The organism is Streptomyces sp. Z423-1 (genome assembly GCF_013009255.1).
In the GTDB taxonomy this organism is placed as follows: Bacteria; Actinomycetota; Actinomycetes; order Streptomycetales; family Streptomycetaceae; genus Streptomyces; species Streptomyces gossypiisoli.
In genome coordinates this window covers 6,065,057-6,180,399 of record NZ_CP053109.1, presented here as the reverse complement: position 1 = coordinate 6,180,399, position 115,343 = coordinate 6,065,057, and the positions used below count along the sequence as shown (strand labels likewise).

General features: G+C 70.7%; 93 protein-coding genes, 1 tRNA gene and 8 pseudogenes (2 of these 102 running past the window's edge). 50 read left to right on the top strand and 52 right to left on the bottom strand.

Annotation, left to right across the window (positions count from 1 at the left end; translation table 11 throughout):
* Positions 1 to 1,813, bottom strand: partial view of a S8 family serine peptidase gene (locus HJD23_RS27770; protein WP_171116384.1) — the 5' portion only. It extends 1,490 nt beyond the left edge of the window; only the first 1,813 of its 3,303 coding nucleotides appear in the window; the start codon lies at positions 1,811 to 1,813; its stop codon lies off the left edge, out of view.
* A gap of 227 nt (positions 1,814 to 2,040) precedes the next feature.
* Here HJD23_RS27770 and HJD23_RS27765 point away from each other — a divergent pair, with 227 nt between their 5' ends.
* Positions 2,041 to 2,496 (top strand): NUDIX hydrolase, encoded by a 456-nt coding sequence (locus HJD23_RS27765; protein ID WP_171116386.1) that lies wholly within the window; start codon positions 2,041 to 2,043, stop codon positions 2,494 to 2,496.
* Between the two features lie 146 nt (positions 2,497 to 2,642).
* On the top strand, positions 2,643 to 3,785 hold the full coding sequence (locus HJD23_RS27760) for a serine hydrolase domain-containing protein (protein ID WP_171116388.1): 1,143 nt from the start codon (positions 2,643 to 2,645) through the stop codon (positions 3,783 to 3,785).
* 3 nt (positions 3,786 to 3,788) lie between these two features.
* Here the strand turns inward: HJD23_RS27760 and HJD23_RS27755 are convergent, their stop codons facing one another.
* From HJD23_RS27755 to HJD23_RS27745, 4 genes are all read right to left on the bottom strand, one after another.
* Positions 3,789 to 4,049 carry a DUF397 domain-containing protein gene (locus tag HJD23_RS27755; protein ID WP_171116390.1) on the bottom strand — a complete coding sequence of 87 codons (261 nt, stop codon included), beginning with the start codon at positions 4,047 to 4,049 and terminating at the stop codon, positions 3,789 to 3,791.
* Between the two features lie 3 nt (positions 4,050 to 4,052).
* Entirely contained in the window at positions 4,053 to 4,178 is a 126-nt protein-coding gene (locus HJD23_RS44150; RefSeq protein ID WP_346770345.1) for a Scr1 family TA system antitoxin-like transcriptional regulator, read from the bottom strand.
* Between the two features lie 175 nt (positions 4,179 to 4,353).
* The gene (locus tag HJD23_RS27750; protein WP_240980829.1) at positions 4,354 to 5,115 is read right to left on the bottom strand and encodes a hypothetical protein; all 762 of its coding nucleotides are present in this window, start codon (positions 5,113 to 5,115) and stop codon (positions 4,354 to 4,356) included.
* Between the two features lies 1 nt (position 5,116).
* The gene (locus HJD23_RS27745) at positions 5,117 to 5,659 is read right to left on the bottom strand and encodes a sigma-70 family RNA polymerase sigma factor (RefSeq protein WP_171116392.1); all 543 of its coding nucleotides are present in this window, start codon (positions 5,657 to 5,659) and stop codon (positions 5,117 to 5,119) included.
* Between the two features lie 227 nt (positions 5,660 to 5,886).
* Between HJD23_RS27745 and HJD23_RS27740 the strand changes: the two genes are divergently transcribed.
* From HJD23_RS27740 to HJD23_RS27725, 4 genes are all read left to right on the top strand, one after another.
* On the top strand, positions 5,887 to 6,903 hold the full coding sequence (locus HJD23_RS27740; RefSeq protein WP_171116394.1) for an aspartate-semialdehyde dehydrogenase: 1,017 nt from the start codon (positions 5,887 to 5,889) through the stop codon (positions 6,901 to 6,903).
* A 218-nt stretch (positions 6,904 to 7,121) separates the two neighbouring features.
* Positions 7,122 to 10,841, top strand: a complete 3,720-nt coding sequence (locus HJD23_RS27735) for an ALF repeat-containing protein (RefSeq protein ID WP_232107662.1) — start codon at positions 7,122 to 7,124, stop codon at positions 10,839 to 10,841.
* 16 nt (positions 10,842 to 10,857) lie between these two features.
* Positions 10,858 to 11,133, top strand: a complete 276-nt coding sequence (locus HJD23_RS27730; protein WP_240980828.1) for a hypothetical protein — start codon at positions 10,858 to 10,860, stop codon at positions 11,131 to 11,133.
* A 180-nt stretch (positions 11,134 to 11,313) separates the two neighbouring features.
* Positions 11,314 to 11,820 (top strand): hypothetical protein, encoded by a 507-nt coding sequence (locus HJD23_RS27725; RefSeq protein WP_232107663.1) that lies wholly within the window; start codon positions 11,314 to 11,316, stop codon positions 11,818 to 11,820.
* On the opposite strand, the gene HJD23_RS27720 is transcribed toward HJD23_RS27725, so the two are convergent.
* Positions 11,810 to 12,298 (bottom strand): DUF1203 domain-containing protein, encoded by a 489-nt coding sequence (locus HJD23_RS27720; RefSeq protein WP_171116396.1) that lies wholly within the window; start codon positions 12,296 to 12,298, stop codon positions 11,810 to 11,812. The two genes, HJD23_RS27725 and HJD23_RS27720, sit on opposite strands and share 11 nt — an antisense overlap.
* A 112-nt stretch (positions 12,299 to 12,410) precedes the next feature.
* Here HJD23_RS27720 and pepN point away from each other — a divergent pair, with 112 nt between their 5' ends.
* Both pepN and HJD23_RS27710 read left to right on the top strand, forming a co-directional pair.
* Complete coding sequence (pepN, locus tag HJD23_RS27715) at positions 12,411 to 14,993, top strand: aminopeptidase N (protein ID WP_171116398.1); 2,583 nt, start codon at positions 12,411 to 12,413, stop codon at positions 14,991 to 14,993.
* A 99-nt stretch (positions 14,994 to 15,092) separates the two neighbouring features.
* Positions 15,093 to 15,626: a GNAT family N-acetyltransferase gene (locus HJD23_RS27710; RefSeq protein ID WP_171134083.1), complete on the top strand. Its 534-nt coding sequence runs from the start codon at positions 15,093 to 15,095 to the stop codon at positions 15,624 to 15,626.
* 38 nt (positions 15,627 to 15,664) lie between these two features.
* Here HJD23_RS27710 and HJD23_RS27705 read toward each other — a convergent pair whose 3' ends face one another.
* From HJD23_RS27705 to HJD23_RS27695, 3 genes are all read right to left on the bottom strand, one after another.
* Positions 15,665 to 16,564 carry a LysR family transcriptional regulator gene (locus tag HJD23_RS27705; RefSeq protein WP_171116402.1) on the bottom strand — a complete coding sequence of 300 codons (900 nt, stop codon included), beginning with the start codon at positions 16,562 to 16,564 and terminating at the stop codon, positions 15,665 to 15,667.
* Positions 16,565 to 16,582: 18 nt separating this feature from the next.
* Positions 16,583 to 17,458 (bottom strand): DMT family transporter, encoded by an 876-nt coding sequence (locus HJD23_RS27700; RefSeq protein ID WP_240980997.1) that lies wholly within the window; start codon positions 17,456 to 17,458, stop codon positions 16,583 to 16,585.
* A 205-nt stretch (positions 17,459 to 17,663) separates the two neighbouring features.
* Positions 17,664 to 19,127 carry an FAD-dependent monooxygenase gene (locus HJD23_RS27695; RefSeq protein ID WP_171116407.1) on the bottom strand — a complete coding sequence of 488 codons (1,464 nt, stop codon included), beginning with the start codon at positions 19,125 to 19,127 and terminating at the stop codon, positions 17,664 to 17,666.
* Positions 19,128 to 19,290: 163 nt separating this feature from the next.
* Here HJD23_RS27695 and HJD23_RS27690 point away from each other — a divergent pair, with 163 nt between their 5' ends.
* Complete coding sequence (locus HJD23_RS27690) at positions 19,291 to 19,902, top strand: TetR family transcriptional regulator (protein ID WP_171116409.1); 612 nt, start codon at positions 19,291 to 19,293, stop codon at positions 19,900 to 19,902.
* Positions 19,903 to 20,004: 102 nt separating this feature from the next.
* On the opposite strand, the gene HJD23_RS27685 is transcribed toward HJD23_RS27690, so the two are convergent.
* The 3 genes from HJD23_RS27685 to HJD23_RS44140 all read right to left on the bottom strand — a co-directional run bounded on the left by HJD23_RS27685 (position 20,005) and on the right by HJD23_RS44140 (position 22,952).
* Positions 20,005 to 20,280 (bottom strand): hypothetical protein, encoded by a 276-nt coding sequence (locus HJD23_RS27685; RefSeq protein ID WP_171116411.1) that lies wholly within the window; start codon positions 20,278 to 20,280, stop codon positions 20,005 to 20,007.
* A gap of 92 nt (positions 20,281 to 20,372) precedes the next feature.
* Positions 20,373 to 22,505 (bottom strand): 4-alpha-glucanotransferase, encoded by a 2,133-nt coding sequence (gene malQ, locus HJD23_RS27680; RefSeq protein ID WP_171116413.1) that lies wholly within the window; start codon positions 22,503 to 22,505, stop codon positions 20,373 to 20,375.
* Between the two features lie 114 nt (positions 22,506 to 22,619).
* On the bottom strand, positions 22,620 to 22,952 hold the full coding sequence (locus tag HJD23_RS44140) for a hypothetical protein (protein WP_240981029.1): 333 nt from the start codon (positions 22,950 to 22,952) through the stop codon (positions 22,620 to 22,622).
* Between the two features lie 238 nt (positions 22,953 to 23,190).
* On the opposite strand from HJD23_RS44140, the gene HJD23_RS27670 reads away from it, so the two are divergent.
* The 4 genes from HJD23_RS27670 to HJD23_RS27655 all read left to right on the top strand — a co-directional run bounded on the left by HJD23_RS27670 (position 23,191) and on the right by HJD23_RS27655 (position 28,919).
* Positions 23,191 to 26,226 carry a beta-N-acetylglucosaminidase domain-containing protein gene (locus tag HJD23_RS27670; RefSeq protein WP_206352704.1) on the top strand — a complete coding sequence of 1,012 codons (3,036 nt, stop codon included), beginning with the start codon at positions 23,191 to 23,193 and terminating at the stop codon, positions 26,224 to 26,226.
* A gap of 118 nt (positions 26,227 to 26,344) precedes the next feature.
* On the top strand, positions 26,345 to 26,878 hold the full coding sequence (locus HJD23_RS27665) for a PadR family transcriptional regulator (RefSeq protein WP_171116417.1): 534 nt from the start codon (positions 26,345 to 26,347) through the stop codon (positions 26,876 to 26,878).
* Positions 26,875 to 27,561: an ABC transporter ATP-binding protein gene (locus tag HJD23_RS27660; RefSeq protein ID WP_171116419.1), complete on the top strand. Its 687-nt coding sequence runs from the start codon at positions 26,875 to 26,877 to the stop codon at positions 27,559 to 27,561. The genes HJD23_RS27665 and HJD23_RS27660 overlap by 4 nt, the downstream gene beginning before the upstream one ends.
* Complete coding sequence (locus tag HJD23_RS27655) at positions 27,558 to 28,919, top strand: ABC transporter permease (RefSeq protein ID WP_240980827.1); 1,362 nt, start codon at positions 27,558 to 27,560, stop codon at positions 28,917 to 28,919. The genes HJD23_RS27660 and HJD23_RS27655 overlap by 4 nt, the downstream gene beginning before the upstream one ends.
* A gap of 88 nt (positions 28,920 to 29,007) precedes the next feature.
* Here HJD23_RS27655 and HJD23_RS27650 read toward each other — a convergent pair whose 3' ends face one another.
* On the bottom strand, positions 29,008 to 29,544 hold the full coding sequence (locus HJD23_RS27650; protein ID WP_141311855.1) for an HNH endonuclease: 537 nt from the start codon (positions 29,542 to 29,544) through the stop codon (positions 29,008 to 29,010).
* A 342-nt stretch (positions 29,545 to 29,886) separates the two neighbouring features.
* Between HJD23_RS27650 and HJD23_RS27645 the strand changes: the two genes are divergently transcribed.
* The 14 genes from HJD23_RS27645 (at position 29,887) to HJD23_RS27575 (ending at position 49,519) form a co-directional block, all read left to right on the top strand.
* A complete protein-coding gene (locus tag HJD23_RS27645; protein ID WP_171116421.1) occupies positions 29,887 to 31,002 on the top strand; it encodes a mechanosensitive ion channel family protein in 1,116 nt (371 codons plus the stop codon).
* 234 nt (positions 31,003 to 31,236) lie between these two features.
* Positions 31,237 to 32,697, top strand: a complete 1,461-nt coding sequence (locus HJD23_RS44135) for an ROK family transcriptional regulator (protein ID WP_240980826.1) — start codon at positions 31,237 to 31,239, stop codon at positions 32,695 to 32,697.
* A gap of 41 nt (positions 32,698 to 32,738) precedes the next feature.
* Positions 32,739 to 34,070, top strand: a complete 1,332-nt coding sequence (locus HJD23_RS27630) for an ABC transporter substrate-binding protein (RefSeq protein WP_171116423.1) — start codon at positions 32,739 to 32,741, stop codon at positions 34,068 to 34,070.
* 10 nt (positions 34,071 to 34,080) lie between these two features.
* On the top strand, positions 34,081 to 35,016 hold the full coding sequence (locus tag HJD23_RS27625) for a sugar ABC transporter permease (protein WP_171116425.1): 936 nt from the start codon (positions 34,081 to 34,083) through the stop codon (positions 35,014 to 35,016).
* Complete coding sequence (locus HJD23_RS27620; protein WP_171116427.1) at positions 35,016 to 35,849, top strand: carbohydrate ABC transporter permease; 834 nt, start codon at positions 35,016 to 35,018, stop codon at positions 35,847 to 35,849. The genes HJD23_RS27625 and HJD23_RS27620 overlap by 1 nt, the downstream gene beginning before the upstream one ends.
* 8 nt (positions 35,850 to 35,857) lie before the next feature.
* Complete coding sequence (locus HJD23_RS27615) at positions 35,858 to 37,126, top strand: 6-phospho-beta-glucosidase (RefSeq protein ID WP_171116429.1); 1,269 nt, start codon at positions 35,858 to 35,860, stop codon at positions 37,124 to 37,126.
* Entirely contained in the window at positions 37,117 to 38,088 is a 972-nt protein-coding gene (locus tag HJD23_RS27610) for a BadF/BadG/BcrA/BcrD ATPase family protein (RefSeq protein WP_171116431.1), read from the top strand. The genes HJD23_RS27615 and HJD23_RS27610 overlap by 10 nt, the downstream gene beginning before the upstream one ends.
* A 204-nt stretch (positions 38,089 to 38,292) precedes the next feature.
* Positions 38,293 to 39,690, top strand: coding sequence for a hypothetical protein (locus HJD23_RS27605; protein WP_171119004.1), 1,398 nt, complete (start codon positions 38,293 to 38,295; stop codon positions 39,688 to 39,690).
* 14 nt (positions 39,691 to 39,704) lie between these two features.
* On the top strand, positions 39,705 to 40,721 hold the full coding sequence (locus tag HJD23_RS27600) for a glutamate ABC transporter substrate-binding protein (protein WP_171116433.1): 1,017 nt from the start codon (positions 39,705 to 39,707) through the stop codon (positions 40,719 to 40,721).
* Positions 40,722 to 40,775: 54 nt separating this feature from the next.
* A complete protein-coding gene (locus HJD23_RS27595; RefSeq protein WP_171116435.1) occupies positions 40,776 to 42,119 on the top strand; it encodes a hypothetical protein in 1,344 nt (447 codons plus the stop codon).
* Positions 42,116 to 44,863: a serine/threonine-protein kinase gene (locus HJD23_RS27590; RefSeq protein WP_171116437.1), complete on the top strand. Its 2,748-nt coding sequence runs from the start codon at positions 42,116 to 42,118 to the stop codon at positions 44,861 to 44,863. The genes HJD23_RS27595 and HJD23_RS27590 overlap by 4 nt, the downstream gene beginning before the upstream one ends.
* On the top strand, positions 44,864 to 46,180 hold the full coding sequence (locus HJD23_RS27585; RefSeq protein ID WP_232107665.1) for a PP2C family serine/threonine-protein phosphatase: 1,317 nt from the start codon (positions 44,864 to 44,866) through the stop codon (positions 46,178 to 46,180).
* Between the two features lie 113 nt (positions 46,181 to 46,293).
* Positions 46,294 to 47,640, top strand: a complete 1,347-nt coding sequence (locus HJD23_RS27580) for a VWA domain-containing protein (RefSeq protein WP_171116441.1) — start codon at positions 46,294 to 46,296, stop codon at positions 47,638 to 47,640.
* A gap of 82 nt (positions 47,641 to 47,722) precedes the next feature.
* Entirely contained in the window at positions 47,723 to 49,519 is a 1,797-nt protein-coding gene (locus tag HJD23_RS27575) for an FHA domain-containing protein (protein WP_171116443.1), read from the top strand.
* Positions 49,520 to 49,545: 26 nt separating this feature from the next.
* Here HJD23_RS27575 and HJD23_RS27570 read toward each other — a convergent pair whose 3' ends face one another.
* Positions 49,546 to 50,532, bottom strand: a complete 987-nt coding sequence (locus HJD23_RS27570) for a methyltransferase domain-containing protein (RefSeq protein WP_171116445.1) — start codon at positions 50,530 to 50,532, stop codon at positions 49,546 to 49,548.
* 106 nt (positions 50,533 to 50,638) lie between these two features.
* On the opposite strand from HJD23_RS27570, the gene HJD23_RS27565 reads away from it, so the two are divergent.
* Entirely contained in the window at positions 50,639 to 51,043 is a 405-nt protein-coding gene (locus tag HJD23_RS27565; RefSeq protein ID WP_171116447.1) for a globin, read from the top strand.
* Positions 51,044 to 51,066: 23 nt separating this feature from the next.
* Here HJD23_RS27565 and HJD23_RS27560 read toward each other — a convergent pair whose 3' ends face one another.
* From HJD23_RS27560 to HJD23_RS27530, 7 genes are all read right to left on the bottom strand, one after another.
* A complete protein-coding gene (locus HJD23_RS27560; protein WP_171116449.1) occupies positions 51,067 to 51,753 on the bottom strand; it encodes a hypothetical protein in 687 nt (228 codons plus the stop codon).
* Positions 51,750 to 52,163, bottom strand: a complete 414-nt coding sequence (locus HJD23_RS27555; protein ID WP_171116451.1) for a thioesterase family protein — start codon at positions 52,161 to 52,163, stop codon at positions 51,750 to 51,752. Before HJD23_RS27555 ends, HJD23_RS27560 begins: the two co-directional genes overlap by 4 nt.
* A 4-nt stretch (positions 52,164 to 52,167) precedes the next feature.
* Complete coding sequence (gene ettA, locus HJD23_RS27550; protein WP_171116452.1) at positions 52,168 to 53,832, bottom strand: energy-dependent translational throttle protein EttA; 1,665 nt, start codon at positions 53,830 to 53,832, stop codon at positions 52,168 to 52,170.
* A gap of 154 nt (positions 53,833 to 53,986) precedes the next feature.
* Positions 53,987 to 55,396 (bottom strand): Cys-Gln thioester bond-forming surface protein, encoded by a 1,410-nt coding sequence (locus HJD23_RS27545; RefSeq protein ID WP_171116454.1) that lies wholly within the window; start codon positions 55,394 to 55,396, stop codon positions 53,987 to 53,989.
* A gap of 295 nt (positions 55,397 to 55,691) precedes the next feature.
* Complete coding sequence (locus HJD23_RS27540) at positions 55,692 to 56,162, bottom strand: single-stranded DNA-binding protein (protein WP_171116456.1); 471 nt, start codon at positions 56,160 to 56,162, stop codon at positions 55,692 to 55,694.
* A gap of 324 nt (positions 56,163 to 56,486) precedes the next feature.
* Positions 56,487 to 58,523, bottom strand: coding sequence for a YfjP family GTPase (locus HJD23_RS27535; protein ID WP_206326307.1), 2,037 nt, complete (start codon positions 58,521 to 58,523; stop codon positions 56,487 to 56,489).
* A gap of 441 nt (positions 58,524 to 58,964) precedes the next feature.
* Entirely contained in the window at positions 58,965 to 60,572 is a 1,608-nt protein-coding gene (locus tag HJD23_RS27530; RefSeq protein ID WP_171116461.1) for a dynamin family protein, read from the bottom strand.
* Between the two features lie 321 nt (positions 60,573 to 60,893).
* Here HJD23_RS27530 and HJD23_RS27525 point away from each other — a divergent pair.
* Together HJD23_RS27525 and HJD23_RS27520 are read left to right on the top strand one after the other, a co-directional pair.
* Positions 60,894 to 60,966: transfer RNA gene (locus tag HJD23_RS27525), tRNA-Arg, on the top strand.
* A gap of 115 nt (positions 60,967 to 61,081) precedes the next feature.
* Positions 61,082 to 61,674: pseudogene (locus HJD23_RS27520) on the top strand (NAD(P)-dependent oxidoreductase); the annotation flags it as partial.
* Positions 61,675 to 61,845: 171 nt separating this feature from the next.
* Here the strand turns inward: HJD23_RS27520 and HJD23_RS27515 are convergent.
* Together HJD23_RS27515 and HJD23_RS27510 are read right to left on the bottom strand one after the other, a co-directional pair.
* Entirely contained in the window at positions 61,846 to 62,712 is an 867-nt protein-coding gene (locus HJD23_RS27515) for a tyrosinase family protein (protein WP_171116463.1), read from the bottom strand.
* Entirely contained in the window at positions 62,696 to 63,256 is a 561-nt protein-coding gene (locus tag HJD23_RS27510) for a tyrosinase family oxidase copper chaperone (protein WP_171116464.1), read from the bottom strand. The genes HJD23_RS27515 and HJD23_RS27510 overlap by 17 nt, the downstream gene beginning before the upstream one ends.
* Before the next feature lie 715 nt (positions 63,257 to 63,971).
* Here HJD23_RS27510 and HJD23_RS27505 point away from each other — a divergent pair.
* From HJD23_RS27505 to HJD23_RS27470, 8 genes are all read left to right on the top strand, one after another.
* Entirely contained in the window at positions 63,972 to 65,186 is a 1,215-nt protein-coding gene (locus HJD23_RS27505; RefSeq protein WP_171116466.1) for a glycosyltransferase, read from the top strand.
* Complete coding sequence (locus HJD23_RS27500) at positions 65,183 to 66,664, top strand: exopolysaccharide biosynthesis polyprenyl glycosylphosphotransferase (protein WP_171116469.1); 1,482 nt, start codon at positions 65,183 to 65,185, stop codon at positions 66,662 to 66,664. Before HJD23_RS27505 ends, HJD23_RS27500 begins: the two co-directional genes overlap by 4 nt.
* 24 nt (positions 66,665 to 66,688) lie before the next feature.
* Positions 66,689 to 67,990 carry an O-antigen ligase family protein gene (locus HJD23_RS27495; protein WP_197972502.1) on the top strand — a complete coding sequence of 434 codons (1,302 nt, stop codon included), beginning with the start codon at positions 66,689 to 66,691 and terminating at the stop codon, positions 67,988 to 67,990.
* On the top strand, positions 67,987 to 69,627 hold the full coding sequence (locus HJD23_RS27490; RefSeq protein WP_171116474.1) for a lipid II flippase MurJ: 1,641 nt from the start codon (positions 67,987 to 67,989) through the stop codon (positions 69,625 to 69,627). The genes HJD23_RS27495 and HJD23_RS27490 overlap by 4 nt, the downstream gene beginning before the upstream one ends.
* Before the next feature lie 70 nt (positions 69,628 to 69,697).
* Positions 69,698 to 70,378, top strand: a complete 681-nt coding sequence (locus HJD23_RS27485; RefSeq protein WP_171116476.1) for a polysaccharide deacetylase family protein — start codon at positions 69,698 to 69,700, stop codon at positions 70,376 to 70,378.
* Between the two features lie 27 nt (positions 70,379 to 70,405).
* Complete coding sequence (locus tag HJD23_RS27480; RefSeq protein ID WP_171116478.1) at positions 70,406 to 71,572, top strand: glycosyltransferase; 1,167 nt, start codon at positions 70,406 to 70,408, stop codon at positions 71,570 to 71,572.
* Positions 71,569 to 72,252, top strand: a complete 684-nt coding sequence (locus HJD23_RS27475) for a lipopolysaccharide biosynthesis protein (RefSeq protein WP_232107666.1) — start codon at positions 71,569 to 71,571, stop codon at positions 72,250 to 72,252. The genes HJD23_RS27480 and HJD23_RS27475 overlap by 4 nt, the downstream gene beginning before the upstream one ends.
* Positions 72,249 to 73,514 (top strand): GNAT family N-acetyltransferase, encoded by a 1,266-nt coding sequence (locus HJD23_RS27470; protein ID WP_171116480.1) that lies wholly within the window; start codon positions 72,249 to 72,251, stop codon positions 73,512 to 73,514. Before HJD23_RS27475 ends, HJD23_RS27470 begins: the two co-directional genes overlap by 4 nt.
* On the opposite strand, the gene HJD23_RS27465 is transcribed toward HJD23_RS27470, so the two are convergent.
* From HJD23_RS27465 to HJD23_RS27440, 6 genes and pseudogenes are all read right to left on the bottom strand, one after another.
* Entirely contained in the window at positions 73,413 to 74,468 is a 1,056-nt protein-coding gene (locus HJD23_RS27465; RefSeq protein ID WP_232107672.1) for a glycosyl hydrolase, read from the bottom strand. The genes HJD23_RS27470 and HJD23_RS27465 overlap by 102 nt on opposite strands.
* Positions 74,469 to 74,931: 463 nt before the next feature.
* Positions 74,932 to 76,140, bottom strand: a complete 1,209-nt coding sequence (gene ltrA / locus HJD23_RS27460) for a group II intron reverse transcriptase/maturase (RefSeq protein WP_206326308.1) — start codon at positions 76,138 to 76,140, stop codon at positions 74,932 to 74,934.
* A 664-nt stretch (positions 76,141 to 76,804) separates the two neighbouring features.
* Positions 76,805 to 77,470, bottom strand: a complete 666-nt coding sequence (locus HJD23_RS27455) for a hypothetical protein (protein ID WP_171116485.1) — start codon at positions 77,468 to 77,470, stop codon at positions 76,805 to 76,807.
* Positions 77,471 to 78,238: 768 nt separating this feature from the next.
* Positions 78,239 to 78,454: a hypothetical protein gene (locus HJD23_RS27450; protein WP_171116488.1), complete on the bottom strand. Its 216-nt coding sequence runs from the start codon at positions 78,452 to 78,454 to the stop codon at positions 78,239 to 78,241.
* Between the two features lie 703 nt (positions 78,455 to 79,157).
* Positions 79,158 to 79,469: a hypothetical protein gene (locus HJD23_RS27445; protein ID WP_171116490.1), complete on the bottom strand. Its 312-nt coding sequence runs from the start codon at positions 79,467 to 79,469 to the stop codon at positions 79,158 to 79,160.
* A 544-nt stretch (positions 79,470 to 80,013) separates the two neighbouring features.
* Positions 80,014 to 80,313, bottom strand: a pseudogene (locus tag HJD23_RS27440) (integrase core domain-containing protein); the annotation flags it as partial.
* A gap of 69 nt (positions 80,314 to 80,382) precedes the next feature.
* Between HJD23_RS27440 and HJD23_RS27435 the strand changes: the two are divergent.
* Positions 80,383 to 81,612 (top strand): annotated as a pseudogene (locus HJD23_RS27435) (IS30 family transposase); the annotation flags it as partial.
* Between the two features lie 24 nt (positions 81,613 to 81,636).
* Here HJD23_RS27435 and HJD23_RS27430 read toward each other — a convergent pair.
* From HJD23_RS27430 to HJD23_RS27415, 6 genes are all read right to left on the bottom strand, one after another.
* Positions 81,637 to 81,843, bottom strand: coding sequence for an IS3 family transposase (locus tag HJD23_RS27430; protein WP_171134082.1), 207 nt, complete (start codon positions 81,841 to 81,843; stop codon positions 81,637 to 81,639).
* A 23-nt stretch (positions 81,844 to 81,866) separates the two neighbouring features.
* A complete protein-coding gene (locus HJD23_RS44130) occupies positions 81,867 to 82,268 on the bottom strand; it encodes a transposase (RefSeq protein WP_232108071.1) in 402 nt (133 codons plus the stop codon).
* A 28-nt stretch (positions 82,269 to 82,296) separates the two neighbouring features.
* The gene (locus HJD23_RS44125) at positions 82,297 to 82,677 is read right to left on the bottom strand and encodes a hypothetical protein (RefSeq protein WP_240980825.1); all 381 of its coding nucleotides are present in this window, start codon (positions 82,675 to 82,677) and stop codon (positions 82,297 to 82,299) included.
* Positions 82,674 to 82,934: a transposase gene (locus HJD23_RS44120; protein ID WP_240980824.1), complete on the bottom strand. Its 261-nt coding sequence runs from the start codon at positions 82,932 to 82,934 to the stop codon at positions 82,674 to 82,676. The genes HJD23_RS44125 and HJD23_RS44120 overlap by 4 nt, the downstream gene beginning before the upstream one ends.
* 200 nt (positions 82,935 to 83,134) lie before the next feature.
* Positions 83,135 to 83,644, bottom strand: coding sequence for an IS3 family transposase (locus HJD23_RS27420; RefSeq protein ID WP_171116496.1), 510 nt, complete (start codon positions 83,642 to 83,644; stop codon positions 83,135 to 83,137).
* Between the two features lie 12 nt (positions 83,645 to 83,656).
* A complete protein-coding gene (locus HJD23_RS27415; protein ID WP_171116499.1) occupies positions 83,657 to 83,878 on the bottom strand; it encodes a hypothetical protein in 222 nt (73 codons plus the stop codon).
* Positions 83,879 to 84,167: 289 nt separating this feature from the next.
* Here HJD23_RS27415 and HJD23_RS27410 point away from each other — a divergent pair.
* Positions 84,168 to 84,934, top strand: a pseudogene (locus tag HJD23_RS27410) (IS256 family transposase); the annotation flags it as partial.
* Between the two features lie 15 nt (positions 84,935 to 84,949).
* Here the strand turns inward: HJD23_RS27410 and HJD23_RS27405 are convergent.
* Positions 84,950 to 87,034, bottom strand: a complete 2,085-nt coding sequence (locus HJD23_RS27405; protein WP_171116290.1) for an ISAzo13 family transposase — start codon at positions 87,032 to 87,034, stop codon at positions 84,950 to 84,952.
* A 47-nt stretch (positions 87,035 to 87,081) separates the two neighbouring features.
* Between HJD23_RS27405 and HJD23_RS27400 the strand changes: the two are divergent.
* Positions 87,082 to 87,564, top strand: a pseudogene (locus HJD23_RS27400) (transposase); the annotation flags it as partial.
* A gap of 379 nt (positions 87,565 to 87,943) precedes the next feature.
* Here the strand turns inward: HJD23_RS27400 and HJD23_RS27395 are convergent.
* Entirely contained in the window at positions 87,944 to 88,288 is a 345-nt protein-coding gene (locus tag HJD23_RS27395; protein ID WP_171116501.1) for a hypothetical protein, read from the bottom strand.
* A 753-nt stretch (positions 88,289 to 89,041) separates the two neighbouring features.
* Here HJD23_RS27395 and HJD23_RS27390 point away from each other — a divergent pair.
* Positions 89,042 to 90,250: a S8 family peptidase gene (locus HJD23_RS27390; RefSeq protein WP_171116503.1), complete on the top strand. Its 1,209-nt coding sequence runs from the start codon at positions 89,042 to 89,044 to the stop codon at positions 90,248 to 90,250.
* Positions 90,251 to 90,501: 251 nt separating this feature from the next.
* Here the strand turns inward: HJD23_RS27390 and HJD23_RS27385 are convergent.
* Positions 90,502 to 91,974, bottom strand: a pseudogene (locus HJD23_RS27385) (von Willebrand factor type A domain-containing protein).
* Positions 91,975 to 92,149: 175 nt separating this feature from the next.
* Between HJD23_RS27385 and HJD23_RS27380 the strand changes: the two are divergent.
* The 3 genes and pseudogenes from HJD23_RS27380 to HJD23_RS27370 all read left to right on the top strand — a co-directional run bounded on the left by HJD23_RS27380 (position 92,150) and on the right by HJD23_RS27370 (position 94,622).
* On the top strand, positions 92,150 to 92,365 hold the full coding sequence (locus HJD23_RS27380; RefSeq protein WP_171116504.1) for a hypothetical protein: 216 nt from the start codon (positions 92,150 to 92,152) through the stop codon (positions 92,363 to 92,365).
* Between the two features lie 642 nt (positions 92,366 to 93,007).
* On the top strand, positions 93,008 to 93,499 hold the full coding sequence (locus HJD23_RS27375; protein ID WP_171116506.1) for a hypothetical protein: 492 nt from the start codon (positions 93,008 to 93,010) through the stop codon (positions 93,497 to 93,499).
* Between the two features lie 120 nt (positions 93,500 to 93,619).
* Positions 93,620 to 94,622, top strand: a pseudogene (locus HJD23_RS27370) (IS481 family transposase).
* Positions 94,623 to 94,732: 110 nt separating this feature from the next.
* On the opposite strand, the pseudogene HJD23_RS27365 reads toward HJD23_RS27370, so the two are convergent.
* The 6 genes and pseudogenes from HJD23_RS27365 to iolC all read right to left on the bottom strand — a co-directional run bounded on the left by HJD23_RS27365 (position 94,733) and on the right by iolC (position 102,878).
* Positions 94,733 to 96,105: pseudogene (locus tag HJD23_RS27365) on the bottom strand (IS1380 family transposase).
* Between the two features lie 655 nt (positions 96,106 to 96,760).
* Entirely contained in the window at positions 96,761 to 98,263 is a 1,503-nt protein-coding gene (gene mmsA / locus HJD23_RS27360) for a CoA-acylating methylmalonate-semialdehyde dehydrogenase (RefSeq protein WP_171116508.1), read from the bottom strand.
* Between the two features lie 14 nt (positions 98,264 to 98,277).
* Complete coding sequence (iolD, locus tag HJD23_RS27355; protein ID WP_171116510.1) at positions 98,278 to 100,155, bottom strand: 3D-(3,5/4)-trihydroxycyclohexane-1,2-dione acylhydrolase (decyclizing); 1,878 nt, start codon at positions 100,153 to 100,155, stop codon at positions 98,278 to 98,280.
* Positions 100,152 to 100,973, bottom strand: a complete 822-nt coding sequence (iolB, locus tag HJD23_RS27350) for a 5-deoxy-glucuronate isomerase (protein ID WP_171116512.1) — start codon at positions 100,971 to 100,973, stop codon at positions 100,152 to 100,154. The genes iolD and iolB overlap by 4 nt, the downstream gene beginning before the upstream one ends.
* Before the next feature lie 7 nt (positions 100,974 to 100,980).
* Positions 100,981 to 101,862 carry a deoxyribose-phosphate aldolase gene (locus HJD23_RS27345; protein WP_171116514.1) on the bottom strand — a complete coding sequence of 294 codons (882 nt, stop codon included), beginning with the start codon at positions 101,860 to 101,862 and terminating at the stop codon, positions 100,981 to 100,983.
* The gene (gene iolC / locus HJD23_RS27340; protein ID WP_240980823.1) at positions 101,859 to 102,878 is read right to left on the bottom strand and encodes a 5-dehydro-2-deoxygluconokinase; all 1,020 of its coding nucleotides are present in this window, start codon (positions 102,876 to 102,878) and stop codon (positions 101,859 to 101,861) included. Before iolC ends, HJD23_RS27345 begins: the two co-directional genes overlap by 4 nt.
* Positions 102,879 to 103,226: 348 nt before the next feature.
* On the opposite strand from iolC, the gene HJD23_RS27335 reads away from it, so the two are divergent.
* Together HJD23_RS27335 and HJD23_RS27330 are read left to right on the top strand one after the other, a co-directional pair.
* Complete coding sequence (locus HJD23_RS27335; RefSeq protein WP_171116516.1) at positions 103,227 to 103,427, top strand: MerR family transcriptional regulator; 201 nt, start codon at positions 103,227 to 103,229, stop codon at positions 103,425 to 103,427.
* Between the two features lie 57 nt (positions 103,428 to 103,484).
* Positions 103,485 to 104,120: a GNAT family protein gene (locus HJD23_RS27330; RefSeq protein ID WP_171116517.1), complete on the top strand. Its 636-nt coding sequence runs from the start codon at positions 103,485 to 103,487 to the stop codon at positions 104,118 to 104,120.
* Positions 104,121 to 104,314: 194 nt separating this feature from the next.
* On the opposite strand, the gene HJD23_RS27325 is transcribed toward HJD23_RS27330, so the two are convergent.
* Both HJD23_RS27325 and HJD23_RS27320 read right to left on the bottom strand, forming a co-directional pair.
* Positions 104,315 to 105,358, bottom strand: coding sequence for a zinc-dependent alcohol dehydrogenase family protein (locus HJD23_RS27325; protein ID WP_171116518.1), 1,044 nt, complete (start codon positions 105,356 to 105,358; stop codon positions 104,315 to 104,317).
* Between the two features lie 180 nt (positions 105,359 to 105,538).
* Positions 105,539 to 105,700 carry a hypothetical protein gene (locus tag HJD23_RS27320; protein ID WP_171116519.1) on the bottom strand — a complete coding sequence of 54 codons (162 nt, stop codon included), beginning with the start codon at positions 105,698 to 105,700 and terminating at the stop codon, positions 105,539 to 105,541.
* 56 nt (positions 105,701 to 105,756) lie between these two features.
* On the opposite strand from HJD23_RS27320, the gene HJD23_RS27315 reads away from it, so the two are divergent.
* Together HJD23_RS27315 and HJD23_RS27310 are read left to right on the top strand one after the other, a co-directional pair.
* The gene (locus HJD23_RS27315; RefSeq protein WP_171116520.1) at positions 105,757 to 105,996 is read left to right on the top strand and encodes a heavy-metal-associated domain-containing protein; all 240 of its coding nucleotides are present in this window, start codon (positions 105,757 to 105,759) and stop codon (positions 105,994 to 105,996) included.
* Positions 105,997 to 106,088: 92 nt separating this feature from the next.
* Positions 106,089 to 108,353 carry a heavy metal translocating P-type ATPase gene (locus tag HJD23_RS27310; RefSeq protein ID WP_171116521.1) on the top strand — a complete coding sequence of 755 codons (2,265 nt, stop codon included), beginning with the start codon at positions 106,089 to 106,091 and terminating at the stop codon, positions 108,351 to 108,353.
* A 634-nt stretch (positions 108,354 to 108,987) separates the two neighbouring features.
* Here the strand turns inward: HJD23_RS27310 and HJD23_RS27305 are convergent.
* Complete coding sequence (locus tag HJD23_RS27305; RefSeq protein ID WP_171116522.1) at positions 108,988 to 110,277, bottom strand: citrate synthase; 1,290 nt, start codon at positions 110,275 to 110,277, stop codon at positions 108,988 to 108,990.
* A gap of 228 nt (positions 110,278 to 110,505) precedes the next feature.
* Positions 110,506 to 112,767 (bottom strand): ATP-dependent RecD-like DNA helicase, encoded by a 2,262-nt coding sequence (locus tag HJD23_RS27300; protein WP_171116525.1) that lies wholly within the window; start codon positions 112,765 to 112,767, stop codon positions 110,506 to 110,508.
* A 129-nt stretch (positions 112,768 to 112,896) separates the two neighbouring features.
* Between HJD23_RS27300 and HJD23_RS27295 the strand changes: the two genes are divergently transcribed.
* Positions 112,897 to 113,298, top strand: a complete 402-nt coding sequence (locus HJD23_RS27295) for a hypothetical protein (protein ID WP_171116528.1) — start codon at positions 112,897 to 112,899, stop codon at positions 113,296 to 113,298.
* 88 nt (positions 113,299 to 113,386) lie between these two features.
* Here the strand turns inward: HJD23_RS27295 and HJD23_RS27290 are convergent, their stop codons facing one another.
* The 4 genes in view from HJD23_RS27290 to HJD23_RS27275 are tightly spaced (at most 19 nt apart) and all read right to left on the bottom strand, a layout consistent with a single transcriptional unit that may run on beyond the window.
* Positions 113,387 to 114,004, bottom strand: coding sequence for a hypothetical protein (locus tag HJD23_RS27290; protein WP_171116530.1), 618 nt, complete (start codon positions 114,002 to 114,004; stop codon positions 113,387 to 113,389).
* A complete protein-coding gene (locus HJD23_RS43085; protein WP_206326309.1) occupies positions 113,980 to 114,471 on the bottom strand; it encodes a hypothetical protein in 492 nt (163 codons plus the stop codon). Before HJD23_RS43085 ends, HJD23_RS27290 begins: the two co-directional genes overlap by 25 nt.
* Before the next feature lie 2 nt (positions 114,472 to 114,473).
* Positions 114,474 to 115,283 carry a hypothetical protein gene (locus tag HJD23_RS27280; protein WP_240980822.1) on the bottom strand — a complete coding sequence of 270 codons (810 nt, stop codon included), beginning with the start codon at positions 115,281 to 115,283 and terminating at the stop codon, positions 114,474 to 114,476.
* Between the two features lie 19 nt (positions 115,284 to 115,302).
* A protein-coding gene (locus tag HJD23_RS27275) for a hypothetical protein (RefSeq protein ID WP_171116532.1) crosses the window boundary here: on the bottom strand, positions 115,303 to 115,343 show its end. It continues 226 nt past the right edge of the window; the window shows 41 of its 267 coding nt (coding positions 227-267); its start codon lies beyond the right edge, outside the window; it ends in the stop codon at positions 115,303 to 115,305.

Below are 115,343 nucleotides of genomic sequence, written 5' to 3'. Positions count from 1 at the left end.
CCTTCTGCTTGGCGGCGGACAGCAGCAGCGCTGCGGCGCCGGTCGCCTGCGGGGAGGCCATCGAGGTGCCCTGGAGCATGGAGTAGCCGGGCGGCAGGCTGTAGCCGGCCTCGGCGACCGGGCCGCCGGGCGACCAGGTCTGCGTGGTGTTGATCGCGGCGCCGGGCGCGGACAGCGTCGGCGTGAAGCCGCCGTCCTCACGCGGACCGCGCGAGGAGAACGGCAGCATCGCGTACCGCTTCTCCACCTTCGAGCCGTAGTTGGCGGCCCAGGTCTGCTTGGAGATGGTCGCGCCGACCGAGATGACCTTGTCGGCGAGGGACGGGTCACCGATGGTGTTGGCGCCGGGGCCGGAGTTGCCCGCGGAGATCACCAGCTGGACGCCGTACTCGTCGATCAGGCGCGTGTACAGCTCGGCGCGCGCGTTGTTGCCGTCGTTCAGCGCCGGGAGGCCGCCGATCGACATGTTGACGATGTCGACGCCCCGGTTGACGACCAGGTCGATCATGCCCTCGGTGAGGGCCACGTTGGTGCAGCCGCCGGACCAGGTGCAGGCCCGGGAGGAGACCAGCTTGGCGCCGGGCGCGGCACCGTTCATCTTGCCGCCGAACAGGCTGTTGGCGGCGGTGATACCGGCCACGTGCGTGCCGTGGGAGCCCTCGATGACGCCGATGTTGACGTAGTCGGCCTTGGCGCCGGCCGCGTTGTAGACGACGTCCTTGCGGATCTCGACCACGAACGGTATTCGCTCGACGATCTCGGTCGCCGGGTTGTCGGTGCCGAAGTAGCCGATCTGGAAGCCGTCCTTGTACGGCTTCATCGCGGTGTCGTCGGTGAAGTCGAGGTCGTCGTCCAGGTCGACGCGCGCGGTGCCCGACGCGGCGTCGTAGAGCACGCCCCAGACGTCCGTGGTGTCGCCGTCGCGGTTCAGGTCACCGGCCATGTCGCCACCGGTGGTGGCGGACTCGGCGAAGTAGCTGAACTTGTACGAGCCCTCGGGCGCCTTGAACGTCTCGGTGCCCAGGGTGGGCGTGGTGATGGAGAAGGTCGGGCCGCTGACCGAGGTGGTCATCCGGCGCCAGGTGCCGTCACCGTCGACGACCGGGTCCGTCGCGGTCACCCAGTCGACGATCTTCCGCTCGCCGGTCGTCGTCTTCTGCAGCGCGGGGTGGCCGAGGTCCACACCCGAGTCGAGGATGCCGATGGTGATACCGCGGCCGTCCGCCTTCGGGTGGTCCTCGACGAAGTCGACGGCACCGGTCTCGTAGGACGGGTTGTACGGGTTCTTGGCCGGGGTGTTCTTGCCGGGCGCGGGGTAACTGGCGGTGGCCCCGGTGCCCTTCGTGCTGCCCGCGTTCGGCCGCGGGTCCTCCAGCGGTATCTCCTGCTTCAGGTCGATGCCGTGCACGGAGGACAGCTTGGTGGCGGCGGCGATGGCCGCGTCCGCCTTGCCGGTGGGCACGGTGGCCCGGACGTAGCCGAGCTTGTCGTACGTACGGCCGACCAGGCCGCCGTCGACCGAGTCGAGCTGCTCGGCGACCTGCTCCGTCTTGCCCGGCGCGGTGGCGACCATCATGGTCACGCTCTTGTCGCCGTCGGCCTTGGCCTCGGCGAGCAGCTCGGCGTCGTCGGAACCGAGCTTGTCGTGCGCGGACTTCACGCTCGGGTCGGCCGCCGAGGGGGCCTGGTCCGCGGCGAGGGCCACGGGTATCGGTCCGGCCGCGGCCAGCGCGGCGACGAGACCAGCGGCCACGGCGATCCGGGCCACACGTCTCGTGCCCGGTATCGCATCGCTCTGGGGGGTGAGTGTCATCGGCATCCCTGGTTGGTAAGGAACGAGACAGTCCGGAATCCGGTCCCGGACGATCGCTCAGCCTTACGCAACAGGGGGATGTTTGGCGAGGGTTGACGGAATCGAAATGGAGGGATGGGGAAAACCCGCGATCGACATAGGAGGACACAGAGGATGAGCGGAACAATTCGGGTGCCGGGCGGCATTCCCGGACGGCATTCCGGGTCCACGCGGGGTAACGTCCCCTGGTGCGAAAGACGTTGAGGGTGGCGGCCTACGCCATATGCGTCCGCGACGGCCAGGTGCTGCTCGCCCGCTCCCCCGCACCCGACGGCACACCCGAGTGGGTCCTGCCCGGCGGCGGCATGGAACACGGTGAGGATCCCTACGACACCGTTCGCCGGGAGGTGCGGGAGGAGACCGGCTACCGCATCGAAGTCACCGGCATCCTCGGCGTCCACTCCCTCCACCGCACCTTCCCGGGCCGCCGCTTCCGCCCGGCGACCGACCACCACGGCGTACGCCTGGTGTACGAGGGGACGGTGGTCGGCGGTGAACTGCGCCATGAGATCGGCGGTTCCACCGACATGGCCGCCTGGCACGACCTCGACGCCGTATCCGGCCTCCGACGCATCGGGCTGGTCGACCTGGGACTGCGGCTGTGGCGGGAACGCCCGGCGGCGGGGCGCGTCGACCTGACGTAGGAAACGGGCACCGAGCCGGTCCTGAAAAAGGCTGAAACCCGCTCAACTGGTACGGGCGCCAGCAACCTTCACGCAGCCCTCATGGTTTCTCCCTCCGACCGTGTCGTGATCCGAAAAGGATCCGAGAGGATCAGATGGGGGAAGACATGAGAAGCGTACGAGTGACCGTGGTGGCGGCGACGGCCGTGGCGCTGTCGGTCGCCCTGGCCGGTCCGGCCCTGGCGGCACCCACCGGGGGCGGCCACGACGCGACCCGCGAGGCGCTCCGCGCCGCCGTCAAGGACGGGGTGCCGGGCGTGACGGCCACCGCCAAGGACGCGCACGGCGCCTGGCGGGCGACCGAGGGCGTGGGGAACCTGCGCACCGGCGAGCCGCGTTCGACGGCCGACCGGTACCGGGTGGGCAGCATCACCAAGACGTTCGTGGCGACGGTGCTGCTCCAGCTGGAGGCGGAGGGCACGCTGTCGCTGGACGACACGGTGGACGAGTGGCTGCCGGGCGCCGTGCGGGGCAACGGCCACGACGGCCGGAAGATCACGCTGCGCCAGCTGCTCAACCACACCAGCGGCATCTACGACTACACCTCGGACGAGGAATTCGGCCGCACGTACTTCCTCAAGGACGGCTTCTTCGAGCACCGCTACGACACGAAGAAACCGGCCGAGTTGGTGGCGATCGCGATGGCCCACAAGCCGGACTTCGCGCCGGGCACGTCCTGGAGCTACTCCAACACCAACTACGTCCTGGCCGGGATGGTGATCGAGAAGGCGACGGGCCGACCGTACGGCGCCGAGATCCGCGACCGCATCCTCAGGCCGCTGCACCTGAACGCCACCTCGGTGCCCGGCACGCGGGTCACCGTGCCGCGGCCCAGCAGCCGCGCGTACAGCAAACTGGCCGAGACGGCGACCGGCCCGACGTACGACGTCACCAGGCTCAACCCGTCCCTGGCGTACGCGGCCGGCGAGATGATCTCCGACTCCGCCGACCTCAACCGCTTCTACCGGGCCCTGCTGGGCGGCAAGCTGCTGCCGCCGGAGCAGCTGAAGGCGATGAAGACCACGGTCGCCATAGACGGTGCCCCCAACGTCGGCTACGGACTGGGCCTGCTGGACCGCGAGCTGTCCTGCGGCGTGCACGTCTGGGGCCACGGCGGCGGCATCCACGGCTCCTTGTCGGAGGCGGTCACCACCCCGGACGCCCGCCATTCCCTCGCCTTCAACTTCAACGGCGACTGGGCGGGTGACAGCGAGGCGGTGATCGAGGCGGAGTTCTGCGGCGACCGGTAGCCGTCACAGGTGCGCGATGAAGGCCGACCAGGCTGTTGCGGGGAGGAGGAGGACGGGGCCGGTGGGGGCCTTCGAGTCGCGGATTGCGATGGCCTGGTCGGTGGGGCGGTGGGCTATTTCTACGCAGTTCTGGCCTCCGGAGTCGCTGTAGGAGGACTTGATCCAGGCGGCTTCGAGGCAGTTGGTTCCCGTCCCGTCGCTGTAGGAGGACTTGAACCAAGCCTGCTGCTGGGCGAGTTGGCGGGCAAGCGGGTGCGCGGGCATGGTCTACAACTCTCGTTCTAGTCGGTGGAGGAAGTCTGGCGTGTCCTCTGGAGGCAGCGCCGATGCTGCCATGGCGTCGAACCGGCGGTGGAACCGGTCGACTTCGCGAGGTTTGTCCGACGTGGACACGGAGCCCCAGGCGCTGTCGGTCTGAACGCGCGAGGGGAACTCGTCCCCGAAGCGACGATCGACAAGGAACCCGGCGATGAGGACGGCAGGGGACTTCTGGTCGTGTCCCGTATCGCCGCCGAACTGGACTGGTTCCTGCGTCCGGACGTCGGCAAGACGGTCCGCGCCCGCCTGACTATTCGCAGGGTGTCGCACCCGCCTGTGGCAACGTCCGGATGAGCAGCGGGCGCTGCCCGGCGATCGCGGCCTCGCCGACGAGCCAGAAGTCGGGGGACGCGCTGTCGCGGCGGATGACGACGAGGACCTGCTCGCCCTCGTCGAGGCCGGCGCTCGTAGGGATCACGAACCTGACCTCGGTGTCGGTCCGGGCCGGTTTGTAAGAGTGGGTCACCTCCAGGGTGACGCGTTCCTCACCGGTGCCGGGGACGGGCCGCGCGGACGTCACCTCGCCCTCGGCGACCAGGCGGGCGCAGGCGAGGTACTCGGCGGAGCCGAGGGGGCCGGCGGCACTGGAGGAGTCGGACTCGGCGCTGTCGGCGGCGGCCCCGGAGGTCTCCGTCACGCCGCCACCCGCCTGGCCGAGCAGCCAGCCCAGGCCCACCACCATCGCCCCGGCGGCCGCGACCCCGACCGCGCCGAGGGCGAGGGCGAAGGGACGGCGGCGGTGCGGGCGTACCCGGACCGGCGGCGACGGGGACTTCGCCGGTTCCTCCGAAACCTCCGGTACCTCGGGTACCTCCGTCAGCGCCTCGCCGAGGATCCCCAGCTGCTCCCGCAGCAGCGCCACGTCCGCCGCCGCCGACCGGTGCTCGGCCATGAAGGCGGCGTCGGCGCGGGCCGCGTCGGGCAGCGGCTGGTCCGTGAGGACGGCCATCAGCGGGTCCACGCCGGTGCCCTCGCCGTCGTAGCCGCCGTAGCCGTCGTGTTCGACGGTCACGTCACACCACCTCGTCCTCGTGCAGGCGGGCGCGCAGGGCCCGTACCGCCGTGTGCAGCCTGCTCTTGACCGTGCCCTCCGGGATGCCGAGCTCCTCGGCGATGGAACGCACCGGCAGATCGGCGTAGAACCGCAGGACGAGGACCTGACGCTGGGCGTCGGGCAGCTCGTCCAGGCCCTGGGCGACCGCGAGGGACAGCAGGCTGGTGTCCTCGCCGGAGGGAGCGTGCTCCGGCTGGCGCAGCGACGCCAGGCGTTCCCCGAGGCGCTCCTGCCTGCGTTTGGCGCGGTGCCAGTCCATGGCGAGGTTGGAGGCGACGACCGCCGCCCACGCGGAGACGTCACGCGGCGCCTCGCGGCCGTCGGCGGCCCGCTCCAGCAGCCGCAGGCGTACCTGCTGCACCCCGTCCGGCAGGTCCGCCTGCGGCACCCCGCCGAGCGCGAGCACCGCCCGCACCCGGCGCTCCTGGGCCGCGTCCAAGGGATCCCCGACATCACCGTGCACGTCGCCCCCCTGGCCGCGGCGCGCCTTTCCGCGCAGCACCGCACCCCCTCTCCTCGCACGAGGTCCGCGTTTCCCCTATGACGCCGGGACGGGCGGAAACGTTCGGCTCGCCCTCGGGTAGGCATCAGTGGCGTATGTCACGGAGGCCTCGTCCCACTACGCGGGCACAAGCCCAAAGGATTGGACACAGGGGCCCAGGTGCCCCGCATGATGGAAAGGCCCCGGTCAGGGAAGGGGCGCCCCGTAAGCCACGCAAAGGAGTCGTCGTGAGGGTCGGAATCGTCGGAGCCACCGGTCAGGTCGGCACGGTCATGCGCAGGATCCTCACGGAGCGCGACTTCCCGGTGACGGAGCTGCGTCTGTTCGCCTCGGCCCGTTCGGCGGGGACGGTCCTGGACGGCGTGACCGTCGAGGACGCGGCCACGGCCGACTACACCGGCCTGGACATCGTCCTGTTCTCCGCGGGCGGCGCGACCTCCAAGGCGCTGGCCGAGAAGGTCGCCGGGCAGGGCGCGGTCGTGATCGACAACTCCTCCGCCTGGCGCCGGGACCCGGAGGTGCCCCTGGTGGTGTCCGAGGTGAACCCGCACGCGATCGCGAGCCGCCCCAAGGGCATCATCGCCAACCCGAACTGCACGACGATGGCCGCGATGCCGGTGCTGCAGCCGCTGCACGCGGAGGCGGGGCTGGAAGCCCTGGTCGTCGCCACCTACCAGGCCGTGTCCGGCTCCGGCCTGGCGGGCGTCGACGAGCTGTTCGAGCAGGTCAAGAAGGTCGGTGAGGACGCGCCGAAGCTCACCCACGACGGCTCGGCGGCCGAGTTCCCGGCGCCGAACAAGTACGTCGCGCCGATCGCGTACAACGTGCTGCCGCTGGCCGGCTCGATCGTCGACGACGGTCTGAACGAGACCGACGAGGAGCAGAAGCTCCGCAACGAGTCCCGCAAGATCCTGGAGATCCCCGAGCTGAAGGTCTCCGGCACCTGCGTGCGCGTCCCGGTCTTCAGCGGCCACTCGCTCCAGGTCAATGCCCGTTTCGCCCGCCCGATCAGCGTCGAGCGCGCCAAGGAGCTGCTGGCCGGCGCCCCCGGCGTGGCCCTGACCGACGTCCCGACCCCGCTCCAGGCGGCCGGTCAGGACCCGTCGTACGTCGGCCGCATCCGCCGCGACGAGACGGTGGAGAACGGGCTCGCGCTGTTCATCTCCAACGACAACCTGCGCAAGGGCGCGGCGCTGAACGCGGTGCAGATCGCGGAGCTGGTGGCGGCGGAGCTGAGCGCGTAATACCTCCGGCGGTGCGGGCCCGGCCGCCCGCACCGGCTCCACCCACGTGCGGTGCGCCGCGCGGGAGCTGAACGGGCCGGTGCCCTGGCGAAAGCGATCGACAAACCCGATCAGGTTTCACAGGGCTGATCAACGCTGACATGATCACAACGTCTGCTATTCGTTGAGCGGCAACTCCCTTTGCCGCCAGCCGAGATGGGACGTTTGTGAATCACATCATGCATAGACGGCGAGCGGCGGGGAGAGCCCGGCGGGCAGCGCGTGCGCTGGCCGGGGGCCTGCTGCCGCTCGCCCTTGTCGTGGGCCTGCTGGGCGGTACGGCCGCCGCGGTCGAGGACCCCTTGTCCGACGAGGGGATGTTCAGCGGGCAGAGCGGCAGCCCCACGCCCCTCACCTCCCGCGCCATGGTCGTGGACCTGTACAAGAGCGGAGGTCCCGGGGTCAAGGCGGCCGCCGAGGCCGCTCTCACCGGGAGCGACGCGGACGTCGAGAACCTGCTCTCCACCGCCCGGGAGCTGGGAATCCAGGACAACCGCGTCGCCGCCGCACAACTCGCCGGCATCGGTGGCAGCGAGCTTCTCGACGCCGCGCGTACGGCGCTGTCGGGGACGCCGGAAGACCTCGAGACCTTCCTGTCCTCCGGCTGGGAGACGCCACTCCATCAGGACCAGCGCGTCCTGGTCGCGCAGATCATCAGCGTCGGCGGACCCAACGTCCAGGAGGCCGGCCAGGCCGCGCTGAGCGGTACACCCGAGGATGTCCAGGCATTCCTCGCGACCACCCAGTACGAGGCGCGGGAGCAGGACAACCGCGTCCTGGTCGCGCAGATCATCAGCACCGGCGGGACCAACGTCCAGGCAGCGGGCCGACTCGCGCTGAGAGGCACGCCGGAGGACATCCAGGAGTTCCTGGACGTCGGTCAGTACATCGCGCGCTCCCGCGACCAGGAACGGGCCACCGTCGCGCAGTTGGCGGCCCAGGCCAAGGAGGCCGGGCGCCAGGCCGCCAAGGAGACCAGCGCCGCGAAGGAGGCGTCGGCCAAGGCGGTCAAGGCCTCCGCGCTTGCCAAGGAAGCGGCGGAGAAGGCCGCCGAGGAAGCCTCGCTGGCCCAGCAGGACTCGGTCGACGCCGCAGCCGCCGCCGGGCGCGCCGCCAAGGCCGCCAAGGAAGCGGCGACCGCGGCCCAGCAGGCCATCGCCGCCGCCAACGCGGCCAACAACTCCGCCCGGATCGCGGCCAATGCCGCCGCTCAGGCAGCCGCCGCCGCGGCGGGGGCGGCGCAGGCTTCCTCCAGGGCACGCAGCGCCGCGGCCGACGCGGCCCGTGACGCGGCCAACGCCGACGCGGCGCGCCAGGCCGCTCAGCAGGCACGGAACGCCGCCAAGGGCGCCGACGCCGCGGCCGACGCAGCCGACGAGGCGTCGAAGGCCGCAGCCGCGGCCGGCTCCGCGGCGCTCTCCGCCATCAGCGCCGGCGCCAACGCCGATCTGGCCGCCGCCGCGGCCGTCGAGGCCAGCAATTTCGCCGACCAGAGCAGCGCCCAGGCCGCCGAGGCCCGCCGCGCCGCCGCTGCCGCCAAGCGCCACGCCGCCGAGGCCAACCGGGCCGCGACCGCCGCCGAGGCGCTCGCCCGCAGAGCGGCCACCGCCGCCGCCGAAGCCCGCGACGAGGCCCGGTCCGCCGCCGCACACGCCAACGCGTCCGCCGCGGCCGCCGAGGAGGCCGCCGATCACGCGGGCGACGCCGCGACGGCCGCCGACAAGGCCACCGCGCACGCCAACGCGGCCACCACGGCGGCCAACACGGCCTCGAAGGCCGTCACCAAGGCTCAGGCGGTCTTCCAGCTCGCCCGCGAGGTGGAGGCAGAGGAGCTCAAGGGCCGTACCAACGCGGGCATCGAGCAGGCCCGCGATGTCAAGGAGGCGTACGACCTCCAGCAGGCGGAGCGCGCCTCGGCGGTCCAGGACGCCAAGGACCGAGACGCCGAGGCCCAGCGCCTGGCGGCCGCCGCCGCGCAGCCGGACGCCGATCCCGCCCAGATCGCGACCGACGGCCGCAAACTCGCTCTCCTCGCCATGCAGTACGGCGACGCCTGGAGCCGGGCCGCGGCCGAGGTGGCGCTCGCCAGTCCCGATGAGTACGTCGTCGACTACATCCGCAACGGCTGGCAGGAGGCCCGGGCGCAGGACGAGCGCTTCCGGGTCGAGCGCCTGGCCGAGGACAGCATCGTCAAGGCCGTACGGGACGCCGCCGAGGTGGCCCTGGCGGGCGACGACGCCACGGTCCACGCCTTCCTGACGCAGGGCCAGTACGAAGTCGGCGCGCAGGACTTCCGCGTCGAGATCGCCCGCATCGCCGACGCCGGTGGCCCCGTCCAGACCGACGAGGCCCGCGCGGCCCTGGCGGCCGGCACGCCCGCCGCGTACCGGGAGTTCCTGGCCACCACGCAGTACACCGCACGCACCCAGGACGAACGGGTCATGGCGGCCCAGCTGGTCTCCGCGGGCGGGCCGGAGGTCCAGGCCGCCGCGCGGATCGCCCTGGAGGGATCGCCCACCGCGCTGCACGCCTTCATCGTCCGGGGCCGGTACATGGCCGAGCGCAAGGACTTGCTGGCGACCACCCACATCGCGCAGGTCCAGCAGCTGATCGCGGAGGCGGCGGGAGTAGCGGCCAAGGCGCATCAGGACGCCGCCGAGGCCCAGGAGTCCGCGGCCCTGGCCCGCAAGGCGGCCGCCGAAGCAGCCGAGTACGCCCGGCAGGCGGACGCCGCGGCGGCCGACGCCCAGGTCTACGCGGACGAGGCGGACCGGCACGCCAGGGACGCGGAGGCGTCCGCCGCGCAGGCCGCCGAGTCCGCGAAGACCGCCCGTGCCGCGGCGAACAGCGCGAACGTCGCCGCCAACGACGCGGCTCTGTCCGCCGCCACCGCCACGGTCTCCTCGGAGATGGCGCAGACGTCCGCGTCCATCGCCTGGTCGGCCGCGAACGAGGCCCGCGCCATGGCCCAGGCGGCGAAGCAGGACTCCGCGGCCGCCCTCGCGGCGGCCAAGGACGCCTACTCGATCGCGGTCGAGAAGGTGAGGGCGGAGCAGGAGGCCCTCCGCAAGGCCGCCGTCGCCGCCAAGGAGAAGGCGGCGAACGATGCGGGTGCGCGGGCGCGCGAGATCTACCGCTGCAACTTCGTCGGCTGCGACGAGTACTACAACAACCACCCGCGCTGGTGCCAGCACAACGAAGTGCTGTGCGAGCTCGAGGTCTTCGGGCGTGAGTTCGCCTCGGCGATGGAGCAGCTCCACAACGTCACCAAGGAGCTCACCGGCCTGGGCGAGCTGGAGAGCTGCGCCGACAACCTCGACGTGCAGTCGTGCTGGATGCTGCTGGCGGACGTCACCGTCAAGTCCAAGATCAAGTGGGTGGAGCTGGGGTACGACACGCTCCGCAAGCTCTTCAAGGTCAACCGGGTCTGCAAGGGCGCCACGGTCGTGGACGCGACCACCTCCAGCGCGCAGGGCATGTCCACGCAGCTGGTGACGGCGGCGAGCAGCAGCCGCAGGTGGGCCTGCGGCGAGTTCATCAAGAAGTACGACGGCAACGGCATGATCATGGCCGACGCCCAGGACGGCGTCCTGGAAATCGCTGTGGAGCGCAACGACAGCACCACCAGGGGCTACCAGATGTTCGACGACGTCATGTCCCACTTCGGCGCCGAGAACATCCAGAAGATCGAGGGCAAGTGGGTCCCGGCCATGCCGACCAACCTGAACAAGTTCAACCAGCTGATCCGGGAGGGCATGACCGTGGAAGAGGCCGCGGCCCAGACCTTCACCGGCCGGAACGCGGCACGGTACGGGTTCACCAAGATCAGTAAGGTTACGCTCGAAGGCGAGCCCGGCAACTACAAGAACGTCCGAATCGACTTCGAGCGGCCGAGCTAGCAGAACGGACTCCTCAGTGGACACGGACAAGACAGTCGAGAACCTGCGCGCCATGGCCGCGGAGGGCGCGGGTCTCCTCGCGATGATCGAGGCGCTCCGCAGCGATGAGACCTTCACACTGACCCCGTTGCATCTGCTGAGGGTCCTCAACGAGGCGTTCGGCATCCCCCTGCGGGAGTCCCGGACCCTGCTGGAGTTCTTCGACCCCGACCTGCGGCCCCTCGTACCGGACGCCGAGGCCGACCGGAGAGCCGCAGCGGTGCTGGCGCCCTACGTGTCGCGCGGACGGTAGCCGCCACAGCGGACGCCGCCTTGCGCCACACAGCCGCCCTGTCACCGGTGCAGCCCGCACCGGTGACAGGGCGGCGATATTGACCGTCTTCCGACAACTGGCTAGTTTCAGCCCGGTACTTGATCAAACAACGGCGGGGGGCTCGGATGCGCAGGCGTTCCGCCTGGAGGGGACCAGAGCATGACATTCCGCGTCCGTAATCTACTCATTCCCGGCGCGGTCGGCGCCGTTCTCGTGCTGGCGGCAGTGCCGTTCGCCTCGGCCGAGGACACGGCCACGCAGGCCGTGACACCGCCGTACGCCGTGGAGGACTTCAACTACCCCGGCGCCCAGAAAGTCCTGGAGACGAAGGGCATCCTGCTCAAGAGAGGCGACGGCCACATCGTCCTGGCCGACTGCGACTACAACCGCGACCAGATCCGCGTCATGACGGTCAAGGACGCGTCGGTGAACCGCGATGAGCTGTACTGCTTCGAGGCCAGCGGCACCAGCGGCTGGCTGACCTTGGAGTTGGAGAGAGTGTTCGCCCTGGAGACGGAGTCGCACCCGATCAGCGCGGACCTCGTCGGGACCACCAGCGGCACGACTGTGAAGGTCGACGTGGCGAAGAACGGGTTCAAGTCGGTCGGCGAGGGCACCGTTGACGGCGAGCGGTCCGTGCTGGTCGAGCTTCGCGTCACCGGCTGATCCGACCGAAGACCCTGCGCACCTCGTAGAGGAAACAGCCGTACTCGACGGCCCGGACGTGGACGAGCGCCACTTCCGGGTCGTCGAACGCGTTTGCTAGGGCTGCCTCGAAGCCGTTGTCGACCAGCCGTCCGCCGACGATGCGTCCCTCGGCCGAGTAGCGGCGGAGGGTGCGGTGGGCGTTGGTGAAGGGCAGGGCGCTCCCCTGAGGCCCCGGGCATTCCTCCGCATGGATGAAGACGGGGCCCTGTTCGTCGTACGCCCCCGGATCGGCCCCCGTCTGCGCGGCCCAGCGGCGCAGTGGGGCGTACGAGACCAGGGCGATCCGCTCCCCCGGCTCACTGCGGCGCAGGCAGCAGCGCAGCGGCGCCCCACCTTCCTCGTCCGTCACGGGAACCATCTCGCGTCCCGCATCGTCAGCAGAACGCAGCTCCTTCAGGACCGGCGGTTCGATCGGTCGTGCGATGTACGTCGTCATGGGCCCAGACTCGCGTGTGTCCGCCCCGCCCACCGGCGGGGAATGGACATCGCGTTCGCCGCAGGTCGCGTGGAAGGATGGCGCAACCGACACATAACGAGGAGATGACCGCGTGCCTGGCACAAACCTGACTCGCGAAGAGGCGCAGCAGCGCGCGAAGCTGCTCACCGTTGACTCGTACGAGATCGATCTCGACCTCTCCGGGGCGCAGGAGGGCGACACGTTCCGGTCCGTGACCACCGTGCGCTTCGACGTCGCCGAGAACGGTGTCGAGTCCTTCATCGACCTGGTGGCGCCGGCGGTCCACGAGATCACTCTGAACGGCGACCCCCTCGACCCCGGCGCGGTCTTCAAGGACTCCCGGATCGCCCTGCCCGGCCTGCTCCAGGGCCGGAACGTGCTGCGGGTGGTCGCCGACTGCGCGTACACCAACACCGGCGAGGGCCTGCACAAGTTCGTCGACCCGGTCGACGACCAGGCCTACCTCTACACCCAGTTCGAGGTGCCGGACGCCCGTCGCGTGTTCACGTCGTTCGAGCAGCCGGACCTGAAGGCGACCTTCCAGTTCACCGTGCGGGCGCCCGAGGGCTGGACGGTCATCTCCAACTCGCCCACGCCCGAGCCCAAGGACAGCGTCTGGGTCTTCGAGCCGACGCCGCGCATCTCGACGTACATCACGGCGCTGATCGTCGGCCCGTACCACAGCGTGCACAGCGTGTACGAGAAGGACGGCCAGTCCGTCCCGCTCGGCATCTACTGCCGTCCGTCGCTGGCCGAGTACCTCGACTCGGACGCGATCTTCGAGGTGACCCGGCAGGGCTTCGAGTGGTTCCAGGAGAAGTTCGACTACGCGTACCCGTTCCAGAAGTACGACCAGCTGTTCGTGCCGGAGTTCAACGCGGGCGCGATGGAGAACGCGGGCGCGGTGACCATCCGCGACCAGTACGTCTTCCGCTCGAAGGTGACGGACGCGGCGTACGAGACACGCGCCGAGACCATCCTGCACGAGCTGGCCCACATGTGGTTCGGCGACCTGGTCACCATGGAGTGGTGGAACGACCTGTGGCTGAACGAGTCGTTCGCCACGTACACGTCCATCGCCTGCCAGGCCGCGGCGCCCGCGTCGCGCTGGCCGCACGCGTGGACGACGTTCGCGAACTCCATGAAGACGTGGGCGTACCGCCAGGACCAGCTGCCGTCCACGCACCCGATCATGGCGGAGATCCGCGACCTGGACGACGTGCTGGTCAACTTCGACGGCATCACGTACGCCAAGGGCGCCTCCGTACTGAAGCAGCTCGTCGCATACGTCGGGCAGGACGAGTTCTTCCGGGGCGTGCAGGCCTACTTCAAGCGCCACGCGTACCGCAACACGCGCCTGACCGACCTGCTGACCGCGCTGGAGGAGACCTCCGGGCGGGACCTGAAGACCTGGTCGCGCAAGTGGCTGGAGACGGCCGGGATCAACATCCTGCGCCCGGAGATCGAGACGGACCCGAACGGTGTCATCACGTCCTTCGCGATCCGGCAGGAGGCGCCGGCGCTGCCCACGGGCGCGAAGGGCGAGCCGACGCTGCGTCCGCACCGGATCGCGGTCGGGCTGTACGAGATGGACTACGACGCCGGGAAGCTGGTGCGCGAGGAGCGCGTCGAGCTGGACGTCGACGGCGAGCTGACGGCCGTACCGCAGCTGGTGGGGCGCCCGCGTCCGAGCGTCGTGCTGCTGAACGACGACGACCTGTCGTACGCGAAGGTCCGCCTGGACGAGCAGTCGCTGGCCTTCGTCACCGACCACCTCGGCGACTTCGAGTCGTCGCTGCCGCGGGCGCTGTGCTGGGCGTCGGCGTGGGACATGACGCGCGACGCGGAACTCGCCACCCGCGACTACCTGTCCCTCGTGCTGTCCGGCATCGGCAAGGAGTCGGACATCGGTGTGGTGCAGTCGCTGCAGCGGCAGGTGAAGCTGGCGATCGAGCTGTACGCCGACCCGGCCGCCCGGGAGGCGCTGCTGACCCGCTGGACGGACGCCACGCTGGCGCACCTGCGCGCCGCCGAGCCGGGCGGCGACCACCAGCTGGCCTGGGCGCGCGCCTTCGCGGCCACCGCGCGGACGCCGGAGCAGCTGGACCTGCTTCAGGCGCTGCTGGACGGGTCGCAGACGATCACAGGCCTGGTCGTGGACACGGAGCTGCGCTGGGCGTTCGTGGAGCGGCTCGCGGCCGTGGGCCGCTTCGAGGAGGCGGAGATCGCGGGCGAGTACGAGCGCGACAAGACGGCGGCCGGTGAACGCCACGCCGCCACCGCCCGCGCCGCCCGCCCGACGCCGGAGGCGAAGGCGGAGGCCTGGGCCTCGGTCGTCGAGTCCGACAAGCTCCCGAACGCCGTCCAGGAGGCGGTCATCTCCGGCTTCGTCCAGACGGACCAGCGGGAGCTGCTCGCGCCGTACACCGACAAGTACTTCGAGTCGGTGAAGGGCGTGTGGGACTCCCGCTCCCACGAGATGGCCCAGCAGATCGCGGTGGGCCTGTACCCGTCGGTCCAGGTCACCGCGCACACCCTGGCGAAGACGGACGAGTGGCTGTCGACCGCGGAACCGAGCGCGGCGCTGCGGCGGCTGGTGTCGGAGTCGGGGGCGGGCATCGAGCGCGCCCTGCGGGCGCAGGGGGCGGATGCGGCGGCAGGCGCCCAGGGGTAGCTCTGAGTTGCACGGTACGCCGACGGGGCGCCCGACGAGCTGAGCTCGGGGGCGCCCCTTGGCGTGGGCCCGGGATAGTGTCGGGATAGTGTGGCGATCATGGGGGACTGGGAGATACGGCCGGCGTCGGGGGCGGACGTCGAGGCGGTGGCCGAGTTGCGGGCCGTGGTGCTGCGGGGGGATCTGGAGCGGCTCGGGCGGTACGACGAGCGGCGGGTCCGGCAGCGGCTGCGGGACGGGTTCGTGCCGGAGCACACCTGGGTGATCGAGGTGGGCGGCACGTTCGCGGGCTGCGTGTCCCTGCGGCCGACCGAGGACGCCCACTGGCTGGAGCACTTCTACCTGGCCCCGCATCTGCAGGGCGCCGGCATCGGCGGTGCGGTGCTACGGACCCTACTGCAGCGGTGCGACCGCGACGGCGTCCTGCTCCGGCTGAACGTACTGCAGGGGAGTCCGGCCCGGCGGCTGTATGAGCGGCATGGGTTCGCGGTCGAATCCGAGGATCCGGTGGATGTGTTCATGGTGCGGGCGCCGGGCGGGGGTGGGTGGGGCTCCGGGGTCTGCGTAGGCGCGGGCAGTCGTACCGCTGGGGTGGCACGGGTGGGCGCAGCGGTGTCTCGTCGGTGCGGGTGAGCGGCACGGTCCCGGCAAGCACCGACGCCGAGCGTCTGTCACCCCAGCCCGGCCGCGACCTCCCGCAACGCCCCCAGCACCTTGCCCGCGGCACCCAGCTCAGCCCCCTTCCGCACCGCGGCCACCACATGCCGCCGAGGTCGCTCCATCGCCAACTCCCGCATCACAACGCCATCCGTCCGCACCTGCACCATCCGAGGCACCAACGCCACCCCCATCCCCGCCTCCACCATCGCCAGAATCGCCGTCCACCCGGCCGCCGAATGCCCCTGCACAGGCTGAAACCCCGCCGCCTCACAAGCCGCCCGAGTGATATCGGACCAGGGCCCGCTCCCCCCGAAAATCCACGGCTCGGCAGCGAGATCGGCAAGCCGCACCCCTTCAGCCCCCGCCAACGCATGCCCCCGGGGCAACGCAAGGTCCAACGGATCCGACAGCAACCGCACGACACCGAACCGCCCATCCGCAACCGTCGGCGCCTGCGCCGCCAACGACAGCGCCACGTCCACCTCCCCCGCGGCCAGCAACTCGTACGCCTCCCCCGCCTCCACCTCCCGCACCCGCACGCTCACCCCGGGATGCACCGCACGCAGCGCCCGCACGGCCGGTACGACCAGTGCCGGTACGGCGGTGGAGAAGGCGCCCACCCGTACCTCACCGGCCTCGCCCTGGACGTACGCCGCCAACTCGGCGTCCGCCCGCTCCAGTTGCTCGAACACCGCCTCCGCATGCCGCAACACCAGCCGTGCCGCATCGGTGAGCCGCACCCGCCGCCCCTGAGCCTCCAGCAACGGCACCCCGAGTTGCCTGGACAGATTGGTCAGCTGCTGCGAAACCGCCGAGGGCGTCATCCGCAACGCCTCGGCGGTCGCGGTCACCGTCCCCCGCTCCCGCAACGTCCGCAGGATCTGCAGCTTCCGGATGTCCCACTCGACCATGGAACGGAAACCTACAGCTCAGCGCCGCCCGGCAGCCCCGAGCACGACCCCGCCCACGATCAGCACCATGCACAGCGCCTGCCCCCACCCGGTCCCCTCGCCCAACAGCATCCACGAGAGCAGGGACACGCACACCGGCTGCAGGTAGTAGACGGCCCCGGCACGCGCCGCCCCGACCAGCGCGATCGCCTTGTTCCACGCGAAGAAGGCGACGGCGGACGAGACGATCCCGACGTAGAGAAGAGGCAGCACCGTCTCGTACGACGGCTCGAAACCGCCCTGCACGGCGAGACTCACACCCTGTGCGGGCAGCAGCAGCACGGCGCCGACGAGGAAGGTGGTGAACAGGAAACCCGCACCGCCCAGCTCCGCGGGCCTGCGGCGCAACAGCGCGCTGTACGCCGCGAAGCAGCAGGTGGCGGCGATCATCCAGGCGTCACCGGGTCCGAAGTCGGCACCCTCACCGACCAGCAGCAGCACGCCCCCGCAGGCGATGAGCAGCCCGGCGACTCGGCGCCCACCGAACCGTACGCCGCTCGCGCGCTCGAACAACGCCATCAGCACCGGCGACGCGGCCATGATCACGCCCATGGTGGCGGCGGGTGTGGTGCGGCCCGCCTCGTTGACGAGAGTGTTGTAGAGGGTGACGCCGAGCAGCGAGGCCAGCAGGACGAATCCGGCGTGCCGACCGATCACCCGGCGCTGCCGCCAGGCCTGCCGGGCCCCGAAGGGCGCGACGACGACCAGCGCCACCACCCAGCGCCAGAAGGCGTGCTGAACGGGCGGGACGCTGTCGTGCAGGGCACGGGAGGTGACGAAGCTGCCGGACCAGACGAGGGTGGCGAGCGCGGCGAGGGCGAGGCCGACGGCAGGGGCGGCGGCGTTCCTGGGGATCGACGCGCTGAGCGCCGTACCCCTCGTGTGGGAGTAAGAGGAGGAAGAGGAAGGGGAGGTCCGGTCGGGGGCTACGGCCACGGAGGTCCTTTCGCTGGTCGGTGATCACGTCGTCGGATCCACCGTCCCAGCGAGCCACTCATCAGGTCCATCGAAACTTTTCGACCATTCTTTTCAGGGAATCTGAATAATCGGCCCGGGGCGTTCAGCCCAGGTGCGCCGTCAGGGCCGCCTCGATTGCGGCGGGGGTGGCGGAGTCGGTGGCCCAGGCGATGTAGGCGTCGGGGCGAATCAGGAGGGTCGTGCGGCGGGTGTCCGTCCAGTGGGCCACCGTCAGGTGACTGGTGCGGGGGGTGGCCGGTGGCTCGTAGGGGGCCGGGGTGATCAGGAGGTAGCGGCCGGTGCGGAGGGATTCGTAGAGGCGGCCGGTGGTGAGGGGGGCGTCGGGGGCACGGGTGCCGGTGAGAGGGTGGGAGCCCCGGGGGGCCTGGTAGCGGTAGCCGATACCGGTGACCTGGGCCATGACCTTGCGGCGTGCGGGGGCGGTCGCGTTGACGAACGCGGAGACCAGGGCGCGGGTGGCGCGCAGGACGGGGCTCTGCGCTCGGGCCAGGCGGACCAAGCCACCACTGCTGCGCAGCACCGCCTTGCCGACCGGGTGGCGTTCGGTCTGGTACGTGTCCAGCAGGCCCTGCGGTGCCCAGCCCTGGACGGTCGCGGCGAGCTTCCAGCCGAGGTTGGCGGCGTCCTGCAGGCCGGTGTTCATGCCCTGACCGCCGGCCGGGGAGTGGATGTGCGCGGCGTCGCCGGCGAGGAAGACCCGACCGACCCGGTACTGCGGCACCTGACGCTCGTCGCTGTGGAAACGGGACAGCCAGCGGGCGTCGTGCATGCCGTAGTCGGTGCCCAGGGCACGGCGGGTGACCTCCCTGACCTCGTCGAGGCCGAGCGGGGCGTCGTCGGCGACCTCGTGGCGGCGGTTCCAGCCCATGACGCGGTACCAGCCGTCGCCGAAGCTCGCGATCATCGCGAAGGCGTCGCCCGCGCCGTTGACGGTGAGGACGGTGTCGGGCTTCTCGGCGAGCCGGACGTCCGCGAGGAAGAGGGACCTGATGACGGAGACACCGGGGAAGGGCAGGCCGAGCGCGTGCCGGACGGCGCTGCGGTGGCCGTCCGCGCCGACGACGTACGCCGCGCGGTGGGTCACGACCGCGCCGTCGGCGCCGCGTACGTCCACGTCCACGCCGGTGCCGTCCTGGCGCAGGCCCACGACCTCGCTCTCGTGGGCGAACTCGACGCCGACCTCACGCGCCCGGCGCTCCAGCAGGCGTTCGACCTCGTACTGCGGGGTGATGAGCAGGAACGGGAAGCGGGAGGGCAGCGTGCTCAGGTCGAGCGAGAGGCGGCGGAAGAGGCGGAGCTCGGTGAGGGTGCCGCCGGTGGCGATCAGCGGGTCGGCGAGGCCGCGGGCGTCGAGCTGCTCCAGGGTGCGGGCGTGGACGCCGAAGGCGCGGGAGAGGTTGCTGATGCCTTGGGGTCGCTTTTCGAGGAGGGTGACGGGGACGCCGGCGTGGGCGAGGTCGCCGGCCAGGAGGAGGCCGGTGGGGCCGGAGCCGACGACGATGACGGAGCGGGGGGTTTGGGCCGAGGTTTCGGGGGTGCCGTTCATCTTGGCCTCCTGGTGCCAACGAGCGTTGGTCAACGATTGTTGGCAACGGTAGACGTCGAGGCGAGCGGCGTCAACGGCTGTTGGCCTACGAGCGTTGACCTACGCATGTTGGCCAACATGTGGACACTGGTTCACCCACACCCGTTGGCCTACACTCGTTGGCATGCCCGACACCCCGCCCACGCCACCCACGCCGCCACCCACGCCGCCGCCCCCACCAACCCCCCGCCGCTCCGACGCCACCCGCACCGCCATCCTCGACGCCGCCCGCGAGCGCTTCGCCGCCGACGGATACGAGCGCGCCACCATCCGGGCCATCGCCAAGGACGCGAACATCGACCCGTCGATGGTCATGCGCTACTACGGCAACAAGGAGGGCCTCTTCGCGGCCGCCGTCGCCGTCGATCTGAAGCTCCCCGACCTCGGCACAGTCCCCCGCTCCGACGTCGGCCGCGCCCTCGTGGCGCACTTCCTCGACATGTGGGAGGAAAACGAGGTACTCACCGCCCTGCTCCGGGTCGGCGTGACCAACCAGGCCGGGGCCGAGCGGATGCGGGGCATCTTCCGGGATCAGTTGCTGCCGGTTGCCCAGCAGGTCTGTCCCGACCCCGAGCAGGTACCGACGCGGGCCGCGCTCTGTGCGACGCAGGTGCTCGGGCTGGCGCTGACCCGTTACGTCCTGCGGTTCCCGCCCACGACGGCACTCGCCCGCCAGGAGATCATTGCCTGGCTGGCCCCCACCATCCAGCGCTACCTCACCGCGCCGAGCCCCTGACGCCCCGCCGCCCCCTGACACCGACCCCCGGACATACCGAAGGCGCCGGCCTCATCGACGTACGACGAGAACGGCGCCCTGGGGAGCGCTGGAGACCTTCGGTCAGGCCTTGGCGTCGGCCTTGGTCGTGATGTTGGACGTGGTCGTGTCCCTCCGCTTGTGGGACTTGTCCAGCACCACCACCAGGCCCGCGATCACCGCGAAGATCACGACCGGGGCAATCACGAACCAACCCAGCGTCTCGATGACGCTCAGGCCCGTGCCGGGGTCGTCGCCGTCGTCACGCGTGAGCGCGAGCGCGGGGGACGACATGAGCAGCATCATCAGCGTCGTACCGGCGGCCAGGGCGCCGGCGCGCAGGGCGTTCTTCTTGTCCACGGTGCCAAAAGTACCGAACGCCGGGTGGGGCCGCGCGCCCGGGGTCCCGTAAGCGGTGCCGTAAGCGGTGCGGACCCGCGACGAAGGGCCGCTCATCCCCGCTCGCGTTCCCCGTCGCTCCCACTCCCGGCGCCATCCTCCCCGGCGCCATCCCCCCGCACCGCCTCCACCAACGCCCGCAACCGCACAGAAGCCGCCAGCCCCTCCAACGTCACCACACGCCCCGCCGCATCCGCGATCGGCAACCGCCAGTTCGGATACTCGTCCCACGTCCCCGGCAGATTCTGCGGCCGCCGATCCCCCACCCCGTCGGGCAGCCACACGCCGATCATCCGGGCCGGCGTACGCAGCAGGAACCGGTGGACGGCCTGGACCTCGGCCTCCTCCTCCCCCGCACCCAGGCCGCCGCCCGTACCCCGCAGCAGACCGAGCCGGGCGAGCAGCGCCAGCCATTCCCCCGTATCGGCGGCCGCTTCCCCCCGCTCCACGTCCACAGGGCGGGTGAGCAGGCCGAGCCGGTCCCGGAGTTCGACGTGTTCGCCGGTCAGCCGGGCCGCGGTGGGCGGCAGGTCATGGGTCGTCGCGGTGGCCAGGCAGTCGGCGCGCCAGCGGTCGGGCGGCAGCGGACGGCCGTCGCCGTCCCAGTCCCGCTCGAACCACAGCACCGACGTGCCGAACACCCCCCGCTCCCGCAGCGCTTCCCGCACCCCCGGCTCCACGGTCCCCAGGTCCTCGCCGATCACCATCGCCCCGGCCCGGGAGGCCTCCAGCACCAGTACGGCGAGCATGGCCTCGGCGTCGTAGCGGACGTAGGTCCCCTCCGTGGGCGGCAGTCCCACCGGCACCCACCACAGCCGGAACAGGCCCATCACGTGGTCGATGCGCAGGGCGCCCGCGTAGCGGAACAGGCCGCGCAGCAAACCCCGGAACGGCGCGTACCCGGACTCGGCCAGCCGGTCCGGGCGCCACGGCGGCAGGCCCCAGTCCTGGCCGCGGGCGTTGAAGGCGTCCGGCGGGGCGCCCACGGACATCCCGGCGGCGAAGTACCGCTGCTGCGCCCAGGCGTCGGCGCCCCCGGGGTGCGCGCCGACCGCGAGGTCGTGCACGATCCCGACCGGCATCCCCGCCTCGCGCGCGGTGCGCTGTGCGGCGGTGAGCTGGGCGTCGGTGAGCCAGGCGAGGCGGGAGTGGAAGTCGACGCGGTCCATCAGCTCGCGCCGGGCGCGGGCGGTTTCGGCCGACCGCGGGTTGCGCAGACCGTCCGGCCAGGTGTGCCAGTCGGGCCCGTGCAGCTCGGCCAGCGCGCACCAGGTGGCGTGGTCCTCCAGGGCGTCGCCCTGCTCGGCGAGGTAGTCGCAGTAGGCGGCGCGTCTGCCGGGTCCGAGGGGGACGTCCGCCACGAGTTCCAGCGCTTCCCGCTTCAGCTCCCACACCGCGTCCCGGTCGATCAACGCGCCCTTCTCCAGCACCGACTCCCGCAGCCGGTCGGCCCGTTCGGCGAGCGCCCGCATCCGCTCGCGGTCGCCGACGTACGCGTACTCGGGGACGGCCTCGATCCGCAGATGCACCGGGTCGGGGAAGCGGCGGGAGGAGGGGCGGTACGGGGAGGGGTCGGTGGGGGCGCCGGGTACGGCCGCGTGCAGCGGGTTGACCTGGACGAATCCGGCGCCGAGGGAGCGGCCGGCCCAGGCGGTGAGTTCGTCGAGGTCGCCGAGGTCGCCCATGCCCCAGGAGCGCTGCGAGAGCAGGGAGTAGAGCTGGACCAGGAGGCCGTACGACCGTATCGCCGGCGTGGGCAGCCGGGGTGGGGCGGCGATGAGGTGGACGTCGGCGGTCCGGCCGTCGGGTGCGGTGGCGGTGAGGCGGTGGACGCCGGGCGGGAGGTGCTCGGCGCTGTCGCGGGTCTCGCCCTGCTCGGTCTCGATCCGCAACCGGGTGCCCTCGGGCAGCCCGGCGAGGGCTTCGGGCGCGGCGTCGCCCCAGCAGACGACGGTCGGTGGCAGCAGCCGTTCGCGCAGTTCCGCGCGGCGGGCGGCGAGCGCGGCACGCGTGGCCTCGGGTGTGCTCGCGTCGACGCCGAGTGCGGCCAGGGTCCGGGTGAGCGCGGCGGCCGAGGCGGTGACCGTGCGGTCCGGGGACGGGCTGTAGGAGGGGACGACGCCGTACGACTCCGCGAGTCGGCACAGGTCTTCGCCGGGAGCTTCAGCCGGGCGGGGTGCGCTCATCCACGACCTCGCGGGGTCGGTGTCCAGGGTGCGGTCATCCACAACCTCGCGGAGTCGGTGTCCAGGGTGCGGTCATCTGCCACCTCGCGGAGTCGGTGTCCAAGGCTCGGTCGGCTACGGCCGTGTGGAGTCGGCGTCCGGGACGGCGAGGGGTGGCTCGCTGGTGAGGGGTTCGGCGTCGGGCAGCGGGGGTTCGCTGGTCAGCGGCGCCTCGGTGCAGGCGCCCTCCGCGCTGAAGACGCACACATGCTCAAGATCCGGTTCGGCCGGATAAGCCCCAGCCCGGTCCCCGCCGACGGACGACGGCTCCGCCGGCCGCGGGAACGGCAGGCGTTTGGAACGGGGCGTGTCCCCGGGCGCCGAGGTGCGTTTGGAGCGGGCGCCTCCGTCGGAGCGGAGCGTGTCGTCGGAGAGGGCGGACAACAGAAGGTGTGCCGATGCGGCCACGGTGGTCTCCTTGTCGAGTCGAGTGGGTCATCGCAGCCCTACCCAATGAGCGCGAGGCCAGACGCCCCCAAGACGAAGAAGGTCCTTCTCATCACATTCCGTACGCGCCCACTCGCTCCAGGTTCCGACAAAACAGCAGATGACGGCCACTCCCGTTGACACTCCCCGCTACGGATGGTGGGCTCGATCTCTCCCTGACGCGGACATGGGAAGAGGCGGACGACAGCGAGGAGGGCCTGTGCGGCTGCGGCACGGACGGGGGGCGGTCGCGCTGGCGTTCGCCGTGGTGGCGGGGACCGGCACCGCCGGAGCCCTGGGCTCCACGCCCACCGCCCAAGCGGCCCCACTGGCCCCACCGAACCCATCCGCTTTCCTGACGGCCCCACCGACCCCACCCGCTTCCCTGACGGCCCCGGAGTCCCCCACCGCCGACGCGCCATACCCCTCCGTCTGGCCCCGCCCCCACTCCCTGCGCCGCACCGGCACCCCGGCCACCGTCACCGACGAGGTCGCCCTCCGGACCGGCCCGACGGCCGACCCGTACGCCGTCCAGGCCCTGCGCACCCTGCTACGGCAGGCCGGCGCCCGCCGGATCACCACCACCGGCGACCCGGTCCCGCCGGGCGTCCTCGTCGTCCGCGCCGGGACGCGGACCCCCGACCGTGACCTCCCCTCCGGCGGCTACGAGCTCACCGTCGACGGCGACACCGTCACCCTCACCGGCACCGGCCCGGACGGCCTCTTCCACGCCGTCCAGACCCTGCGCCAGCTCCTGCGCCCCGACGGCACGATCACGGGCGCGGCCGTCCGCGACTGGCCCGGCACCGCCGTACGCGGCACCACCGAGGGCTTCTACGGCGAACCGTGGACCCGCGAACAGCGCCTCGCCCAGCTGGACTTCATGGGCCGCACCAAGCAGAACCGTTACCTGTACGCCCCCGGCGCCGACCTCTACCGGCAGGCCCGCTGGCGTGAGCCGTACCCGGCCGGGCAGCGGGCGGAGTTCCGGGAGCTGGCGGAGCGGGCGCGGCGCAACCACGTCACGCTGGGCTGGGCGGTGGCCCCGGGGCAGGCCATGTGCCTGTCCTCGGACGCGGACGTCAAGGCGCTGACCCGGAAGATCGAGGCGATGTGGGCGCTCGGGTTCCGGGCGTTCCAGTTGCAGTTCCAGGACGTCAGCTACAGCGAGTGGCACTGCGAGGCGGACGCCGAGCGGTTCGGGTCGGGGCCGGAGGCGGCGGCACGGGCGCACGCGCGCGTGGCGAACGCCGTGGCGCGGTACCTGGCCCACCGCCACCCGGACGCCGCCGCGCTCACCTTGATGCCGACCGAGTACTACCAGGACGGCGCCACCGAGTACCGGCGGGAGCTGGCGGGCGCGCTGGACGCGGGTGTCCAGGTGGCGTGGACGGGCGTGGGGGTGGTGCCGCGCACCATCACCGGGCGGGAACTGGCCACCGCCCGCGAGGTGTTCCGGCACCCGCTGGTCACCGTGGACAACTACCCGGTCAACGACTACGCCGAGGACCGCGTCTTCCTCGGCCCCTACACCGGCCGCGAACCCGCCATCGCCGCCGGTTCGGCCGCCCTCCTCGCCAACGCGATGGCACAGGCCGAGGCCTCCCGCATCCCCCTGTTCACCGCAGCCGACTTCGCCTGGAACCCGCGCTCCTACCGTCCCCAGGAGTCCTGGCGGGCCGCCCTCGCCGACCTCGCGGCAGGCGACGAACGCCGCGCCGAGGCCCTGACCGCCCTGGCGGGCAACGACGCGTCCTCGGTACTGGGCGGGGAGGAGTCGGCGTATCTGCGGCCGCTGATGGAGGCGTTCTGGCGGGAGCGGACGGCCACGGACGGCACGGCGGTCGGGCGGGAGCGGGCGGCCACGGACGGCACAGCGGCCGGGCAAAAACAGCCGACCACGGACGGCACAGCGGCCGGGCAAAAACAGCCGACCACCGACGACACACCGGCCGAGCGGAAGCCCAAGCCCGCCCAGGACCGCCTCCGCGCCGCCTTCACGGTCATGCGCGAGACCCCGTCCCGCCTCTCCGGCACCCCGCTCGCCCTCGAAGTCACCCCGTGGACCCAGCAGTTGGCCCGCTACGGCGACGCGGGGCTCGCCGCGCTCGACATGCTCGAAGCCCAGCGCACCGGTGACCCGACGGCGGCCTGGACGGCGTACCGCACCCTCGGCGAGCTGCGCGAACGGCTGGGCGAAGCGCGAGTGACGGTCGGTAAGGGCGTGCTGGACCCGTTCCTGGCGCAGGCGCAGAAGGCGTACGAGAGCTGGGCGGGCCTCGACGCCGAGCCGGACGCGGACCGGGGCTACGGGGGCGACGGCCGTACCGTTCGCTTCCCGCACACCCGCACGCTCGCCACGGTGACCGTCCTGGCCGCCCCCGGCACGCAGGGGACCGTCGAGGCCCGGGTGCCCGGCGAGGGCTGGCGGCGGGTCGGCGCGCTGGACGCCTCGGGCGCCACCGAGCTGACCGCGCGCCTGCGCGCCGACGCCGTCCGCGTCACCGGCCCGGCGCCCGGCCGGGTACGGCATCTGGTGCCCTGGTTCGCCGACTCGCCCGCCGCCGCGCTGGAGTTGCCCGGTACGGCGGACGCGGAGATCGGCGGGACGCGGCGGCTGACCGCCCGGCTGAGCGCCCTCAGGCCCGCCGATGTGCGGGACCGGCTCACCGTCGATGCGCCAAAGGGCATCGAGGTGCGCGTCCCGGGCGATGCCCTGACGCTGCCGCGCGGGTCGTCGGTCGAGGTGCCGGTCGAGGTGATCGTCCCGGAGGGGACGCCGCTGCGGGCGTACGACATCCGGCTCGCGTTCGGCGAGGTGTCCCGCACCCTCACCCTGCGTACCTTCCCCCGGACCGCCGGGCCCGATCTGGCGCGCACCGGCAGCGCCCGTTCCTCGGCCGACGAGACGCCCGACTTCCCGGCGTCCGCGGCGAACGACGGGGACCCGCGGACGCGCTGGTCGTCGCCGGTGGAGGACGGCGCCTGGTGGCAGGTGGAGCTGGCCCGGCCGGTGCGGCTCGGGCGGGTGGTGCTGCACTGGCAGGACGCCCATCCGTCGGCGTACCGGATCCAGGTCTCGGCGGACGGCCGCCGCTGGCGTACGGCCGCGGTGGTGCGGGACGGGCGCGGCGGCCGCGAGGAGCTGCGGATGGACGAGCGGGATGTGACGTACGTACGCGTGCAGGGCGAGAAGCGGGCGACGGCGTACGGGTACTCGCTGTGGTCGGTGGAGACGTACGCGGTCGCGGACTGAGGCACGCTGTTCACCCCACCGGACAATTTCCTGGACCGAATTCCATGGACCGAATTCCCTGGATCGAATTTCCTGGCCGCTATTCACTCAGTACATATACTCAGTACATACTGATCGCATGAGCACCCGCCACATCCTGCTCGGACTGCTCGCCACCGGTCCCAGCCACGGCTACGACCTCAAGCGACGCCACGACGAACGCTTTCCGCAGGCCCGGCCACTGGCCTACGGGCAGGTGTACACGACCCTGCAACGACTGGTCCGCGACGGACTGGCCGAGGTCGACGGCACCGACGCCGACGGCGGCCCCGAGCGCACGCTGTACCGCCGCACGGCGGACGGGACGCGGGAACTGGCGCGCTGGGCGGGCGAGATCGCGCCGCCCGCGCCGTTCGTGACGAACGAGATCTTCGCCAAGGTCGTCGTCTCGATCCTGTCCGGCGGCGATCCGGCGGCGTATCTGCGCGCCCAGCGGACCGCCCACATGGAGCGCATGCGGGAGCTCACGGCGGTCAAGACCGGCCCGGGCGCCGATCTCACGACCGTGCTCTCGGCGGACTACGCCCTCAACCACCTCGACGCCGACCTCCGCTGGATGACCACCACGGCGGCCCGGCTCACCACCCTGACCGCGGAGGTCGACTCAGCATGAGCAACCCAGAGCCGCTGCTCGCGGCCCGTGACCTCACCAAGGCGCACGGCAGGACCGAGGCCCTGCGCGGCGCCTCGGTCGAGCTGCACGCCGGCGAGATCCTCGCCGTGACCGGCGCCAGCGGCAGCGGGAAGTCGACGCTGCTGCACTGCCTCGCGGGGATCGTCCGGCCCGACGGGGGTTCGGTGTCGTACGGCGGCGAGCGCGTCGACCGGCTGCCGGAGCGGCGGCTGAGTGAGCTGCGGCGGACGGAGTTCGGGGTGGTGTTCCAGTTCGGGCAGCTGATTCCCGAGCTGACCGCCCTCGACAACGTGGCGCTGCCCCTGATGCTGGGCGGGGCCGGACGGCGGGAGGCGCGGGAGCGGGCCGGGGAGTGGCTGGAGCGGTTCGGGGTGCGCGGGCAGGGGGAGCTGCGCCCGGGTGAGATGAGCGGCGGGCAGGCCCAGCGGGCCTCGCTGGCGCGGGCGCTGGTCACCGGGCCGAGGGTGGTGTTCGCGGACGAGCCGACGGGCGCGCTGGACTCGCTGGCGAGCGAACAGGTGATGACGGCGCTGGTGCACACGGCCCGCGAGGCGGGCACGTCCGTGCTGCTGATCACGCATGACGCCCAGGTGGCGGCGTACGCGGACCGGGAGGTCCGGCTGAGTGACGGCGTCGTGGTGCCGGTGGGGGTGACGGCGTGAGGAGTGTCGGCGCTGCTGGACTGGGGTCCGATCTGCGGCTGGCCTGGCTGCTCATCCGTGGTTCCGACCGGCGGGAGTGGTGGCGGGTCGGGCTCACCGTGGTGGGCGCGGGGCTGGCCACCGGGTTCGCGCTGGGCGCGGTGGCGATCGCTTCGCTGGAGGGGCAGTACAGCGTCGACTTCGGCAACGGTCTGCTGAACCAGCCCGGGGAACGGGCGGGGGTCGTCGTCGCGCTGATGATGCTGCTGATCCCGGTGCTCGGGTTCCTCGGGCAGTGCTCCCGTGTCGGCGCCGTGCACCGGGACCGGCGGCTGGCCGGGCTGCGGCTCGCGGGTGCCGCACCGGGGCAGGTGCGGCGGATCGCGGCGCTGGAGGCGGGGCTCGCCTGTCTGGCCGGGTCGGTGGCGGCGACGGTCGCCTCCGTCGTGGTGGTGCTGGGGGTGTGGCAACGGCCGCCGGTCATCGTCTGGGCCGGGTTCGTGCCGGCCGCGGTGGCCGTGCCGGTGCTGGGGGCGCTGGTGAGTGCGCTGGCGTTGCGCGGGGTGATCGCCTCGCCGCTGGGCTGGGTGCGCCGGGTGCGGACGGCGCGGCGGCCGGGGCGCGTGCTCCTGGTGGCGGCCGCGGCACTCGCGGTGCTGCTGGTCACCGCTCTGCTCTCGGACGAGGGCGGTGCTCTCGGGCTGGCGCACGGCCCGCTGACGGTCTTCTTCGCCGTGCTGCTCGTCGGGGCGGGCGCGATCTGGCTGTCCGGTGCCTCGGCCCGGCTCACCGGCGCCTTCCTCGCCGCCCGGACCGGCCGGCCGACGGTGCTGATCGCGGCGGAGCGTCTGCGCGACGACCCCTGGGCGGCGGCCCGCACGCACGCCGCGGTGCTGCTGGTGACGATCGTCGGCACGGGATTCATAGGCGTGCGGCAGGCGCTGCTGGCGGCGCTCGACGCCGAGCAGCCGCTGGCCGCGAGCCGCTCCTTCTACACCACCGGCCTCGACCTGACCGCCGCCGCGATCGCGGTCGCCCTGCTCATCACCCTGTCGGCGCTCGCCGTCGGCACCGCCGAGTCCCTCGCCACCCGGCGCCGGGGCCTGGCCGCGCAGACCGCCGCCGGGGTGCCGCAGGCGGTACTGGGCCGGGCGCTGCTGCTGGAGACCGCGCTGCCACTGGCGCCGGCGATGCTGCTGGCGGGCGTCGGCGGCATGGTCATCGCCACCTGGTACGCCGCGCTCACCGGCAGCGGCGCACTGCCCTGGGCGGCGCTGCTGGCACCGGCGGGGGTGTACGGCGCGTGCCTGCTGGCGGCGGCCACCTCGCTGCCGCTGCTGCGCCGGTCGGTGCGGCCGGGCGAGCTGAGGTACGTCTGAGGGCACGCGTGCTCACGGGACCGGGGTGGACGGGGGTCTCCCCGGTCCCGTACGAGCACCTGTTCGGGACATGCAAAAGCCCGGATCGTCAGGCGGAAATGCCGTCGATCCGGGCCAAGGCGTCGTCCGCGCCGTACGGCTGCAAGTACGGCAGCCAGCGCGGGTCCCTATGGCCGGTCCCGATGATGCGCCAGGCCAGGCCGGTGGGTGGGGCGGGTTTGTGTCGCAGCCGCCAGCCGATCTCGGTGAGGTGGCGGTCGGCCTTGACGTGGTTGCAGCGGCGGCACGAGGCCACCACGTTGTCCCAGACGTGCTTGCCCCCGCGGGAGCGCGGGATGACGTGGTCGACGCTGGTTGCGACGCCACCGCAGTACATGCACCGGCCCCCGTCGCGCGCGAACAGCGCCCGGCGGGTCAGAGGAACGGGTCCCCGATAGGGAACCCGGACGAATCGCTTGAGCCGGACCACGCTGGGTGCGGGGACTGTGACGGTCGCGCTGTGCAGATAGGCGCCGGACTCCTCGAGGCATACGGCCTTGTTCTCGAGGACGAGGACGAGCGCGCGGCGGAGCGGTACGACGCCGAGCGGCTCGTACGACGCGTTGAGGACCAGGACATGCGGCACGGATGCCTCCTTGGGCGTCGGCGGCGCGTGGCTCGCGCCGGGACGATCTGCAGTCAGTCTCCCCTCATGCCTGGTGAAAGCGCCACCATGTCCCGGTAACGGGCTGGGAGTGTTTTCGACCACACCCGCTTCCTCCCCAGGCTCCCGACCATTTCCTCCCCCTCCTCATCGCACTGTTCGCCTCACCTGCTGTTCGTCTGATCTGTTCATCCCCCGACGGACACCGTCTCTCCCTCGAACATCGCAACGATCTCCACCCGATGCCCCGATAGTGTGGTTGCTCCGCCCGCCCGGTGACCTTTTTGTGACCTTGGACCAGACCGCCGCACCGGGGGCGGGCCGTTGCACCTGGAGGTACCCGCCGTGTCGTCCTTGCCCGTCCTGCTGGCCGCGGGACCGTCACCGTCCCCGTCTCCCTCGGAGACGGCAGCCTCCGTGCCCACGCTGCAGGACGCCCAGCACAGCGCGACGAACGCCGCCGGCTGGGTGGAGGAGAACTGGTCGACGTGGCTGGCGATCGGGCTGCAGGTGCTGCTGATCGTGGTGGTCGCGGTGGTGCTGCGGGTGGCGGTGCGGCGGGCGATCACCAAGCTGATAGACCGCATGAACCGCACCGCGCAGTCGGTGGACGGCACCGCGATCGGCGGTCTGCTGGTGAACGTGGAGCGCCGCCGTCAGCGCTCTCAGGCGATCGGCTCGGTGCTGCGCTCGGTGGCGAGCTTCGTCATCCTCGGCACGGCCGCCCTGATGATCCTGTCCACCTTCAAGATCAACCTCGCCCCGCTCCTCGCCTCCGCCGGTGTGGCGGGCGTGGCGATCGGTTTCGGCGCGCGCAACCTCGTCACGGACTTCCTGTCCGGCGTGTTCATGATCATTGAGGACCAGTACGGCGTCGGCGACTCGATCGACGTCGGCGTCGCGTCCGGCGAGGTCATCGAGGTGGGCCTGCGCGTCACCAAGCTGCGCGGGGACAACGGCGAGATCTGGTACGTCCGCAACGGTGAGGTCAAGCGGGTCGGCAACCTCTCCCAGGGCTGGGCCACGGCCGGCGTCGACGTCACCGTGCGCCCCTCCGAGGACCTCGACCGCGTCAAGGCCGTGCTCACCGAGGTCGGCGAGGCGATGAGCAAGGAGGAGCCCTGGAACGAGATGCTCTGGGGCCCGATCGAGATCCTCGGCCTGGACAGCGTCCTGCTCGACTCGATGGTCGTCCGCGTCTCGGCCAAGACGATGCCGGGCAAGGCCCTGACGATCGAACGCGAACTGCGCTGGCGCATCAAGCGCCGTTTCGACAAGGAGGGCATCCGCATCGTCGGCGGCCTCCCGGTCCAGCAGGACGAGAAGTCCGCAGCCGACCCGACGGCGGGGATGGCGGCACCGTCGGCGTTCGCGAGCTCGATCTCTCCGCAGGCGATCGCGGCGTCGCCGATCCCGCCGTCGACGAGCACGACGAAGTAGCCCGAACGGCTCAGCACACTCGCCCCACCTTGGACACGACCCCCTTCCTGGACGACTGACGTCCGCCCCCGCAGGTAACGACTCCGTTGCCGCGGGGGCGTTCGCTCTTGACGCCCCCTTCCCGCCGGGCCTACCTTCCTGCCAGACGATAGGAAACCTTCCTAACAGTGGCCGGATGGACGCACAGCACCGCCCACTGCCAAGCTGAGCGGCCGAAAGGCAGGTGTCGAACCCATGGCAGGAACCGCCGGTACCCCGGGCACCCCCCGCGTCCTGCGCGCCATGAACGACCGCGCCGCACTCGACCTGCTCCTGGAGCACGGCCCCCTCTCCCGCACCCGCATCGGCAAGCTCACCGGCCTGTCCAAGCCGACCGCCTCCCAGCTGCTGGCCCGCCTGGAGGCCGCCGGGCTCGTGCTGGTGACCGGGACCAGCGAGGGCCGCCCCGGGCCGAACGCCCAGCTCTACTCCCTCAACCCGGCCGCCGCCTACGCCGCCGGCCTCGACGTCACCCCCGAGCGCATCCTCGCCGCCGTCGCCGACATCACCGGCCGCACGGTCGGCACGTACGAGGTCCCCGCCCCCGGCAGACGCCCCGCCCGGCCCGTCGTACGCCAGGTCACCGACGCCCTCGACGGCGCTGTGAAGGCCGCCGGGCTGGCCAGGGACGACATCCGGCGGCTCGTCATCGGCACACCCGGCGCCTTCGACCCCAACACCGGCCGCCTCCGGTACGCCTCGCACCTGCCGGGCTGGCACTCCCCCACCCTCCTCGACGAACTCGCCGCCGCACTGCCGATGCCGGTGGAGTACGAGAACGACGTCAACCTCGTCGCCGTCGCCGAGCAGCGGCTGGGCGCCGCCCGCGGGCACGGCGACTTCGTGCTGCTGTGGAACGAGGGCGGCCTCGGCGCCGCCCTGGTCCTCGGCGGCCGGCTGCACCGCGGCTGGACCGGCGGCGCGGGCGAGGTCGGCTTCCTGCCCGTCCCCGGCGCCCCCCTGGTCCGCCAGGTCACCAAGGCCAACAGCGGCGGCTACCAGGAGCTGGCCGGTTCCCAGGCCGTCCCCGCCCTCGCCCGCGACCTCGGCGTGCCGGACATCCCCTCGGGCCCGTACACCGAGGTCGCCGCCGCCCTCCTGGCCCGCGCGGCGGAGGCGTACGACACCCCAGGGCGCCGTACGCCCAGGGCCGACGCCGACTCCGGCCCGGCCACCTCCGGCTCAGACGACTCCGGCCCGGCCACCTCCGGGTCAGACGACCCCGGCCCGGCCACCTCCGGGTCAGACGACCCCGGCCCGGCCACCTCCGGTTCCGGTGACTCCGGCCGGACCACCGCCCGCACCGCCGACTCGGATCGGACCACCCCCCGGACCGACGACTCCGGCCGGACCACCCCCCGCACCGCCGAGGACGACCCCCACCGCCACCTCCTCCACACCTACGCCACCCGCCTCGCCACCGGCCTCGCCTCCCTCGTCTCCGTCCTCGACCCCGAACTCGTCGTCCTGAGCGGCGCATCCCTCACCTCCGGCGGGGAGACGCTGCGCGCCCTGGTGCAGGCCGAGTTGGCGGAGCTGGCGGCGGCCCGCCCCCGGCTCGTCATCGGCGACGTACGCGAACACCCCGTCCTGCGCGGCGCGTTGGAGAGCGCCCTCGCCACCACCCGCGACGAGGTCTTCGACACCTCGCGCTGAGCAACCCATCCCGCTCCTTCCCCTACTTGGGAGGCTCCGCCATGCCCGAAATATCCCGAAAAGCGGCCATCACGCTCGCCGCCTCCGTGGCCCTCCTCGCCACCGCCTGCACCGGCCAGTCCGCCTCCGGCGCGAACGACGACCCCTCCCAGGCGACGACCCTCACCTTCTGGCACGCCTGGAGCGCGCCCTCCGAGGTCGAGGCCGTGCAGTCGCTGATCGCCGGTTTCGAGAAGGCGCACCCCGACATCGACGTGAAGGTCGTCGGCAATATGACCGACGACAAGATCAACCAGGCCCTGCGGGCGGGCGGCGACAACGCCCCCGACGTGATCTCGTCCTTCACCACGAACAACGTCGGCAAATTCTGCTCGTCGGGCGCGCTGGTCGACCTCAACCCGTTCTTCGAGAAGTCCGGCATCGCCCCGGAGAAGACCTTCCCGAAGGCCATGAACGAGTACACCCAGTTCGAGGGCAACCGCTGCGCGGTCCCGCTGCTGGGTGACGCGTACGGGCTCTACTACAACAAGACGGCGTTCGAGAAGGCGGGTATCAAGGCGCCGCCGAAGACCTGGTCCGAATTCGAGTCCGTCGCGAAGAAACTGACCATCACTCAAGGCAGCTCCTACCAGCAGCTCGGCTTCATGCCGAACTACCACGGCTGGGAGACCACCACAGAGCACTATCTCGGCCAGTTCTCCCCGACCTACTTCGACGACAACGGCAAGTCCAATCTCGCCGAGGACCCCGCTTTCGAGGCCGGTTTCAAGCTCCAGAAGCGGCTCGTGGACGCGCTCGGCGGTTACCGGAAGCTGGAGACCTACCGAGCCACCCTCGGTGACGAATGGGGCCCCAAGCACCCCTTCCACACCGGTCAGGTCGCCATGCAGCTCGACGGCGAATGGCGCCTGGGCATGGCCCTGGACGCCAAGCCCGACTTCGAGATCGGCGTCGCCCCGCTGCCCGTCCCCGACGACCAGGCGGACCAGTACGGCAAGGGCTACATCACCGGCACGATCGCCGGAATCGCCGCCACCAGCGAAAAGCAGAACGCCGCCTGGGAGCTGGTGAGGTACATGACCACCGACACGGACGCGGTCGTGAACTTCTCCAACGCCATCCACAACGTCCCCTCCACGCTCGCCGCCCTGAAGTCGCCCAAGCTGAAGTACGACCCGCGCTTCAAGACGTTCCTGGAAATCGCCGCGAACCCGAACTCCACGACCACGCCGACCTCCGTCAACGGCGGCGTGTATCTCACGACGATCCAGCAGTTCGGCTACGACTACGAAAGCGGCAAGGAGACCGATCTGAAGGCGGGCCTGGAGAAGACCGCCCGGCAGATCGACACGGACATCGCGCAGGCGAAGTAGCGGCACCACCATGACGACCCTGGCTGCCAAGCACCGTAGATCCGCACTGCGTACCGCGGCCTTTCTGTCCCCCTGGCTGATCGGCTTCTCGGTCTTCTTCGCCTATCCGCTGCTGTCGACGGTCTATTTCTCGTTCATGCACTACGACGGCTTCCGGCCGCCGGCCTGGAGCGGAACGAAGAACTGGATCTACGTCTTCGAGCACTACCCGCTCTTCTGGCCGGCCTTGCGCAACACCTTGTGGCTGGTGCTGGTGATGGTCACCCTCCGGGTCGTGTTCGGACTCGGCGTCGGCCTGCTCACCACGAAGATCAAGACCGGCACGGGCGTCTTCCGCACCCTGTTCTACCTGCCTTACCTCGCCCCGCCCGTCGCCGCCACCATGGCCTTCGCCTTCCTCCTCAACCCCGGCACCGGCCCGGTCAACTCGATCCTGGAGCGGGCCGGCATCCCGGCCCCCGCCTGGTTCGCCGACCCCGCCTGGTCCAAACCGGCGCTCACCCTGCTGGCCCTGTGGGGCATCGGCGACCTGATGGTCATCTTCATGGCCGCCCTGCTCGACGTACCGAAGGAGCAGCACGAGGCGGCGGAGCTGGACGGGGCGTCGGCGTGGCAGCGGTTCCGGTACGTGACGCTGCCGAACATCTCGCCGATCGTGATGTTCGCGGTGGTCACGGGCGTGATCCAGACCATGCAGTACTACACACAGCCGCTGGTCGCGGGGAAGGTCGCCTCGGGTGTGATCCAGGGCGCGGGCACCCAGTTCGAGCCCGGCTACCCGGAGAAGTCGACCCTCACCCTCCCCCAGCTCGTCTACAACCTCGGCTTCCAGCGCTTCGACTACGGCGCGGCGTGCGTGGTGGCGCTGGTCCTGTTCGCCCTGTCGATGGCGTGCACCGCACTGCTGATGCGGCGCCGGGGCGGTCTCATCCAGGCAGGTGACTGATGATCCGCCGTCGGACACTGCTGGAGTGGGTCGCCGTACACTCCCTGGGCGTCGCCGCCGCGCTGTTCTTCACCCTGCCGTTCGTCTTCGTGGTTCTGACCTCCCTGATGAGCGACAGCCAGGCCCTCAGCCGCGACCTGATCCCGGACACCTGGGAGTGGGGCAACTACCAGCGGGTCTTCGACACGCCGGGCTTCCTGACCTGGTGGCGCAACACCCTCCTGTACGCGGGCCTGGGCACCGTCCTCACGGTCGTGTCGTCGGTCCCCGTCGCGTACGCACTCGCCAAGTTCCGCTTCCGGGGCCGCAATCTGTCCCTCATGCTGGTGATCTCGATGATGATGCTGCCGCCGCAGGTCGTCGTCATCCCGATGTACCTGTTCTGGGCGAAGCAGCTGGATCTGTCCGGCACGCTGTGGCCCCTGCTGATCCCGATGGCGTTCGGGGACGCGTTCTCCATCTTCCTGCTGCGCCAGTTCCTGACGACGATCCCGAACGAGTACCTGGACGCGGCGCGGGTTGACGGCTGCGGGGAACTGCGGACGCTGCTGAGGGTCGTCCTGCCGATGGCGAAGCCGGGCGTGGCCGCGGTGGCCCTGTTCCAGTTCTTCTACGCGTGGAACGACTACTTCGGCCCGCAGATCTACGCATCCGAGAACCCCGGCGCCTGGACGCTGTCCTACGGCCTGGAGTCGTTCAAGGGCGCGCACCACACCGACTGGAACCTCACCATGGCCGCGACCGTGCTGGTCATGGCCCCCGTGATCCTCGTGTTCTTCTTCGCCCAGAAGGCGTTCGTCGAGGGCGTCACGCTCACCGGAGTAAAGGGTTGACTTCACGTATGAAACTCACCGTGGTCGGCGGCGGTTCGACCTACACGCCCGAACTGGTGGACGGCTTCGCCCGCCTGAGGGACACCCTGCCCATCGAGGAACTGGTGCTCGTCGACCCGGCGGCCGACCGGCTGGATCTGGTGGGCGGCCTGGCCCGGCGTATCTTCGCCCGTCAGGGACACGGCGGGCGGGTGGTGACGACCTCCGATCTGGACGCCGGTGTCGAAGGCGCCGACGCGGTGCTGCTCCAGCTGCGCGTCGGCGGGCAGGCGGCCCGCCGGCAGGACGAGACCTGGCCCCTGGAGTGCGGCTGCGTGGGCCAGGAGACGACCGGCGCGGGCGGCCTGGCGAAGGCGCTGCGGACGGTGCCGGTGGTGCTCGACATCGCCGAGCGGGTCCGGCGTACCAACCCGGACGCCTGGATCATCGACTTCACCAACCCGGTCGGCATCGTGACCCGCGCCCTGCTGAAGGCCGGGCACAAGGCGGTCGGGCTGTGCAATGTGGCGATCGGCCTGCAGCGGAAGCTCGCCGCGCTGCTCGGGGTCGCCCCGGCCGACGTCCACCTCGACCACGTGGGCCTCAACCACCTCACCTGGGAGACCGGCGTCCGCGTGGGCGGCCCCGAGGGCGAGGACGTCCTGACCGAGCTGCTCGGGGCGCACGGCGACACGATCGCCGCCGACCTGCGCCTGCCACGCGAGCTGCTGAACCGCCTGGGCGTGGTCCCGTCGTACTACCTGCGCTACTACTACGCGCACGACGAGGTCGTGCGGGAGCTGCGCACCAAGCCCTCGCGGGCCGAGGAAGTGGCCGCCATGGAGCGGGAGTTGCTGCGGATGTACGGCGATCCGGCGCTCGACGAGAAGCCGGAGCTGCTGGCCAAGCGGGGCGGCGCCTACTACTCGGAGGCGGCCGTGGATCTGGCGGCGGCGCTGCTGAGCGGTGCGGGGAATCCGTACCAGGTGGTGAACACGTACAACCGGGGCACACTGTCCTTCCTGCCGGACGACGCGGTGATCGAGGTGCAGGCGGCCGTGGGCGCGCAGAGCGGTCCGGTGCCGCTGCCGGTCGCCGCGGTGGATCCGCTGTACGCGGGCCTGATGGCGAGCGTGACGGCGTACGAGGACCTGGCCCTGGACGCGGCCCTGCGCGGCGGGCGGGAGCGGGTCTTCCGGGCGCTGCTCGCGCATCCCCTCATCGGGCAGTACGCGTACGCCGACGCCCTCACCGACCAGCTGATCGCACACAACCGGGAGCATCTCGCGTGGGCCTGACCGCAAGCGTCCTCGCCGTCGACGCGGGCAACAGCAAGACGGACGTCGCGGTGGTGACGGCCGACGGGAGCGTGCTCGGCGCCGCGCGGGGCGGCGGGTTCCGGCCACCGGCCGTCGGAGTCGAGACGGCCACGGGCGTGCTCGCCGAGGTGGTGGAGCGGGTCTTCGCCGCCGCCGGTGTCACCTCCGTCACGCATGTCTCGGCCTGTCTCGCCAACGCCGACTTCCCCGTGGAGGAGGAGCGGCTGACCGACGCGCTGCACGCGCGCGCGTGGGGGGCCACTGTTGAAGTGCGCAATGACACCTTCGCGATCCTGCGGGCCGGGGTGACCGAGCCGCGCGGGGTCGCGGTGGTCTGCGGGGCGGGCATCAACTGCGTCGGTATGCGGCCCGACGGGCGCACCGCGCGTTTCCCGGCGGTCGGGCGTATGTCCGGGGACTGGGGCGGGGGTTGGGGACTGGCCGAGGAGGCCCTGTTCCACGCGGCCCGTGCGGAGGACGGGCGCGGCGGGCCGACCGAGCTGGCGCGGACCCTGCCCGCGCACTTCGGGTACGACTCCATGCACGCGCTGATCGAGGCACTGCACCTGGAGCAGGTGCCGCCGCAGCGGCGGCACGAGCTGACGCCGGTCCTGTTCGCCACGGCGGCCGACGGCGACCCGGTGGCCCGTGCGCTCGTCGACCGGCTCGCCGAGGAGGTCGTGACCATGGCGACGGTCGCCCTGTCCCGACTGGACCTGCTGGACGAGGAGACGCCGGTGCTGCTGGGGGGCAGTGTGCTGGCGGCCCGGCATCCGCAACTCGACGACGGCGTACGGGACCTGCTGGCGGCGCGGGCTCCGAAGGCGGTGCCCCGGGTGGTGACGGCGAGTCCGGTGCTGGGGGCGGCGTTGCTGGGGCTGGACCGGGTGGAGGCGCATACGGGCGCGTGGGAGCGGGTGCGGGCCCACTTCGCGCCCTGACCTTCTCGGCCAAGGAACCGAACCGATTCCCAGGGCGTATTCATGGGCAAGGGGTGCTGCGAGACGCGCGAACTATCAAGATCCAGCAAGGCCGGTGCGGATGTCGGTCCGGGCGGCGATACTTGCGGCTACGGATGGCCATGGGGGAGGTCAGGAGTGACACAACCGCCGAAGAGCAGCGCGGCACCACCGAGCGCGCCCACCATGCCCGGCGTGCCTCCCCAACAGGGCTCGCCCGCACCCGCGGCGCCCGGCCCCGCACCGGCCGCCGTCGCCCCGCCCCGCCGCACCGCGTTCGCCGAGGGCGTGGACCAGCTGCGTGCCGCCGCGACCACCGAGCCGGGCCGGCTGCGCGTCATCGGCGCGGTCCTCGCCCTGCTGGTCGTGGCCTTCGGCGCCGTGACCGCCTGGCAGGCCACCGACCGGGCGGCCGCCGCCGACGACGTGCTGAACAACAGCCAGCCCCTCAGCTCCGCCGCGGCCGACATCTACCGCTCCCTGGCCGACGCCAACACGGCCGCCTCCAGCAGCTTCCTGGCCGGCGGCCAGGAGACGAAGGCGTCCCGGGAGCGGTACGAGAGGGACATCCGCACGGCGGCCGAGAAGCTCGTCCTGGCCGCCAACAACTCCGACCCGAACTCACGTTCCGCCGAGACCATCACCAAGCTCAACCGGCTGCTGCCGGAGTACAAGGGCCTCATCGAGCGCGCCCGCGCCAACAACCGCCAGGGCTACCCGCTCGGCGGCGCCTACCTGCGCTACGCCAACAACACGATGCAGACCGAGATGCTCCCGGCGGCGGAGGAGCTCTACAAGACGGAGAACGAGCGGCTGCGCGGCGACTACGCGCACGCGACGCCGTACCCCTGGGCGGCGATCGCGCTCGGCGTGCTCGCCCTGGCCGCCCTCGCCTGGGCCCAGCACCGCACGTACGTGCACACGAACCGGGTCCTGAACCACGGCCTGGTCGCGGCCACGGCCACCACGACGGTGGTCCTGCTGTGGCTGGTCGTCGGCCACAGCGTGGCCCGCGCCGGCCTGAACGACTCCTACGACCACGGCGTCCGCTCCCTGAACGTCCTGCACGACGCCCGTATCGCCTCCCTGAAGGCGCGCGGCAACGAGAACCTCACGCTGGTCAGCCGGGGCGCGGAGACGGTCGAGGTGGGCGGCGAGTTCAAGGACAAGTTCGACGTGGCCTACCAGGCGTCGATGAAGGACCTCGCCGCCGGTCTCGCCGCCGCGGAGGACCTCGCCGACGACGAGGCGGGCGAGCGGCCCGTGCAGGCCGCCGCGGGCAGCATGGACGTGTGGAAGGAGCGGCACCAGCAGGCCCGCGACGCCGACGACGCGGGTGACTACCAGGCGGCACTCAGCAAGATCATCGGCTCGAAGGACGACGAGCCGACCGGCGAGTGCTTCGACAATGTCGACCACAGCCTGGAAACCGCCCTGAAGCACGAGACGCTGGAGTTCGAACAGGCCGCGGGCGACGGCCGGGACGCGATGACCGGACTGCCGACCGGCGCGGCCGTGCTCGCGGTGCTGGGCGCGACGGGCGCGGTGCTGGGCATCGGCCGCAGGCTTTCGGAGTACCGGTGAAAGGGGGCGTGACGATGCATGCACGACGCTTGCGGGCCAGCCTGAAGGGCTGGGGCGGCGTGGGCGCGATGGCGGTCGTCTGTGCCCTCGCCGTGGCCTTCGCGCTGCTGCTGCCGCACACCCAGCCGGGCGGCGACGGCAGCACCGGCGTCGGCGGCCGGGGCGTGGCGGCCGGCCGGCAGGCGAAGGCGGAGGCGTGCGAGAACCCCCAGGACCAGAGCCTGCCCCCGTCGAACGCCGAGGGCGACACGATCGCCGCCGTCAAGAAGCGCGGCCATGTCTCGGTCGGCATCGACCAGAACAGCTACCGCTGGGGCTACCGCGACCCCAACAGCACCGGGCAGAGCACCAAGTTGGAGGGCTTCGACATCGATCTGGCCCGGCGGATCGCCCAGGAACTGCTCGGCGACCCGGACCGGATCCGGTTCAAGGCCATCCCCACCAACCAGCGCGTCCCCGCGATCCAGAGCGGCCAGGTCGACATGGTGGTGCGCACGATGACCATCACCTGCGACCGGTTGCAGGACGTCGCCTTCTCCGCGCCGTACTTCCTGACCGGCCAGCAGGTCCTCGCGCCCAACTCCTCGACGATCAAGGGCTACGACGACACGCTCGCGGGCAAGCGGATCTGCTCGGCGGCGGGTTCGACGGCGTACGACAACCTGGCGGCGGACCTCAAGTCCGGCAAGCTGCCCGCCTCCGCCGACATATCCACCACCGTGCCCAACCAGCTCGACTGCCTGGTCAGGCTCCAACTCGGCGAGGTGGACGCGGTGGTGACGGACGGTGCGCTCGCGGCGAGCCAGGCCGCGCAGGATCCGACGGTGGAACTGAAGGGCGACCGGTTCACCACGGAGTACTACGGCGTGGCGATGAAGAAGGACGCCGACGATCTGGTACGCCGGGTCAACCGCATACTGGCGGACTACCGCGCGGACGGCGGCTGGAAGGACTCCTACGACAAGTGGCTGTCCCCGACGCTGGGTAGGGACTCGGAGTCGGCGACCCCGCCGACCCCGCGCTACAGGTGACCGGCCGGCAGCGCACCGACAGCGACAGCGACAGCGACAGACGAGAGGTGATCGATGGGCGTCACGGGAGCCTCCGGTCCGGTGATGGACCGGGACGAGGTGGACCGTGCGCTGGCGCGGCTCGGCGCGGAGCACGAGGCGATCGAGACCTCGCTGTTCGCCCTGCAGGACCACGCGGGCCGCCGGCTCCTCGAAGGCGCCGAGCTCACCGGCACGACCAAGGAGCGCTGGGCGGCCACCGAGGCGTCGATCTCGCTGCTGTGGGCGTACTTCGACGCGCACACCGACGCGCTGCGCACCGCCCGCGACATCCGCGCCCGGCGCCGCTGGTCCAGCCGCGAGGACCTGGCCGAGCTGACCGAGCTGCTGCGCGGCGAGTCCGTCACGGTCGCCGGCAGCGCGGCGGCGACGGCGAACGCGCCGACGCTGCACGGCACGGGCAAGCTCAGCGAAAGGTTCACCCTGGCCGCACTCGTGGACCGTATGAACGAGCTGTACGCCAGGTCGCTGGACATGGTCGTCGCCGCCGACGCGGTCTGGTCGGCACTGCCCGCCCGCATCGATTTACTCGCCGCCGAACTCCAGCGCACCCGCAGGCTCGCCCACTCCGTCGGCGTACGCCCCGGCGAGCACCCGGCCGGCGACGACCTGGAGCGGATCACGCGCACCCTGACCCGGCTGCGCGAGCAGGTCGTGTCCGACCCGCTGGCGTTCTGGCAGCCCGCCGAGGGCAGTTCGGCCCCCGGCGGCGGCAAGCCGGACACCACGGTCTACGACCGGGAGGCGCGTGCCCTGGAGGAGGTGCGCCGGGAGATCGACGCCGTGCTCGCCGTCCGCAAGGACGCCGAGCAGCGGCTGGTCAAGCTGCGGGACGTGCTCTCGCGCGCGGACCGCACACTCGCCGAGGCGCGTACCGCGCGCGGGGAGGTGCTCGCGAAGATCGCCGCCACCGAGGTGCCGGTGGTCAGCGGCCCGCCGACCGCGCTGCAGGAGCAGCTGGCGACGGCCGCCGAGTACCGCAGACAGGCCCAGTGGCACCGCCTGTCGCCGCTCCTGGAATCCCTGGAGCAGAAGGCGGAGGACGAACTGCTGCGCGCCCGCGAGTCGTTGACGGCCGTCACGGCCCCGCTCGCGGTCCGCGCCGAGCTGCGCGGCCGTCTCGACGCGTACAAGGCGAAGATCGCCCGGCACGGCCTGGCCGAGGACCCGCTGCTGGTCGAGCGGTACGACGCGGCCCGCCGCATGCTGTGGAGCGCGCCCTGCGATCTGCGGGTCGCCGAGCAGGCCGTGCTGCGCTACCAGCAGGCGGCGGCCGAACTGCTCGGCGCCGCCCCGCGGGTGCCGCAGCAGAGCGGTCCGGCGGAGTTTCAGGATCGTCGGGGGGAGCCGTCGTCATGAGTCAGCCACAGCGGCCCTGTCAACGGCCCGGCTGCGAGGGCAGCTACGAGGACGTCGGCGGCGGCGAGCTCTACTGCGACACCTGCGGCCTGGCACCGGTGGTGTCCGCGACCGGCATGGTCTCCTCGCCGCCGACGGGCGTCACCGGCGGCGGCAAGGGCTCGGCGGGCAGCGGCAGTTCCCGCTCCGCCTCGCGCGGCAGCTCCCGTACGTCGTCGCAGTCGTCGAAGTCCCGGCGCTCGGTGTCGGGACGGCTCTCCCGCTCGCTGTCGGGCCGGTCCACGGGTCGCTCGGTGTCGGTGCGCAGCTCCGGCTCCACCGCCGGTTCCTCGACCCGGGGACGGCTGGGCGCGGGCCTGGTACAGGTGCCGCAGGTGCCGCGGCCCGACCCGCGCGCGATGGTGCTTGCGAACCCGGAGGTGCCGGAGCGGAAGCGGTACTGCTCACGCTCCGACTGCGGGGCGCCGGTGGGCCGCGCCCGCGGTGACCGTCCCGGGCGCACGGAGGGCTTCTGCACCAAGTGCGGGCACCCGTACTCGTTCGTGCCGAAGCTCAAGGCCGGTGACATCGTGCACGGCCAGTACGAGGTGGTGGGTTGCCTCGCGCACGGCGGGCTCGGCTGGATATACCTCGCCGTCGACCGCGCGGTCTCGGACCGGTGGGTGGTGCTCAAGGGCCTGCTGGACACCGGCGACCAGGACGCGATGGCGGCCGCGATCTCCGAGCGGCGGTTCCTCGCGGAGATCGAGCACGCCAACATCGTGCGGATCTACAACTTCGTCGAACACCTCGACCAGCGCACGGGCTCCCTCGACGGGTACATCGTCATGGAGTACGTCGGCGGCAAGTCCCTCAAGGAGATCGCCAACGCCCGCCGCACCCCCGAGGGGCGGCGGGACCCGCTGCCGGTGGAGCAGGCGTGCGCGTACGGCATCGAGGCGCTGGAGGCCTTGGACCACCTGCACAGCCGCAATCTCCTGTACTGCGACTTCAAGGTCGACAACGCCATCCAGACCGAGGACCAGCTCAAGCTGATCGACATGGGCGCGGTGCGCCGCATGGACGACGACGAGTCGGCGATCTACGGCACGGTGGGCTACCAGGCGCCGGAGGTCGCGGACGTCGGCCCGTCAGTGGCGTCGGACCTCTACACGGTCGCCCGCACGCTCGCCGTCCTGACCTTCGACTTCCAGGGCTACACCAACATCTACGCCGACTCCCTGCCCGACCCCGACACCATCGAGGTCTTCCGGCAGTACGAGTCGTTCTACCGGCTCCTGGTCCGCGCCACCGACCCCGACCCGGCCCGGCGGTTCGCCTCCGCGCAGGAGATGTCGGAGCAGCTGACCGGCGTACTGCGGGAGGTCGTGTCCCTCCAGTCGGGACGGGCACGGCCCGCGCTGTCAACGCTGTTCGGTCCGGAACTGCGGGTGACGGACACGGAGTTGTTCCCTCGGCTGGAGGGGGACGTGTCGCGGCTGGGGGCGCGGGGGGTGGCCGGGCGCCGGGACGGGGGCGGGGTCCCTGCCGGGACCGCTGCCGGAGCCGCTGCCCGAGCCGCCGCTGGAGACCCTGCCGGGACCGCGGCTGGATCCGCTGCCGGGGCTCCTGCCAGGACCGCTGCCGGGGCTCCTGCCGGGACCGCTGCCGGATTCGCTGGTGGAGCCCCTGCCGGATTCGCTGCTGGAGCCGCTGCCGGAGCCGCGCCGATCCCGGCCGGTGGCGCCCTGCACGCCCCGACCGGCGGGACCAGTGGAACCCATGGAACCGGCGGGACCGATGGGACAACCGGAACCGGCCTCGTCAAGCCCATCGCCACCGATGCCGCCGCCCTCGCCCTGCCCGTGCCCCGGGTCGACCCCGCCGATCCCAACGCCGGTTTCCTGGCGGGCCTCATGGCCACCGCCCCGGCCGAGCTGCTCAGCGCGCTCGCCGCCGCACCCGCACCCTCGGTGGAGACACGGCTGAGGCAGATCCGGGCGTGGCTGGAGAACGGCGACTCCGCGGCCGCGCTGGACGCCCTGGGCGCGCTGGAGGACGAACGGCCCGACGACTGGCGGGTCGTCTGGTACAGAGGCGTGGCCGCGCTGGTCACCGGCGACCACGAGGGCGCCGCGCTGGCCTTCGACGCGATCTACGACGCCTTCCCCGGCGAGACCGCGCCCAAGCTGGCCCTCGGCCTGTGCGCGGAGGTCCTCGGCCAGTTGGACAACGCCGCCGAGTACTACCGCCTGGTGTGGGCGACCGACCCCAGCTATGTGAGCGCCGCCTTCGGCATGGCCCGCGTGCAGCTCGCCACCGGCGACCGGCGCGGCGCCGTGGGCACCCTGGAGTCGGTGCCGGAGTCGTCCATCCACTACACGGCCGCCCGCGTGGCCGCCGTGCGGGCCCGGCTGAGGCAACGCACGGCCGCCGCCGGCGACGTACCCTTCCTGGAGGATCTGACTGCCGCCGCCGGGCAGGTCGAGGCGCTGGACGCGTACGGTCTGGATCCGACCCGGCGGGAGCAGTTGGCCACGGAAGTGCTCGGCAGCGCCCTGGACTGGATACTCTCCGGTGGTCAGGGTTCCGTCGCTCCCGCCGCCGGGGGACGGACGCTGCTCGGCAGCGGCCTGGACGAACGGGGCCTGCGCTTCGGCCTGGAGCGTTCGTACCGCACGCTGGCCCGCCTGGCGCGGGGCGGCGAGGAGAGGATCGACCTGGTGGAACGTGCCAACCGTTACCGCCCCCGGACATGGGTGTAGTTGATGTCGCAGATGCCCCAGCTGTCCGCCTGCCCGAGCTGCGAGGAGCCGCTTGAGTCGGGTGACCGTTTCTGCGGTGCGTGCGGATACGACCTGTCCGCCGTGCCGCCACGGCCGGACGACAGCCCGACCCTCACCATGAACGGCGCGGGGATCCCACAGCCCGCCCCGGCCGCCGGCTGGCCCGGCACGGCCGACCCGAGCGGCTTCGCCGCGCCCCCCGCGGCGCATCCGCCGACGAACCTGCCGGGCACGGACCCGGGCGGCTCCCCCCTGCCCCCGGCCGCACCGGCCCACCCGGCCACCGGCGTCCGCTTCGACCGCCGCCCGGAGCCCGAGGAGTACCCCCTCCAGGCCCCGGACCCGCGCGTCGCCGCCGACCTCGCCGCGCAGGCGGACCCCGCCACGGTGTGCGTGGCCTGCCGCGCGGGCCGTGTCGACCACGACGGCTACTGCGAGAACTGCGGACACGCCCAGCCGCGCGAACGCGACCACATGGAGCAGGAGTCCGGCCCCGTGGCCGCCGTCAGCGACCGGGGCCTGCGTCACCACCGCAACGAGGACGCGTTCGGCATCGGCCGCACCGCCCTGCCCGACGGCTCCGGCGCGCTGGTCGCGATCGTCTGCGACGGAGTGTCCTCGGCGACCCGCCCGGACGACGCCTCCCTCGCCGCCTCCCGCGCGGCCAGCGAGTCGCTGCTGGCGGCTCTGCCGCTCGGCACGCACCCGCAGCAGGCGATGCACGACGCGATCGTCGCGGCCTCGAACGCGGTCAACGCCCTCGCCCAGGAACCCGCCACGGCCCGCGAGCACCAGCCGCACCAGAACGCCCCCGCCTGCACCCTGGTCGGCGCCGTGGTCACCGCCGGGCTGCTGGTGGTCGGCTGGGTCGGCGACAGCCGCGTCTACTGGGTCCCGGTGGACCGCAGCGCCCCGCCCGCCCGGCTCACCGAGGACGACTCCTGGGCCGCCCAGATGGTCGCCGCCGGCCTGATGAACGAGGCCGAGGCCTACGCCGACGAACGCGCCCACGCGATCACCGGCTGGCTCGGCGCGGACGCCTACGAACTGGAGCCGCACACGGCTTCCTTCAAGCCGGACCGGCCGGGTGTAGTGGTGGTGTGCACGGACGGCCTGTGGAACTACGCGGAGGCGGCCGAGGAGATGGCCGGCGTCCTCCCGCCGGATGCCGCCGTACGTCCGCTGCACGGCGCCCGCGTCCTGGTCGGTCACGCCCTGGACGGCGGGGGCCACGACAACGTAACAGTGGCCGTCCTGCCGTTCCCGGCCCCGCCGCAGGGGGCAGGATCGGCCTGAGGCCGCACACGGGGAGAGGCCCGGGAAGGCCTGGGCGGACCGGAGGGGACCGGTCCGCATTCCGTTCACCGCTCCACCTTTCCGTGGGGCGTTCAAGGGGGATTTGAGAACGTATGGCCAATTTCTCGAAGTCGAATGTGCCGCAGTTCTCGGTGGACGTGTACCAGAACGAGTACCTCCCGGAGGGCGGCCGGGAGGTCAACGCGATCGTCACGGTGACCGCGACCGGCGGCGGCACGATCGGAAGCGCGGTCACGGCACCTCACCTCTACGCGCCGGGGCAGGGCCCGTCCGCGGCCGTGGCGATCATGGTCGACTGCTCGGGCTCGATGGACTACCCGCCGACCAAGATGCGCAACGCCCGGGACGCCACGGCCGCCGCGATCGACACCCTGCGCGACGGCGTGCACTTCGCGGTGATCGGCGGCACGCATGTCGCCAAGGAGGTCTACCCCGGCGGCGGCCGCCTCGCCGTCGCCGACGCCACCACCCGCGACCAGGCCAGGCAGGCGCTGCGCAGGCTCAGCGCCGGCGGCGGTACGGCGATCGGGACCTGGCTGCGGCTCGCCGACCGCCTGCTGTCCTCGGCGGACGTGGCGATCCGGCACGGCATCCTGCTCACCGACGGCCGCAACGAGCACGAGTCGCCCGAGGACCTCAAGCGGACGCTCGACGAGTGCGCCGGACGTTTCACCTGTGACGCGCGGGGCGTGGGCACCGACTGGGAAGTGAAAGAAGTCACAGGCATCGCCTCGGCGCTGCTCGGCACCGCCGACATCGTCGCCGACCCTGCGGGCCTCGCCGCCGACTTCACACAGATGATGGAGACGGCGATGGGCAAGGAGGTCGCGGACGTCGCCCTGCGGCTGTGGACCCCCGTCGACACGACGATCAGGTTCGTCAAACAAGTCGCGCCCACCGTCGAGGACTTGACCGCCCGGCGCACCGAGGCTGGCCCGCGCGCCGGGGACTACCCCACCGGTTCCTGGGGAGACGAGTCCCGTGACTACCACGTCTGCGTCGAGGTCCCGGCCGCGCACATCGGCCAGGAGATGCTCGCCGCCCGCGTCTCCCTGGTGATCCCGCAGCCCGACGGCACCGCCCAGAACCTCGGCGCCCAGGGCCTGGTACGGGCCGTGTGGACCGACGACATGGCCGCCTCGACGTCGATCAACCCCCAGGTCGCCCACTACACCGGACAGGCCGAACTGGCACAAGTCATCCAACAGGGCCTGGATCTCCGCAAATCCGGAGACATCGACGGAGCAACGGCCAAACTGGGCCGGGCCGTTCAGCTCGCCGGCGCCTCCGGAAACGCGGATACTGCGAAACTCCTTGCGAAGGTGGTGGACGTGGTCGATGCCGCGACAGGTACTGTGCGACTGAAGGCGAAGGTCGCGGAGGCCGACGAGATGACCCTCGAAACTCGGTCGACAAAGACTGTTCGTGTAAAGAAGTGACCTGAAACAAAGCGAGCCCGACCCCCCGGGGTTGGAGAAATCCGGTCGAAACGGCCGGAAAAGGAGAGGGGGAAGCGCCGACATGCCGACCTGCCCGAACGGACACCAGTCGGGTTCCGACGACTGGTGCGAGGTCTGCGGTCACCGCATGGCGGGTGCCGTACCTCCGCCCCCTCCGCCTCCGCCCCCGGCGGGCGGCGGCTACGGCTTCCCACCGCCGCCCGGCGGCCCCGGCCCGTCCGGCGGGCCGAACACCGGCCAGCCCGGCGGACGCCCGCACCCGTCCGCCGCACCGGACGCGGCGCCCGAGCTCTGCCCGCAGTGCCGTACGCCCCGGGAGGGCGCCGCGCCGTTCTGCGAGGAGTGCCGGTGGAACTTCCTCACCAACACCGCGACCTCGTACACCCCGGCCGCCCCGCGCCCACCGGCCCCGCAGTTCCAGCGGCCGTCCGGTCCGCCGCCGTCGTTCGGGGGCGGTGACTCGTACGAGTACCAGAGCTCGCGTCCGTCCCAGATGAACCGTCCGGCCGAGCCGATCCCACCATTCGGGGGCGAGGCTCCTGGAGCGCCGTCGGGGGCGTCCGGTCCCGGTGGGGGCTTTGGCGGGGAGCGGCCCGGGGCCGGTGGGCCTTCTGGGGCTCCGGGGGCTTCTGGTCCTTCTGGGCCTTCGGGGTTCGGTGGTGACCGGCCTGGTCCGCCCGGCGCTTCGGGCTTCGGCGAGCGCCCCGGGGGTCCTGGTCCTTCCGGTCCTTCCGGTCCCTCCGGTCCTTCGAGCTTCGGTGAGCGCCCCGGGGGTCCCGGCCCCTCCGGCCCTTCGAGCTTTGGCGAGCGCCCCGGGGGCCCCGGTCCTTCCGGTCCTTCGAGCTTCGGTGAGCGGCCCGGTGCTCCCGGCCCCTCCGGTCCTTCGAGCTTCGGCGAGCGCCCGGGGGGTCCCGGCCCCTCCGGTCCCTCGGGCTTCAGTGAGCGCCCCGGGGGCCCCGGCCCCTCCGGCTTCGGGGAGCGACCCGGCCCTTCCGGCCCGCCCGGTTTCGGGGGTGAGCGGTCTGGTCCGCCCGGTCCTCCCGGATTCGGTGGTGACCCCTCGCGTCCGGTTCCGCCGCCGCCCGGGCCGACACCGAACGGCGGGCCTGGCGGTCCCGGTGGGCCCGGCGGTCCCGGTGGGCCGGGAGGCCCTGGTACGGCCGGCGGTCCCTCCGGTCCCGGTACGCATCCGGGCGCTCCGCAGGCCTTCCAGCCGTCCGGTCCGGGCGCCCCGCCCGCGTTCCCGCAGGAGACGGGTCGGCCGCAGCCGGGTGGCCCGTCCTTCGGCGGCGGTGACGACGACTGGGTGATCTCTCCGCCGTCGTCCACGGGTCCCGGCGGCCCGGGTGGCCCTGGTCATCCCGGCGGCCCCGGTCAGCCCGGTGGCTACGGCTATCCGCACACCGGTGCCCAGTCCGCGCCGCCGCCCGGTCCCGCCGCCCCGCAGCGCCCGGCTACCTGGACGGCGACCATCGGTCCGGACCGCGAGTACTTCATGGCGATGATGCAGCGCTCCGGCCCCGAGGCGGCGGGCCTGAACCTGCCCGCGTACTCCCCGGAACAGCAGCGCACGCTCACCGGCAACCAGGTCACGATCGGCCGCCGCCGGCACTCCACCGGCGACACCCCCGACATCGACCTGTCGGTGCCGCCGGAGGACCCGGGCGTCTCCCACCAGCACGCGGTGCTGGTGCAGCAGCCGGACGGCAGCTGGGCGATCGTCGACCAGAACTCGACGAACGGCACCACGGTGAACGGCTCGGAGGACCCGATCCAGCCCTTCGTGCCGGTACAGCTCCAGGACGGCGACCGGGTGCACGTGGGCGCCTGGACGACGATCACGATCCGCCGGGGTTGATCCGAAGGAGCAGGTGAACCGGCTGTTCAGGCGGGGAGGGGCCAGGCATACGGCCCCTCCGGATCGTCCAGCCACGCCCACTCGCGTCCGCCGCCGACGGTGATGCCGTACCGCTCCCGCCCGGGCCTGCCCTCGCGCTCCCACAGCGCGTACGCCTCCTGCGGATCGAGGCTGCCCCGGGTGAGGGCGAGCAGGAACCGGAACAGTTCGTGCTCCCGCCCCCGGCGTGGCACCCCGCCCAGCGCCATCGGCTCCGACTCGGGCCGCCCGGTGCCGCGCAGCGGGACGAAGTACGCGGGCGTGTGCAGGAATTGCCCTTCGGCGTATCCCGCGTCCCGCACGGTCAGCGCGACAAGACCGGTGGCGAACGGCGTCAGGATCCGGCCGCCGGGACGGCACTGGGCCAGCCAGGCGGGCGGGATCGACCCGAGAGTGCAGGTCGCGACGATCCGGTCGAAGGGCGCGCGCTCCGGCACCCCGCGCGCCCCGTCCCCGGTCACCACGACCGGGTGGTATCCGGCGGCCTCCAGATGCCGGCGTGCCGACTCGGTGATCTCCGGGTCCAGATCGACGGTGGTGACGAGATCGTCGTCGCCGAGCCGGTGCGCGAGCAGCGCCGCGTTGTAACCGGTGCCCGCGCCGATCTCCAGCACCCGGTTGCCGTCCTCCACCCGCAACTCGGTCAGCATCATCGCCATCAGCGACGGCTGGCTGCTGGAGGAGAGCAGTTCGCCGTCGCGCAGCCGGGTGGCCAGCGGGGTGTCGGCATAGGCGCCGCGCACCCAGCGTTCGCGCGCCTCCGGGTCGGGGCTCTCACCCCAGTGCCGCTCGTAGCCGCCCCGGACACCCATGTAGTAGTACGGCACGAAGAGGTGCCGGGGGACCGCCGCGAACGCCTCCCGCCACACCGGGTCCGCGGCCCACGCCCCGCTCTCGTCGATCTCCCGCACCATCGCGGTCCGTGCCGAGGCGGCGACGGCCTCCAGGTCCTTGTCGAGTGCATGCGCGCCCATATGTCCACTGTGCTGCGCTTCACAGTGCGAGGCGAGTACCTGGGCCGTCCGGCCGCGTGGTCCTAAGCCTTGAGTCCTGGTCCGCCGCGTCTGAGACCATGGATGCGTGAATGAGATTCGGCGCGGCACGCTTCAGGAGCAGACCTTCTACGAGCAGGTCGGCGGGGAGGAGACCTTCCGCCGCCTGGTCCACCGTTTCTACGAGGGAGTCGCACAGGACCCGATCCTGCGGCCGATGTACCCCGAGGAGGACCTGGGCCCCGCCGAGGAGCGCCTCACCCTGTTCCTCATCCAGTACTGGGGCGGCCCGACCACGTACAGCGAGAACCGCGGCCACCCCCGCCTGCGCATGCGCCACGCCCCCTTCACCGTCGACCGGGCCGCGCACGACGCCTGGCTGAAGCACATGCGGGACGCCGTCGACGAACTGGGCCTGTCCGAGGAACACGAGCGCACGCTGTGGAACTACCTGACGTACGCGGCGGCCTCGATGGTGAACGCGCCGGGCTGAGGCCCGCCAGCCGGTGACGGGCGTCAGCGCACGCTGACGCCCAACGTCCCCAGTCCTCCGCGGCGCACGGCGATCGACCCGTACGGCGTGCGCAGCCGCAGCCAGGCAACCGACGAGAACAGCCCCAGTTCCTCCGCCTGCCCAGCCCCGGCGGCCGACCGCAGGAATCCCAGGGACTGCGCCGCGTGCACGGCTCGCACCGGAAGCTGGGTGTCCCCGACGGTCCGGGACCAGATCTCGCGCCCGATCCGGTCGAGTTCGGCGCGCGTACGGCCCTCCGGAGGCAGTTCCTCCGTACGGGCGCGGAACTCCGTCACCGCGGCGGCGACCATCCCCCGCAGGGTGTCCGCCCCCGGCAGTCCCCGCTCCGGCCGCCAGCCGCCACGCGGTGGCAGCACCCCCGCCCACGGTGGCCCGGTCACCGCTCCCGGAACGGCCGCCGTGGCCGCCTTCTCGTCCACGGACTCCAGGAGTTCACCGGCGGAGACGGTCACGTCGAGGGTGACGTCCAGCCCGTTCTCGTACGGCTTGGCCAGCCGTACCGCCCGGATCGCCAGCACCTCGAAGGACGGCGGCCGGCCGAAGACGGCGAGTGCGGTGCCCGCGGCCTGCAGACGCACCGCGGCTGAACGGTCGTAGTGGAGCAGCCGGGAGAGGAAGGCCGCGAGGTCCGCCGCCTCCCCCTCGTCGGCGAGGTGGAGCACCGTCATGCGGCGACGGCCTCCTCCTCGTCGTCATCCAGGTACTCCTGGAGGAACTCCCGTTCCTCTTCGGTGAGCCGACGCGGCCGTCCTGCCTCGAAGTCGAACGGCACGATCACCGTCGAGGCCCGGACGTAGATCTGGTCGCCGTCCTTCACCTCGTAGGCGAGGGTGAAGGAGGCGGCCCTGATCTCCGTGACCCACAGCTCGATGTCCACGGGCGTGTGCCGGTGGACGAGCTGCCGCTTGTAGTCGATCTCATGGCGTGCCACCACGGACCCCTGCTTGAAGTTCTTGTCCGGGCGGAACAGGAAGTTGACACGGGCTTCCTCCAGGTACCGGAGGAACACCACGTTGTTGACGTGGCCGTACGCGTCCATGTCCGCCCAGCGCAGTGGGCAGCGGTAGATGTGCCGCAAGAGATCAGCCCCGGGTCAGCTTCTTGTAGGTGGCGCGGTGCGGACGGGCAGCGTCCGGCCCCAGCCGCTCGATCTTGTTCTTCTCGTACGACTCGAAGTTGCCCTCGAACCAGAACCACCTGGAGTCACCCTCGTAGGCCAGGATGTGGGTGGCGACGCGGTCGAGGAACCACCGGTCGTGGGAGACGACGACGGCGCAGCCGGGGAACTCCAGCAGCGCGTTCTCCAGGGAGGAGAGCGTCTCCACGTCCAGGTCGTTGGTCGGCTCGTCGAGGAGCAGCAGGTTGCCGCCCTGCTTGAGGGTGAGCGCCAGGTTGAGGCGGTTGCGCTCACCGCCGGAGAGCACACCGGCCGGCTTCTGCTGGTCGGGGCCCTTGAACCCGAAGGCGGAGACGTACGCCCGCGAGGGCATCTCCACCTGCCCCACGTTGATGTAGTCGAGCTCGTCGCTCACGACGGCCCACAGCGTCTTCTTCGGGTCGATGTTCTCGCGGCTCTGGTCGACGTACGAGATCTTGACCGTGTCGCCGACCTTGATCGTGCCGGAGTCGGGCTGCTCAAGACCCTGGATCATCTTGAACAGGGTGGTCTTACCGGCACCGTTCGGACCGATGACACCCACGATCCCGTTACGCGGCAGCGTGAACGAAAGATCATCGATGAGAACCTTCTCGCCGAAGGCCTTGCTGAGGTTGTTGATCTCGACGACGACATTGCCGAGCCGCGGTCCCGGCGGAATCTGGATCTCCTCGAAGTCCAGCTTCCGCATCTTCTCCGCCTCGGCGGCCATCTCCTCGTAGCGGGCCAGACGCGCCTTGGACTTGGCCTGCCGCCCCTTGGCGTTGGAGCGAACCCACTCCAACTCCTCCTTGAGCCGCTTCTGCCGCTTGGCGTCCTTCTGCCCCTCGACCTTGAGCCGGGCGGCCTTGGTCTCCAGGTACATGGAGTAGTTGCCCTCGTAGCCGTGCAGGCGGCCCCGGTCGACCTCGCAGATCCACCCGGCGACGTTGTCGAGGAAGTACCGGTCGTGGGTGACGGCCACGACGGTGCCCGGGTACTTGGCCAGGTGCTGCTCCAGCCAGTTCACGGACTCGGCGTCGAGGTGGTTGGTGGGCTCGTCGAGGAGCAGCAGGTCCGGCTGCTCCAGCAGCAGCTTGCAGAGCGCGACGCGGCGGCGTTCACCACCGGAGAGGTTGGTGACGGGCCAGTCGCCGGGCGGGCAGCCGAGGGCGTCCATGGCCTGCTCCAGCTGAGCGTCGAGATCCCACGCGTTCGCATGGTCGAGCTCCTCCTGCAGCTTGCCCATCTCGTCGAGCAGCGCGTCGGAGTAGTCGGTGGCCATCAGCTCGGCGATCTCGTTGAACCGGTCGAGCTTGCCCTTGATCTCGGAAACGCCCTCCTGGACGTTCTCCAGGACCGTCTTCTCCTCGTTCAGCGGCGGCTCCTGGAGCAGGATGCCGACGCTGTACCCGGGCGACAGGAACGCGTCACCGTTCGACGGCTGCTCAAGACCGGCCATGATCTTGAGGACGGTGGACTTACCGGCGCCGTTCGGACCGACGACGCCGATCTTGGCACCCGGAAGGAAGTTCAGGGTGACGTCGTCGAGAATCACCTTGTCGCCGTGCGCCTTGCGCGCCTTGCGCATGGTGTAAATGAACTCAGCCAAGAGAAACCGTCCGGCAGCTTGAATCTGGCAGTGGGCAGATACACCCCATCTTGCCGCATCGCCGGCCACCGGAGGAAACCGCCTGGTGGCCGCGCGGGGTCACCGTGGGCAGCGAGTGACCGGGCGGACACTCGCTGTTGAGATGCTTGAGGCGCTACGACTTCTTCTTGCGGACCACGACCAGTGCCGCGCCGCCGACCACCACCAGGCCGATCGCCACGCCCGCGATCGCCGGGGTCGTGTCGGAGCTGCCGGTGGCGGCGAGGTTGACGTCGGCGGAGGTGCTGCCGATCGTGGCCGGGCTCGGCTGGGTGAGGATTTGGGTGGACTCGCCGGCCTCGGAGGCCGCTGCGGCCTGGGTGCGGCAGTCGAGGACGCCGGTGAAGCGCTTCTCGTAGCCGCCGGGGCCGGTGATCGTGAAGTCGTACGCCTGGTCCTCCTGGAGCGGGATGGTCACCGTGCGGGTCTCGCCGGCCGCGATGGTGTGCTCGGTACCCATCAGCTCGAAGGTGAACGCCTCGTCGCCCTGGTTGACCGCGGTGATGTCCACGCCGCCCTCGGCGCAGTTCTCCGCCGCGGACAGCGCGGGTATCGCGCCCGTCTCCGCCCAGGTCGCGCTCGCCGTCGCCGTGACCGTGGACTCGCTGGAGCCGGCCAGGATCTGCGTCTGGCTTCTGGTCTCGGAGGCGAAGGCGCGGCCGACCGGCACGGTGGTCGACGCCTGCACGGTCAGCTCGGCCGATCCGTCCGTGGTGTCCGCCGGTACCTCGAAGAACAGCTGGCTGCCGTCCTGCGCCGTGGTGATGTCCTTGCCGTCCTTGCCGACGATCCGCACCCCGCTCGTCGCGGCGTCGGCCGGCGGGGTCACCGTGACGCTGTCCGCGTTGGTGTGCACGGTCACCGGACCGAGCAGCCCACCGGGGTGGCCGGAGAGCGCGGGCGGGTCGAGGGTCAGCGACGCCTCGGGTTCCGCCACGTCACGGGCGCTGTTCTCCAGGTAGTCCGCGAGCTTCTGGGCCTCGGGGTCGACGGCGTCGACGTCCACCCCGTCCGAGTAGCGCCAGATGGCCACCTGCGTACCGGCCGCCGCGTCCTGCTCACTGAGACCGCCCCGCACCCCCGCATTCTTCGCCAGCGAGGCCAGGTCGTTCACCTGCGGATAGGAGTTCTGCAGGATCCAGCGGATGCGGCCGGCGTTCTTGTTGGCGCCAAGGGAGGTGCCGCTCCACGGCGTCTCGTGATACTTGGCGTCCTTCTGTGTGGGGTTGTGGATGTCCACGCAGTACGTCTGCAGCATGCCGCCGCCCTCGACGGACATCTCGAACAGGCCCGCCGAGATCTCCAGGTCGCCCTCGGCGGAGTGCACCACCGCCGCGCCGTACGTCCCCAGGCCGCCTATGGTGGCGGTCGCTCCGCCCTGGGTGTACGCCGGAGTGGTGTCGGCGGCGGCAGGGCCGGCCGTCACCAGGGCACCGCTGACGGCGAGCCCGGACGCCAGCGTCACTGCGGCGAGGCGGGCCGCACCTCGCCCGCACACGGACAGTGCGGAGAACGAAGAAAACACAGAATTCCCCTTCGAGCAGGACCCGTTGACGTGGGGGTACGGTCCCACCAGCAGAATCTCAAGCCACGAGAGCCACGCTCGGCATCCTAAGGACGCGGGCGCACCAGGCTTCCCAGTGATCCCGTCGGACCGGAGATCCGACTCGGAATCGTTATCGCCGAGACCCCTGCGAACAGGGCTTATCGATAAATCCACCGAGGTCGTTCGGGAACGCATGCACCGATAAACCGCAGTTCGGTCAGGGGTGTCCGACGTCAAGTCGTTGCGGTGTCCGACGTCATGTCACCGCCGCGATTTACGGCTGCTGTTGGGACTCCGCATCGGCCGTGTCGGCCGCGGACTCGCCGACGGGCGTCTCCCACACCGGCTCGGGCTGCTGCGGCGAACCGGCCACCATCGCCTCGCCCTTCGCGTTCCCGCGCCGGAACGCCGAGGTGCCCCGCGCCAGATCGTGGCCGATCGCCACGGCGTCGATGTCGGCCGAGGTCCAGCTCTGCCCCTCGCGCACATCCGTCCGTACTTTCAACCGGCCCTGCACGATGACGGGATCGCCCACCCCGAGGGAGGCCGCGGCGTTGGTGGCGAGCTGCCGGTTGGCCCACACCGTGAAGAAGTTGGTGTGCCCGTCCGTCCACACGTTCTTCTCCCGGTCCCAGTACCGGGCGGTCACCGCCAGCCGGAACCGTGCCGACGGCCCCGCCGCCAACTCCCGGTAGACCGGCTGCGTCGCCACATTGCCCACGGCACACACCATCGTCTCGTTCATGTCGTCGTACCCCTCCCCCGCCCGGCCGCTCGCACCGGGCGGACACGCCTACGGGCCCGTCCCGTACGGCTGCGTCTGCCGGCGACGGCCGCAGTCGTCCGCGTACCGCCACTGCCGTGACGACCGCGTCCGTCGCGATCGCCGCGAAGCCAGACTGCCTCCGCCGAGCCGAGCCCGCTGGGCGCTGTGGACGGCCCCTGAAACTGTGGAAAACTCCATCACCCGATCGAGGGACAACCCCCCGAGGTCAACTGGACAACCGGCCGACAAGTCGGCCGCCCACGCCCTACCTTGCCCCCACCCCCGCACCTCACCCCGCGCCCCCTACCTCACCGCCACCCCCGTCCCCAGCACCCGCCCGTACTGCTCCCGAACCTCCCGGTACCGCAGCAGCTCAGCCGCCACCGGGTCGAGCACCCGCGCCCGCCCGCACCCGGCCGCCGCCTCCCGCAGTCGCCGTTCCGCCTCCAGCCCGTACCGCCGGGCCGGCCCCCGCGCCGCCAGCTTGCAGCTCCACTCCACGAGCGGACCGCCGACGATCCCGGACACCATCAGCAGCACCGGCACCCCGAGGTTCGGCGCCATGACCCCGACGATCTGCCCGACCAGCCACAGCCCGCCCACGACCTGGAGGATCGTCATGGACGCCTGCACCAGCACGGCCGCCGGCCACCAGCCCGGCCGCGGCGGCCGTCCCGGCGGCAACCCGGCCCGCGCGGTCAGCTCGTCGAGCGCCTCGGGCAACCCGTGGGCCCCGCGTGCGGCCGCCTCCCGCACCGCCTGCGCCCACGGCGCGGGCAGCCCGGCCGAGGCCCGGTCGGCCACCGTACGCACCGCCTGTTCGACCTTCTGCCGTGCGGTGGCCTGCTCGTCCGCCTGCGCGCGCAAGGTCACCCGACCCGTGGGAGGTTCGCTCCGGTCCTGGTACCACCGCCACAGCCGCAGCCAGGGCGTCCCGCACGCGCGGTTGGCGTTGCGCAGCCAGGCCCGTTCCGCCGCGTCACCGGCGGCGGTGGCACCCACGGCGTCAGCCAGCCGTGCGGAGAACTCGTCGCGCGCCTGCTCACTGAGCCCCGTGCGCCGCCGGGTGGCGTAGACGGGCCACAGCCGCCCCGCAGCGGCATCGAGATCGGCGGAGATACGGCGGGCCGCGGCGCCCCGCTCCGCCACGAACTCGCCGAGCGCCTCCCGCAGCTCCCCGATCCCCTCCCCGGTGAGCGCGGACAGCGCGAGCACGGTCGCGCCCGCTTCGCCGTACTCCCCCAGGGCGACCCCGTCCTCGTCGAGCAGCCGCCGCAGATCGTCGAGCACCTGGTCGGCCGCCTCCCCGGGGAGCCGGTCGACCTGGTTGAGGACGACGAACATCACCTCCGCGTGCCCGGCCATGGGCCGCAGATAGCGCTCATGGAGCACGGCGTCGGCGTACTTCTCCGGATCCACCACCCAGATGATCGCGTCCACGAGGTCCAGCACCCGCTCGGCCTGTTCGCGATGCTGTACGGCGGCGGAGTCGAGGTCGGGGAGGTCCACCAGGACCAGCCCACGCAGCTGCGCCTCCGCCTCCGGGCTCTGCAACGGGCGCCGACGCAGCCGCCCCGGGATGCCGAGCCGGTCGATGAGGCTCGCCGCGCCGTCGCTCCAGCTGCACGCGATGGGCGCGGCCGTGGTGGGCCGACGTACGCCCGTCTCCGAAATGGCCACTCCGGCGAGCGCGTTGAACAGCTGCGACTTGCCGCTGCCGGTCGCGCCCGCGATGGCGACCACCGTGTGCTGCCCGGAGAGCTTGCGCCGCGCCGCCGCCTCGTCCAGCACCCGGCCCGCCTCGGCGAGCGTCCTGCTGTCGAGCCGGGTGCGGGACAGCCCCACCAGCTCGCGCATCGCGTCCAGCCGCGCCCGCAACGGGCCGTCGTACGCCAGGGGCGGCACGGTCCGCGACGCACTCGGCCTGGTCTTCACGACGGCGACCTGCTCGCCACCGGTCGCCTCGGTCACCCGGCGCGCGATCAGCCCGTCGTCCCAGGTGTCTTCGGACTCCTTGCGACGGGAGGGGACGTCGGGGCGGGAGGTGGCGGCGCGACGCGAGGGGCCGTCCTCGCGAGGGGAGACGCCATCACGCCGTGAGCCGTCCCTTACGCGCGCGTGCTCCTCGTTCTCCCTCGATGCGGCACCCTGTTGCTCCCCCGTCCCCGAGTCCACCGCTTTGCGCAACGCCTTCCAGGGACGCCTAAAGGCGCCACTTCCCCAATCCACCCTCCGAGGGGTGTCTTTTCGGGCGGTGGAGGCGTCATTTTCCGAGTCGCCGCCCCCTGTGGAACCCGTTGATCCGTTTCCGGAATCGACACTCTCCTCTGAAGGGCACATTTCGGAACCGTCCTCCCTGGGGGAGTCCTTTCCGGAATCATCCCCATTGGCGCCGCTTTCGGAATCGCTCTCCACAGGGTCCCGATCCGCAGCGTCAGGCTCCTCGGCAGTACGACTTTCAGCCGTGCGATCCTCAGGAGTACGTTCCTCGGAGTCACCGTCCTCAGGATCAGGCCCCTCCGCGCGCTCACCCTCACGCGCGTCCTCGGCGGCCGCCGTCTCCGGCCCCCCTGCCCTTTCTGACCCTTCTGGCCCCTCCGATCCCTCCAGCCCCTCCAGCCCCTTGGGCCGTTCTGGCCCTACCACCCGTTCTGGCCCTTCCACTCGTTCTAGCCCTTCGGCCCGCTCCAGCCCTACCGGCTCTTCCTGCCCCTGAAACATTTCCGGTTGCTCGGGATCGGCGTGTTCCGTGTGGTCCTGGTCAGTGACGGCGGTCACCGGTCACCTCTCCTTCTGCAGTACGGACAACGCGGCGATGAGTTCGGCCTGCGGTTCGGGATGGACCTCAAGGGCATCGAGGGGCTCCAGGCGGCGCTCGCGTCCGTCGTGGATGACCCGGTCCACGCACTCGGCGAGCAGCCGCCCGCCCCGGTCGCGCAGCCGTAGCGCCCCGTGCGCGCCGATCCGCTCGGCGAGCCCCTCGCCCGCGGAGCGGGCCCGGCGGCCGCCCAGCAGCGCGGTAGCGACCAGGGCGGCGATCACCTCGGGGTCCTGGGCGACGTTGCGGTCGAGGTCGCGGACCTCGTCCTCGGCGTACTCCTCCACCTCGCGCCGCCACCGCCGTACCGCCATGCCGATCCGGTGCTCGGCGTTCTCCAGGGACACGTCCCGGTCCACGAGCCCCGGGGCGCGCGCCGCGGGTTCGCGCCGCCAGGCCTCGTCGACGCGCTCGTCGGCGGCGGTGACGGCGCACAGCAGGAGCGCGCCGAGGCTCTCCACGAGGGCGTCGAGCAGTTCGCCGGCGGTGCAGTCGAGCGGAAAGGCCCGCCAGCGCTTCAGGGCGTCCCCGGCGAGCACGGCACCGGACTGCAGGCGCCCTCTCACGCGCGCGTGCTCGCTGTCGTAGGCCAGGTCGACGGCGGAAGTGAGCCGGAGGGCGGCGGCGTACTGGGCGGCGGCCGCGCTGGCCAGCTCGGGCATCCGCGCCTTGAGCGAATTGAGGACGCCGTACGCCGTCCGGGCCATGGCTTGCTGGCGGGCTCCGGGGTCCTGGGTCTGCTGGACGAGCCAGCTGCGCAGCGGCGCCACGGCGGTGGCCGGGAGCAGGCCGCCGCCCCAGGCGGACTCGGGCAGCTCGGGCACGGTGAAGCGCGGTACCTCACCGAGACCGGCCTTGGTGAGCAGCGCGGCGTACTGCCGGGAGACCTCGGAGACCACCTGGTGGGGCACCCGATCCAGGACGGTGATCAGGGATGCGTCGTACTCCTTGGCGGTGCGCAGCAGGTGCCAGGGGACGGCGTCGGCGTACCGGGCGGCCGTGGTGACCATGATCCAGATGTCGGCGGCGCAGATGAGCTCGGCGGCGAGGGTGCGGTTGTCGGCAACCAGGGAGTCGATGTCGGGCGCGTCGAGGAGGGCGAGGCCGCGCGGCAGGGTCTCGGCGCTCTCGATCCGCAGCACGCGCGCGGGGTTGCCGCCGGGGAGCAGCAGATCGTCGTCGGACTCCTGCTGGGGCACCCACACGCGCGCGAGGTCGGGCAGCACGCGCATGCCACTGAACCAGTGATGATCCTCCGGGTGGCAGACCAGTACGGGCGTCCGGGTCGTGGGCCGCAGGACGCCGGCCTCGCTCACTCTGCGCCCGACGAGCGAGTTCACGAGCGTCGACTTGCCGGCGCCTGTCGAGCCTCCTACGACGGCCAGCAAGGGCGCTTCAGGCTCTCTCAGGCGGGGCACCAAGTAGTCGTCGAGCTGGGCGAGCAGTTCGTCGCGGTTGGCACGCGCGCGTGGGGCCCCCGCCAAGGGCAGCGGGAAGCGTGCGGCGGCGACGCGGTCGCGCAGCGCGGAAAGTGCGTCGAGCAGCTGGGGCCGTACGTCCAAGGTCACCACATGCGAAGAATGCCCAATTTTATGGGATATCTGAAGCATATGAGCATGTCTGCGCGCCGATAGGACACAAGGGACCGAAGGGGCGACTGGGACAGGGACGCAGTCCAGGCATAACGAGTGCACAACACCCGGCGTGTGAGGCGTCAAAAGCGATGCACGATTCGTACCTGCCTGCGATTATCAGGACCGCTTCACTGAACCTCCACATCGAGCCACGGAGGCGAAGCAACAGGGTCAAGGATCAGGGAGCCCTATCCTTGTCCCCGGCAACGTCACGGATCGGCCCACACCCGGGCACCCACGACAGAGGCCACACACCTGGCCCCCGTAGCTCAGTGGATAGAGCAGGCGCCTTCTAAGCGCTTGGCCGCAGGTTCGAGTCCTGCCGGGGGCGCGCCAGTCTCCGCCCTCCCTTCGGGAGGGCTTTTTGCTGTCCAGGCCAAGGTCAGGTGGTCAGCCAGCCCTTCTCTTCCGGGGCCAGGGCCTTGGGGCCCGCGCCCTCATCTCCAGCCCGCGGCCTCGTCGACGAGAGCACCGCCCTGCGTACCGGCGGCCCCTGGCGGTCCACCGTCGGCGCCGACCTGCACGGCCGCGCCTCGGGCTCCTCGGCCCGGCAGGATCGGCGGCCGCGGGGCCCGGGTCAGCCGACATGCACGTGAGCGCCTGGAGCCAGAATTTGCCCGACGAGCGCGCAGACGAGGTCGGCGTCGAGCTGCCCCGTCCAAGGAGAAGCGGCTCGCGCACGGCGACTTCGTGTCGGTCCACCTCGCGCTGAGCGACCGCACCCGTGGCCTGCCGGGCGCCGCCGAACTCGTCCTCAGGCCGACCGCCTACCCGATCAACACCCCGCGCGCCGCGATGGTCGACCAGGGCGCGCTCCTGGCCGCCCTGCACGAGGGCGCATCACCGGCGCCGACGTCGACGTCTTCGACATCGAGCCCCTGCCCGCCGACCAGCCGATGCGCACGGCTCCGCCCTGCTCGCCACACCTCGCCTCGGCTATGTCTCACGCGCCAACTGCGCGACGTACTGCGGCCAAGCGGTCGAGAACATCCCGTTCCACCTGGCCGGTTCGCCCGTACAGCACCTTCCGCGCTCCTGAGGCCGCCGCCCGGGTGACGTCCTGAGCGGTGGCCTACAGGCACTGCCCAAGTCGGCGGCGGCTCAGCCGGCACCCGCAACAGCGAAGCCCCTTGCGGTACGCGGCGGATTTCAGGGCTTGGCCGTACTCGTGCCTGCCGCGCGTACGATGCTCCACCGTGGCTCGTACGTGCTACGCGTACCGGTAGATCCGGCTGTGGTCCTCCATTTCGTCCGGTGTGACGTCCCACGGCGGCATTCTCTCGTGCCGCGCGACGACCCGGCCGTGCTGTGCGTCCCCTCGCGCGAGCGGCTCCGCGGGGAGGTAGCGGGCGCCCGGGTGCTGCCGCTGCCAGCGGGACCAGAGGAGGTCGACGAAGGCGTGATGCAGCCAGAAGGCGGGGTCGTTGACGGATGCGCCACCCACCATGTGGCCGCCGACCCAACGGTGGACCCGGTTGTGGGTGCGCCATGAAGCGGGGCCCCGCCCGGGCCCCCATCCCTCCAGCTTATTGCGGAACCCTTGGGCCGACGTGGAGTCCCAGGGAGCCGTGTCGTAGACGGGATCCTCCAGGGCTCCCTCCAGATCGCGGGCCGTGGGCAGCGCGATGGGGTCCCGGGAGCGCCCCAGGTCGCGCGTGAGGTACTCGGTGTCGGTGATTCCCACCTTGATCGTCCACTTGCCGTTGCGGTGGGCGAAAGGGCCGGACGTCACCTGCCGGTCGGAACGCCGTCCGGTGCCGCCCAGCAGGTCGTCGGTCCACGGTACGGCCGTCGGAGAACGGTCGCGCGTCCAGTCCCAGTACGGCAGGGTCACCGACTCGTCCACGCGGCGCAGTGCCTCCTCCAGATCCAGCAGGAACCTACGGTGCCAGGGCAGGAAGGAGGGTGCCATGTGGGCAGCGCGCAGGCCGCCCTCACCGTCGGAGGTGTAGTACTCGATGTGCTTGCGCACGAACTCGTCGTACTCGCCGCGTCGTTTGAGTTTGAGCAGCGCGGTGACGAGCCGGCGCCGTTCGGACCCGGTGAGCGTGCTGACGTCCTTACGGGTGTACACCATGGTGATGCTCCCCCTCGTTTCCCTTGCTCACGCTCGCCGTGCGGCTGTCCGCCGTGCGATTCCTTCGGTTACCCGGCGCTCCCAGCCGTGCAGTGGAGCCGAGTTCGTCGACGGCCGCACGGGTGGCGGCGAGCGGGGTGGCGTACGACTGGTAGTGGTCGACCATGCTCATCCAGGTGCCGTCCGCCCGCCGCATCAGATGCAACGGCCGCCCGTCCACGGTGACGCGCCACGTGCAGGAGCCATCGCCCCCGGGCCGCCTGTCGTACCTGACGCCGATGATCCGGCAGCCGCGATATGTCTCGTCGAACCGTTCCTCGTCTCCGGCTGGCGCCGGCGCCCTCCCCGCCGATCGCGACGCGCTCAGGGCCGACCCCGACGCCACCAGGGCCGGGGCAAAGGCCAATCCGAGCGCCGACGCGAACAGCCCCTGCAGCACCCGGCGCCGCACCGTGACCCCTGCGGGGTGGGCAGCGGACGACTTCGCGACAGGGCGCGCGGCCACGCAGTCGGGAGCCGACGGTGCGGCCGTCGTGAGGGCCATGGGACGCGCTTGCTGTGGCTTCAGCGGTTTGCCGTTTGGCAATGCCTGTCTCCTCCTCGCCCGGAGAGGCGGCCTACTTGGCCGAACGCCTCGCCGTGTACACGCACGGCGAGGCAGCTCCGTCGGCTCGGTCCGACCCGACGGCGGCGGCAGCCTTCAGAGGCGTCAACATGTTCCTTACTCCGGCGACTCGAAAGTCACCGCAGAGAATTGCTTCTCCGTCTTCAACGAGTCTCGGACGTAGCGGTAACCCCTGCGCAGCGAATTCCGGCCTGTCACACGAAAGTTCACCCTATTGCAGGGCATGCCTTATCCGCCTTTCTCGTCCTCGCATGAGCAAGGGAATGAGGTGACCCGCCGAAAGGCAGTCGGATCGGCATCTCGGGGAGGACGGGATCCGGGGGAAACACCGCGATTCCCCCCTCTCCGAGCAGCGCCAGAAGAAGCACTGCCGGCCGGGGCGCGACACAGCCGGACGGTACACCTGCCACAAGGTCCTGCCGCTTCAAAACATATGGTGTCTTATCCGATATGTCATGAATATCGGGATAGAGTGACGCGTCGAACCAACCAACAACCTGATGTTTTGCTGCGAAGGAGCAACGTCGGTCATGCGTCACTCCAGAAATCTTTCCATCACGGCGCACAGAAGGCCCGCCGTCTCTGACTACACGTCAGATCAGGGTGGTCGCCTTCCGGGCCGTTCCGCACGGTGATGGCCGGCCGGTCCTCCGGATCGCCACGCGGGGCGACGCGGCCGGAGGTTTCACGGCGTGTCCTCCACGCCACCCAGCCGGTGGACGGCGGTGTCGCCCGTGTGGTCACCGAACTGGTGCGCGCCCAGCGCGCGGTGGGTTTGGACCTCACGGTCGCATGCCCCGACGGAGAGCTGCGACAGGCACTGGGGAAACTGGGCGCGGACGTACGGCACTGGCCCGCCACACGGGCACCCGGGCCTGCGCTCGCCAGTGGGGTGCTCCGCCTCGCTCGCCTCGTCGAACAGGTGCGGCCCGATGTGCTGCAGGCGCACAGCGCCAAGGCGGGACTGGCGGCCCGACTGGCAGTACGGGGACGGATCCCGACGGTGTTCCAACCGCACGCCTGGTCGTTCGAGGCGGTCGGCGGGCTCACCGCGGCGGTCGCCACGGCGTGGGAACGGTGGGCGGCGCGCTGGACCACTCACGTGGTGTGCGTCAGCAAGGCTGAGCACGCACGAGGCGAACAAGCGGGAGTGCACGCCCGCTGGCGAGTGATCCCCAACAACATTGATCCGGAGCGTTTCCACCCCGCCGCCGTCGGCGCCGCACGCCCGGCTCTCGCACCGCTCGCCGACCTGGACCCGGCCGCTCTGCTGGTGGTCTGTGTGGGGCGGCTGTGCCGTCAGAAAGGGCAGGACGTGCTGCTCCAAGCGTGGTCATCGGTGCAGCGACGGGTGCCCGGTGCCCGGCTGGCGCTCGTCGGGAACGGGCCGCAGAAGCGGCCTCTGCGGTCCCGGGCGCCAAAGGGCGTGCTGTTCACCGGGGCCGTCGCCGATACCGTCCCCTGGTACCAGGCCGCCGATGTGGTGGTGTTGCCGTCCCGTTGGGAAGGCATGGCGCTCGCCCCGCTGGAGGCGATGGCGTGCGGGCGTCCCACAGTGGTCACCAACGTGGCCGGAGCACGCGAGAGCCTGCCGCCCGATCACGGAGCGCACTGTCTGGTACCCGCCGGCCAACCGGGCCCCCTGGCCGACGCTCTCACCAGGATGCTGCTCGACCCGCCGCTGCGCGAGTCGCTCGGTGACCAGGGGCGCCGCCATGTACTGGCCGCGCACAACGTGCGGCACTCGGCCGACGCGGTCACGGATCTCTACCTCGAACTGCTGGATGCCCGGCGCACGGTGACCCACCGCGCGGAACCCACCGAGTGCAGGGAGTCGATCCGCTCGTGACCGCCGAACGAACCGTACCTCCCCCTGGTGGCCCTTCAGACCGGCCACCGGAGCAAACAGGCCCGCCCGTCTCCGTCATCCACCCACGGAGCGCCGCCGACGGCCTGCGGCTACCTGCCGGGCGGCGGACCGCCAGACGGCGCGCCACCGGGCTGCCCCTGCTCACCATGGATGCGGCCGCCGCGCTCACCGCCGCCCCGGCACTCCCGCACCCCCTGCTGACCGCGCCCCTGCTGCTCGCCGTCCTCTGTCTGAACGCCCAGGCGGCGCTGTACCGCTCCCTCGCCACGCCCACCGTCCTTGATGAACTCCCCGCTGTCTGCGCACGGATCGCGGTGAGCTGGTGCGCGCTCGCCTCCCTGGTGGCGGCGCTCTCCCCCGCACACGCCCTGTCCGCGCGCACGCTGCTGACCGGCTGCGCCCTACAGTCCGCGGCGAGTTGGGCGGGCCGCGGAGCGGTGCACTGGCACCGCCGCAGGACGCTGGCCCGCCACCCCGCCGCGGCCCTCGTCGTCGGCCCGGCCGCCACGGCTCAGCGGGTGGCCGCCGCGTTCCTGCGCCACCCTGCGTGCGGCCTCAGGCCGGTCGGAGTCCTCTCCGGCTGCGCGGCCGGCGGCGAGGGGCTGCCGGTGCTCAGCACGGAGGAGGAGGCACAGCGGGCCGTGGTCCAGAACAACGTGAAGGCCGTGCTCATGGTGGGCTCCGCAGGCGAACACGCCTCCTTCCTAGGGAAACTGGCCGAGACGGGCTGCGTGCTCTGGGAGGTCGACGCGGAGGTACCGGTTTACGACCGGGACGCGGGCATGGCGTACGGGAAGGCCGGACACACACCCTGCGGCCGCCTCCCGCGCGAGCGGATCGCGGGCTTCTCCTGCCGTCGTCTGGCTGTCGGCCGATGGCCCGACAGCCCCGCCAAACGGGCCCTCGACGTCCTGGCCTCCGGGATCCTGCTCCTGCTCACCGGTCCGGTGCTGCTGGTCTGCGCGATCGTGCTGCGGGGCAGCGACGGGCCCCAGGTCATCTTCCGCCAGGAGCGCGTCGGCAGGGACGGCCGCCCCTTCACGATGCTGAAGTTCCGCACCCATCGCCCCGCTGACCCGCACGAGGCGGCGACCCGCTGGAGCGTGGCGGGCGAGCGGAACATGCGCCCCTTCTGCCGCTTCCTGCGCCGCACCTCGCTCGACGAGCTGCCGCAGCTCTGGAACGTCTTCCGGGGTGACATGACCCTGGTCGGGCCGCGCCCCGAACGGCCCTACTTCGTCGCCACGTTCAGCCAGAGGTACCCCGGTTACGCCGCCCGCCACCGCATGCGGACCGGCCTCACCGGGCTCGCCCAGATCCACGGGCTGCGCGGCGACACCTCCATCGAGGACCGAGCCCGGTTCGACAACGCGTACATCGACGACTGGTCGCTGTGGCAGGACGTCTGCATCCTGCTGCGCACCGCCACCGCGCTAGTCCGGCCCACGGGGAGCTGAGCGCGGGTGCGCCACGCATACGCTTTGCCCGCCAAGCGCGCGCTGACCCCCGTACTGCCGGTGGTCGCGGTGATCGCCCTCCTCGCGCGGCCCATCGCACTGGGCGGTGAGGGCGGCACGACCTCCGCCGACGCCGCATCCGGTGTCGTCGTGCTGTGCTGCGCCGTACGTCTGCTGTACCTCCGGCGGCGGGACTTGTCGCCTACAGCGGCCGTGGTCCTGGGTCTGCCCGTGGTGGGAATCACGGTCGCGGCGGTGGCAGCCGGAGTCCCGGACGCGGCGGTCACGGGATTGTTGCGCCATCTGCAGATCTTCGTCCTCGTCCCGGCCGCCGTCCTGCTACTGGTGCGCGACCGACGCGACGTCCGGCTGCTGGCCTGGGCGATGGTGGCACTCGCGATGTGGCAGGGGTCCATCGGAGTGCACCAGTACGCGACCGGGACCGGCGCCTCGTACATGGGCCGGGAGCTCCGTGCCGTCGGCACCTACGGCCCCGGCGACATCATGGCGATGGCGACCGTGGTCGCTCTCGGGCTGGTGTGCGCAGTGGGGCTGGTGCTGGGTTCCGCGCCCGAACGGCAACGGGTGTGGGCCCTGGCGTGCGCCCTACTGCTGGTGGTGCCGCTGGCGGTGTCCTTCAGCCGGGGGGCGTGGATCGCGACGGCCCTCGCCTGTACGGCGCAACTGGTGCTGGCGGGTTTGCGACGTGCGGTCCGGGTGAGCGCGGTGGTGGCCGCCGTCACCGTGATCCTCGTCGGCGGGTTCGGCGTCGGCTCCGCGCTCTTCCAGGAGAGGCTCAGCAGCATCGGTCAGGTCGCCGAGGCACCCGACCAGTCCGTCGCCGACCGGTACGCCCTGTGGGCGGCGGCCACCGGCATGTGGCGCGAGCGGCCGCTGACGGGCGTCGGCCTCAAGGGCTTCCCCGAGCACCGCGACGGGCACGCCTCACTGGCGCTGTCCTCGGGCAGCGACACGGAGGGCGCGGGCGCGACGTACCGGAAGCAGCCACTGTTGTCGCCGCACAGCATGTACCTGCTGGTGCTCGGCGAGCAGGGGTTGATCGGGGTGCTCACGCTGGCGGGGAGCTGGCTGGCGCTGCTGGTGCTGGGACTGCGCAACCTGCTCCGGGCCCGGCGGGCCCAGGACCCCGGGCTCGACTGCGCTCTCGTCGCCTGCGGACTGCTGATCTGGCACCTGATCAACTTCGCGTACGCCGACATCGGCGGCCCTGCGACCATCCTCACCGCCGTCTGCCTCGGGCTGTCGGCGTGGTGGGCGCTGACACGTCCCGGTCCCGGCGTGCCCGAGAAGGCAGCGGCACGATGACGCTCATTCCACCACGGACCGACGCCCCCGTCCCCCCGGCGCGCGCCGGCCACCCGGACGCCGACGATGCCAGACCCCTCTCCCAGGGCTTCCTCGCCAGGGCCGCGCTCGTCACCGTCGCCTTCTCCCTGATCGGTGCCGTGCTGGGTCTGGGCCGAGACCAGGTGCTGGCGCAACTCTTCGGGGCCGGAAGCGAGACGGACGCCTTCCTGGTCGCCTGGACCGTGCCCGAGTTCGCGGCGACCCTGCTGATCGAGGACGGGCTGGCCTTCGCGCTCGTACCGGCGTTCAGTGCGGCCCTGGCCCGCCGGGCCCGGAGCGGCGCGGGCGACCCGGTGCGCGCCCTGGTCCGGGCCACGCTGCCCCGCCTGTCGCTGGCGTTCGCCGTCGTGTCGGTGCTGCTCGTCTGCGGGGCGCCGTACCTGGTCAAGGCACTGGCGCCGGGGCTGACCGATCCGCGGTTCGCGGTGGACTGCACCCGGCTCACGGCCACCTGCGTCCTGACCTTCGGGCTGGCCGGTTACTGCAGCGCGGCCCTGCGCGCACACCGCCGGTTCGTCGCTCCCGCGGCCATCTACGTCGCCTACAACTCCGCCGTCATCGCGGCGATGTTCCTCCTCGGCGCACGCTGGGGCGTACGAGCTGCGGCGGTCGGTGTTGCGGTAGGCGGTGTGCTCATGGTCGTCACCCAGCTTCCCCCGCTGGTACGGCAGTTGAGGCGCACGCCAAAGACCTCGGAGGCAGCCGCTGCAGCCGGGGAGGCGTCCCGGCGCGTCATGGGCTACGTCCTCGTCGGCACCGTCGTGCTTTTCGCCCTGTGCCGCCAGTCCCAGGTCCTCGTCGAGCGGTTCCTGGCCTCCACGCTCCCCTCCGGGGCCATCTCGCATCTGAACTACGCCCAGAAGGTGGCCCAGATGCCGATGCAGCTCGCCCTGACGCTGTGCACGGTCACCTTTCCGGTTGTGGCTCAGGCGCTGGCCGAAGGCGACACCGAACGGGCCCGGGACCGCGTCGAGCGCGATCTGGAGGTGGTCTCCCGCGTCGTACTGCTCGGCGCCGCGGCCATCGTCGCGTGCGGCCCGCAACTCGTCCATCTGCTCTTCCAGCGAGGCGCGTTCACCGCGCACGACACCGCGGCCACCGCCGCGGTCATGCGTGTGTACGCGCTCGGCCTGCTCGGCCACACCCTCGTGGGCGCCCTCGTCCGGTCGTACTTCTCCGCAAGGCGGCCCACCTGGTACCCAGTGGCCGCCATGACCGCGGGCGTCGCCGTCACATCGTTGAGCGGTGCGGCGACGGTCGGCTCGTGGGGCGTGCTGGGGATCGCGGCGGCCAACGCAGCCGGCATCACCCTGACCGCTCTGCTCCTGCTGCACGGCATGGAGGCGCGCAGCGTGCCGATCAGCACCCGGCGGTTGCTTGCCGGGATGGGCAGGCCGATCCGCGCGGCGGCGGGCGCCTGCGGCATCGGCTGGTTGTGCACCAACAGCATCAGCTCCCCCAGCTTCGGGCTCGCGGCCGGCGGCACGGCCGTGACCGTCGTCTTCCTCCTGCTCGCCCGGGCACCGGGCGAGCAGGGACTCCTCTGCGCACTCCGTACCGTCTCCCAGAGGTTTCCGCATGCTCGTGTCCGCTGACCCCGCATCCTTCTCCGGCCCTGCACCCGCCACCCCCCTGTGCAGATCCTGCCCGCCCCCGTGGGTGGTGATGTACCACTCCGTGAGCAACTGCTCCAACGACCCGTACCGCGTCACCGTCTCGCCCGGACGCCTGGACCGGCAGCTCGGTTGGCTGCGCCGCCGGGGCCTGCGCGGCGTCGGCGTGCGCGAGTTGCTCACCGCGCGCGCCCGGGGCGCGGGCCAGGACCTGGTGGGCCTGACCTTCGACGACGGGTACGCCGACTTCGTCGCGCACGCCCTGCCGCTGCTGCGCCGCCACGGCTGCGGCGCCACCCTGTTCGTGCTGCCGGGCAGGCTGGGCAGGGACAACGCCTGGGACCCGCTGGGCCCGCGCAAGCCGCTGCTGTCGGCGCTGGGTATCCGGCACGCCGCCGCCGCGGGCATCGAGATCGGCTCGCACGGCCTCACCCACGTGGACTTGACCAAGGCCGACGACGCGCTGCTCCGCTCCGAGGTGAGCGACAGCAAAACCCTGCTCTCCGAAGTGATCGGAGCCGACGTCCACGGCTTCTGCTACCCGTACGGAAGACTCGACCGCCGCGCGGTCGCCGCGGTAAGGGCAGCCGGTTACGCCTACGGCTGTGCCACCGATCCCGACCACCTCGGCGGACGTTTCGCCATCCCCCGCGTCCACGTCGGCGAGAACGACACCGCCTGGCGGCTGTACCTCAAACATCGGCTGCGCCGCCGCCCCGTCGAGGGGGTGTAACTCTTGGCGCCGCACGAAGCACATGAGTTGAAGGCTTTGCACGTCATCACCGGCCTCGGCGTCGGTGGGGCGGAACAGCAGCTCCGACTGCTGTTGCGCCACCTTCCCGCCCGCTGTGACGTCGTGACGCTCACCAACCCCGGCGCGGTCGCCGAGGGCCTGAAGGCGGACGGCGTCCGCGTCGTCCACCTGGGCATGACCGGCAACCGGGATGTGTCCGTACTGCCCCGCCTGGTCCACCTGATCCGGTCCGGCGGCTACGACCTCGTGCACACCCACCTGTACCGGGCGGGCGTGTACGGCAGGGTCGCCGCGCGCCTGGCGGGCGTGCGGGCCGTGGTGACCACCGAGCACTCCCTCGGCGGCACGCAGATGGAGGGCCGTGCCCTGAGCTTCGGCGTGCGCGCGCTGTACCTGGCCGGCGAACGACTGGGCCGCGTCACGGTCGCGGTCTCGGCCGCGGTGGCCGACCGGCTCTTGCACTGGGGCGTACCCGAATCGCGCATCAGGATCGTACCCAACGGCATCGACGTGGCCCGCTTCCGCTTTGACCTGGCCGTCCGTGAACACACCCGCCGCCGACTCGGGCTGCCCCAGAGCGCGTACGTCATCGGCGGCATCGGCCGACTGGCCTGTGGCAAGCGATTCGACGTCCTGATCGGCGCCCTCGCCCGACTACCTGCCGACTGCTGGTTGTTGCTGGTCGGCGGCGGACCGCAGGAGAGCCAGCTGCGTCACGCCGCGCAGCGGGCCGGAGTGGCCGACCGGGTGCTGTTCACAGGGGAGCGGCCCTACGTGCCCGACGGCTCTCGTGGTCCCGATCTGCCGGCGCTGACCTCCGCGATGGACGTGCTCGCCTCACCCAGCCCCGACGAGGCCTTCGGGCTCGCCGTCGTGGAGGGCCTGGCGGCGGGCCTGCCGGTCCTGTACGCCTCCTGCCCGGCCGTCGAGGACCTGCCGCCCCACCTGGCCGCCGGGGCCCGCCAGGTGCGGGGCGGCGCGGACGCATTCGCCCGCGCCCTGACCGAAGCACGCGTCCCGGGCGAGACCGGACGGTCGCTCCCGCCGAGCCGCCCCGCCTCCCCCGCCGCCCATCACTACTGCATCACGCGCAGCGCCGTACGACTCATGGACGTGTACACGGCGGCTGTCTCCTGCTCGTCCCCGTCACCCCTGGAAGTGAAGACCCGATGACCTCCACGATCCACGCGACAGAGTCCCCTTCGTCCCCGGCAGCCGCGCCCCGGCGGCGTCCGGTGTTCCAGCGTCTCGGGGCGCTGCCGCCGTGGTCCCTGCTCGCGGTCGGCACCCTCGCCGGAGGCCTCGCCGGAGGCGCGTACGGCGCCCTCACTCCGCCCGCCTACTCCGCCACGGCGTACGTCGTCGCCGTACCGGCCGCGAAGTCGGACCCGCAGGCGGCGCTGGGCGTGGCCCAGGCATACGGCCGGGTCGCCACACAGCTCGCGGTGCTCGCAGACGCCCAGGTGTGGGCGGGCGTGCCAGTGCGGACGCTGCGCCAGAGCGTGCGGTCGGCGACCTCCCCCGACGCTCCGATGGTCGCCGTGACGGCCACCGCCGCACGCGCCGATCTCGCCGTCGACATGGCCAACGCGGTCACCCGCGCGATGATCCACCACGCCGACCGCACCAAGCACGCCACCCAAATCGGGCTCAAGCAGTTCTCCCGCGCAGTCAGGCCCACCGAGCCGTCCTCGGCCTCCCCGGTGCTGACAGGCCTGGTGGGCGCGAGCGCGGGCGGCCTGCTGGGCGGCCTCGCACTGCTCATCGGCCCGCGCCGCACCACCGCAGGCGACACACGCCCGGCCGTCGTCCCCGCACCGGCCACCGCGGCCGACGCGCACAGTCACTCATGAGCGGGGTGGTGCAGGCCCGCCATGACACTCTGTGGGCCGACCTGTGCACCGACGAGCGGGAGTTCGCCGCGCTCGGCCCGCTCTGGGAGCGGCTATACCGCAGATGCGGTACGGCGACTCCGTTCCAGAGCCACACCTGGCTGCATTCGTGGTGGACGTCCTACGGCAGACCCGGTCGGCTGCGGCTGGTACTGGTGCGCGACGGCGGAGAACTGCGGGGCGCCGCACCGCTGATGCGGGTTGGGCCTCCGCTGCCCCGGCTCGTCCCGCTGGGCGGGGCGATCTCCGACTTCGGGGACGTGCTGCTCGACGACGAGTACGCCGACCGGGCGGCGGCCTTGCTCGCCGAGGCGCTGTCGGCGGCCGCCCGCACCACGCTGATCGACTTCCGGGAGGTACGGCCGGGCAGCGCGGTAGAGCGCGTCCACGAGCACTGGCGGGGACCGCGCCGCCGGGTACGCGACTCACTCTGTCTGGAACTGCCCGCCGTACCGATGGAGGGGCTGGTGGCCCGGCTGCCGGGGGGGAAGGCCCAGCGGGTGAAGTCCAAGCTGCGCAAGCTGAACGCACTGGGTGTAGTACGCCGGATCGCGGCTCCCGACGAGGCGGGCACGGCGCTGCGGCGGCTCCTCGCGCTGCACCGGCTGCAGTGGCAGGGCCGCCGGGTGACCCCGGAGCACCTTCGGGAGCGATTCGCCGAACACCTCGTGCGCGCCGGCGGCGCGATGGTGCGCGCCGGCGACGCCGTGGTCACCGAGTTCCTGCTGGACGGCGAGGTGGTGGCCGTCGACCTGACGCTGCTGTCTCCGCGCCTGGCGGGCTGCTATCTGTACGGCGTCCATCCCCTGCTGCGCGAGGTGAAGGCGGACATCGCCGTGATGCTGCTGGACGCGTCCGCCCGGCACGCCGCCACCGGTGAGCGCGGCACACTCAGCCTCCTGCGCGGCGACGAACCGTACAAGCACCGCTGGTGCCCCGAGGCCGTGGTCAACCAGCGCTTGCTAATGGCCCGACGGCGCACCTCCCCACTGCTGTCGGCAGTCGCCTGCCACGTCGCCGCGCGCAGCCGGGTCAGGGAACTCGTGCGCGGATCACGGAACGGAGTGACGGCAGGTCCCGAACCTCCCGCTGCCGTTGGCTCGGCAGGAGGGACAGCGGGGTCACCGAATGCGCGACCACCAGCTCAAGTCAAGGCACAACTTTCCGCCCAGCCAGTACTCGGTCCAGTCGCCCAGGTCCAGCGGCGAGCAGTTCGGGGGTAGGGGCACCGGCGTGGGCTCAGGCATCGACCCGGGTTCGGTACGGCCGAGGAGCGCGGACCGGAACACCACGGCCGCCCTCGGGTTCTCCCGGCACTGCCACACGCCGTGCGGGCAGTAGTCGGTGAGCGTGTTGTACAGCGGCTTGTGCCGATCGATCCAGGCCAGCATGCGCCGCATGTACTCCGCGTTGTCGCTGTTGCGGAACAGACCCCATTCGGGATACGAGATGGGCTTGCCGTGCGCCTTCGCGAAGTCCACGTGTTCCTGCAGCCCGTACGGCTCCATCACCTGCTCGTCGAATGACATCCCTTGTGGCTGGTCGTACGAGTCCATGCCGATGATGTCGACCGTGTCGTCGCCGGGATAGCACTCCGTCCACGGAATGGCGTCGCGGCCGCGGCTCGGCGCGAAGTCGAACCGGAATCTCTGGCCCGCGACGGAGCGCATGGTCGTGACGATCCTGTTCCAGTACCTCTTCCAGGCCTGCGGGTCCGGCCCGCACCGATGGGTGTACGTGGTGCCGTTCATCTCCCAGCCGAGAACGAGCACGGTGTCCGGAACCCTCAACTCGACCAGCCGCTCGGCCAGGCGGCGGTAGTGCACGTCGAACTCTCCGGCAGCGCCCCGGCGCAGCAGGTGACGGACCTCGGCGTCGGAGGCGCGCTCCTCATTGCGTTCCAGCATGGGGACGTTGAGAACAAGGATCCGGTCGGCACTCTCCCGACGCCAGGCCGCCCAGTAGTCGAGGAAGCGTGGGGCACCCTCGATGTTGCTCCAGCGGTCACCCGGCAGATACGTGTGCCCCACGCGCAGGTCGGCGCCGCGCAGCCACCGGCTGAGCCTGCCCATCAGGACCACGCCGCGGGGTGAGTAGTCGAGGTAGGCGCCGTAAGCGGGGAGCGTGGCGGATCGTGCGGGTGGTGCGGGCAACACGGACGGTTCGCCGGTGAACATCGCCGATGGCACAGGCCTCGCGATGGTCTTTCCCGCCCCGACGCTCGAGGTGTCTCCCGGTCCCAGCGCCAAGGCGGTTGCCACGCCCACGCCGACCGCTCCGCACGCGAACCACCCTCTGCGCCGCCGATGCTGTACGGCCATGCTGCTCCTGTCTCCGCTCATCGGCAGCAGTCACAGCGCGTACACCGCCGCCTGCCTTCTCCGGTCCCCCCACCACTGACATGCGGTCACATGTATGCCGCTCCTGCGAGCCGAGTAATCTGCCTTACCCAACGCTGACCGCCCGCGTGGATCCGACAACCGCCCGCGCGGATCCGACACGACCGAGCCGGCCTTGCCGTCGAATCGGGTAGGAGGGCCGGGTCGCCCGGCCCTCCTACCACACCACCGCGCATGCGGGTCACGCATCCGGCGGTTCACCAAGCTGATCTCAACCGTTGCCAGGTCGGCTTGAGTGCCTTCAGGCCGAGGTCGTCCCAGTAGGAGTTGGGCAGTGCCCGCGCGAGAACGGGGAGCCCGCGATCCGCCAGTAGCCCTTGCTGCTGTTCCCCCACTCACGGGAGAACTGCTCGTTGAACCCGAGCTTGCGCAGCATGGCCCGGCAGGCCCGGGGGATCTTCCATTCCTTCCAACGGATCTGCCGCATCCTGCGGTGCAGCCACTTCTCCAGCTCGCGGAACAGATGCGCACCGTCCGCGAGCTGGAAGTAGCCCATCCAGCCAACGGTGGAGCGGTTGATCTTCGCGATACGTTCGTTCATCGCGATGCTCCACCGGCGCGAGGTCAGCTCCCGCAGCCGCGTCTTCAGACGAACGACCGCCTTCGGATCGCCGCGGATCCCAACCTTCCCACGCCGGGCAAAATAGAAGCCGAACCCCAGCATCGTCATGACAGAAGCTGGGACCACCTTCGACTTGTCCCGGTTGCCCTTCAGTTTCAACCGCTGCTCGACCACGGCCGTGACCGAGGCCAGCACCCGGCAAGCGGCTCGCTTGCTCCGCACGAAGACACGAACGTCGTCGGCGTAACGCACGAACCGGTGACCGCGCTTGAACAACTGCCGGTCCAGGTCGTCGAGCATGATGTTCGACAAGACCGGCGACAGCGGAGATCCCTGCGGGGTCCCCTCCGCGCTCGGCATCTTCACGCCGCCCACCATGATCCCGGCGTCCAGATACCTACGGATCAGCTTCAAGACCCTGCGGTCATCGACCTTGCGCGCCACCCGCGCCATCAGGACATCATGCTGAACGCGGTCGAAGAACCGGTCCAGATCAGGGTCCACCACCCAGCGGTGTCCGTCCTCGATGGCCCGCCGCGCGACACGGACCGCCTGACGGGCGGACCGGCCGGGACGGAACCCGAAGGACGACCCCGAAAACTGCGGGTCGAAGATGGGCACGAGCACTTGCGCGATGGCCTGCTGGATCAAGCGGTCCAGCACCCGCGGCACCCCCAGCATCCGCTCACCGCCGCCAGGCTTCGGGATGATCACCTGTCGGACCGGCGCCGGCCGGTAGATGCCCGCGTCGAGTTCAGCCCGGACTTCGGGCCAGTGCACCGCGATCCACGGCCTCAGCTCAGCCGTGGTCATGCCGTCCACCCCGGGAGCACCCCGGTTCACTTCAACGCGGTTGAGCGCCGCGAGCAGGTTCTCCTTCGAGAGCATCAACTCCCACAGCGAAGACTCCCGCTCCCGGTGAACGTCCTCCGTGGAGTGCGCCGACCGGCCACTACGCTCCGCCAGGACACTTCCGGAATGCACCGGTCCCTTCCCGGTCGGCACCGCCGAAGCGGACCTACTGCGATCCACGTGACCAGCACGAGCAACCACCACATCACCCGTTCCACTCGATGTTCGGCCCTTCCCAGCCCGCCACGCACCGGCAGCCATCCCGGCTGGTACTACGACCTCCGCTGACTTCTGCCCGGTCAGCCCGCGCCTCCCGGCACGGACCGTCGGCGCGGCGACAACTTCAGCACAACCGACACCCCGACAGATCTCCCCAGGTAAGAACGATCACCGTCCCTGGATCCCCGCCGCGTTTACGCACTGGCCCTCTTGGCAGTGACGGGCTTCACCTTCTCGTGCAGGCTCACCCGACCAGTACGCCTCGTACACGGTTCGTGTTCCTCGGTACCCAGGTCTCGCCTCGGGCTTCCTCCAGACCCCACCTCACGATGACGCCCTTGCCTCCGGCTCGGGGTCAGCACCACCTCTTCCCCCAGGGGACTTCCACCCCCAAGCAATCGCCCATGCTGGGCACACACGAGTTGGGTGCCGGACGCATCGCGTCCGGCACCCAGGGAGAGCGCTACCGACTGGAGCGTGCCTACCGAAGGGAGTGGGCTCGGCCTTGTCGGTACAGGATGATGCCGCTCGTCAGCAGCAGCGCGGCGAGCCCCGAGGCCACGAGCACCTGCTCCTCACTACCGGTCTCAGCGAGCGAGGGAGGCTGCGTCGGGGGCTTGGCGATCGACGTGGCCGCCGGCGGCTCCATGGGCGTCCTTGTCGCCGGCGGAGTGGTGTGTGGCCCTGACGTCGGCGGCTCCGTGGGCGTCCTTGTCACCGGTGGAGCGGTGGTGGACGGTGCCGTCGGCGGCTCCGTGGGCGGTGTGGACGAGTCGTCACCGTAGCCGCCGTCGTCACCGTAGCCGCCGTCGTCACCGTAGCCGGCCTCGTCGCCATAGCTGTAGCTGACGTTGAGGGCGACACCACGGTCGCGGCCTTGATCGCCGCGCTCCCGGTCGGCACCGGCGGAAACCCCGTTCGCCCCGCGCGAGTTCGGGCCACTGCTCCAGGTGTACCGAAGGGACGCGTTGCCTTCGGCACGCACGCCGGGGGAACTCTCGTCGGCCTGCGTGGCAGTGTCCGCCGGAACCTCGGCGGTGCGGCCCGACCGTGCGCTGGGCGATTCCCCGGGAATTCCCTCGGAGCCCGAGTCCGCGAAGGCCGGGGTGCCGTACAGGGAGAAAATGCTCGTCGCGGCGGCAGCCACGACCATTCCCCTGCTCAGGTTCTGTCGCAATCTGGTCGTCTTCCTGCTCGAATAGGTGAGAAGAGCCGGCTCTGGTACCGGAATAGGTCCGGGCCAACTCGTACCGCAGCGGGGTTCGGCTGGTGTTCCATCAACGGTCCACCGTCGCGGACCAGCCGATGCGCTGCGGATCCTGTACTTGTCGTTGAACAAGTCGTCCGTACCGGCCACATACGGACCTGAAGCCGCGCGTGGAGCAGCGCAAGGGCTGCTCCTCCGTCAGTTCCTCCCCCTCTTCTTGCGGCTGCGCCGGGGGGCGGCTTCACGCCTGCCGTAGTTTCGTCGCCACTGAATTTTCCGACTCGTCAGATGATGGGATCCTGTGAAGTGCCAGTACCGGCATCCGGGGCACTGATAGATCCGGTCCGGAATCTTCTGGATCAGTGGCTGCTTGATGAGCCAAACACGAGCCTCGTGTTCGACCCGGAAAGACGCCTTCCCCGTTTCCGGGCAACGCGGCAGGATGACCATGTCACTCATGTCCCCTCCGAACTGCGCTACGTTGAACGTCGCCCACGGCATGGTGATTCTTCGTTGACGGACAACTTCGGAAATGGAAAGCGTCTCTCCCTCGGCGGATGAGGATGTTACCTCATCCGCCCGTGAGGGAAAGACGCTTTCACGTCGGGCCACGATCTCCCAAGGGAATCAGATAAGGCCCCGACCGTCGACTGGAGTCGAACGATCAAATCCCGGGCCCAGAGGGCTCAGGCCGTTAAGGCGGCTACGTCACGCGGCCGGGGCCGGGACCGTGGCCGTGGCCGTGGCCGTGTTGGTGTTCGTGTTGCTGTTGGTGTTGCTGTTGTTGTTCACGTTGACGATGACAATGGAGTCGCCGTTGCCGTAGTCATCCTCACCGAAGGCGCTGGCAGCCGAGGCGGAACCCGCGAGCAGGGCCACCGCCACGAGGGTCGACGCAGCACCCCGCTTCATGGACTTGCGCATTGGTATCTCCGTTCTGTTTCTTCCCCGTTGGAAGAACGAAACTGATGTTGCCCCGACATGCGAGACCACACAACTTGAAAGGCCCCTGGGCCCCGGAACTTCATCCACATGGCCCTGTACACATGAAATTGGCAAACAGCGTTCATCACGGTACTGAATGTCGGCCGACGCGTTCGGGCCAGGTCTGCTGCAGAGTGGCCTGAGCCGACGCGGCGGCGAGGAACGGCGCGGAAGCCAGCAACACGCTGACCACCAAACGGACCATGCGATGAGGCATCTTCCCTCAGGTATCAACAGGGCCGACCGCCATAGGCGGTCGGCCCTGAGCTCTAGGAACCGAACGTCTCTTGGATACCTCTTGGGAAGACGTGATCACAGACGTTCGGCTCCCGCAGCACCCCGTGGGCTGCCCAGTTGAATCACCGGCGGTGCGGCACGGGGCAGCCCGGCTCCTCAGGGCAGAGCCTGCCGACCACTACTCCAGCGACTGCCAAGCAGCGAAATGCGCGGCTCGATGCCGCGCATTCGCCGTAGCTCGCCGCCACTCAAGCGGAGCACCTCTCCCTCGGCAGAGGAGGATGTGACCTCATCCGCCCGTCAGGGAAAGACACTTCCAGATCGGGCTACGATCCCCGAGAGAATCGAGTGACCGCCGAACTGGACCGAACGATCACAGCATGACTCCAGAGGGCTCAGCCCAGTGTCACAGCCCCAGCACGCCCAGGAGGGTGGGAGCGACAGCGGAGCCCGCCGCCCCAACGGCCGCGGGGGCGGGGGCCGGCTCGGGGGCCGGCTCGGGGGCCGGAAGGGTGACCGTGGCAGTGGCGGTGGCGGTGTTCTCGTTGGTGTTGGTGTTGCTGTTCGTGTTCTCGTTGTCGTTGATGATGACAATACCCGGCCCGTCGCCCTCAAGCTGGTACTCGCCCTCGGAGGCGCTGGCAACCGAGGCGGAACCCGCGAGGATGGCCACCGCCGCGAGGGTCGACGCAGCACCGCGCTTCATGGACTTGCGCATTTGTATCTCCGTTTCTGTTTCTTCCCGGCGGGAAGGACGAAACCGATATTGCCTCAACGCCGAAGCAGCCACCAACTCAGAACGCCTGTGGGCCTGGAACTTCATCCACATGGCCCCCCCGGTGACAGATGATACGAACTACAGAATCCCCAGGGTTTGTTTTCGAATCCCCGCCCGACTGCGCGGTCAGTGGGGCGCATTTCACCCGTGGCCCGCACATCGGGCCGAGGTCCTTGATGACAGGTGGTTATGACGCACCCGGACGGAGAACATCAAGGCTTTCTGCCGCTGCGCGCGCCCGAGAACGTCGACGCCCAGCTGGACGCGATTCTGGGCGCGGACGGCGACTGAGCAACCTGTGGCCGCACATCAAGCGGACGCCGATGCAGGGCTGGCGCGGAAGACACGGAGTGTCAGGCCAGGGTGGTCAAGATGCGCAGGTAGATGGCGCACACTTGCCCGGTGCGTCGTGACGGGGCGGTGATTCGCCGCCCCGTGCGAGGTCAGGGCCTCCCCCCGCGAAAGTGGACACGCGTTCGGGTGGTTATGAGGCCAGCGTGAGCTTATCGAACTGCTGCTGATGCTGGTGTTCGTAGTCGACGGGGCTGAGGTGTCCGTTGGCGGAGTGCCTGCGGCGGGTGTTGTAGCGGGTGAGCCACCGGAAGACGGTGCGTCGGCTGAGTTCCGCGCCCGGGTAGTAGTGGGCGCCGCGAAACGTCTCCCGCTTGAGGGTGGCATGGAAGCTCTCGCAGGCGGCGTTGTCGGCGGAGGTGCCGACCGCGCCCATGGACGGGGTGGCACCCAACTCGCCGCATGAGTCTGCGAATTCACGCGATGGGTACTGCCTGGGTTCAACCAGTCGTTGCAACACTCCTGATCAGAGGGGTGTGTTGTAGGACGGCCAGCGGGTTGGATGACGGAATTGACAGGGCGGTCGCCGATGAAGTCGCCGGGGCGGCCCTCGACGCGGCGGGAGGTCGAGCGACTGTTCTGACGTGAGATCGCCAAGGGGCTGACCAGTGAGGATGCGGCCGTCGCCGTCGGGGCAGCGCCGGCGGTGGGCACACGGTGGTTCCGGCATGCTGGCGGGATGCCGCAGATCGATCTTGCTGTCTCGGGCCGCTACCTCTCGTTCGCCGAGCGGGAAGAGATCGCTCTGCTGCGCGTGCAAGGTGCCGGGGTACGGGAGATCGCCAAACAGCTGGGCCGGGCACCCTCGACGATCTCCCGGGAACTGCGGCGCAACGCGGCCACACGTGGGGGCAAGCTCGAGTACCGCGCCTCGGTCGCGCAGTGGAAGGCCGACCTGGTGGCCGGGCGGCCGAAGGAGGCGAAGCTGGCCGGGAACGAGCGGCTGCGGAAGTATGTCCAGGACCGCTTGCTGGGCGTGATACGAGCCCCGGACGGCACGGCGCTTCCCGGGCCACAGGTGCCTGAGTGGAAGGGGCGCAACAAGCCCCATCGCGGCGATCGTCGGTGGGCGAACGCCTGGAGCCCGGAGCAGATTTCAGCCCGACTGAAGATCGGCTTTCCTGAGGACGAGTCCATGCGCATCAGTCACGAGGCGATCTACCAGTCCCTCTACGTCGAGAGCCGCGGCGGCCTCAAGCGAGAGCTCGTGGCCTGCCTGCGCACCGGCCGCGCCCTGCGCGTTCCCCGGGCAAGGACCCGCAACAAGCCGGGCGGCCACGTCACCGAAGAGCTGGTGATCAGCCAGCGGCCCGCCGAAGCGGCCGACCGCGCCGTGCCCGGCCACTGGGAAGGAGACCTGATCATCGGGCTGAACCGGTCGGCGATCGGCACGCTCGTGGAACGAACGACCCGCTACACGATGCTCGTTCACCTGCCGCGGGCCGAGGGTCACGGCACCATCCCACGGACCAAGAACGGCCCCGCCCTGGGCGGCTACGGGGCCGTGGCCATGAAGGATGCCCTGGCCACCACGATGGCCACCATGCCCGACCAGCTTCGCCGCTCACTGACCTGGGATCGCGGCAAGGAGCTGTCCGCTCATGCCCAGCTCACGGTCGAGACCGGGCTGCCGGTCTATTTCGCGGACCCGCACTCCCCTTGACAGCGGGCCACGAACGAGAACACCAACGGGCTGTTGCGCCAGTACTTCCCCAAGGGTACCGACCTGTCTATCCCCTCGCAGCGTGGAGACGATCTATGCGGCCAGTCCCTCGGCGAGGGTGGCCCGGTAGTCACGTTCATAGTCGATCGGGCTCTTGAACCCGCATACGCTGTGTAGCCGCCCGGTGTTGTAGAAGTCGGTGATCAAGGTGGCGATCTTGATGCGGGCCTCGGTGCGGGTGCGGAAGGTGTGCCGGTGGACGCACTCGACCTTGAGCACGCTGTTGAACGCCTCGCTCACGGCGTTGACGCTCCTATAGTTTGTCAAGTGGCCTTGGCACGCTCGGAGTTTGCCTTGACCATCTGGTAGATCTCGCGAGCGAGGTACCGCTTGAGGCAGCGGATGATCTCCTTTTTCGTCTTGCCCTCGCTGGTGCGCCGGGCGACGTAGTCGATGGTCGGCTGGTGGAAGCGCATGCGGACGATCACGACCCGGTAGAGCGCGGAGTTCAGCTGCGGATGCCCTCCTCGGTTGAGCCGGTGCCGGTCCGTCCTGCCGGACGAGGCCGGAACGGGACAGACGCCGGCGAGCTTGGCGAACGCGGCCTGCGAGCGGATCCGTTCGGGATTGTCGCCGACCACGACCAGGACTTCGGCGGCCGTGTCCGCACCGATCCCGAACGCTTCCACCAACTCGGGAGCCTGCTGGCGGGTGAGCTCGCCCAAGAGCCGATCGTGGTCCTTGATCTCCTCGTCAAGGGCGAGCCGGCGGCGGGCCAGCGCGCGCAGGGACCGCTTGGGCCGAGGCCGGCACGCTGGTGACCGGCCCGGGCCGCAGCCCCGTGCATCGGTCTATGAGGGTCATCTTCGGCAGACCCTGGAGCTGTTCGCGCAGCTCGTCGGGGACGGTGACGATCAGTGCCTTGAGGGTGACCATGGCCTGCGTGCGGGACTTCACCGCCGTGTCACGGGCGATCTTGGTATGACGGATCATCTCCACCGTGCCCGCGGCGCTCTTCGGTGTCGCGGTGGCGGTTCCCGCAAGGACTGCCCGGGCGGCGTTCTCGGCGTCGATGGGGTCGGACTTGCCGCGCCGGCGGCGTACTCTGCGGTCGGGCCGGTTGACCTCGATCACCTTGTGGCCGTGTCGGCGCAGGTGAGAGCGAGTCCGGCGCCGTAGGAACCGGTGCCCTCGACACCGAAGCCAAGGATCTGTCCGAACTGGGCAGCCCACTGGGTGAGTTGTTCGTATCCGCCGCGGTCCGCGGCGACGCTGAGGCTGCCCCGGGTGCCGCCGACGACGTCGACAACGACCGCGGTGTGCACGTACTTGTGGGTGTCGACTCCGATGACGACTTTCCCGATCGGCTCGGCCTGCAGGATGCTGGTCATGGCTGTCCGTTCCCCTCCCGGAAGCGGCGGTCAGCGCGAGACCGTCGGCCGGGCGGGAGGACAGGACTGTGACGAGCGCCTGGTGGAGCAGGCTCCTATTCGGTCACTGCCCGCGCGGCCGGCGGCCCGCAACGAGCCCGCCGCAGCAGTGACCGACAGATCAACAGCCAGGACACCCGAAGGGTCGGTCGTAACAAGGGTCAGGCCACCACTGCGGCGGTGACCCCATCCTCACCGTCGAAACAAGAGCCGACTCTGCCCATGGACTGGGTGATGCCCAGCTTGCGGCAGGCCCGCTGCAACTTCCGGGAGCAGTATTCGCTGCCCCTGTCCGTGTGCATGATCACGCCACGGACGTCGCCTCCACGGGTGGCCGCGGCCACGTTGAGTGAGGCCACCACCAGCTCGGCGTCGTGCCGGGTTCCCATCGCGTAACCAAGCAGGCGCCGGGAGAACAAATCGATGACAGTGGCGAGGTAGAGCTTGCCCTCACCGGTGTCGATCTCCGTCATGTCGCCTGCCCAGACGAGGTCGGGTTCCTCGGCGGTGAAGTCCCGCTTCACGAAATCCGGGGCTGCGAGCCGCTTGCCCGGCCTGGTCACCGACCGGCGCCGGCGGACCCGGCGTCCGGCCACACCGAGCTCGGCCATCAGCTTCGCGACGGTATTCACAGACACCCGCCAACCTCGCCGCACCAGCTCGACAAACACCTTCGGCGATCCCTAGGTGCCGCCCGAGCCGCGGAAGATCTCCTCGATGTCCTCCGCCAGGCGCTGCCGGCGCGTCTCTCGCGCGGTCGGAAGCCGCTCCCGCCACTTGTAGAACCACGACTCGGACACACCCAGAGCCCGGCAGGCGATGCGGTATGGAATCTTCTGCTCGGCCTTGCAGCTGCTGATCACCCCGACGGCAACGACCGGGTCCGCGTCAGCTACTTCACCCACAAGGCCACAAATCGCTTGCACACATCACGCTCCATCTCCAGCTCGCGGATGCGCTTGCCCTTGTCCCTCGCCTCGGCCCGTAGCCGCTCCAACTCGGCGCGTTCACTCTCCCACAGACGGCCACCCGGCGGCTCGGCCACAGGATGGCGTCCCGCTTCGTGGTGTAGCCGATCAACGTTGGGGCGTACGCCCCGGGGCGTGTGTCGATAGGGATTCCGCTCCCTGCCCGGCAGGCGGGCCACCATGCAACTCTCCCTGGTAAACGGCCAGTTCAACCAGGAGGTGCATGATGGCCCTGTCCCAGCATGACTTACTTCGGCTGCTGGAGTCACTGCGTTCGGCGGACGGACTCGAACTCGTCCGTTTCGTGGCCGAGCGGATGCTGCAGGAGCTGATCGAGGCCGAGGCGACGTCGAGGATCGGTGCGGAGTGGAACGAGCACACCGAGACACGCACCGCGCTGCGCAACGGGCACCGCGACAAGACGCTGACTACGCAGGCCGGTGACCTGGACCTGGCCATACCCAAGCTGCGCTCGGGCAGCTTCTTCCCGAGCCTGCTGGAGCGTCGCCGCCGCATCGACCAGGCTCTGTTCGCCGTCATCATGGAGGCGTACGTGCACGGAGTGTCCACCCGTTCGGTCGACGACCTGGTCAAGGCGCTGGGTGCGGACAGCGGGATCTCCAAGAGCGAGGTCTCACGGATCTGCGCGGACCTGGACACCCAGCTGACCGCGTTCCGCGGCCGGCCCCTGGACCACACCCGCTTCCCTACGTCTACCTCGATGCGACCTACTGCAAGGCACGGGTCGCGCACCAGATCGTCTCGCGGGCCGTGGTGATCGCCACCGGCATCACCGAGGACGGCGGCCGCGAGGTGCTGGGAGTGATGGTCGGCGACAGCGAGACCGAGGTGTTCTGGACCCAGTTCCTGCGTCACCTGCGCGAACGCGGTCTGGGCGGTGTCCGACTCGTACTGGGCGATCACCACTCGGGCCTGGTCAAGGCGATCCGCAAGGTCATGATCGGCGCGGCCTACCAGCGCTGCCGGGTTCATTGAAGCCGTAAGGATTCAACATGGTGTTTCGCTGTCTCTTGTGACGGATGCGAGTACGTCGGCGGCCGTGGTGAAACGTCGTTCGGCGAGCGTTGGGATGTACGGGTCCTGTTCGAGGAGGGGACGGACATCCTCGATGGCGTTGCGGATGGTGCCGCGGCTGACACCGAACAAGTCGGCCAGGGTCTGCTGGTCACATAGGTTTCGCTGGGAAAGGACCGTCGCCAGGATCCGGTCAGCGTCAGTGATCTTTTGACGGAAGACGCCGCCACGGGTTCCTGGGCGCCGGCCGCCGCCGCGTTTGCGATGCCGACGTTGTTCGATCGTGGCCTGGTAGGGCACGGTGATCCGGTCGATCAGCGCCTGGAAGTCCGGGCGGGGCATGCCGGTGAGTGCGGGGTGGGACAGGGTCTGTGAGAGATCCATTCGGCTGGTGGTCGCACCACCTTCTGCCCAGTCGCGTAGTTCCTGGGCGGAGGAGAAGTAGTGTGCGGTCTGCGAGACGGTGATCTTCTGCGCGTCTATGAGTGTGCGGGTCTCGCCGATGACCTGGCCGATCGTGACCGGGTTGATGGCGAGCAGGTCGACCAGAACCTTCTGGGAGCAGACACGGCGCAGATAGATCACGGTGACCAGGATGCGGTCGGCGTTCGAGAGCAGGGGCCTGCCGTGTGCTCCGGGGGCCTTCAGACGGCGGCCGCCGCGCTGCTGGAATTTGCGCTGTTCGGCCTGGGCGGCTTGCGCAGGGGCCAGCCGGGCGCATAGTGCCTCCAGCTCTGATGAGGTCATGCCGCTCAGGCGCGGGTCGGCGAGCATCGCCAGGACCCGCAACCTGCTCTGGTCCCGATCGCTCGTGTTGACCGCGCAGTTGCTGGCGGCGCCAGCCGGGGTGATCGTGTAGTTCCAGGATCCGTGCTGGTCATGGGGTGTGATCGGGAGTGAGCGCAGGTGCTCGCGGCTGACGGAGATTCCCACCGGGTAGGTCCCGGTGTCCAGCTCGGCGTGAACGCGCAGGCCGGTGCGGGTGCGGGTCGCGGCGATGCTGTTGACCACGACTTCGTGGCTGGTCAGGGGCCTGCCACGCCAGTTCATGGTGATGTGGGAGAACAGCCGATGCTCGACCTTGTTCCATTTCGAGGTGCCCGGCGGAAAGTGGCAGACGGTCACCGTGAGACCCATCTGGGCGGCGAACGCGGCGAGTTCGGCCTTCCATAGCCGGTAGCGGTAGCTGTTGGAGCCTCCGCAGTCCGCGGTGATCAACAGTCTGTCGGCATCCGGGTGGTCCATCCGCCCGCGGGCCCGCCACCAGCGGCGGATCGACTCGACGGCGAACACCGAGGTGTCGTGATCGGTGCCGACGTTCACCCAGCCGCTGTCGTGGGCCAGATCGTAGATGCCGAAGGGTATCGCCACGTCGACGTCGGGGCCGATGAAGTAGAAGCTGTGGTCCTCCACCTGCACCGGATCGCCGGCAGGGCGCCATTGCCGCCCGGGGTTCGGCAGCTGGCCCAGCTGCTCCTTCTTCTTGGCATCGATGCTGATCACCGGCTGGCCGCTGGACTGGTGCTCCTTGACCTGCTCGTTGATATAGCGGAACTGCGCGTCCCGGTCGGGGTGCTGCTTGCCCTCCAGCGTCTTGGCGCTGGCCTGCAGGCTGAAGCCCTGCACTTTCAGAAGCCGCCCGACGGTCGGAGCGGAGACCGGGTGACCCTGCCGGGTCAGCTCCTCTGCGAGGTTGCGCAGGGACTTGGTGGTCCAGCGCAGCGGCGACATCGGATCACCCCGCTCGTCCGGCTCCACCAGCTTCAGCAACGCAGGAACCAGGGAAGGATCTTGTTCCTCGGCGGGCTTGCGGCCGCCCCCGGGACGTCGGACGGCGCCGTCCGGTAGCGGATCCCCACCGGCCTCCAGCTCGAACACGCCGTTACGGACCGTGCTCTCGCTCACCCCGGCCACCCGCGCAACGGCCCGTACCCCACCGTGTCCGAGCAGTCGAGCCTCCTGGGCCAGCATCAGACGCCGCTGACGCTCGTTCAGATGCGGCAAGACGACCTGGAACCGCAGCGCAAGCTGATCCAGAACGTCGGCGGCGAAGCTCATACCAGAGCAACGATCTTGTCCTATGAAAGCAACGGGTTGATTCTTTACGGCTTCATTTCCTGCGCAATGTCTTCGGCGTGATCCCCAAGGACGCCGCGGAAATGGTCGCCGCGACGATCCGCACCATCTTCGCCCAGCCCGACCAGGACGCCGTCCGCAACCAGCTCGACACGGTCGCCGACATGCTGGGCGCACAGTTTCCCCAGGTCAAGCAGATGCTCCTGGACGCCAAGGACGACCTCACCGCCTTCGCGGCCTTCCCGGAACGGCACTGGAAGAAGATTCAGTCCACGAACCCGCTGGAGCGGATCAACCGCGAGATCAAACGCCGCGTCGATGTCGTCCAGGTCTTCCCCAACGACGACGCTCTCCTCCGACTGGTCACCGCCGTGCTCTTCGAGATGCACGACGAGTGGATCGCCTTCCCCCGCCGCTACCTACCCGAAGGCAGCATGGACCAGATCTACCCCACCGAAGCCGGCGAAAGCGCCCCCGCACTCCCCAACACCACCAACACGACCGACGATTGATCGCCTACACCACGTCAAGGGACACGACCGGCCACAGGCCGGTCCGACGACGGCGACCCGTTACGCCTCGCCCGCGACACCCAACTGTGCAAGGTCCCCGAGTGGATACCCAAATCTGCGGCCCCTCCGGGATCGGCTTCCCGGTCTCCATCACGATCCGTACCGCCCCCTCGCGGAACTCCGCATCGTAGAGGCCGATGGCATGACCCCAACTATCCCTCCGGTCACGGTCTCCACAGTAGGAGGGGAACCTCAGTACCGATGCCGGGCCATGCCCGACGGGGTTCCGGCGGTGGCCGCCGTCCACCCAGACCTTGCGGATCGCGGACTGGGCGGCGGCGACCATCTCCATCAGACGGGTGCCGGTGAGGGAGTACCGTCAGGAGCAGACCTCGGTGCTCTGATCGCCGGCCTTCAGCGTGGCGCAGACCTCCGCGGTGGTGCGGGGAACGGCGACCGTGACGCTCTCCTGAACACCGGTCCGAACGGCCTTCTGAACGTTCACGAACACGATGTCGCCCGCGGCGATCTTCACACTGACGCTCAGGTCCTGGCTGCAGGTGAAGCTGGCGCTGATCACAGTGGTCGTGTTGTTGCTGAGCTTCTGCAGGCTGACGTCACAGGGGAAGACCTGCTGGGGAGCGGCCTGCGCGGGCACGGCGGCGACAAGCGGTGCGGAAGCCAGCAGGGCGGTGGCCGCCGAACGGAGCATGCGATGAGGCATTGGTTCTCCATGATGTCAATCGGGCCGACCGCCATAGGCGGCCGACCGCTCAATCGTGGCGCCAAATGTTCCTTAAGCGCCTTTGGGGGAAGATGTGACCACGGATTGTAAGAGTCCCGCAACAGAGCGCAGCCGCATGGGTGACAACCGGATCCGCCACTCGGGTGACCGTCTTCGCGTCCCGTGGCTTGGCTGCCTTGCGGGAGCGTCAGCTTCCACACACGCGTCGCTGAACTCGCCCTCCACTCCGCGTGGCAGGACGGCCTGATTGCAGTCCCCGGGCTTCTGGACCTCGGCGCCCGTGTGACCTCGGAGACCAGCTCCGAGGGATGTCGGCGGGCAACCGACGGGAAGCCGACCGCGCCGGGCGGAGGCCGAGCGGCGGAACGACGGCGGCAGTGGTCTCCGTGAATCCGCAGCCCTGGAGTCGTCGTCACATGTCACGCGACCGGGTCGGGCCCCGGGTACGCAGCCGCGCGCGGTCATCACCTCTGGCACGGTGCCATGCATCCACTGTCGCGGAGCGCCTTGCACTGTCACCCGCCACTGGCGCACCCGGCACGTGGAGTGTGTTGACAGCGGACCCACGGTCGACGAAGTGCCGCGGCACAGAGGTCGCACGCAGATGGCAATCAATAGCCAAAAAGGTGAAAAGTACCAACACCGCACTTCGATGAAGAACCGTCTGGTCATCCTCGGATCAGCAGCATCAGCGAACACCGTCACGGGTCCACCCGAGGAAGGCTCTTCAGGATGCGAGAAACGTTCACCGTCCGGCGGCGGATCGTCGCGGCGATCGCCACGACGGCCGCGACGATCGCCATCGGGTGCGGTACCGCCCTGCCCGTCGAAGCAGCCCCGGCTGCCGGAAGGATTCTGCACGAGAACTCCCCCAACGCCGTCGACAACAGCTACATCGTCGTACTGAAGGAGTCCGCGGGATTCAAGGCAAACTCGACGCAGGGCGAACTACTGGCGGCCAAGTACGGCGCCACGGTGGACCGGACCTACGACGCAGCGCTCAATGGCTACGCCGTCCGTGTCGGCGCCTCCGGAGCGAGGAGTTTGGCAGAGGACCCGGCCGTCGAGTTCGTCGAGCAGGACCAGGAGGTCCGCCTCAACGCAACCCAGATCAACCCGCCATGGGGCCTGGACCGAATCGACCAGGCCCGCCTGCCACTGAGCCGGACGTACACCTATCCGAACACGGCGGGCAATTCCGCGACCGTGTACGTGATCGACACGGGAGTGCGCATCACACACACGGAGATCTCCGGGCGCGCCAGGTACGGCTACGACTTTGTCGACCGTGACGTCGTCGCCTCCGACGGCAACGGTCACGGCACGCACGTCGCCACCACGGTCGCCGGCAGGACGTACGGCGTGGCGAAACTCACCAGGATCGTGTCGGTCCGGGTGCTGAACAACAGTGGGGTCGGCACCCTGTCCAACGTCGTCGCGGGCGTCGACTGGGTCACTTCGCGCCGTGTCGGGCCCGCGGTCGCCAACATGTCGCTGGGCGCCAGCGCCAGCAGGGCGCTGGACACCGCAGTGAGGAACTCCATCGCCTCCGGTGTCACCTATGCGGTGGCCGCCGGCAACTCGAACGTGAATGCGGCCTACTTCTCACCCGCCCGGGTGGGGTCCGCCCTCACCGTGGGGGCCAGCACCTGGCTGGACACCAGATCGAGTTTCTCCAACTACGGTTCCGTGCTCGATATGTTCGCCCCCGGCTCGTGGATCACCGCCGGCTGGCACACCAGCGACACGGCGAGGGCCACGCTCTCCGGCACCTCGATGGCGGCCCCTCATGTCGCGGGAGCAGCGGCCGTCTACCTCACCTCGCACCCCACCGCTGGTCCGGGGACCGTACGCAGCGCTCTCGTCAGCGGGGCCACAACCGGAGCCCTGCGCAACGTCGGGCCGGGTTCACCCAACAGGCTCCTCAGACTCGTACCCTAGATGATCGCTTTGAATGGCTTTATGGTCAAAGGTGGTCAGTTGCCGTAGTGCTGGGTCGTCCGTGCCAGCCGGGCGTCCTGCCTGCGAACGCACCGTGGCCCAGCAGCGCACGGTGTGGTGCCCCAGTCCAAGCCGTCGGGCGGTCTTCGCGCAGGCTGCCGCGGACGTCTTCCGCATGGACCACTGCGTGAAGTGGATCTGCGGGTCGGTCGAGCGCAGAGCCTCAATGGGGCGGGGTCAGTGGGGCAGAATCACTTCAGGCGGCTCACCGTCCCGATCGCCTCAGCCAGCTGCCGTATGTCCTCGTGCTCCGTCCTGGTGGCCAGGTCGTCGGTGCGCTCGGTGGCGCGGAGGTCGTCGGCGAAGTAGGCGGCCATGGCCGTGACCTGGAGGCCTCGGCAGGCGGTCCAGAGGGAGTCGCCGAGGGCGCCGGTCTCCACGTCTCCGGACTCCTCGTGCGGGGCGCGGGTGCGGGGGTCGACCCAGCGGACGGTGGCGGTGGCGAGGTGGCCTTCGGCGCCCGGCCTGGTGCGCACGGCGTACAGGGTGGTGACGGTGTGGCCGGGCCCGACCTCGCCGCCGTCGACGCGGTCGTCGCGGAAATCGTCGTCGGCGACACGGCGGTTGTCGTAGCCGACGAGGCGGAACTCGGCGACCGTCTCCGGGTCGAAGGCGACCTGGGCCTTGGCGTCGCGGGCTGTCAGGTCGATGTGGCGCGGGAGTTGCTCGCAGAAGATCTCGCGGGCATCCTCGGTGCTCGACACGTACACCGTGTGACCGTCGCCTGTCGGCGAGGTGTTCCGTGAGGCGCCGCCAGTCGCTGCCGACGCCGACGAGGGTGATGCCGTGTTCACGGCGCTCCGTGACGATCCGCTCCAGGATCGCGTCCGGGTCGGTGTCGCCGGTGTTGGCGAGGGCGTCGGAGACCAGGACGACCCGGTTGGTGGCGCCCTCGCGGTGTCCTTCGACGGCGGTGGCGTAGCCGGTCTCGACGCCCGCACCGAGGTTGGTGGAGTCGGTGGGTTCCAGGCTGTCGACGGCCTGGTCGACCTCGTCGCGGTGGCCGTCGAGGCGAGTCTGGGCAGGATGGTCTCGGCCTCGTCGCCGAAGGTGACGATTGCGACGCAGTCGTCGTCGCGCAGTCGGTCCGTCATCACGGACAGGGACTCCTGCGCGAGGTCGAGGCGGCCCGGCTCGGCCATGGAGCCCGAGATGTCGATGACGAAGGTCAGGGCGGCGGGCGGGCGTTCGCCGGTCTGGCCGGCGGTCCGCGTGGCCAGTCCCACACGGATCAGGGACCAGTCCTCCTCGTCAGTGCGCGCGCCGTCCACGGTGACGGTGAAGCCGTCGCCGTCGGGGCGTTCGTAGTCCTGGCCGAAGCTGTTGACGAACTCCTCGGGGCGGACTCTCGACGGCTCGGGCAGCCGGCCCTCGGCGAGGGCTCGGCGGGCGTAGCCGTACGAGGCGGTGTCGACGTCGAGGGCAATGGTGGACAGGTGGTCGGGAGCGGCTTTCCAAGCGTCCTCGGCCTTCCCCTGCTCGCCCGTGCCCCGGCTGCGCTCGGGAGCGGGCAGCGGGACCGGGAAGCCCGAGTCGTGGTCGCCGCAGTCCGCGGCGGAGTGGGTGCCTTCCGTGTCGCTCGCGCCGCAGCCGGTGAGCAGCAGGCCGCCCGCCGCCGTGAGCGCGAGCAGCGTGCCGCGCAGCCGCCGCGTCCGGAAACACAGAACGTGGTTTGCCGCTGTTGCAGATCGCCAGCTTCCTGGTCGCCGCGGTGGTGAGCCTCGCCGTCGCCATGGTCAGCGTATTGAGTGGCATCGTTGCCTACGACCCGTTGCGCGAGGTGGCAACCAACTCCACTGCGAGCTCCGACGCGAGCCGCTTGCCGCACATTCATGGGGCGTGGTGCTGTTCTTCTCCGGTGTGGCCATGCTGCTGTGCATCACCCAGGCACCAAAGACACTGACCGGTATTTCCGCTGCGGCGCTTCCGGCGATTGCGGCACTGACGTGTTTCCAGCAACTGGTGCGTCAAATCACGTTGACCCGGGCGCCCCACAAGAACGCTCCTCGGCACCGATACGCCTCGCCCTCCTCGAAGTGGGCTGTCAGAATTTGACCCGGCACCCGGCCTCCCCGGGGGCGGCCCCGTCGGTTCAGCCCCGACTGCGAAATGTCCGCGCTCCGTACCGCGTGGAGCCCGGCGGTTCCGGTCGGGCAGTGCTTCCTCGTCAGGGTGGTCGCCATTGCCGTCCCGCTGTGGATCCTCCGATCACAGCGGGACGCGGAGCCGCTCTGGTCCAGCAGGCGCTGGACGACCGGGTGCTCGGTGCGCAGGTCCAGGACTCGCACCAGTGACAGGGGATACGACCGTCTCGTCGGCGAGTTTGACGGACAGGAGAGTGCGAGGCGTCGCGCGACGGCGTCGCCGATGATGAAGCTGTCACGGGCATCGGCCAGGCTTCGCCGGAGTGGAGATCGGCGATCCGCCGCCCTCCCGGCCGTGGTTGACGGCGGTGGCGTGGTCTCAGCCCCTGTCGGCACATGCCGACTCCGGGGCCGGGCGCCCATTTCGGGGCCACGAAAAGGCCGTAGGGAACACTCGTTCCCTACGCGAACACTCCGGATGCAATCGCCATGGTTCGCCACCCCTTCCGCGAAACAGAAATAACTACCAGCATGAATGGGCCGGGTCCGACCACCCTGGCACCTAGGGGGAAGTGCATCACCGCGCGAGCCAACGAATCACGGAGGGATCACCATGCATGGAGCCGTGAAGCAGGCAATGGAATGGCTGGCCGCCGCAGCGCCCAACCCACGGGCCTGCAAGCGGCAGTGGCGCGGAGAGTCCGGCATCGCGATGCTGGCTTGCGGACGGTTCTGGGACGTGCTGAGTGTCCCTGAGGAGTTGGGCGTGTTGACCCTCGACGCCGTGCTGTGTCTCACACCGTCGCCCGGTCCTGTGCTCGCGGACGCCGCCGCCCGCCGGGTGGGCTTCTTTCTGTCTCCTCATCCCCCAGGCAACTGGATCGGCTCGGACATTCGTTATCTGGGCAAGGGCGGGTGGATCACGGTGCCCGCGCCGCATCGGGCGGCAGGGCGTCTGCGCTGGCTGGTCCCACCCGACGGCACCGGAGCCCTGTTCGTACCCGCCGCCGTGGAACTGGCCATGCAGCAGGCCCTCGGCACCCTGGCCGCGCAGGCCGGCAGGCGGCGGTGCCCGATGTGCGGGACGGCCACCGCGAGGCCCTAGGTGTGCTGTCCGGGGACGTTGGTGACAGGCAACACGCCTTGAGTGGTCCTTGAATGAGGTGAGGGCCTCTGGGTTCGGTGTGGATTGCGAGATCTACAACCGGCTGCCAGGAGGCCCTCGTTGTTCCACCGTAACGCCCCGCTGACTGTGACCGGCAGGCTGCGTCTGGCTCGGTGTGTCGTGGAGGACGGCTGGCCGCTGCGCCGGGCCGCGGAACGCTTCCAGGTCAGCCACACCACCGCCGCCCGCTGGGCGGAGCGCTACCGCCGGCACGGGACAGCAGGCCTGCACGACCGCTCCAGCCAACCCACCATCAGCCCCACCGCACCCCGGCCGCGGTCGAGCAGCAGGTCGTCCGCCTGCAACGAAAGCACCGCATCGGACCGCTGCGGCTTGCCGCCCGATGCCGCATCACCGCCTCCACCGCCCACCGCATCCTGCACCGTCACGGCCTGGCCCGCCTTGCCCACCTGGACCGGGCCACCGGCGAACCCGTGCGCCGCTACGAACGCGACCGGTCCGGCGAGCTGGTCCACATCGACGTGAAGAAACTCGGCCGCATCCCCGACGGCGGCGGCCACAAGGTTCTCGGCCGCGCGGCCGGCCGCAAGAACCAGGCCCGCACCGGCCGCGGCTACCTCTACCTGCACACCGCCCTCGACGACCACTCCGCCTGGCCTGCACCGAGGACCTGCCCGACGAGAAAGCCGCCACCTGTGCCGCCTTCCTGCAACGCGCTGCCGCCTGGTTCGCCGCACGCGGCGTCGCCGTCGAGCGGGTCCTGACCGACAACGCCTGGGCCTACACCAAGAACACCTGGCGCGACACGTGCCGCGAGCTGGGCATCAGTCCCCGCTGGACCCGGCCCTGGCGGCCCCAGACCAACGGCAAGGTCGAGCGCTTCCACCGCACCCTGCTCGACGAATGGGCCTACCACCGGCCCTACACCTCATAGACCGAACGGCAGGCCGCGTTTCCCGACTGGCTGGACTGGTACAACTACCACCGACCCCACACCGGCATCCGCGGCCAAACCCCAGCCAGCCGCGTCACCAACCTGCCCGAACAGCACACCGCCTCCCCTTTTCGCTTCGCGTGGTTGAGCTGGTCGGAGATCGGGTGAAGTGGTGGTTTCGGTTGCTCGTGGCCGGGCGGGCATGGCCGGGGCCCGACGCGCGGGTCGGGTTCTCCAGGGTTCCTCGGGTCGTGGGTGGTCAGGGACAGTGCCGCGGTTCAGGTGGCCGGCCGTGGCAGGGCCGTGAGGCGGGCGAATGCGCTGGTCAGCTCGTTCCGCCAGGGCCAGGTTGTGGAGATCCGCAGGTGCAGGCGGCGAGCGCCGCGGGTGATGCGGGCAGCTGCGGGCAGCAGCCGGTAGCGGAGCTTCTTCGGCTCGGCGGTGGCCAGTTCGCCTTCCAGCCCCAGAGTGCGCATCCAGGCGAGCAGGTCGAGGGCGGTCAGGGACAACTCCAGCCAGGCGGTGTTGATGGCAAAGTGCCGCGAGGGGAAGCGACCGAAGCCGGTGCTCTTGCCGCAGCGGATGCGGTCCTCGACGCGGGCGTGCGCCCGGTGGCGTACTTCCAGGTGCTGCAATGAGCCTTCGCCGTACGGGGTGTCGGTGAGAAAGACCTGGTGGCGCATGCCCTCGTCGAGGTCGAACAGGGACAGTTGGGCGCCGGGATGCGGGCGCTCACGCCGCACGATGATCCGTGTGCCCTCGGGATAGCCGTCCAGGTCCACAAGGCCGGTCAGCTCGGCGACCTCCGCGCCGGTGCGCAGGGAGCCGTCCTGCTCCAGCGCGGGATGCCAGAGGTGTTCAGGCAAGGCACGGATCGCGCGGCAGAGCGGTTCGGTGACGGGACAACCAACCGAGAAGAACGTGTGGATGCCGTGCGAGCGCAGGCGGCGCAGGTGGGTCAGGAATGCCTTCGCGCCTCCGGCGCTGTCGGTGCGGATGAGGATGTCGGTGCCGTGGCGGTGGGCGTCGGGGATCTGGGCCAGGGCCTGCTCGAGGACGGCGATGTGATCGGCGGCGGTGTTGGCCCCGGCATTACCCGGCCGCAGCACTCCGGCCAGGGCTTCTCCGGTGTTGTCCAGGAAGCACAGCAGCGGGTGGTAGCCGAAACCGCGTTTATACGTGGCCGCCGCCTGCTCCTTCTCGGAGTGGCAGGTGACGAGTGTGGCGTCGATGTCCAGGACCAGGCCCGCAAGGTCGCGTCCGCCCGCGTGGGCCGCGGTGCCGCGAGGGCGGCAGGATCGATGCCGGCCAGCACCCGCCAGGCGGTCGGAGTGGAGGCCACCGGACCGAACACCTCGGCCTGATCGCGCAGTAGAGCCAGGTCCGTGATGGCCTCGCCGCCGTCGGCGGGCATCACCGCCAGATCCACCGCGATCCTGCCCGGGGCGTGCCCGGTGCCGCGTGGCCGCAGCCGGCGCAGCGCGTCGGTGAAGGATGCGGTCAGGCCGATGGCATCGGCGAGATCGGCCAGCAGGCGGGACCCAGCGTGGTTGACCACCCCGCGCCCGTCGGCCGAGATGACGAGCTTGGGGCGCGACCCGGTAATGTGCACCTTCCTGCTGGAACGACGGAGACCTTGGACAAGCCTCATCGTCCCAGTTCAGAAGGCACTTTCGCGTTCCCGCTCAAGATCCGGACACAGTGGCAAGTGAAACACGCAGGCTAGAGCCGCAGGTGTGGCCGACCCGGCTGACACCCGTATCCCCCGCCGAGGCTGTCACGGAGTGAATGCTCCAAGACGCGGGGCGTTCTGCAGAGGGGCCGCTTCAGCAGACGGGCGCCAGGACGGCTGGACGACTCAAGGGCGGTTCGGCCCCGCGTTTCCACCGGCCGAGGCGGCGTGGTACGTCCGGCGACGTCTCGCGTTGCCACCACGTCGCCGCAGTGACGGCCACCAGGGCAGTTCACTGTGTGTCCTGCCCACCGGGAACCGTCCGGCCGCTGTCCTGCCACTCCGTGACCAGGGCGGCGTAGAGGGGCGGGTCGTCCCGGAGCGTGCGGTGAGCCTCCGTGCCGCGCCTGTCGATCCGTGCTCGCCAGCAGACGATACGCGGCGCTGCCTGTGCACTCCGTGTTGGTCAACGCGCCCGCATCCCGGCATGTCCCGCATCGGCAGAGCGACATCACCGGTTCGGGGCCATACGGTTGTCGGACAGGAGCATCGGTCGCCTCGGGCCGTACAGCTGACCGCGGTGACGCTCGCTCCTCGTGTCTCCCACCGGCGTACAGGGCCGCCGCCGCCCGCCTCAGTGGTTGCGCGGGAAGCCCAGGTCCACACCCGCCGGGGCGTCGGCCGGGTCGGGCCAGCGGGTGGTGACGACCTTGCCGCGGGTGTAGAAGTGCGTGCCGTCGTTGCCGTAGATGTGGTGGTCGCCGAAGAGGGAGTCCTTCCAGCCGCCGAACGAGTGGTAGCCGACGGGGACCGGGATCGGGACGTTCACGCCGACCATGCCGGCCTCGACCTCCAGCTGGAAGCGGCGGGCGGCGCCGCCGTCCCGGGTGAAGATCGCGGTGCCGTTGCCGAACGGGGAGGCGTTGATCAGCGCGAGGCCCTCCTCGTAGGTCTCCGCGCGCAGCACGCACAGCACCGGGCCGAAGATCTCGTCCTGGTAGGCCTTCGCGCTGGTCGGCACCTTGTCGAGCAGGGAGATGCCGATCCAGTGGCCGTCCTCGAAGCCGTCGACGGTGTAACCGGTGCCGTCGAGCACGACCTCGCAACCCTCGGCCGCCGCGCCCTCGACGTAGGAGGCCACCTTGTCGCGGTGCACCTTGGTGATCAGCGGGCCCATCTCGGAGGCCGGGTCGTTGCCGGGGCCGATCTTGATCTTCTCGGCGCGCTCGCGGATCTTCTCCACCAGCTCGTCGCCGATCGCACCGACCGCCACCACGGCCGAGATGGCCATGCAGCGTTCGCCCGCCGAGCCGTAGGCCGCGCTCACGGCCGCGTCGGCCGCCGCGTCCAGGTCGGCGTCGGGCAGGACCAGCATGTGGTTCTTGGCGCCGCCGAGGGCCTGGACGCGCTTGCCGTTGGCGGAGGCGGTGGTGTGGATGTAGCGGGCGATCGGGGTCGAGCCGACGAAGGACACCGCCTTGACGTCGGGGTGCTCCAGGAGCCGGTCGACGGCCACCTTGTCGCCGTGCACGACGTTGAAGACGCCGTCCGGCAGGCCCGCCTCGGCCAGCAGCTCGGCGAGCTTCAGGGAAGCGGACGGGTCCTTCTCGCTCGGCTTCAGCACGAAGGTGTTGCCGCACGCGATGGCGAGCGGGAACATCCACATCGGGACCATCGCCGGGAAGTTGAACGGCGTGATGCCCGCGACGACGCCGAGCGGCTGGCGCAGCGCGGCCACGTCGACCCGGCTGGCGACCTGCGTCGACAGCTCGCCCTTGAGCTGCACGTTGATGCCGCAGGCCAGGTCGACGATCTCCAGGCCGCGCGCCACCTCACCGAGGGCGTCGGAGTGCACCTTGCCGTGCTCGGCGGTGATCAGCTCGGCGATCTCGTCGCGGTGCGCGTCCAGCAGGGCGCGGAAGCGGAACAGGATCGAGGTGCGCTGGGCCAGCGAGGACTGGCCCCAGGTCGTAAAGGCTTCCTTCGCCGCCGCTACTGCCGCGTCCACCTCGTCGACCGAGGCGAACGCGACCTTCGTGGTGACCGCGCCGGTCGCCGGGTCCGTGACCGGACCGAACGTGCCCGACGCGCCTTCGACGGTCTTACCGCCGATCCAGTGGTTGACGATCTTCGTCATGACCAGTTACTCCTTCACAGATGGCGGCGTCGGGTCGAGACGTGCCGTTCGTACAGCTCACGTGCCTTGACCGCGGACGGTCGCGTCGCGGTCTCGGCCACAGGAACATCCCACCAGGCCTGCGCTTCGGGCGCGCCCGACATTGTGTCTGCCGTTTCGGTCTCGACGTAGACACATGTGGGAAGGTCGGAGGCCCGCGCCTCGGCGAGTGCCGAGCGCAGGTCGGCCACGGTGCGGGCGCGCAGCACCCGCATGCCGAGGCTCTCGGCGTTGGCGGCCAGGTCCACGGGGAGCGGGGCGCCGGAGAACGTGCCGTCGCCCGCGCGGTAGCGGTAGGCGGTGCCGAAACGCTCCGCGCCGGTCTCCTCGGAGAGCCCGCCGATGGACGCGTACCCGTGGTTCTGCACCAGCAGCACCTTGATCGCGACGCCCTCCTGCACGGCGGTCACGATCTCCGTCGGCATCATCAGATAGGTGCCGTCGCCGACCAGTGCCCACACCGGCCGGTCCGGGGCGGCCAGCTTCACGCCGATCGCGGCCGGGATCTCGTAGCCCATGCAGGAGTAGCCGTACTCCAGGTGGTACTGGTCGAACGACCGGGCCCGCCACATCTTGTGCAGGTCACCGGGGAGCGACCCGGCCGCGTTGATGATGATGTCCGACTCGTCGGCCAGCGCGTCCAGGGCGCCCAGCACCTGTGGCTGCGTCGGGCGTAGGTCCGGCTCGGCGGCCTCGTAGGCGGCGTCGACGCGCTGCTCCCAGCGCTCCTTGTCCTCGGTGTACTCCGCCCGGTACGCGTCCGGCACTCGGTGGTCGTGCAGTTCCAGCGCCTCGGTCAGCTCCTCCAGGCCGCTGCGCGCGTCCGCGATCAGGGGCGATCCGGCGAGCTTGTGGCCGTCGTAGGCGGCGATGTTGAGGTTGAGGAAACGGACGTCCGGGCCCGCGAAGAGCGTGCCGGAAGCGGTGGTGAAGTCGGTGTAGCGGGTGCCCACACCGATCACCAGGTCGGCCGTGCGGGCCAGTTCGTCGGCGGTCGCGGTGCCGGTGTGGCCGATGCCGCCGACGTCCTGCGGGTGGTCGTACGGCAGTGAGCCCTTGCCGGCCTGGGTGGAGGCGACCGGGATGCCGGTGGCCTCGGCGAACTCGGCGAGGGCGCCCTCGGCGCGGCTGTGGTGGACACCGCCGCCGGCGATCAGCAGCGGCCGCCGGGCGGCCCTGATGGTGCTGACGGCTTCGGCGAGTTCGGTCGGATCGGCGCCCGGGCGGCGGACCACCCAGGTGCGCTCGGCGAAGAAGTCCTCCGGCCAGTCGTACGCCTCGGCCTGCACGTCCTGCGGCAGCGCGAGCGTGACCGCGCCCGTCTCCACCGGGTCGGTGAGCACGCGCATGGCCTGCAGCGCCGCCGGGATCAGGGCTTCCGGGCGGGTGACGCGGTCGAAGTACCGGGACACCGGGCGCAGGCTGTCGTTGACCGACACATCGCCCGCGTACGGCACTTCGAGCTGCTGGAGCACCGGGTCGGCGGGGCGGGTGGCGAAGATGTCGCCGGGCAGCAGCAGGACCGGGATGTGGTTGATGGTCGCGAGGGCGGCGCCGGTGACCAGGTTCGTCGCGCCGGGGCCGATGGAGGTGGTCACGGCGTGCGTGGACAGGCGGTTGGACTGGCGGGCGTAGCCGACCGCCGCGTGCACCATGGCCTGCTCGTTGCGGCCCTGGAGGTACGGCATGACGTCCGTGTACTCGACCAGCGCCTGGCCGATCCCGGCGACGTTGCCGTGGCCGAAGATGCCCCAGGTGGCGCCGATGAGCCGCTGCCGTATGCCGTCCCGCTCGGTGTACTGGGCGGAGAGGAAGCGTACGAGCGCCTGTGCGACCGTGAGCCTGGTGGTCATCGATAACCCCTTGTGGTTTCTACGTGGTCGGGGTGGAAGCAGATCCGCCACTCCCGGGTCTGACCCGGTCCCGCCATGACGTTCAGGTAGTACATGTCGTGGCCGGGCTGGGCGATGGACGGCCCGTGCCAGCCGTCGCGGACGAGGACGGTGTCGCCGGTGCGGACCTCGGCGAGCACATCGGCGCCGCCCTCGCGCGAGGGGGACACGCGCTGGTAGCCGAAGCCGTTCGGGCCGTCGATCTCGAAGTAGTAGATCTCCTCCAGCTCCGACTCCTCGCCCGGCCGGTGCTCGTCGTGCTTGTGCGGCGGGTACGAGGACCAGTTGCCGCCGGGGGTGATCACCTCGACGGCGATGAGCTTGTCGCACTCGAAGGCGTCGGCGGAGGCGAAGTTGCGGACGTGGCGGGTGCAGGTACCGCTGCCGCGCTGCTCGACGGGCACCTCCGGCGCGGGGCCGTAGCGGGCGGGGAGTCGTCGCTCGCACTTCGCTCCTGCCAGGGCGAAGCGGCCTCCCGCGCCGGAGGTGATCTGTGCCTGGGCGTCGCGGGGCACGTACGCGAAGTCGGAGACTCCGGCGAAGACGCTGTCCCGGCCCAGCAGTTCGAACTCCACATCGGCCACGTGCACGCTACAACCACCTTGCAGGGGCAGCACGATCCATTCGCTGTCCCCAGTGGTGAAGGTGTGCGTGCCGCCCGCCTCCAGCTCGACGATCCGCAGGCTGCTGTGGGTCCAGCCGGCCAGTTTGGGGGCGATGTCGAGCGCGTAGTTCGCGTCGGCGGTGGCGCCCTTCGGGACGTACAACTCGTTGCTCATGCGGCCCTCACAGCAGTCCTACGGCGGTGTCCACGGCGGCGGCCACATCGCCGTCCACCGGGTACAGCAGCGACCGGCCGACCACCAGCCCCCGCACGGTGGGGAGTTGGAGGGCGCCGCGCCACTTCTCGTACGCGCTGTCCTGATCGTCCCCGACCTCGCCGCCCAGCAGCACGGCGGGCAGGGTCGTGGTCTCCATGACCCTGGCCATGTCGTCGGGGTTCTCGGTGACGGGGACCTTCAGCCAGGTGTACGCCGAACTGCCGCCCAGCCCCGAGGCGATGGCGATGGACCGGGTGACGGCGTCGGCGGACAGGTCGTTGCGCAGCCGCCCGTCGGCGTCCCGGCGGCTGATGAACGGCTCGACGAAGACGGGCAGGCGGCGCGCCGCCATGTCGTCGATGGCCCGGGCCGTGGACTCCAGGGTGGTCAGGGAGCCCGGGTCGTCGTAGTCGATGCGCAGCAGCAGCTTGCCGGCGTCGAAACCGAGGCGCTCTATGTCCTCGGGGCGGTGGCCGGTGAAGCGGTCGTCGAGTTCGAAGCGGGCGCCCTGGAGGCCACCGCGGTTCATCGAGCCCATGACGACCTTGTCGTCGAGGGCGCCGAGCAGCAGCAGGTCGTCCAGTATGTCGGCGGTGGCGAGGACGCCGTCCACGCCGGGACGGCTGAGCGCCAGGCAGAGGCGTTCGAGCAGGTCGGCGCGGTTGGCCATGGCCATCTTGCGGTTGCCGACCCCGAGGGCGCCCCGGGCCGGGTGGTCGGCGGCGACGATCATGAGGCGGCCGGCCGCGTTGAGCAGCGGGCGGCGGACGCGGCGGGCGGCGGCATCGGCGATCGCCTCGGGGCGGTGGGTGCGGGTGCGGACGAGGTCGGCGATGTCGACGGTCACTGGGGGGCTCCCGGGGTGTCGGCGGGGGCCGGGGTGTCGGCGGGGGCCGGGGTGCCGGCTTGGGCGGTGTGTACGGCGCCTGCCCTCAAGGCCGCCTCCACCTCGGCCTCGGTGGGCATCGCGGAGGAGCACTCCAGGCGGGAGGCGACGATGGCGCCGGCGGCGTTGGCGTGGCGCATGGTCTTCTCCAGGTCCCAGCCGGCCAGCAGGCCGTGGCAGAGCGAGCCGCCGAAGGCGTCACCGGCGCCGAGTCCGTTGAGGACGTCGACCGGCAGCGGGGGGACCTCGACGGACTCGCCCGCGTCGCTGACGGCGAGGACGCCCTTGGGGCCCTGCTTGACAACGGCGACGGACACACCGGCGTCGAGGAGCGCGGCCGCCGCGGCGTGCGGTTCGCGGACGCCGGTGGCGACCTCCACCTCGTCGAGGTTGCCGACGGCGACGGTGGTGTGCTTCAGGGCCTCGGCGTAGAAGGGGCGGGCCGCGTCCGGGTCGGTCCAGAACATGGGGCGCCAGTCGAGGTCGAAGACCGTGGTGCCGGACTTGTTGCGGTGGGCGAGGGCCGCGAGGGTCGCCGTCCGGCTGGGCTCCTCGCTCAGGCCGGTGCCGGTGACCCAGAAGATGCTCGCCGCGCGGATGGCGTCGAGGTCCAGCTGGTGGGCGTCGATCTCCAGGTCGGGGGCCTTGGGCTGCCGGTAGAAGTACAGCGGGAAGTCGTCCGGCGGGAAGACCTCGCAGAAGGTGACCGGGGTCGGCAGTCCGGGCACGGGCGTGACCCAGCGGTCGTCGACACCGAAGTCGCGCAGCGCCTCGTGCAGATAGGTGCCGAACGGGTCGTCGCCGGTGCGGGTGATCACTGCCGTGCGGCGGCCCAGGCGGGCGGCGGCGACGGCGACGTTGGTCGCGGATCCGCCGAGGAACTTGCCGAAGGACGTCACCTGTGGGAGCGGGACGCCGGTCTGCAGTGGGTAGAGGTCCACGCCGATCCGCCCCATGGTGATCAGGTCGTACGCCATCGAGATCCCTTCGCGTTCCCGTCGCGCCGTCGTCGGCGGCTCTCTCCGGTTTCTAGTCGCCGGGCATGAGGCCTGTCAATAGTTTGTCCAGACATTCGGACCAGCGGGGGAGGTGGTGGCCATAAATGAGCGGTGTGCCTTTGCTTCGGATCTGTCACGAACGCCACTGCCCTGTCATGCATGTCCCGAGTACGCGGCCCTGCGTCACATTCGGACCACAGGCACTTCCTCGCCGTCACTCTCCGTCGTTGACCGGGCACAGGCTTGCTGACTGATCGCCAGCGCAGTGCCCGGCTCCCCCGACGGCCGCCCCCGGCCGCCGCCGCGGCACGCGCAGGGAGGTGCCTCATGACCGACCGAAGGCTCTGGTCGTACAAGGAGATCGCGGCGCACATCAGCGTGCAGCCGGACACCGTGCGGTCGTACCGCAAGCACGGGCTGCTGCCCCCGCCGGACCACGTGGAGGGCGGCAAGCCCTATTGGTACGCGGATACGGTCCGCGCCTGGGTCGCGTCCCGGCCGGGGAATCGCGGGCGGCGAGCGGACTGACCACTGCAGACGGAATTTCCGTGGTGCCCCACGTTCGCGTGCGGCACAGTCGTGCGCATGAGCTTCTCCGAGAAACCCGTGCTCACCGGCGTCAGGACCGTGCTGCGGCCGTTCACGGAGGCCGACGCGGAGACGATCTGGGAGATCCTGAGCGACCCCGAGGTCATCCGCTTCACCTTCGACCCGTCCACCGAACTCACCCTGACGGGCCTGCGTTCCTGGTACGGCTCCCGGTCCGACCAGCCCGACCGGCTCGACCTCGCCGTCACCGACCGCGACACCGGCGAGGTCGTCGGCGAGGTCGTCCTCAACGAGTGGGACCCCCACACGCGCAGTTGCAACTTCCGCACCCTCATCGGCCCGCGCGGCCGCGGTCGGGGCCTCGGCACGGAGGCCACCCGGCTCATCGTCGGCCACGGCTTCGAGCAACTCGGGCTGCGTCGCATCCACTTGGAGGCGTACGGCGACAACCACCGCGCCCTGCGCGTCTACCGGAAGGTCGGTTTCGTGGTCGAGGGCGTGCGACGGGAGTCGGCCCGGCGGGACGGGGAGTGGGTGGACGAGGTGCTGATGGCCGTCCTCGACCGGGAGTGGGCCGTGCACCGCGGACACGTCGAGGTGCCGCGGGACTGGGCCGTCCGTCGGGGGTGGGGCGAGGTCGCTCGGGAAGCGGGCGTCCATCGTCGGGGGTAGGGCGAGGTCGCTCGGGAAGCAGCCGTCCATCGTCCGGGGTAGGCCGAGGTCCCTCGGGAAGCAGCCGTCCATCGTCCGGGGTAGGCCGAGGCCCCTCGGGAAGCAGCCATCCATCGTCCGGGGTAGGCCGAGGCCCCTCGGGAAGCAGCCATCCATCGTCCGGGGATAGACCGAGGTCCCTCGGGACTTCGGCGTCAGCTCCACGGCTCGATGACCGTCACCCCCGCGCCCGGCGCGCTGCCCAGCGCCGCGAGCGCGGCCGGGGTCGCATCCAGGGGAATGGTCGCGGTCACCAGCAGGTCGGGGCGCAGGGTGCCCGCGCGGACCGACTCCAGCATCGGCGGATAGGTGTGGGCCGCCATGCCGTGGCTGCCGAGCAGTTCCAGCTCCAGGGCGACCGCGCGGGCCATCGGCACGGGCGTGGTGCCCGTGGGTGAGGGGAGCAGGCCGACCTGGACGTGCCGGCCGCGACGGCGCAGGCCGTCGACGGAGGCGGCGCAGGTGGCCGGGGACCCGAGGGCGTCGAGGGAGAGGTGGGCGCCGCCGCCGGTGAGGTCCCGGATCGCCGCCGCCGTGTCCTCGGTCCGGGCCGCGCCCACGCACTGCGCCGCCCCGAACTTCCGTGCCAGGTCCAACGCCTGCGCCGATACGTCGACGGCGACGACCCTCGCCCCCGACGCCGCGGCGATCATCACCGCCGACAGGCCCACTCCCCCGCACCCGTGCACCGCGACCCACTCCCCCGCCGCCACCCGGCCCTGCTGCACGACCGCCCGGAACGCCGTGGCGAACCGGCACCCCAGCGAGGCCGCCGTGGCGAAGGTCATGCCGTCCGGTACGGCGACGAGGTTCACGTCGGCGTGGTCCAGCGCCACGTACTGGGCGAACGAGCCCCAGTGCGTGAAGCCGGGCTGCGTCTGCCGCTCGCACACCTGCTGGTCGCCGGCGGCGCAGGACGGGCAGGTGCCGCAGGCGCACACGAACGGCACGGTGACCCGGTCGCCGGGCCGCCAGCCGGTCACGCGGGCGCCCACCGCCTCGACGACACCGGCGAGTTCATGACCGGGGACGTGCGGCAGCACGATGTCCGGGTCGTGGCCCTGCCAGCCGTGCCAGTCGCTGCGGCACAGCCCGGTCGCCTCGACCCGCACCACGACGCCGTGCTCCGCGGGCCGCGGTTCGGCCACCTCGCGCACCTCGGCGGGTTCCCCGAACCGCTCGAACACCACAGCCCGCATCCGTCGCCCCTCGCCTTCGTCTCGTCCGGACCCTGGGGCACACCGCCCCGGCCCTGCCGGAACGCTAGCCTCCGGCCGCGACCTTGTCGCGCGACCGCAGCCCTGTCCCCAGCCGCCACCACTCCCCCTCGCCGCGCCGGAACCACACAAGAAGCGGGCGCGGGGCGCCCGTCAGACGCATCACCGCCGGACCAGCAGGCCGCGGACCACCATCGCGTCCATCAGGACCGCCGCGGCCGTCCCCAAGCGGAGCATCCCGCGTCGGTGACGCGGGAGGCCGAGCGCGCCGCCCCGCCGTGACCCCTCCTGGATAAGTACCCCCAGGGGGTATAGTGTGGTCATGTAAGGGGACCCTCCTGGGCCCCGCCAGTCCCACCTGGCTCGACGAGGAGAACGACATGACCGCGCAGACCGACGCCCAGGGTTCCGTCACCGCCGTCTACAAGGTGAGCGGGATGAGCTGCGGACACTGTGAAGGCGCCGTCTCCGGCGAGATCTCCCAGTTGCCCGGCGTCAGCTCGGTGAAGGCCGTCGCGGCCAGCGGTGAGGTCACGGTCGTCTCCGCGACCGACCTGGACGAGGAGGCCGTACGCGCGGCCGTCGACGAGGCCGGCTTCGAGCTGGTCGGCCGCGCCTGAAGCACGCTTCGCCGCACCGGGCCGTACCGGAGGACCGACCCCCAGACCGGTCCCGTACGGTCCGGTCCGTCGTCTGGAGTCGGAGTCGGACAATGAGCAGCACCACCACGACCAGCACCACCACACGGACCTCCATAGACACGCCGGGCACGCCGGGCACGCCGGTCTCCGATGTCGAACTGATGATCGGCGGGATGACCTGCGCCTCCTGCGCGGCCCGCGTCGAGAAGAAGCTCAACCGGATGGACGGCGTCAGCGCCACGGTGAACTACGCGACGGAGAAGGCACGCGTCACCTACCCGGCCGGGATCGAGGTCGCCGACCTGATCGCCACCGTCGTGAAGACGGGCTACACGGCCGAGGAGCCCGCACCGCCGCAGCCCGAACCGGAACAGGCGCCCCAGGATCCCGAGCTGACCGCCCTGCGGCAGCGGCTGATCGTTTCCGCGCTGCTCGCCGCCCCCGTCGTCCTGCTCGCGATGATCCCCGCTCTCCAGTTCGACAACTGGCAATGGCTGTCCCTCACCCTCGCCGCGCCCGTCGTCGTCTGGGGCGGCCTGCCCTTCCACACGGCCGCCTGGACCAACGCCCGGCACGCCGCGGCCACCATGGACACCCTCGTCTCGGTGGGTACGCTGGCCGCGTTCGGCTGGTCGCTGTGGGCGCTGTTCTTCGGGCACGCGGGCATGCCGGGCATGCGGCACCCGTTCGAGCTCACCGTCTCCCGCACGGACGGCGCCTCGACGATCTACCTGGAAGTGGCCGCCGGAGTCATCGCGTTCATCCTCCTCGGCCGCTATCTGGAGGCCCGCTCCAAGCGCCGCGCGGGCGCCGCGCTACGGGCCCTGATGGAGCTCGGCGCGAAGGACGTGGCGGTGCTGCGCGACGGGCGCGAGGTCCGGGTGCCGGTCACCGAGCTGGCCGTCGGCGACCGGTTCGTCGTACGTCCCGGCGAGAAGGTCGCCACCGACGGCACGGTCGTGGAGGGCGCCTCCGCGGTCGACGTCTCGATGCTGACCGGCGAGTCCGTGCCGGTGGACGTGACGGCCGGGGACGCGGTGGCCGGGGCGACCGTGAACGCCGGGGGCCGGCTGGTCGTCGAGGCCACCCGGGTCGGCGCCGACACCCAGCTGGCGCGGATGGCCCGGCTGGTGGAGGAGGCGCAGAACGGCAAGGCGGAGGTGCAGCGGCTCGCGGACCGGATCTCCGGGATCTTCGTGCCCGTCGTCCTGGCGCTCGCGACGGCCACCTTCGGCGGGTGGCTCGGCGCGACCGGCGACACGGTCGCCGCCTTCACCGCGGCCGTCGCCGTACTGATCATCGCCTGCCCGTGCGCCCTGGGCCTGGCCACCCCGACCGCGCTGATGGTCGGCACGGGCCGCGGCGCGCAGCTCGGCATCCTGATCAAGGGCCCCGAGGTACTGGAGTCCACTCGCCGCGTCGACACCGTCGTCCTGGACAAGACCGGAACGGTGACCACCGGCCGGATGACCCTCCAGGAGGTGTACGTCGCCGAAGGCGCCGACGAGCGGGAGGTGCTGCGGCTCGCGGGCGCCCTCGAACACGCCTCCGAACACCCGGTCGCCCGGGCCGTGGCCGCCGGTGCCGAGAAGCGGGTCGGGGAGCTGCCGGCGGCCGAGCGGTTCGAGAACGTGCCCGGGCGGGGCGTACGCGGACGCGTGGCGGGTCTAGAGGTGGCCGTGGGGCGGCTCTTCGACGAGCTGCCGGAGGACCTGGCGCGCGCCCGCGACAAGGCCGAGAACAGCGGTCGTACGGCCGTCGTGGTCGGCTGGGACGGGGTCGCGCGCGGGGTGCTCGCGGTCGCGGACGCCGTGAAGGACACCAGCGCGCAGGCCGTGCGCGAGTTGCGCACGCTGGGGCTCACGCCGGTGCTGCTGACCGGGGACAACCGGCGGGTGACCGAGGCGGTGGCGGAGGCCGTCGGTATCGATCAGGTGATCGCCGAGGTGCTGCCCGAGGACAAGGTCGCGGTCGTACGGCGACTGCAGGCCGAGGGGCGGACGGTCGCCATGGTGGGGGACGGCGTCAACGACGCGGCCGCGCTGGCCACCGCCGATCTGGGGCTCGCGATGGGCACGGGCACCGACGCGGCGATCGAGGCGGGCGACCTCACCCTCGTCCGCGGGGACCTCCGGGTGGCGGCGGACGCGATCCGGCTCTCCCGCCGGACGCTCGCGACGATCAAGGGCAACCTCGTCTGGGCGTTCGGCTACAACGTGGCCGCGCTGCCGCTTGCCGCGGCGGGCCTGCTGAACCCGATGATCGCGGGAGCGGCGATGGCGCTGTCGTCGGTGTTCGTGGTGACGAACAGTCTGCGGCTGCGGGCGTTCCGCTGAGCCCGGACGTCGAAGACCGGATGTCGTCCGGACGTTTGAAGACCGGACGTTGAAGACCGGACGATCCGCTGAAAAGGCAGGATCCCCCTTCAGTCCGACGCGAGCCTCACATAAGCTCTTCACAAGGCTCGCGCATCATCCTTACGCTTGAGCCCCGTTCGTCGTATCGGGCATCTTGCGTATCTAACGGGACATATGCAAGAGACGCAGATCACAGTGATGTGAAGGTAACCATCGAAGGGGTTCGAAGGTCTAAGTTGGCGATGTCAGAGGGCGTCTTGGGGGGCGCCACCTGGCATCTGGGGATGTCTTGGGGGACTTCCTCAGAGATGCGTTGCCGGGGCACGTACACCGGGGAGCTTTGAGCGGCCCTCCCAGCGTGCGCTGTCCCGGCAGACCGCAGCCGGCAGCAAGGCAGCAGTACCGCAGTAACAGCGATTCAGGCGCTGGTTTCTCACAGGCGCCCGGCCGGATCCCGTGGGGGGAATCCGCACCGGGACATGGGAAGGCGCCCTGGTCGTCGGCCCGTGGGGGGACCGGCGTACCGGGGCGCCTTCTGCATTGCGCTACGGATGCTCAGCACCACTGGGTGCGGCCGCCTGCTGTGCGTCAGGCGGCCGCGGGAATCAGCGGCTCAGCGCTCCTCGACCGGGACGAAGTCGCGGTCGACGACGCCCGTGTAGATCTGGCGCGGGCGGCCGATACGGGAGCCCGGCTCCTTGATCATCTCGTGCCACTGGGCGATCCAGCCCGGCAGCCGGCCGAGGGCGAACAGGACCGTGAACATCTCGGTCGGGAAGCCCATGGCCCGGTAGATCAGACCCGTGTAGAAGTCGACGTTCGGGTAGAGCTTGCGCTCGGTGAAGTAGCTGTCGGAGAGCGCGTGCTCCTCCAGCTTCAGCGCGATGTCCAGCAGCTCGTCGGACTTGCCGAGCGCGGACAGCACATCGTGCGCGGCGGCCTTGATGATCTTGGCGCGCGGGTCGAAGTTCTTGTAGACCCGGTGGCCGAAGCCCATCAGACGGACGCCGTCCTCCTTGTTCTTCACCTTGCGGATGAAGGAGTCGACGTCACCGCCGGAGTCGCGGATGCCCTCCAGCATCTCCAGCACCGACTGGTTGGCGCCGCCGTGCAGCGGGCCCCACAGGGCGCTGATGCCGGCGGAGATCGAGGCGAACATGTTCGCCTGCGAGGAGCCGACCAGGCGGACCGTGGAGGTCGAGCAGTTCTGCTCGTGGTCCGCGTGCAGGATCAGCAGCTTGTCCAGCGCGGCGACCACGATCGGGTCGAGCTCGTACTCCTGGGCCGGGACCGAGAAGGTCATGCGCAGGAAGTTCTCGACGTAACCGAGGTCGTTGCGCGGGTAGACGAACGGGTGACCGATCGACTTCTTGTACGCGTACGCCGCGATCGTCGGGAGCTTGGCGAGCAGCCGGACGGTGGAGAGGTTGCGCTGCCGCTCGTCGAACGGGTTGTGGCTGTCCTGGTAGAAGGTCGACAGCGCCGAGACGACCGACGACAGCATGGCCATCGGGTGGGCGTCGCGCGGGAAGCCCTTGTAGAAGTTCTTGACGTCCTCGTGCAGCAGGGTGTGCCGCGTGATCTCGTCCTTGAAGCCGGTGAGCTGGTCGACGGTCGGCAGCTCACCGTTGATCAGCAGGTACGCCACCTCAAGGAACGTGGAGCGCTCGGCCAGCTGCTCGATCGGGTAACCGCGGTAGCGGAGGATGCCGGCCTCGCCGTCCAGATAGGTGATGGCGGATTTATAGGCGGCGGTGTTGCCGTAACCGCTGTCCAGGGTCACGAGACCGGTCTGGGTCCGGAGCTTTCCGATGTCGAAGCCCTTGTCCCCGACGGTGCTGTCGATCACCGGGTAGGTGTACTCGCTGCCGTCGTACCGCAGTACTACAGAGTTGTCGCTCACGTCTTCCCTCACCGACGTAGTGCCTCATCTTCGAGGTGCCCTGACTGTCTCTACCATCCCCCATTTGGCTCAGGAGAGTGCACTCGGGGTCGACCATTGGGCTTATCGGCGGCACTCAGTGCCGCCAACCTGCCATCCTGCCCGGTTGATACCCCATCCGGAAGTGCTCTGTGACCTTTGCGACTCGTTTGATCGATCATTTTTGCCCGCCGGGGATCAATCCGGGGATCAAGGACGCAGGGGCCGGGGTGCGAGCCTGAAGTCGAGGGCCGTGCAGCGGCGTCCCGCCGACACCGTGCGCACCGCCTGGCCGATCGCCTTGCGCGAACCGACGAGGACGACCAGTTGCTTGGCCCGGGTGACCGCCGTGTAGAGCAGGTTGCGTTGGAGCATCATCCAGGCGCTCGTGGTCACCGGAATGACCACCGCCGGGTATTCGCTCCCCTGCGAGCGGTGGATGGTCACCGCGTAGGCGTGTGCCAGTTCGTCCAGTTCGTCGAATTCGTACGGAACCTCCTCGTCCTCGTCCGTCAGCACCGTGAGGCGCTGGTCGACCGGGTCGAGCGAGGTGACCACGCCCACGGTGCCGTTGAAGACACCGTTTTTCCCTTTCTCGTAATTGTTGCGAATCTGGGTGACCTTGTCGCCGACCCGGAACACCCGCCCGCCGAACCGCTTCTCCGGCACATCGGGGCGGCCCGGGGTGATGGCCTGCTGGAGGAGACCGTTGAGCGTGCCGGCGCCGGCGGGCCCTCGGTGCATGGGGGCGAGGACCTGGACGTCCCGGCGGGGGTCGAGCCCGAACCTGGCCGGAATGCGACGGGCCGCCACGTCCACGGTGAGCCGTCCGACGGCCTCCGTGTCGTCCTCGACGAAGAGGAAGAAGTCCTTCATGCCGTCGGTGACGGGGTGCTGTCCGGCGTTGATCCGGTGCGCGTTGGTCACGACCCCCGACTGCTGGGCCTGCCGGAAGACGCGGGTGAGGCGGACGGCGGGGATCGGGCTGCCGTCGGCGAGGAGGTCCCGCAGGACCTCGCCCGCGCCGACGCTGGGGAGCTGGTCGACGTCGCCGACGAAGAGGAGGTGGGCGCCCGGCGGTACGGCCTTGACGAGCTTGTTGGCGAGGAGGAGGTCCAGCATGGAGGCCTCGTCGACGACCACGAGGTCGGCGTCGAGGGGGCGGTCTTTGTCGTAGGCGGCGTCTCCGCCGGGTTTGAGTTCGAGGAGCCGGTGGACGGTGGAGGCCTCGGCGCCGGTGAGCTCGGCGAGCCGCTTGGCGGCGCGGCCCGTGGGGGCGGCGAGCACGACCTTGGCCTTCTTGGCGCGGGCCAGCTCCACGATCGACCGCACGGTGAAGGACTTGCCGCAACCGGGACCGCCGGTGAGTACGGCGACCTTCTGCGTCAGCGCCAGCTTGACGGCGGCCTCCTGCTCGGGGGCGAGGTCGGTGCCGGTACGGCCCTTCAGCCACGCCAGTGCCTTGTCCCAGGCGACGTCGTGGAAGCCGGGCATGCGGTCCTGCTCGGTGCGCAGGAGGCGCAGGAGCTGGGCGGAGAGGGAGAGTTCGGCGCGGTGGAAGGGGACGAGGTAGACGGCGGTGACGGGTTCGCCGTGCTCACCGGGCACCTGTTCGCGTACGGCACCGGGCTCGCCGGAGTCCTCGTCCGGCATGGCCAGCTCGGCGAGGCACTCGATGACGAGCCCGGTGTCGACCTGGAGCAACTTGACGGCGTCGGCGATGAGCCGCTCCTCGGGCAGGAAGCAGTGCCCCTGGTCCGCCGACTGCGAAAGGGCGTACTGCAGGCCCGCCTTGACGCGCTCCGGGCTGTCGTGCGGGATGCCGACGGACTGGGCGATCTTGTCGGCGGTGAGGAAGCCGATGCCCCAGACGTCGGCGGCCAGCCGGTACGGCTGGTTCTTCACGACGGAGATGGAGGCGTCGCCGTACTTCTTGTAGATGCGCACGGCGATGGAGGTGGACACCTCGACGGTCTGGAGGAAGAGCATGACCTCCTTGATGGCCTTCTGCTCCTCCCAGGCGTCGGCGATCTTCTTGGTCCTCTTCGGGCCGAGGCCGGGGACCTCGATCAGCCGCTTGGGCTCCTCCTCGATGATCTTCAGGGTGTCCAGGCCGAAGTGCTGGGTGATGCGGTCGGCGAAGACCGGGCCGATGCCCTTGACCAGGCCGGAGCCGAGGTAGCGGCGGATGCCCTGGACGGTGGCCGGGAGGACCGTCGTGTAGTTCTCGACGGTGAACTGTTTGCCGTACTGCGGGTGGGAGCCCCATCTGCCCTCCATCCGCAGCGACTCCCCCACCTGCGCGCCGAGCAGCGCGCCGACGACCGTGAGGAGGTCGCCGCCGCCTCGGCCGGTGTCGACGCGGGCGACCGTGTAGCCGTTCTCCTCGTTGGCGTACGTGATCCGTTCGAGGACGCCTTCGAGGACGGCGAGTCGGCGGTCGCCGGGTGCGGGTGCCGTCTGGTTGGACATGATCCGAAGGTACCGCTGGGGTCTGACAGTGGGGGGAGGGAAGGGAAGGGGAGAGGCTGGGGAAGGGGGAGAAGCTGGGGAAGGGGACGGGCGGGCCGGGGCATGTTCCGCCGGATCTAGAGTCCCCGCATGGCTGACATGCTCGCTGTGGACCTGGCCCTCGATCTCGCACCGACCGTGCCGGGGGCCGTCCTCGACACGCTGCGGTGGCACCTCGGCCTCGGCGGGCCGGAACCGGTCGACGCCTCGCCGGACCTGTTCCCTCTCCTCGCGGAGCGCGGGCCCGCCGCGAAGATCGGCGGAGTCCTCACGGGCGAACTGCACCAGGCCGGCGAGCACTGGTCACTGACCGCACGGCAGGAGATCCACGCGGAGTTCCTGCCGGGCCTCGAACCACTGCTGGTGGCGCTGGCTGCTCACGCGCGGTGGCCGGGAGTCATCGGGCAGGTGAGGTTCTACGAGGAGGATGTGCCCGAGCTGCTGGTCGGTCGGGCGGGGAGGCTGGTCAGGGTTGGGCTGCGGGTGGCGTGAGCGGCAGGCTGCGTGATCCCGGTCGACTCTCGTAGACCCGGTGTGCTGCGCTGGTCGTCGCGGCGCACCTCGCATGCTGCTCTCTGCTCTATTCGCTGAGCCCCACAACGCACCAGCCCCGCCGGGCAGCTTCGCTCAGGACGTGGCCCCACTCCTCCAGGAGGCCTCTGAACTCGCGGAAGTTGCCTACCCACCCATGGGGGAGTGCGGCATGCTCGGTGAAGGCCTGTTCCATTCCGCCGAGGCCAGGCCGTATTCGCTCCCAGGTCCCGGCCAGTACCCGCACACTGTCCGGTGACCGTGCGAGCAGCACGCCGTAGAAGCCGGGGCCCTCGCTGAAGAAGCCGGAATCAATGTGCCCCGCCTCTCCGTTCAGCCCGTTCCAGATCAACCCGAGCAACAGGGTGTCGATTTCGGACCGGAGCTGAGGATCAACATGGTCGCGAGCGGATTCCCAGCGTTGTCCGGCCCAGAAGTGCGCCTTGAACGAGCCACTGGTGTGCACGAACTCGTACACCGCGAAGAGGGAACTGTTGGGCCCCTGCGGCCACTTCCAGTCCCCCACTACCGCGGCCGCGCTATCCCAGTCCCAGAACCCCGTCTCGTCGTCGTACCAGGCATCCCTGAGCCGCTCCAGCCGCTCCCCGGGCGGAACCTCCTCCAACCACGACCGGTCTGCGATCAGCACAGTGATGTCCAGCCCCATGGTGGGGAGCGTACCGATCGCCTATGAACCGGATTCGGGTCGTGTCCCCTGTCGTGGTGTAGCTCATGGTGGCCAGGCCGAGGATGGCGTCTGGGATGAGGAAAGGCGGTCAAGTCCTCCGCCAGGTCCGAGTCGGCGCCGGCCCTGCTCGTCCATGCGCAGTCCTCCACGAGCGTCATCCCATTCGCGACGAGCACCCCCTTCGCCGCGAGCACACCATTGGGATGCCATGTCTTGAACTCGCCGACGGGCAGCCCGGCGCGTAGTGCTCCCTCGGAGCGGAGGGTGCCGTCCTTGTACCACTGGCGGGAGGGCCCGTCCCTGTAACCGCCGACGTAGGTGTCGAGGCTGACGAGGCTCTCCGTGAGATAGTCGGTCACCTCGCCGGTGAACGGTTCGCCGCGGTAGTACGGCCGCTCCGAAACGTCCATGTCCACTTCGGGATCGTCGATGTCGATTCGTCGCACGGTCACCCTGCCGGATTCGACACAGGCGCATTGCGCTGTCCCCGGGATCCGAGTGCCCGCCTGATCTCGTCCCGCACCTTGTCAGTGCCCAGACTTGACAGATATTCCGAGAACTCACGGGCCTCAGATGTCCGCGAACGCTGCACGATTGCCACAGCGTGCATGAGGGCGCGGGGACTGGTGTCCTGGCTGAGTACCTCATGGCCGAGACGCACGGCGGCGGGCCCGTCAACGGTCGCCACAGCTGCCGCCAGGTCGACGAGCTGGGTCGTCAGGTCGAATCCCTGCGAGCGACGCTCGGCCAACTGGACCACACCCCTGCCGATGACCTCATGGATCTCAGGCAGCAAAGCCCTGACCGTCTCCGAGTCGAGCAGGTCCGCGAGCTTTTCGTCGAAGTACTCCCTGTCGGCAATCCCTACCAACGACCGGAAGGTATCGGTCCGCAGATCCCAGGTGCCCTTTTCCCGCGCCAGGTCGTCACTGTCACACACAGCCACTGACAGCTGCGCGAAGGTGTTGTCGACGGAGAACTTCCGGTCGATGAGGATGTCGTACCAGGGGGCACTCTTCGGATCACGGGCGAGGGCGATCACCGTTTCGTAACCCGCTGGCTCAGCCCATGTCGTCAGCGCCACGCAGGCCAGGAAGCGCTCCCTCTCGGGTGCCGATCCATCGTTCATCAACTCGATCAGCCCAGGCACGCGTTCACGATGCCGAGCATCATCCAGAGCCTCGTAGATGACGTCGTCCACATCCTCGGTCGGCCGCCCGTCGAAGTCGGTACCGAGCAGTGCTTCGAACCGGCCCAAGTGAGACTCCTCAACCATGTCAGCCACCGAACGGCCCCTCGATGTACTCTCGCGGCACAA

What these genes read in the sequence shown, in the direction of transcription:
- HJD23_RS27760 (WP_171116388.1), top strand. Translation starts at nt 2,643, where the DNA reads ATGAGAAGCGTACGAGTGACCGTGGTGGCGGCGACGGCCGTGGCGCTG.
- HJD23_RS27755 (WP_171116390.1), bottom strand. Translation starts at nt 4,049, where the DNA reads ATGCCCGCGCACCCGCTTGCCCGCCAACTCGCCCAGCAGCAGGCTTGG.
- HJD23_RS27735 (WP_232107662.1), top strand. Translation starts at nt 7,122, where the DNA reads ATGCATAGACGGCGAGCGGCGGGGAGAGCCCGGCGGGCAGCGCGTGCG.
- HJD23_RS27725 (WP_232107663.1), top strand. Translation starts at nt 11,314, where the DNA reads ATGACATTCCGCGTCCGTAATCTACTCATTCCCGGCGCGGTCGGCGCC.
- HJD23_RS27720 (WP_171116396.1), bottom strand. Translation starts at nt 12,298, where the DNA reads ATGACGACGTACATCGCACGACCGATCGAACCGCCGGTCCTGAAGGAG.
- HJD23_RS27710 (WP_171134083.1), top strand. Translation starts at nt 15,093, where the DNA reads ATGGGGGACTGGGAGATACGGCCGGCGTCGGGGGCGGACGTCGAGGCG.
- HJD23_RS27705 (WP_171116402.1), bottom strand. Translation starts at nt 16,564, where the DNA reads ATGGTCGAGTGGGACATCCGGAAGCTGCAGATCCTGCGGACGTTGCGG.
- HJD23_RS27695 (WP_171116407.1), bottom strand. Translation starts at nt 19,127, where the DNA reads ATGAACGGCACCCCCGAAACCTCGGCCCAAACCCCCCGCTCCGTCATC.
- HJD23_RS27690 (WP_171116409.1), top strand. Translation starts at nt 19,291, where the DNA reads ATGCCCGACACCCCGCCCACGCCACCCACGCCGCCACCCACGCCGCCG.
- malQ (WP_171116413.1), bottom strand. Translation starts at nt 22,505, where the DNA reads ATGAGCGCACCCCGCCCGGCTGAAGCTCCCGGCGAAGACCTGTGCCGA.
- HJD23_RS27665 (WP_171116417.1), top strand. Translation starts at nt 26,345, where the DNA reads ATGAGCACCCGCCACATCCTGCTCGGACTGCTCGCCACCGGTCCCAGC.
- HJD23_RS27660 (WP_171116419.1), top strand. Translation starts at nt 26,875, where the DNA reads ATGAGCAACCCAGAGCCGCTGCTCGCGGCCCGTGACCTCACCAAGGCG.
- HJD23_RS44135 (WP_240980826.1), top strand. Translation starts at nt 31,237, where the DNA reads ATGGCAGGAACCGCCGGTACCCCGGGCACCCCCCGCGTCCTGCGCGCC.
- HJD23_RS27630 (WP_171116423.1), top strand. Translation starts at nt 32,739, where the DNA reads ATGCCCGAAATATCCCGAAAAGCGGCCATCACGCTCGCCGCCTCCGTG.
- HJD23_RS27625 (WP_171116425.1), top strand. Translation starts at nt 34,081, where the DNA reads ATGACGACCCTGGCTGCCAAGCACCGTAGATCCGCACTGCGTACCGCG.
- HJD23_RS27620 (WP_171116427.1), top strand. Translation starts at nt 35,016, where the DNA reads ATGATCCGCCGTCGGACACTGCTGGAGTGGGTCGCCGTACACTCCCTG.
- HJD23_RS27615 (WP_171116429.1), top strand. Translation starts at nt 35,858, where the DNA reads ATGAAACTCACCGTGGTCGGCGGCGGTTCGACCTACACGCCCGAACTG.
- HJD23_RS27605 (WP_171119004.1), top strand. Translation starts at nt 38,293, where the DNA reads ATGCCCGGCGTGCCTCCCCAACAGGGCTCGCCCGCACCCGCGGCGCCC.
- HJD23_RS27600 (WP_171116433.1), top strand. Translation starts at nt 39,705, where the DNA reads ATGCATGCACGACGCTTGCGGGCCAGCCTGAAGGGCTGGGGCGGCGTG.
- HJD23_RS27595 (WP_171116435.1), top strand. Translation starts at nt 40,776, where the DNA reads ATGGGCGTCACGGGAGCCTCCGGTCCGGTGATGGACCGGGACGAGGTG.
- HJD23_RS27590 (WP_171116437.1), top strand. Translation starts at nt 42,116, where the DNA reads ATGAGTCAGCCACAGCGGCCCTGTCAACGGCCCGGCTGCGAGGGCAGC.
- HJD23_RS27580 (WP_171116441.1), top strand. Translation starts at nt 46,294, where the DNA reads ATGGCCAATTTCTCGAAGTCGAATGTGCCGCAGTTCTCGGTGGACGTG.
- HJD23_RS27575 (WP_171116443.1), top strand. Translation starts at nt 47,723, where the DNA reads ATGCCGACCTGCCCGAACGGACACCAGTCGGGTTCCGACGACTGGTGC.
- HJD23_RS27570 (WP_171116445.1), bottom strand. Translation starts at nt 50,532, where the DNA reads ATGGGCGCGCATGCACTCGACAAGGACCTGGAGGCCGTCGCCGCCTCG.
- HJD23_RS27560 (WP_171116449.1), bottom strand. Translation starts at nt 51,753, where the DNA reads ATGACGGTGCTCCACCTCGCCGACGAGGGGGAGGCGGCGGACCTCGCG.
- HJD23_RS27540 (WP_171116456.1), bottom strand. Translation starts at nt 56,162, where the DNA reads ATGAACGAGACGATGGTGTGTGCCGTGGGCAATGTGGCGACGCAGCCG.
- HJD23_RS27535 (WP_206326307.1), bottom strand. Translation starts at nt 58,523, where the DNA reads ATGTGCCCTTCAGAGGAGAGTGTCGATTCCGGAAACGGATCAACGGGT.
- HJD23_RS27515 (WP_171116463.1), bottom strand. Translation starts at nt 62,712, where the DNA reads ATGGTGTACACCCGTAAGGACGTCAGCACGCTCACCGGGTCCGAACGG.
- HJD23_RS27510 (WP_171116464.1), bottom strand. Translation starts at nt 63,256, where the DNA reads ATGGCCCTCACGACGGCCGCACCGTCGGCTCCCGACTGCGTGGCCGCG.
- HJD23_RS27505 (WP_171116466.1), top strand. Translation starts at nt 63,972, where the DNA reads ATGGCCGGCCGGTCCTCCGGATCGCCACGCGGGGCGACGCGGCCGGAG.
- HJD23_RS27490 (WP_171116474.1), top strand. Translation starts at nt 67,987, where the DNA reads ATGACGCTCATTCCACCACGGACCGACGCCCCCGTCCCCCCGGCGCGC.
- HJD23_RS27485 (WP_171116476.1), top strand. Translation starts at nt 69,698, where the DNA reads ATGTACCACTCCGTGAGCAACTGCTCCAACGACCCGTACCGCGTCACC.
- HJD23_RS27475 (WP_232107666.1), top strand. Translation starts at nt 71,569, where the DNA reads ATGACCTCCACGATCCACGCGACAGAGTCCCCTTCGTCCCCGGCAGCC.
- HJD23_RS27470 (WP_171116480.1), top strand. Translation starts at nt 72,249, where the DNA reads ATGAGCGGGGTGGTGCAGGCCCGCCATGACACTCTGTGGGCCGACCTG.
- HJD23_RS27465 (WP_232107672.1), bottom strand. Translation starts at nt 74,468, where the DNA reads ATGTTCACCGGCGAACCGTCCGTGTTGCCCGCACCACCCGCACGATCC.
- ltrA (WP_206326308.1), bottom strand. Translation starts at nt 76,140, where the DNA reads ATGCTCTCGAAGGAGAACCTGCTCGCGGCGCTCAACCGCGTTGAAGTG.
- HJD23_RS27450 (WP_171116488.1), bottom strand. Translation starts at nt 78,454, where the DNA reads ATGCGCAAGTCCATGAAGCGGGGTGCTGCGTCGACCCTCGTGGCGGTG.
- HJD23_RS27445 (WP_171116490.1), bottom strand. Translation starts at nt 79,469, where the DNA reads ATGCGCAAGTCCATGAAGCGCGGTGCTGCGTCGACCCTCGCGGCGGTG.
- HJD23_RS44120 (WP_240980824.1), bottom strand. Translation starts at nt 82,934, where the DNA reads ATGACCAGCATCCTGCAGGCCGAGCCGATCGGGAAAGTCGTCATCGGA.
- HJD23_RS27405 (WP_171116290.1), bottom strand. Translation starts at nt 87,034, where the DNA reads ATGAGCTTCGCCGCCGACGTTCTGGATCAGCTTGCGCTGCGGTTCCAG.
- HJD23_RS27395 (WP_171116501.1), bottom strand. Translation starts at nt 88,288, where the DNA reads ATGCCTCATCGCATGCTCCGTTCGGCGGCCACCGCCCTGCTGGCTTCC.
- HJD23_RS27390 (WP_171116503.1), top strand. Translation starts at nt 89,042, where the DNA reads ATGCGAGAAACGTTCACCGTCCGGCGGCGGATCGTCGCGGCGATCGCC.
- HJD23_RS27375 (WP_171116506.1), top strand. Translation starts at nt 93,008, where the DNA reads ATGCATGGAGCCGTGAAGCAGGCAATGGAATGGCTGGCCGCCGCAGCG.
- mmsA (WP_171116508.1), bottom strand. Translation starts at nt 98,263, where the DNA reads ATGACGAAGATCGTCAACCACTGGATCGGCGGTAAGACCGTCGAAGGC.
- iolD (WP_171116510.1), bottom strand. Translation starts at nt 100,155, where the DNA reads ATGACCACCAGGCTCACGGTCGCACAGGCGCTCGTACGCTTCCTCTCC.
- iolB (WP_171116512.1), bottom strand. Translation starts at nt 100,973, where the DNA reads ATGAGCAACGAGTTGTACGTCCCGAAGGGCGCCACCGCCGACGCGAAC.
- iolC (WP_240980823.1), bottom strand. Translation starts at nt 102,878, where the DNA reads ATGGCGTACGACCTGATCACCATGGGGCGGATCGGCGTGGACCTCTAC.
- HJD23_RS27335 (WP_171116516.1), top strand. Translation starts at nt 103,227, where the DNA reads ATGACCGACCGAAGGCTCTGGTCGTACAAGGAGATCGCGGCGCACATC.
- HJD23_RS27330 (WP_171116517.1), top strand. Translation starts at nt 103,485, where the DNA reads ATGAGCTTCTCCGAGAAACCCGTGCTCACCGGCGTCAGGACCGTGCTG.
- HJD23_RS27325 (WP_171116518.1), bottom strand. Translation starts at nt 105,358, where the DNA reads ATGCGGGCTGTGGTGTTCGAGCGGTTCGGGGAACCCGCCGAGGTGCGC.
- HJD23_RS27320 (WP_171116519.1), bottom strand. Translation starts at nt 105,700, where the DNA reads ATGACCACACTATACCCCCTGGGGGTACTTATCCAGGAGGGGTCACGG.
- HJD23_RS27315 (WP_171116520.1), top strand. Translation starts at nt 105,757, where the DNA reads ATGACCGCGCAGACCGACGCCCAGGGTTCCGTCACCGCCGTCTACAAG.
- HJD23_RS27310 (WP_171116521.1), top strand. Translation starts at nt 106,089, where the DNA reads ATGAGCAGCACCACCACGACCAGCACCACCACACGGACCTCCATAGAC.
- HJD23_RS27300 (WP_171116525.1), bottom strand. Translation starts at nt 112,767, where the DNA reads ATGTCCAACCAGACGGCACCCGCACCCGGCGACCGCCGACTCGCCGTC.
- HJD23_RS27295 (WP_171116528.1), top strand. Translation starts at nt 112,897, where the DNA reads ATGGCTGACATGCTCGCTGTGGACCTGGCCCTCGATCTCGCACCGACC.
- HJD23_RS27290 (WP_171116530.1), bottom strand. Translation starts at nt 114,004, where the DNA reads ATGGGGCTGGACATCACTGTGCTGATCGCAGACCGGTCGTGGTTGGAG.